This is a genomic window from Flavobacterium kingsejongi (assembly GCF_003076475.1).
GTDB lineage: Bacteria > Bacteroidota > Bacteroidia > Flavobacteriales > Flavobacteriaceae > Flavobacterium > Flavobacterium kingsejongi.
Genome location: NZ_CP020919.1, coordinates 115,344 through 230,686 on the forward strand (window position 1 = coordinate 115,344; position 115,343 = coordinate 230,686).

The 115,343-nt window shown below is 37.1% G+C and carries 110 protein-coding genes and 2 pseudogenes (1 of these 112 only partly in view); 47 read left to right on the forward strand and 65 right to left on the reverse strand.

The window, feature by feature from the left end; genetic code table 11:
• Positions 1 to 195: 195 nt before the first annotated feature.
• On the forward strand, positions 196 to 798 hold the full coding sequence (locus FK004_RS00520) for a helix-turn-helix domain-containing protein (RefSeq protein WP_227871646.1): 603 nt from the start codon (positions 196 to 198) through the stop codon (positions 796 to 798).
• Between the two features lie 248 nt (positions 799 to 1,046).
• Here the strand turns inward: FK004_RS00520 and FK004_RS00525 are convergent, their stop codons facing one another.
• Together FK004_RS00525 and FK004_RS00530 are read right to left on the reverse strand one after the other, a co-directional pair.
• Positions 1,047 to 1,631 carry a GNAT family N-acetyltransferase gene (locus FK004_RS00525; protein WP_227871647.1) on the reverse strand — a complete coding sequence of 195 codons (585 nt, stop codon included), beginning with the start codon at positions 1,629 to 1,631 and terminating at the stop codon, positions 1,047 to 1,049.
• 64 nt (positions 1,632 to 1,695) lie between these two features.
• On the reverse strand, positions 1,696 to 2,085 hold the full coding sequence (locus FK004_RS00530) for a rhodanese-like domain-containing protein (RefSeq protein ID WP_108735487.1): 390 nt from the start codon (positions 2,083 to 2,085) through the stop codon (positions 1,696 to 1,698).
• A gap of 206 nt (positions 2,086 to 2,291) precedes the next feature.
• On the opposite strand from FK004_RS00530, the gene FK004_RS00535 reads away from it, so the two are divergent.
• The gene (locus FK004_RS00535; RefSeq protein ID WP_108735488.1) at positions 2,292 to 2,738 is read left to right on the forward strand and encodes a KTSC domain-containing protein; all 447 of its coding nucleotides are present in this window, start codon (positions 2,292 to 2,294) and stop codon (positions 2,736 to 2,738) included.
• A 113-nt stretch (positions 2,739 to 2,851) separates the two neighbouring features.
• Here the strand turns inward: FK004_RS00535 and FK004_RS00540 are convergent, their stop codons facing one another.
• The 4 genes from FK004_RS00540 to FK004_RS00550 form a co-directional block, all read right to left on the reverse strand.
• Positions 2,852 to 3,709, reverse strand: coding sequence for an IS3 family transposase (locus tag FK004_RS00540; protein WP_262497642.1), 858 nt, complete (start codon positions 3,707 to 3,709; stop codon positions 2,852 to 2,854).
• Between the two features lie 14 nt (positions 3,710 to 3,723).
• Entirely contained in the window at positions 3,724 to 4,152 is a 429-nt protein-coding gene (locus FK004_RS19355; RefSeq protein ID WP_227871586.1) for a hypothetical protein, read from the reverse strand.
• A 60-nt stretch (positions 4,153 to 4,212) separates the two neighbouring features.
• Positions 4,213 to 6,600 (reverse strand): glycosyltransferase, encoded by a 2,388-nt coding sequence (locus tag FK004_RS00545; protein ID WP_108735489.1) that lies wholly within the window; start codon positions 6,598 to 6,600, stop codon positions 4,213 to 4,215.
• A 272-nt stretch (positions 6,601 to 6,872) separates the two neighbouring features.
• Positions 6,873 to 7,748, reverse strand: a complete 876-nt coding sequence (locus FK004_RS00550; protein ID WP_108738697.1) for a diacylglycerol/lipid kinase family protein — start codon at positions 7,746 to 7,748, stop codon at positions 6,873 to 6,875.
• Between the two features lie 62 nt (positions 7,749 to 7,810).
• On the opposite strand from FK004_RS00550, the gene FK004_RS00555 reads away from it, so the two are divergent.
• Both FK004_RS00555 and FK004_RS00560 read left to right on the forward strand, forming a co-directional pair.
• Complete coding sequence (locus FK004_RS00555) at positions 7,811 to 8,779, forward strand: App1 family protein (protein WP_108735490.1); 969 nt, start codon at positions 7,811 to 7,813, stop codon at positions 8,777 to 8,779.
• 13 nt (positions 8,780 to 8,792) lie between these two features.
• A complete protein-coding gene (locus FK004_RS00560) occupies positions 8,793 to 9,044 on the forward strand; it encodes a DUF3601 domain-containing protein (RefSeq protein ID WP_108735491.1) in 252 nt (83 codons plus the stop codon).
• 100 nt (positions 9,045 to 9,144) lie between these two features.
• Here the strand turns inward: FK004_RS00560 and FK004_RS00565 are convergent, their stop codons facing one another.
• The gene (locus FK004_RS00565) at positions 9,145 to 11,049 is read right to left on the reverse strand and encodes an ABC-F family ATP-binding cassette domain-containing protein (RefSeq protein WP_108735492.1); all 1,905 of its coding nucleotides are present in this window, start codon (positions 11,047 to 11,049) and stop codon (positions 9,145 to 9,147) included.
• Between the two features lie 79 nt (positions 11,050 to 11,128).
• On the opposite strand from FK004_RS00565, the gene FK004_RS00570 reads away from it, so the two are divergent.
• Positions 11,129 to 11,518, forward strand: coding sequence for a DUF983 domain-containing protein (locus FK004_RS00570; RefSeq protein WP_108735493.1), 390 nt, complete (start codon positions 11,129 to 11,131; stop codon positions 11,516 to 11,518).
• 3 nt (positions 11,519 to 11,521) lie between these two features.
• On the opposite strand, the gene FK004_RS00575 is transcribed toward FK004_RS00570, so the two are convergent.
• From FK004_RS00575 to FK004_RS00610, 8 genes are all read right to left on the reverse strand, one after another.
• Complete coding sequence (locus FK004_RS00575; protein ID WP_108735494.1) at positions 11,522 to 12,562, reverse strand: NAD(P)/FAD-dependent oxidoreductase; 1,041 nt, start codon at positions 12,560 to 12,562, stop codon at positions 11,522 to 11,524.
• 67 nt (positions 12,563 to 12,629) lie between these two features.
• Complete coding sequence (gene porN / locus FK004_RS00580; protein ID WP_108735495.1) at positions 12,630 to 13,520, reverse strand: type IX secretion system ring subunit PorN/GldN; 891 nt, start codon at positions 13,518 to 13,520, stop codon at positions 12,630 to 12,632.
• 53 nt (positions 13,521 to 13,573) lie between these two features.
• Positions 13,574 to 15,118, reverse strand: coding sequence for a type IX secretion system motor protein PorM/GldM (gene porM, locus FK004_RS00585; RefSeq protein WP_108735496.1), 1,545 nt, complete (start codon positions 15,116 to 15,118; stop codon positions 13,574 to 13,576).
• A 48-nt stretch (positions 15,119 to 15,166) separates the two neighbouring features.
• Complete coding sequence (gene porL / locus FK004_RS00590; RefSeq protein ID WP_108735497.1) at positions 15,167 to 15,805, reverse strand: type IX secretion system motor protein PorL/GldL; 639 nt, start codon at positions 15,803 to 15,805, stop codon at positions 15,167 to 15,169.
• Between the two features lie 55 nt (positions 15,806 to 15,860).
• The gene (gene porK, locus FK004_RS00595) at positions 15,861 to 17,258 is read right to left on the reverse strand and encodes a T9SS ring complex lipoprotein PorK/GldK (protein ID WP_108735498.1); all 1,398 of its coding nucleotides are present in this window, start codon (positions 17,256 to 17,258) and stop codon (positions 15,861 to 15,863) included.
• 149 nt (positions 17,259 to 17,407) lie between these two features.
• Entirely contained in the window at positions 17,408 to 18,559 is a 1,152-nt protein-coding gene (locus FK004_RS00600; protein ID WP_108735499.1) for a formimidoylglutamase, read from the reverse strand.
• A 3-nt stretch (positions 18,560 to 18,562) separates the two neighbouring features.
• Positions 18,563 to 21,103 (reverse strand): type I DNA topoisomerase, encoded by a 2,541-nt coding sequence (gene topA, locus FK004_RS00605; RefSeq protein WP_108738698.1) that lies wholly within the window; start codon positions 21,101 to 21,103, stop codon positions 18,563 to 18,565.
• A 331-nt stretch (positions 21,104 to 21,434) separates the two neighbouring features.
• The gene (locus FK004_RS00610; protein ID WP_108735500.1) at positions 21,435 to 22,226 is read right to left on the reverse strand and encodes a hypothetical protein; all 792 of its coding nucleotides are present in this window, start codon (positions 22,224 to 22,226) and stop codon (positions 21,435 to 21,437) included.
• Positions 22,227 to 22,356: 130 nt separating this feature from the next.
• Between FK004_RS00610 and miaB the strand changes: the two genes are divergently transcribed.
• The 7 genes from miaB to groL all read left to right on the forward strand — a co-directional run bounded on the left by miaB (position 22,357) and on the right by groL (position 29,170).
• Entirely contained in the window at positions 22,357 to 23,802 is a 1,446-nt protein-coding gene (gene miaB / locus FK004_RS00615) for a tRNA (N6-isopentenyl adenosine(37)-C2)-methylthiotransferase MiaB (protein WP_108735501.1), read from the forward strand.
• Positions 23,803 to 23,849: 47 nt separating this feature from the next.
• Positions 23,850 to 25,124, forward strand: a complete 1,275-nt coding sequence (locus FK004_RS00620; RefSeq protein WP_108735502.1) for a sigma-54 interaction domain-containing protein — start codon at positions 23,850 to 23,852, stop codon at positions 25,122 to 25,124.
• A gap of 24 nt (positions 25,125 to 25,148) precedes the next feature.
• The gene (locus tag FK004_RS00625; RefSeq protein ID WP_108738699.1) at positions 25,149 to 25,652 is read left to right on the forward strand and encodes an LptE family protein; all 504 of its coding nucleotides are present in this window, start codon (positions 25,149 to 25,151) and stop codon (positions 25,650 to 25,652) included.
• 23 nt (positions 25,653 to 25,675) lie between these two features.
• Positions 25,676 to 26,611 carry a tetratricopeptide repeat protein gene (locus FK004_RS00630; RefSeq protein ID WP_420358881.1) on the forward strand — a complete coding sequence of 312 codons (936 nt, stop codon included), beginning with the start codon at positions 25,676 to 25,678 and terminating at the stop codon, positions 26,609 to 26,611.
• A 3-nt stretch (positions 26,612 to 26,614) separates the two neighbouring features.
• Positions 26,615 to 26,986 (forward strand): preprotein translocase subunit SecG, encoded by a 372-nt coding sequence (gene secG / locus FK004_RS00635; protein WP_108735503.1) that lies wholly within the window; start codon positions 26,615 to 26,617, stop codon positions 26,984 to 26,986.
• 154 nt (positions 26,987 to 27,140) lie between these two features.
• The gene (locus FK004_RS00640; protein WP_108735504.1) at positions 27,141 to 27,416 is read left to right on the forward strand and encodes a co-chaperone GroES; all 276 of its coding nucleotides are present in this window, start codon (positions 27,141 to 27,143) and stop codon (positions 27,414 to 27,416) included.
• Positions 27,417 to 27,538: 122 nt separating this feature from the next.
• On the forward strand, positions 27,539 to 29,170 hold the full coding sequence (gene groL, locus FK004_RS00645) for a chaperonin GroEL (protein ID WP_108735505.1): 1,632 nt from the start codon (positions 27,539 to 27,541) through the stop codon (positions 29,168 to 29,170).
• Between the two features lie 384 nt (positions 29,171 to 29,554).
• On the opposite strand, the gene FK004_RS00650 is transcribed toward groL, so the two are convergent.
• From FK004_RS00650 to FK004_RS00685, 8 genes are all read right to left on the reverse strand, one after another.
• Positions 29,555 to 30,247, reverse strand: coding sequence for a DedA family protein (locus tag FK004_RS00650; RefSeq protein ID WP_108735506.1), 693 nt, complete (start codon positions 30,245 to 30,247; stop codon positions 29,555 to 29,557).
• 22 nt (positions 30,248 to 30,269) lie between these two features.
• Positions 30,270 to 31,499 (reverse strand): dicarboxylate/amino acid:cation symporter, encoded by a 1,230-nt coding sequence (locus FK004_RS00655; protein ID WP_108735507.1) that lies wholly within the window; start codon positions 31,497 to 31,499, stop codon positions 30,270 to 30,272.
• A gap of 272 nt (positions 31,500 to 31,771) precedes the next feature.
• Complete coding sequence (locus FK004_RS00660; RefSeq protein WP_108735508.1) at positions 31,772 to 32,497, reverse strand: hypothetical protein; 726 nt, start codon at positions 32,495 to 32,497, stop codon at positions 31,772 to 31,774.
• Between the two features lie 51 nt (positions 32,498 to 32,548).
• Entirely contained in the window at positions 32,549 to 33,115 is a 567-nt protein-coding gene (locus FK004_RS00665) for a hypothetical protein (RefSeq protein ID WP_157955992.1), read from the reverse strand.
• A gap of 28 nt (positions 33,116 to 33,143) precedes the next feature.
• Positions 33,144 to 34,742, reverse strand: a complete 1,599-nt coding sequence (locus FK004_RS00670; RefSeq protein ID WP_108738701.1) for a SulP family inorganic anion transporter — start codon at positions 34,740 to 34,742, stop codon at positions 33,144 to 33,146.
• Positions 34,743 to 34,779: 37 nt separating this feature from the next.
• A complete protein-coding gene (locus tag FK004_RS00675) occupies positions 34,780 to 36,645 on the reverse strand; it encodes a proton-conducting transporter transmembrane domain-containing protein (protein WP_108735510.1) in 1,866 nt (621 codons plus the stop codon).
• A gap of 4 nt (positions 36,646 to 36,649) precedes the next feature.
• Positions 36,650 to 39,148, reverse strand: coding sequence for a YbcC family protein (locus FK004_RS00680; protein WP_108735511.1), 2,499 nt, complete (start codon positions 39,146 to 39,148; stop codon positions 36,650 to 36,652).
• Between the two features lie 292 nt (positions 39,149 to 39,440).
• The gene (locus tag FK004_RS00685) at positions 39,441 to 39,839 is read right to left on the reverse strand and encodes a hypothetical protein (RefSeq protein ID WP_108735512.1); all 399 of its coding nucleotides are present in this window, start codon (positions 39,837 to 39,839) and stop codon (positions 39,441 to 39,443) included.
• 426 nt (positions 39,840 to 40,265) lie between these two features.
• Between FK004_RS00685 and FK004_RS00690 the strand changes: the two genes are divergently transcribed.
• The 6 genes from FK004_RS00690 (at position 40,266) to FK004_RS00715 (ending at position 46,572) form a co-directional block, all read left to right on the forward strand.
• On the forward strand, positions 40,266 to 41,111 hold the full coding sequence (locus tag FK004_RS00690; RefSeq protein WP_108735513.1) for an RteC domain-containing protein: 846 nt from the start codon (positions 40,266 to 40,268) through the stop codon (positions 41,109 to 41,111).
• A gap of 254 nt (positions 41,112 to 41,365) precedes the next feature.
• The gene (locus FK004_RS00695) at positions 41,366 to 41,719 is read left to right on the forward strand and encodes a helix-turn-helix domain-containing protein (protein ID WP_108735514.1); all 354 of its coding nucleotides are present in this window, start codon (positions 41,366 to 41,368) and stop codon (positions 41,717 to 41,719) included.
• A gap of 26 nt (positions 41,720 to 41,745) precedes the next feature.
• The gene (locus FK004_RS00700; RefSeq protein ID WP_108735515.1) at positions 41,746 to 42,039 is read left to right on the forward strand and encodes a helix-turn-helix domain-containing protein; all 294 of its coding nucleotides are present in this window, start codon (positions 41,746 to 41,748) and stop codon (positions 42,037 to 42,039) included.
• A gap of 100 nt (positions 42,040 to 42,139) precedes the next feature.
• The gene (locus FK004_RS00705; protein WP_108735516.1) at positions 42,140 to 43,597 is read left to right on the forward strand and encodes a DUF3945 domain-containing protein; all 1,458 of its coding nucleotides are present in this window, start codon (positions 42,140 to 42,142) and stop codon (positions 43,595 to 43,597) included.
• A 6-nt stretch (positions 43,598 to 43,603) separates the two neighbouring features.
• Positions 43,604 to 45,691, forward strand: a complete 2,088-nt coding sequence (locus FK004_RS00710; RefSeq protein ID WP_108735517.1) for a type IA DNA topoisomerase — start codon at positions 43,604 to 43,606, stop codon at positions 45,689 to 45,691.
• A complete protein-coding gene (locus tag FK004_RS00715) occupies positions 45,691 to 46,572 on the forward strand; it encodes an ORF6N domain-containing protein (RefSeq protein WP_108735518.1) in 882 nt (293 codons plus the stop codon). The genes FK004_RS00710 and FK004_RS00715 overlap by 1 nt, the downstream gene beginning before the upstream one ends.
• 124 nt (positions 46,573 to 46,696) lie before the next feature.
• Here FK004_RS00715 and FK004_RS00720 read toward each other — a convergent pair whose 3' ends face one another.
• Both FK004_RS00720 and FK004_RS00725 read right to left on the reverse strand, forming a co-directional pair.
• Complete coding sequence (locus tag FK004_RS00720) at positions 46,697 to 47,323, reverse strand: FMN-dependent NADH-azoreductase (protein ID WP_108735519.1); 627 nt, start codon at positions 47,321 to 47,323, stop codon at positions 46,697 to 46,699.
• Between the two features lie 64 nt (positions 47,324 to 47,387).
• On the reverse strand, positions 47,388 to 47,972 hold the full coding sequence (locus tag FK004_RS00725; protein WP_108738702.1) for a Crp/Fnr family transcriptional regulator: 585 nt from the start codon (positions 47,970 to 47,972) through the stop codon (positions 47,388 to 47,390).
• A 171-nt stretch (positions 47,973 to 48,143) separates the two neighbouring features.
• On the opposite strand from FK004_RS00725, the gene FK004_RS00730 reads away from it, so the two are divergent.
• Positions 48,144 to 48,578: a DUF1896 domain-containing protein gene (locus FK004_RS00730; RefSeq protein ID WP_108735520.1), complete on the forward strand. Its 435-nt coding sequence runs from the start codon at positions 48,144 to 48,146 to the stop codon at positions 48,576 to 48,578.
• Positions 48,565 to 53,949, forward strand: a complete 5,385-nt coding sequence (locus FK004_RS00735; RefSeq protein ID WP_108735521.1) for an N-6 DNA methylase — start codon at positions 48,565 to 48,567, stop codon at positions 53,947 to 53,949. Before FK004_RS00730 ends, FK004_RS00735 begins: the two co-directional genes overlap by 14 nt.
• Positions 53,950 to 53,971: 22 nt before the next feature.
• Here FK004_RS00735 and FK004_RS00740 read toward each other — a convergent pair whose 3' ends face one another.
• The 12 genes and pseudogenes from FK004_RS00740 to FK004_RS00795 form a co-directional block, all read right to left on the reverse strand.
• Complete coding sequence (locus tag FK004_RS00740) at positions 53,972 to 54,799, reverse strand: RteC domain-containing protein (protein WP_108735522.1); 828 nt, start codon at positions 54,797 to 54,799, stop codon at positions 53,972 to 53,974.
• A gap of 519 nt (positions 54,800 to 55,318) precedes the next feature.
• Positions 55,319 to 55,528, reverse strand: a complete 210-nt coding sequence (locus FK004_RS00745; protein WP_108735523.1) for a hypothetical protein — start codon at positions 55,526 to 55,528, stop codon at positions 55,319 to 55,321.
• A pseudogene (gene thrS, locus FK004_RS00750) lies at positions 55,529 to 56,524 on the reverse strand (threonine--tRNA ligase); the annotation flags it as partial. It abuts the gene before it with no gap.
• A 420-nt stretch (positions 56,525 to 56,944) separates the two neighbouring features.
• Positions 56,945 to 57,487 (reverse strand): hypothetical protein, encoded by a 543-nt coding sequence (locus FK004_RS00755; RefSeq protein WP_108735525.1) that lies wholly within the window; start codon positions 57,485 to 57,487, stop codon positions 56,945 to 56,947.
• Positions 57,488 to 57,559: 72 nt separating this feature from the next.
• Positions 57,560 to 58,660 (reverse strand): serine hydrolase domain-containing protein, encoded by a 1,101-nt coding sequence (locus FK004_RS00760; protein ID WP_108735526.1) that lies wholly within the window; start codon positions 58,658 to 58,660, stop codon positions 57,560 to 57,562.
• Positions 58,661 to 58,672: 12 nt separating this feature from the next.
• The gene (locus tag FK004_RS00765) at positions 58,673 to 58,966 is read right to left on the reverse strand and encodes a DUF3781 domain-containing protein (protein ID WP_108735527.1); all 294 of its coding nucleotides are present in this window, start codon (positions 58,964 to 58,966) and stop codon (positions 58,673 to 58,675) included.
• A gap of 134 nt (positions 58,967 to 59,100) precedes the next feature.
• On the reverse strand, positions 59,101 to 59,949 hold the full coding sequence (locus FK004_RS00770; protein ID WP_420358882.1) for a penicillin-binding transpeptidase domain-containing protein: 849 nt from the start codon (positions 59,947 to 59,949) through the stop codon (positions 59,101 to 59,103).
• Positions 59,950 to 59,954: 5 nt separating this feature from the next.
• Entirely contained in the window at positions 59,955 to 60,569 is a 615-nt protein-coding gene (locus FK004_RS00775) for a serine hydrolase (RefSeq protein ID WP_108735529.1), read from the reverse strand.
• 24 nt (positions 60,570 to 60,593) lie between these two features.
• Positions 60,594 to 61,685: a serine hydrolase domain-containing protein gene (locus FK004_RS00780; RefSeq protein WP_157955993.1), complete on the reverse strand. Its 1,092-nt coding sequence runs from the start codon at positions 61,683 to 61,685 to the stop codon at positions 60,594 to 60,596.
• Positions 61,678 to 62,178 (reverse strand): nuclear transport factor 2 family protein, encoded by a 501-nt coding sequence (locus FK004_RS00785; RefSeq protein ID WP_108735531.1) that lies wholly within the window; start codon positions 62,176 to 62,178, stop codon positions 61,678 to 61,680. Before FK004_RS00785 ends, FK004_RS00780 begins: the two co-directional genes overlap by 8 nt.
• Positions 62,179 to 62,253: 75 nt before the next feature.
• Positions 62,254 to 63,060 carry a helix-turn-helix domain-containing protein gene (locus FK004_RS00790; protein WP_108735532.1) on the reverse strand — a complete coding sequence of 269 codons (807 nt, stop codon included), beginning with the start codon at positions 63,058 to 63,060 and terminating at the stop codon, positions 62,254 to 62,256.
• A 294-nt stretch (positions 63,061 to 63,354) separates the two neighbouring features.
• Positions 63,355 to 64,005, reverse strand: coding sequence for a DUF1349 domain-containing protein (locus FK004_RS00795; RefSeq protein ID WP_227871648.1), 651 nt, complete (start codon positions 64,003 to 64,005; stop codon positions 63,355 to 63,357).
• Positions 64,006 to 64,169: 164 nt separating this feature from the next.
• Between FK004_RS00795 and FK004_RS00800 the strand changes: the two genes are divergently transcribed.
• From FK004_RS00800 to istB (FK004_RS00820), 5 genes are all read left to right on the forward strand, one after another.
• Positions 64,170 to 64,604, forward strand: coding sequence for a hypothetical protein (locus FK004_RS00800; protein WP_108735533.1), 435 nt, complete (start codon positions 64,170 to 64,172; stop codon positions 64,602 to 64,604).
• A gap of 140 nt (positions 64,605 to 64,744) precedes the next feature.
• Entirely contained in the window at positions 64,745 to 66,292 is a 1,548-nt protein-coding gene (gene istA, locus FK004_RS00805; protein ID WP_108735486.1) for an IS21 family transposase, read from the forward strand.
• Between the two features lie 16 nt (positions 66,293 to 66,308).
• Entirely contained in the window at positions 66,309 to 67,046 is a 738-nt protein-coding gene (istB, locus tag FK004_RS00810; RefSeq protein WP_056251131.1) for an IS21-like element helper ATPase IstB, read from the forward strand.
• A gap of 553 nt (positions 67,047 to 67,599) precedes the next feature.
• Positions 67,600 to 69,147: an IS21 family transposase gene (istA, locus tag FK004_RS00815; RefSeq protein ID WP_108735486.1), complete on the forward strand. Its 1,548-nt coding sequence runs from the start codon at positions 67,600 to 67,602 to the stop codon at positions 69,145 to 69,147.
• Positions 69,148 to 69,163: 16 nt separating this feature from the next.
• On the forward strand, positions 69,164 to 69,901 hold the full coding sequence (gene istB / locus FK004_RS00820; RefSeq protein WP_056251131.1) for an IS21-like element helper ATPase IstB: 738 nt from the start codon (positions 69,164 to 69,166) through the stop codon (positions 69,899 to 69,901).
• A gap of 139 nt (positions 69,902 to 70,040) precedes the next feature.
• Here the strand turns inward: istB (FK004_RS00820) and FK004_RS00825 are convergent, their stop codons facing one another.
• The 5 genes from FK004_RS00825 to FK004_RS00845 are packed head-to-tail and all read right to left on the reverse strand — an operon-like array spanning position 70,041 to position 77,412.
• A complete protein-coding gene (locus tag FK004_RS00825) occupies positions 70,041 to 70,364 on the reverse strand; it encodes an AAA family ATPase (RefSeq protein WP_108735534.1) in 324 nt (107 codons plus the stop codon).
• Positions 70,346 to 72,487 carry an AAA family ATPase gene (locus FK004_RS00830; RefSeq protein ID WP_317046981.1) on the reverse strand — a complete coding sequence of 714 codons (2,142 nt, stop codon included), beginning with the start codon at positions 72,485 to 72,487 and terminating at the stop codon, positions 70,346 to 70,348. Before FK004_RS00830 ends, FK004_RS00825 begins: the two co-directional genes overlap by 19 nt.
• Positions 72,488 to 72,501: 14 nt before the next feature.
• Positions 72,502 to 74,118: an Eco57I restriction-modification methylase domain-containing protein gene (locus tag FK004_RS00835; RefSeq protein WP_108735536.1), complete on the reverse strand. Its 1,617-nt coding sequence runs from the start codon at positions 74,116 to 74,118 to the stop codon at positions 72,502 to 72,504.
• Positions 74,105 to 77,089 (reverse strand): Eco57I restriction-modification methylase domain-containing protein, encoded by a 2,985-nt coding sequence (locus FK004_RS00840; RefSeq protein WP_108735537.1) that lies wholly within the window; start codon positions 77,087 to 77,089, stop codon positions 74,105 to 74,107. Before FK004_RS00840 ends, FK004_RS00835 begins: the two co-directional genes overlap by 14 nt.
• On the reverse strand, positions 77,086 to 77,412 hold the full coding sequence (locus tag FK004_RS00845) for a helix-turn-helix domain-containing protein (protein WP_227871649.1): 327 nt from the start codon (positions 77,410 to 77,412) through the stop codon (positions 77,086 to 77,088). The genes FK004_RS00840 and FK004_RS00845 overlap by 4 nt, the downstream gene beginning before the upstream one ends.
• Positions 77,413 to 77,621: 209 nt before the next feature.
• On the opposite strand from FK004_RS00845, the gene FK004_RS00850 reads away from it, so the two are divergent.
• The 16 genes from FK004_RS00850 to FK004_RS00925 all read left to right on the forward strand — a co-directional run bounded on the left by FK004_RS00850 (position 77,622) and on the right by FK004_RS00925 (position 88,928).
• A complete protein-coding gene (locus FK004_RS00850; RefSeq protein ID WP_108735538.1) occupies positions 77,622 to 77,927 on the forward strand; it encodes a DUF4134 domain-containing protein in 306 nt (101 codons plus the stop codon).
• An 11-nt stretch (positions 77,928 to 77,938) separates the two neighbouring features.
• Positions 77,939 to 78,271: a DUF4133 domain-containing protein gene (locus FK004_RS00855; RefSeq protein ID WP_108735539.1), complete on the forward strand. Its 333-nt coding sequence runs from the start codon at positions 77,939 to 77,941 to the stop codon at positions 78,269 to 78,271.
• The gene (locus FK004_RS00860; RefSeq protein ID WP_108735540.1) at positions 78,268 to 80,772 is read left to right on the forward strand and encodes a TraG family conjugative transposon ATPase; all 2,505 of its coding nucleotides are present in this window, start codon (positions 78,268 to 78,270) and stop codon (positions 80,770 to 80,772) included. The genes FK004_RS00855 and FK004_RS00860 overlap by 4 nt, the downstream gene beginning before the upstream one ends.
• 27 nt (positions 80,773 to 80,799) lie before the next feature.
• Positions 80,800 to 81,432 (forward strand): DUF4141 domain-containing protein, encoded by a 633-nt coding sequence (locus FK004_RS00865; protein ID WP_108735541.1) that lies wholly within the window; start codon positions 80,800 to 80,802, stop codon positions 81,430 to 81,432.
• 1 nt (position 81,433) lies between these two features.
• Entirely contained in the window at positions 81,434 to 82,429 is a 996-nt protein-coding gene (gene traJ / locus FK004_RS00870) for a conjugative transposon protein TraJ (RefSeq protein ID WP_108738705.1), read from the forward strand.
• A 22-nt stretch (positions 82,430 to 82,451) separates the two neighbouring features.
• Complete coding sequence (gene traK / locus FK004_RS00875) at positions 82,452 to 83,075, forward strand: conjugative transposon protein TraK (RefSeq protein ID WP_108735542.1); 624 nt, start codon at positions 82,452 to 82,454, stop codon at positions 83,073 to 83,075.
• An 11-nt stretch (positions 83,076 to 83,086) separates the two neighbouring features.
• Entirely contained in the window at positions 83,087 to 83,515 is a 429-nt protein-coding gene (locus tag FK004_RS00880) for a hypothetical protein (protein WP_108735543.1), read from the forward strand.
• A 20-nt stretch (positions 83,516 to 83,535) separates the two neighbouring features.
• On the forward strand, positions 83,536 to 83,823 hold the full coding sequence (locus tag FK004_RS00885; protein WP_108735544.1) for a nitrogen regulatory IIA protein: 288 nt from the start codon (positions 83,536 to 83,538) through the stop codon (positions 83,821 to 83,823).
• The gene (gene traM, locus FK004_RS00890; RefSeq protein WP_108735545.1) at positions 83,810 to 85,126 is read left to right on the forward strand and encodes a conjugative transposon protein TraM; all 1,317 of its coding nucleotides are present in this window, start codon (positions 83,810 to 83,812) and stop codon (positions 85,124 to 85,126) included. Before FK004_RS00885 ends, traM begins: the two co-directional genes overlap by 14 nt.
• A 24-nt stretch (positions 85,127 to 85,150) precedes the next feature.
• On the forward strand, positions 85,151 to 86,044 hold the full coding sequence (gene traN / locus FK004_RS00895; RefSeq protein ID WP_108735546.1) for a conjugative transposon protein TraN: 894 nt from the start codon (positions 85,151 to 85,153) through the stop codon (positions 86,042 to 86,044).
• A 20-nt stretch (positions 86,045 to 86,064) separates the two neighbouring features.
• Positions 86,065 to 86,625, forward strand: coding sequence for a conjugal transfer protein TraO (locus tag FK004_RS00900; RefSeq protein ID WP_108735547.1), 561 nt, complete (start codon positions 86,065 to 86,067; stop codon positions 86,623 to 86,625).
• A 13-nt stretch (positions 86,626 to 86,638) separates the two neighbouring features.
• Positions 86,639 to 87,088 (forward strand): DUF3872 domain-containing protein, encoded by a 450-nt coding sequence (locus tag FK004_RS00905; RefSeq protein WP_108735548.1) that lies wholly within the window; start codon positions 86,639 to 86,641, stop codon positions 87,086 to 87,088.
• A gap of 122 nt (positions 87,089 to 87,210) precedes the next feature.
• On the forward strand, positions 87,211 to 87,498 hold the full coding sequence (locus FK004_RS00910) for a molybdenum ABC transporter permease (RefSeq protein WP_108735549.1): 288 nt from the start codon (positions 87,211 to 87,213) through the stop codon (positions 87,496 to 87,498).
• Between the two features lie 170 nt (positions 87,499 to 87,668).
• Entirely contained in the window at positions 87,669 to 87,977 is a 309-nt protein-coding gene (locus FK004_RS00915; RefSeq protein ID WP_108735550.1) for a helix-turn-helix domain-containing protein, read from the forward strand.
• On the forward strand, positions 87,961 to 88,257 hold the full coding sequence (locus FK004_RS00920; protein WP_108735551.1) for a helix-turn-helix domain-containing protein: 297 nt from the start codon (positions 87,961 to 87,963) through the stop codon (positions 88,255 to 88,257). Before FK004_RS00915 ends, FK004_RS00920 begins: the two co-directional genes overlap by 17 nt.
• 284 nt (positions 88,258 to 88,541) lie before the next feature.
• A complete protein-coding gene (locus tag FK004_RS00925; RefSeq protein WP_108735552.1) occupies positions 88,542 to 88,928 on the forward strand; it encodes a response regulator transcription factor in 387 nt (128 codons plus the stop codon).
• On the opposite strand, the gene FK004_RS00930 is transcribed toward FK004_RS00925, so the two are convergent.
• The 20 genes and pseudogenes from FK004_RS00930 to FK004_RS19360 all read right to left on the reverse strand — a co-directional run bounded on the left by FK004_RS00930 (position 88,925) and on the right by FK004_RS19360 (position 106,103).
• Entirely contained in the window at positions 88,925 to 89,917 is a 993-nt protein-coding gene (locus FK004_RS00930) for a hypothetical protein (RefSeq protein ID WP_108735553.1), read from the reverse strand. The genes FK004_RS00925 and FK004_RS00930 overlap by 4 nt on opposite strands.
• Positions 89,918 to 90,210: 293 nt before the next feature.
• Positions 90,211 to 91,875, reverse strand: coding sequence for a DUF6035 family protein (locus FK004_RS00935; RefSeq protein ID WP_108735554.1), 1,665 nt, complete (start codon positions 91,873 to 91,875; stop codon positions 90,211 to 90,213).
• 384 nt (positions 91,876 to 92,259) lie between these two features.
• The gene (locus tag FK004_RS00940) at positions 92,260 to 93,066 is read right to left on the reverse strand and encodes a PRTRC system ThiF family protein (RefSeq protein ID WP_108735555.1); all 807 of its coding nucleotides are present in this window, start codon (positions 93,064 to 93,066) and stop codon (positions 92,260 to 92,262) included.
• Positions 93,066 to 93,788, reverse strand: coding sequence for a PRTRC system protein B (locus FK004_RS00945; RefSeq protein WP_108735556.1), 723 nt, complete (start codon positions 93,786 to 93,788; stop codon positions 93,066 to 93,068). Before FK004_RS00945 ends, FK004_RS00940 begins: the two co-directional genes overlap by 1 nt.
• Positions 93,785 to 94,960: a hypothetical protein gene (locus FK004_RS00950; protein ID WP_108735557.1), complete on the reverse strand. Its 1,176-nt coding sequence runs from the start codon at positions 94,958 to 94,960 to the stop codon at positions 93,785 to 93,787. Before FK004_RS00950 ends, FK004_RS00945 begins: the two co-directional genes overlap by 4 nt.
• An 18-nt stretch (positions 94,961 to 94,978) precedes the next feature.
• Positions 94,979 to 95,197 (reverse strand): PRTRC system protein C, encoded by a 219-nt coding sequence (locus FK004_RS00955; protein ID WP_108735558.1) that lies wholly within the window; start codon positions 95,195 to 95,197, stop codon positions 94,979 to 94,981.
• A 17-nt stretch (positions 95,198 to 95,214) separates the two neighbouring features.
• Positions 95,215 to 95,826: a PRTRC system protein E gene (locus tag FK004_RS00960; protein ID WP_108735559.1), complete on the reverse strand. Its 612-nt coding sequence runs from the start codon at positions 95,824 to 95,826 to the stop codon at positions 95,215 to 95,217.
• Positions 95,823 to 96,032, reverse strand: coding sequence for a hypothetical protein (locus FK004_RS00965; protein ID WP_108735560.1), 210 nt, complete (start codon positions 96,030 to 96,032; stop codon positions 95,823 to 95,825). The genes FK004_RS00960 and FK004_RS00965 overlap by 4 nt, the downstream gene beginning before the upstream one ends.
• 11 nt (positions 96,033 to 96,043) lie before the next feature.
• Positions 96,044 to 96,382, reverse strand: a complete 339-nt coding sequence (locus FK004_RS00970) for a molybdenum ABC transporter ATP-binding protein (protein WP_108735561.1) — start codon at positions 96,380 to 96,382, stop codon at positions 96,044 to 96,046.
• An 11-nt stretch (positions 96,383 to 96,393) separates the two neighbouring features.
• Positions 96,394 to 96,876: a DUF1281 family ferredoxin-like fold protein gene (locus tag FK004_RS00975; protein WP_108735562.1), complete on the reverse strand. Its 483-nt coding sequence runs from the start codon at positions 96,874 to 96,876 to the stop codon at positions 96,394 to 96,396.
• Between the two features lie 52 nt (positions 96,877 to 96,928).
• A complete protein-coding gene (locus tag FK004_RS00980; RefSeq protein ID WP_108735563.1) occupies positions 96,929 to 98,002 on the reverse strand; it encodes a DUF932 domain-containing protein in 1,074 nt (357 codons plus the stop codon).
• A gap of 44 nt (positions 98,003 to 98,046) precedes the next feature.
• On the reverse strand, positions 98,047 to 98,439 hold the full coding sequence (locus FK004_RS00985) for a single-stranded DNA-binding protein (protein ID WP_108735564.1): 393 nt from the start codon (positions 98,437 to 98,439) through the stop codon (positions 98,047 to 98,049).
• A gap of 657 nt (positions 98,440 to 99,096) precedes the next feature.
• The gene (locus FK004_RS00990; protein ID WP_108735565.1) at positions 99,097 to 100,347 is read right to left on the reverse strand and encodes a site-specific integrase; all 1,251 of its coding nucleotides are present in this window, start codon (positions 100,345 to 100,347) and stop codon (positions 99,097 to 99,099) included.
• A 303-nt stretch (positions 100,348 to 100,650) separates the two neighbouring features.
• On the reverse strand, positions 100,651 to 100,992 hold the full coding sequence (locus tag FK004_RS00995; RefSeq protein WP_108735566.1) for a heavy-metal-associated domain-containing protein: 342 nt from the start codon (positions 100,990 to 100,992) through the stop codon (positions 100,651 to 100,653).
• 21 nt (positions 100,993 to 101,013) lie between these two features.
• Positions 101,014 to 103,276, reverse strand: a pseudogene (locus FK004_RS01000) (TonB-dependent receptor).
• Positions 103,277 to 103,349: 73 nt separating this feature from the next.
• Positions 103,350 to 103,754 carry an HYC_CC_PP family protein gene (locus FK004_RS01005; RefSeq protein WP_157955994.1) on the reverse strand — a complete coding sequence of 135 codons (405 nt, stop codon included), beginning with the start codon at positions 103,752 to 103,754 and terminating at the stop codon, positions 103,350 to 103,352.
• A 48-nt stretch (positions 103,755 to 103,802) separates the two neighbouring features.
• On the reverse strand, positions 103,803 to 104,252 hold the full coding sequence (locus FK004_RS01010; RefSeq protein WP_108735568.1) for an exosortase F system-associated membrane protein: 450 nt from the start codon (positions 104,250 to 104,252) through the stop codon (positions 103,803 to 103,805).
• On the reverse strand, positions 104,242 to 104,751 hold the full coding sequence (gene xrtF / locus FK004_RS01015; RefSeq protein WP_108735569.1) for an exosortase family protein XrtF: 510 nt from the start codon (positions 104,749 to 104,751) through the stop codon (positions 104,242 to 104,244). Before xrtF ends, FK004_RS01010 begins: the two co-directional genes overlap by 11 nt.
• A 51-nt stretch (positions 104,752 to 104,802) precedes the next feature.
• Complete coding sequence (locus FK004_RS01020; protein WP_262497642.1) at positions 104,803 to 105,660, reverse strand: IS3 family transposase; 858 nt, start codon at positions 105,658 to 105,660, stop codon at positions 104,803 to 104,805.
• A 14-nt stretch (positions 105,661 to 105,674) separates the two neighbouring features.
• Positions 105,675 to 106,103 carry a hypothetical protein gene (locus FK004_RS19360; protein WP_227871586.1) on the reverse strand — a complete coding sequence of 143 codons (429 nt, stop codon included), beginning with the start codon at positions 106,101 to 106,103 and terminating at the stop codon, positions 105,675 to 105,677.
• Between the two features lie 155 nt (positions 106,104 to 106,258).
• On the opposite strand from FK004_RS19360, the gene FK004_RS01025 reads away from it, so the two are divergent.
• The 3 genes from FK004_RS01025 to FK004_RS01035 all read left to right on the forward strand — a co-directional run bounded on the left by FK004_RS01025 (position 106,259) and on the right by FK004_RS01035 (position 109,415).
• A complete protein-coding gene (locus tag FK004_RS01025) occupies positions 106,259 to 106,714 on the forward strand; it encodes a GAF domain-containing protein (protein ID WP_108738706.1) in 456 nt (151 codons plus the stop codon).
• Positions 106,715 to 106,841: 127 nt separating this feature from the next.
• On the forward strand, positions 106,842 to 107,111 hold the full coding sequence (gene rpsO, locus FK004_RS01030; RefSeq protein ID WP_108735570.1) for a 30S ribosomal protein S15: 270 nt from the start codon (positions 106,842 to 106,844) through the stop codon (positions 107,109 to 107,111).
• Between the two features lie 150 nt (positions 107,112 to 107,261).
• Positions 107,262 to 109,415 carry a polyribonucleotide nucleotidyltransferase gene (locus FK004_RS01035; RefSeq protein ID WP_108735571.1) on the forward strand — a complete coding sequence of 718 codons (2,154 nt, stop codon included), beginning with the start codon at positions 107,262 to 107,264 and terminating at the stop codon, positions 109,413 to 109,415.
• An 88-nt stretch (positions 109,416 to 109,503) separates the two neighbouring features.
• Here FK004_RS01035 and FK004_RS01040 read toward each other — a convergent pair whose 3' ends face one another.
• Positions 109,504 to 110,109, reverse strand: coding sequence for a CDP-alcohol phosphatidyltransferase family protein (locus FK004_RS01040; RefSeq protein ID WP_108735572.1), 606 nt, complete (start codon positions 110,107 to 110,109; stop codon positions 109,504 to 109,506).
• Positions 110,110 to 110,174: 65 nt separating this feature from the next.
• Positions 110,175 to 110,870 carry an LA_2272 family surface repeat-containing protein gene (locus FK004_RS01045; protein WP_108735573.1) on the reverse strand — a complete coding sequence of 232 codons (696 nt, stop codon included), beginning with the start codon at positions 110,868 to 110,870 and terminating at the stop codon, positions 110,175 to 110,177.
• Positions 110,871 to 111,065: 195 nt separating this feature from the next.
• Here FK004_RS01045 and FK004_RS01050 point away from each other — a divergent pair, with 195 nt between their 5' ends.
• The 3 genes from FK004_RS01050 (at position 111,066) to rpe (ending at position 113,816) form a co-directional block, all read left to right on the forward strand.
• Positions 111,066 to 112,010 (forward strand): hypothetical protein, encoded by a 945-nt coding sequence (locus FK004_RS01050; protein WP_227871650.1) that lies wholly within the window; start codon positions 111,066 to 111,068, stop codon positions 112,008 to 112,010.
• An 85-nt stretch (positions 112,011 to 112,095) separates the two neighbouring features.
• Complete coding sequence (locus FK004_RS01055) at positions 112,096 to 112,959, forward strand: sigma-70 family RNA polymerase sigma factor (RefSeq protein ID WP_108735574.1); 864 nt, start codon at positions 112,096 to 112,098, stop codon at positions 112,957 to 112,959.
• 194 nt (positions 112,960 to 113,153) lie between these two features.
• The gene (gene rpe, locus FK004_RS01060) at positions 113,154 to 113,816 is read left to right on the forward strand and encodes a ribulose-phosphate 3-epimerase (protein ID WP_108735575.1); all 663 of its coding nucleotides are present in this window, start codon (positions 113,154 to 113,156) and stop codon (positions 113,814 to 113,816) included.
• An 89-nt stretch (positions 113,817 to 113,905) separates the two neighbouring features.
• Here the strand turns inward: rpe and FK004_RS01065 are convergent, their stop codons facing one another.
• Positions 113,906 to 115,343, reverse strand: the 3' portion of a protein-coding gene (locus FK004_RS01065; RefSeq protein WP_108735576.1) for a TonB-dependent receptor. The gene runs 959 nt beyond the window's last position; only the last 1,438 of its 2,397 coding nucleotides appear in the window; the start codon falls outside the window, past its right edge — the gene reads right to left on this strand; the stop codon is at positions 113,906 to 113,908.

Below are 115,343 nucleotides of genomic sequence, written 5' to 3' on the forward strand. Positions count from 1 at the left end.
AATTTTTAACGAATGTATGGTTCTAACAACATGAAAAAATCAATAGTTTTTAATACTTAATTCACCACAAAACTTGGTGGTCAATTTGCTCCGGAATTAGGTGGTCAGTTTGCTCCGGAACGGGTGGTCAATTTACTCCGGAATTAGGTGGTCAAATTGACCGGTTTTTCCACCTTATTAACCCTTGTTTCTTTATTGTTATTATCCTGGCTTATTACCGCTCTGGTCGGATTATTTCTTAACTATGACATTTCTGCTATTATGACTGCAGTGGCCTTATTTGGAACTTTTATAATTCATTGGACAGCTTATATAGGCATTTACAAATACAAACTGGCCACAAACAAAGACGCTATTTACAATTTCCTAAATAAAGATTTAGCTGTTTCCTATACCAATACTAATTTGCAAATTGTAGAAAATAATACACCCGGAGAGTATCGGGAATCTATCACGGTAGACAATCTTTATTTTCAAAAATTAGAACTTCTTTGCAAAGAGCAGCACATTTATACGGACAGTACATTAAACAGGGAAAAAGTGGCTGAGAAACTGAGCATAAGCCCGGGATATGTTTCACAAATTATAAACACGATAACAGGAGACAACTTCGCCCATTACATCAATCAATATCGGGTTGAAGCTGTAAAGGAAATGATCTCAAATTCTGAATATGAAAACTATAATTTATTGGCGATGGGATTAGAATCTGGGTTTACTTCAAAAACGACTTTTTATAAAGCCTTTAAAAAAGTTACTGGTCAGACACCCAATGAATATAAAAACACCAGTAAATAAGGACCGATTTATACATATTTAAGCTTTTGAAACCCCTTGTAATTTTTCTTATGTGAATTTTGGATTTAAATAATTCAAATCACTTATTATCAAAAAAAACTTTTTACTATCTATCATTCTGTTTGCTATTATTCTGTCAATGCACAAAATAAAACTCATGCAAATCTGTATCAGAAAATAATAAAATTAAATGTATCACCTTTACAGATGCACCTGAAGGACTTATGACGAGCATTTTTATGTTAACCTTACAGCTGTTTTTCTAAATAGATAAATTCCAATGGCTCATCTGAAATATTAATATGGATTTCGCTTTCTGGAAAAGCTTCTCTTTCCCCTGTTTCAACATAACCATGACGCTTATACCAGGCAATAAGCTCTGCACGAACCGAAACAACTGTCATAATAATAGATGATAATCCCAAAGTTGCAGCATGAATTTCAGCCTCTGCCAACATCTTTTTTCCAATCCCGCTATTTTGCAATTCAGGTGAAACCGTTAATAAGCCCAAATACAGTTGGTGCTCTTTCGCTACAAACAGAACTGAACCAATAATCTGGTCGTTATCTGTAAATTTCAGAAATGTATTTTTAGGTTCTAGGATGATCTCGGTCAGTTCTTTTTCAGTTGTTCTTTTTCCGGCCAGTAAATGGCTTTCTGTAGTCCAGCCTTTTTTAGAAGTTTCCCCTCTATAGGCAGAATTGATTAAAGTAGTCAATGCAGGAATATCGTGTAATGTTGCTTTTGTGATCATGAATAAATCAAGTAATTTCAGTTTGTTTTCAAGATTTAAAAATAGGAATAAAATCTTAATGATTTGAAAATCCTTCATGACGGTTATGAAGCAAAAAACCATCAAATCGCTTTGATGGTTTTTTGCTTCTATCTGGTTTTATTTATTGCTCTAATGGTTTTCCCGCTTCTTTCCAGGCATCTGCCCCACCATCCAGCTCTACAATCGTTTTAAAGCCCGATGCTTTCATAATTTCCACGGCTTCGGCACTTCGTGATCCTGCTTTGCAATACACATATACCGGCTGACTTTTATCCAGTGTAGTGATCCGTTTTTTGAAATCCTGATCGTACAAATGAATATTTTGTGCATTTTTCAAATGTCCCTGGCTAAACTCCTTAGGCGTCCTTACATCGACCAGTTGTACTTTGTTGTTGTTTGTTTGCTGATAAAATTCCTGTGCCGGTACTAGGACAGCTGTTTCTTTTGTCTGTGACTGGCAGGCTGTAAGGCTCATCAATATAACCAGTAGGCAATATACTTTCGTTTTCATTATAAATTAGTTTTTACAAAAATACAAATTTTGACCGAACCCACTTAAAAACAGGCCTTAGGATGCAAATAACTGTCCCTCAATTAAAAAGTTTTAAAAATTATATTATTTTTTAAAAACTTTGAAAAAAAAAAGTGATATTTGCACCGCTAATAAAATCAAGCAAATCCCTTTAAAATCAAGGGGTTAAATTTTAAACTTGCGTTATGAAAAGAATTGTTGAGCATAGAAAGCTATTAGGGGTTGATAAAACCGTTACTTTAAAAGAATTAAAAACGATTTACAGAAATGTAATGAAGGATAGTCATCCTGACAAATTTGTAAATGATGACGAAGGAAAATTACAGGCTGAAGAAAAAAGTAAAACTGTTATTGAAGCGTATCATTTCCTTGTAAGTATCAATGCTGAAACACAGGAAAAATACCGTGAGGAATATATTGAAACGACTACAAAATCCAATATTCAGGATTTTTACTTCGAAAAACAAATCCTAAAAGTAACACACTTTGACGGTAATAGCTACGAATATATCGGTGTGCCGAAAAATACGTATATCAAAATGGTGAATGCAGAATCGCCAAGCCGTTTTGCAAGAAGACACATCTACGGTAGTTTCATCTACAGAAAATCAGGTGAAGCTGTCGAAAACTAAGACTTCATTTTTACATATAAAAAAACCATCAGCACAAACTGATGGTTTTTTCTTTTCATAGTGTCTAGTCCTAGAATAGCAATACAGGATTAATAATAATAAAAGTACATTTTTTAGACAGAAGTAGCTTCATGGTTACTTCTGTTTTTTGTTTTATAGGTTTTCATTTCTATTTCTTTTTGCTGATGCATTTGCATCGGAGTAAGCATATGATTAGAGCAATGCGGTCTTACTAGATTATAAATCTGTATAGATTCCTTAACTACTAACTTAATAATATTAAGTTGCTGATCATTATACCTATCTACTAAAAACTCCTGTTTTAATATTCCATTTACCCTTTCAGCGACCGCATTTTGATATGGATCATAAGACTCAGTCATGCTACAGCGCAGGTTTTTAGTCTTGCGTATCACTTTTTGATATTCATCAGAACAATATTGTATACCTCTATCTGAGTGATGGATTAACGACAAACAACTATTTTTCCTGCTCTTAAGAGCCATTTGTAAAGCTTTAAGACTATTTTCGGCATTTAAATTAGTAGCTACATTAAATCCCATGATCCGTTTTGAATATGCATCTGTTACTAAGCTTAAATAGCAGGGCTTACTTCTTTTTCCGATGTATGTAATATCGGATACCCAAACCTGTTCAGGACGTATTATTTTTAAGTTTTCAATTAAATTCTTGTGTTTTTTAAAACGATGATATGAGTTAGTCGTAATATGATAGCTCCGTTTTGGAGATATTAGCAGATGGTTTACTTTGAGGATATTAAAAAACATATCTCTTCCAATCTTCAATGCTCTAAGCTCCTGGTTTAATAAATAATACAACTTTCTCGTACCGATACGAGGCATTTTCATCCTAATCTTTCTTACCATAAGAATGACTTGTTCAGACTTTGATTGCTTTAAGATTTTTCTTTTAATGCTACGATAATAGACCTGCCTGTCTATCCCGAACAAACTACAGGTAAAACCTAAGGTTTGTTTTTGTTCTTCTTTAAATAGGACAATTGTTCGGGTGATGAGTTTTTTCGGATATCGATATTATATTCTTTCTCTGCAATATCAATAAGCATATCAAAAATAATAGCTTTCTTATCCGTAAAATTAACTTGTTGCTCCAGATGAGCTTTCTGTTTTTCAAGAAGCGTAACTTTAGCTTCGAGTTCCATGATTTGCTGTTCAGGTGTTTTAGCCATTTGAGATGGGGTTTGGGTTTCCCAATCAAAGTTACCAAATTTTCTAAGCCAACTAACAACTGTTGAACGTGCTTGCACACCATATTTTTTACAAGCTCCATGTGTAGATAACTCTCCTCGTTCAATCTCATGGACGATTTGCAATTTGAGAGACATACTGTAATCTCGCTGGGTTCGCTTTACATAATTTTTCTCTTTAGACATAATTGAGTTTTTTTTTGTATCGCTATTTCAGGACGGGACATAGCAATTGATTCACAACTTTTATTTTGGGGCAAAAAGTTTCTGTTTTCGTTTTTTGGTTTTGCTCATTTCCAGTTCCGACTGGGGATGCTCCACCTCATCCTGATTGCTCAGGTGTTTATTAATACTCAGACGGGCTATTAAATAACTGATTGTAGATTCAGCTCCCTGATTCAGGTTTACGCTTTTTTCTTCCAATCCATCATAACAACCACCCGTACAAGGGTTGTAAATAATCTGGCTCAAATGGTTATTACCCAGGAACCAGTTGAAAGCTATTTCCATTTTCTCCAGGTAACTCGGTTCTTTGAAAATATCATGGAATTTACGCAGCGCCATGATTGTATAGGCTACATCAATAGGCTGTTCTCCAAAATCTTCTTTTTCTTCTCCTTTAATATGCCAGCTACGGTTAGAGATTACTTTAATTCCAGTCTCACTGAACGTATTTTTCAATAGGAAATCAAAGGATTCTTTGGCCACTTCTTTGTATACACTGTCTGTAGTGATCGCATACGCACATAATACAGCTTCAGGAAGCACACTATTCGCATAAGTAAGGTAGCTTTCAAACCACATCCAGTCGGAAACAGATACATGACGGTACATTTGTACCAATCGATCTGCCAGCAATCGGGTGTAATTTATTACTTCTACGATTTCTTCATCGCGGTTATAATAATACAGTCCTTTTATCGCGAATGCCATCGCTCTTGGCGAATGCATATCATTCAGCCTGCCCAGGGATTTGTGGAACAGTATTTTGGCCTTGATGGACATGTCTTCCGGAATGATGTCGGTAAGAGACGCTAAATAGCCTAAAGCCCATATCGCCCTCCCATTGGAATCGGACAAATTATCATCCCCGTTCTGATCGGTAAATTGTTTATTAATATCGACATAGTTGAGGAAACTTCCATCAGGCTGCTGACAGAACTCGATAAAATTCAAATATGTGCTCAGGTATTCCAAATCACGATTATCCAACGTCAATTTGAAATGCTGCCCTACAGCAATCATAGCTCTCGCGTTATCATCTAAGGTATAACCCGATTCTAAATCGGGATGGTTTATTTTTGAGAATTGCAACATTCCGAAATCTGTCGTCATTTTTTTCAAATGCGCCAGGTTGATCTCTGGATTTCTATAATGAAGCTGTATGTTTCCCGGTTGTTTCTTATTCGCTAAACGCTGGAATAATTTAGCATGTGCTACCGCTGCGTTTTCCCATGCTGTTGGTGCTATTTTATGCAATCCATTAACAATGATATTTTTTCTAAGTTCTGGGTTAGACAACAGGCGATTTACCGCTGTAGCCAATTGTTCCGGTTGGTCAAAATCAATCAGGATGCCTGTATTGCCATCCAGCATTTCTTTAGCGTGAGGGATTGGCGTAGAAATAATAGGGCAACCACAGCTCATCGCATAAGAGAAAGTACCACTTACGGCCTGATTAGGGTCTTTAGAGGTGAAAAGATAGATATCCGTAAGCTGCAGGTATTCAAGCAGTGCTTCTAACTTCACATACTCATTAATAAACGTTACATTTTTCTCCAGCCCTAATGACGCTACTATGCCTTCCAGTTTATTACGGTACAGCTCTCCTTCCTCTTTCATCAAGGTAGGATGTGTTTTTCCAATAATTAAAAACAAAACTTCAGGCTGTTCTTTTATGATTGCAGGTAAAGCATTTAAAGTAGTTTCAATACTTTTACCAGGTCCTAATAATCCAAAAGTAGACAGTATTTTTCTATCCTGAAAACCATATTTGGCTTTTAGCTCTTCCCTGTCAGTATGGGCAACGAGGTGGGTTCCATGAGGGATTATTGTAATATCTGCTTCTACTACACCATAATCGCGGATTAAAAGCTGTGAGGCATTTTGTGTCATTACGACAACTGAAGAAACATGGTCTAAAATATCCAAAACATTCTGCTTGAATGCTTCATTCGGATTCGGCAATACGGTATGAAAAACAATCGTAACCGGTTTCTTTAACTTCGCTAAGAAGGCCACAAATTCTTTTTCTTTTTTCACATAAAAACCAAATTCGTGCTGAATTACCACCAATTTAATTTTATCGTTTTCATTGATTTCTGTAGCTGCTTCATCAAAAGAATCTTTTTCTGAAGTATCCAGAATATAGTCTACATTTTTATTGGTGTAGGTATGTTTTTCGTTTTCATTCTCCAGAGCACATATTTTCAGTTCAAATGAATGATGAAATTTAGCGTTCATAACATCAATCAAATCTTCGGTATAGGTTGCAATCCCGCATTCTCTTGGAGGATAACTGGAGATAAATAAAATCTGAGGCAGTTCATTTTTATTAATCGGATAATTAATCTCATTAACAGAACGTACTCTTCTTGACAACAATGTAGTTAGTGGCTTTGGTGGGGTCTTCATAGTATCTTCTTTTGATTTGGGTTAGAAACTGTAATCGCTTTTATAATCTTTACAGTCATCGTTTTAAACGATATCCGATAAAAACTAAAACAAAAAAAAGTTTGTTTGGAAACGAGGTGTAAAATTGCTCTATTAAAATCTAAAACCTGTTACACTACTTTTTTTATTTGTTACACTTTTTACATATTCCCTAATCAACCGAAGATAAATTTCAACCCCAAAAAAAACAGGATATCTCTTTTTCTCCTTAAACAATCAGCATTCAAAGGCACTTACGGAATTGCCACTTTCAGTTGATGTTTTAAAATTTTTATATTCAGCAGATCCAGTTCACCACAATATTCGCCGTCAATCTGAAAACTAACAGGGAAATTTGTTTGTATTTGTGCCGCTTCAGTTGAGATAATTTCTACATCATCTGATTCTACAGGCATATTTCCGGAAAGTATTTTCCCAAAAACAATAAGATCCAGGTTTCGCAGTATTACAATTTCAAACTTACCATCGTTCATTTTACCGTTTGGGTTTATAGTCACCCCGGTGCCATATTTCTGGGAGTTTGCAATTACGATCATTCTGGCTTCAGTCGTGAGCGTACGGCCTTGTGTGGTGATCGTTGCCTCAAAGGGATCCTTCAGGTCTTTTAGGGTTGTAATCGCATGCAGCATATAACCCCACTTACCGCGTACACTCCCGTTTTCGTAATTTTTGATCAACTCCGCATTGATCCCGATATCACTCAGGTGGAGACTTCTTTTATTATTGATACTGATCATATCCATATCCATGCAATTACCCAGGAAAGCGATCTCAAGATTTTCTTCAAGTGTATCGGGAAGGGCCAGATCCACAGAAAGCCCGTTTGCCGATCCTGCTGGTAATATACCCAGTATCACATCGTATTCTTCCACAGCTTCGGCAACCATTTTAATAGTACCATCCCCACCAGCAACGATAATCCGTTCCGGCAGCACTTCACTACAAAGGGCACGTATTGCATCTTCATCATTCTTACCTGTAGTTTCGAATACTTTCAATGCTATGTTATGAGTACTGGCAAAAGCCGTGGCAGCAGTTATAATCTCCGATTTATCAACATCCCCGGATATGGGATTTACCACCAAAATATAATTCTTTTGCGCGCTCATATTTCTTTTTTTGACATAAATGTAGTACTTTGTTACAACCAACTCCAAATGCATTAACATTTATGAAACCAATTTTAAAGCTGTACCGGGGCTATGCCAATACGTCTGAATTAATCGTTATGGGGCATGTATTCCGACCTACCCGTAAGGAAGATTATGATTTTCAGAAAAAACGCTTTAAAAATGCGAAATCCATCATTCGGATGTTTCGTATTAAAACACAGGCAAATGCCGATATCTACCTGCACCTGCATGGCGAAAAAATACATACTAAATCATTGGAGGATGGTCATTTTAAATTTTGTATTCCACTCCCGAAAGACATTGGCCACGGATGGAAAGATTACCACGTCAGCATCATGCACAATGGAGAAGAACTCATGGAGAAAGGTAGTTTTATCCGCCCATTCGAAGGAAAGTTAGGTTTCATTTCGGATATTGATGATACTTTTTTGGTATCGCATACGCGAAATCCTTTTAAAAAGCTCTATATCCTTTTATTCCGGAATGTAAATGACCGGAAGATATTCGATGATGTCGTAGCGCATTACCAGGCTTTAAGCACCGCTGGACGCAACAAAAAAAATGAGCAAAATGCTTTTTTTTATGTCTCCAGCAGCGAATGGAACCTGTACCGCTTTATCGTAAAATTCACAGAACTGCACGAACTTCCCCGTGCGGTAATGCTCCTGAAAGATATCAAAACAAGCTTAACTGATTTTTTCCTGACAGGCCGAGGTGATCACAACCATAAATTTGATAAGATCAAGCATATCCTGGAGTTTTATCCACACCTCCACTATACCCTTTTAGGGGATGATTCGCAGCACGATCCCTTCCTCTATGAAGCAATTTGCAAAATATTTCCCGTTACCGTCACCGCAGTTTACATCCGTCAAACCGGAAAACATAAAAAAGAAAAGACAATAGCAGCCCTAAAAAATATCGAAAGCCTGAATGTCGCTACCTGTTATTTCAGGGATAGCAGCGAAGCGATAGCTCACTCTAAAAAAATCGGACTGATTAACTAACTAATACGCTATTATGAATAGTATTCACCAACTTGAAAAAGGAAAGACCTATCGCGTCAAACAAGAATTCCGGGATTATGATAACATCCTCCACAACCCCGGAAAAGAATGGGTTTTTATCGAGACTACTTTCCTTCCCTATCATTCCGGACTAAGCCTCTTTGTGATGGAAAATGGCGAAAGGAAACAGTACCGCTTCCAACAGGTACCGGAAGAGCAGGAAGCCCTACTGGCAAATTTCATGGACTATGTTGAAACCCTGTAATACATTTCCGAAAAGAATAGCACTAAAAAAAGCATCCCGGAGAGGATGCTTTTTATGTAAAACCGATAAGGGATTACTACTGTGCTGTTATCGTACAGAATTAATTTTCAAGATCGATCTGGGTCTGTTCCCAGTCTTCCAATAATTTTTCCAGGTCCGCTTTCTTTTTATTGTACGCTTTAAAGAAATTAGCATCTTCAATATGTTTGTCATAGTTCGAAGCTAATGCCTTATCATCTTTCTGGATATCATTTTCCAACTGTTTGATCTGGCTTTCTATTTTACTGATCTTATTGTGAAGCGCTTTATTTTTCTTTTGGTCTTCATAGGAAACCGATTTGTTTTCCTTAGGTGCAGCCGCTTTCGCAACATCTTTCTTCTCCACTTCACGCATATTTTCCATATTACGTTGCTCTAAGAAGTAATTGATATCGCCCAAATATTCTTTTATCTTTTGGTCTTTGAACTCATACACAATATTTGACATGCCCTGTAAGAAGTCCCTGTCATGTGATACCAGTAATAAAGTACCTTCATATTTCTGAAGTGCGGCTTTGAGTACATTCTTAGACTTGATGTCCAGGTGATTGGTCGGCTCATCCATCACCAACACATTAATCGGTTGCAATAATAGCTTACAAAGTGCTAAACGGTTACGCTCACCTCCTGAGAGTACTTTTACCTTTTTCTCCACATCATCTCCACGAAACAGGAAAGATCCTAACATATCCCGAACCTTAGAACGGTTGGTATCTGTTGCAGCTTCTTCCATAGTCTGTAGCAATGTGATCTCTCCATCCAGGTACTCCGCCTGATTTTGGGCAAAATACCCCAATTGTACATTATGACCTAATTTGATATTTCCTTCATATTCAAATTCGTTGACAATCGCTTTAATAAAAGTGGATTTTCCTTGTCCATTCTGGCCTACAAATGCAATTTTGCTTCCGCGCTCGACTAACATCGAAATATCTTTCAGGATGGTTTTATCTCCGTATTTCTTGGTCACTTCTTCGGCTTCTACTACAACTCTTCCAGGTACAACAGATACCGGAAAAGAAATATTCATAACCGAGTTATCATCTTCATCAACTTCAATACGCTCTACTTTGTCCAGCTTCTTGATCAACGATTGCGCCATGGAAGCTTTGGAAGCTTTAGCACGGAATTTCTCAATTAGCTTTTCAGTCTCTTCAATCTTTTTGGCCTGGTTTTTTTGTGTTGCCAACTGCTTTTCACGGATTTCATGACGCAGTTCCAGGTATTGGGAATACGGCTTATTAAAATCATACGCCTTACCCAAAGAGATTTCAATGGTACGGTTGGTTACATTATCCAGGAACATTTTATCGTGGGATACAATCACTACAACTCCGGGATAATTTCGAAGGAATTGCTCAAGCCATATAATCGATTCTATATCGAGGTGATTGGTCGGCTCATCCAAAAGCAGGATATCATTGGCCTGCAACAGCAGTTTCGCCAACTCAATACGCATTCTCCATCCTCCGGAAAATGTTTCTGTCTGTTTGTCGAAATCTTCCCGTTTGAATCCAAGACCCAAAAGTATTTTTTCGGTGTCACCTACATAATTATAACCACCCAGCAAATCAAAACGGTGTGTAAAATCACTCAGGTCTTCTATAATTTTGCTATATTCTTCACTTTCATAATCGGTTCGTGTCACCAATTGGTGGTTCACCTCTTCCAGTTTTTTCTCTACAGTCTTAATTTCAGCAAAGGCTTCATACGCTTCTTCAAGCACAGTCCGGCCACGCTCAAAATCAATATCCTGTCGCAGGAAACCAATTTGCACTTCTTTTTCAGTTGCAATTGTTCCGGAATCCGGAGCAAAATCACGTGCAAGCATCTTCAACATTGTGGACTTTCCAGCCCCATTTTTCCCAACCAAGCCTACCCGGTCACCAGCTCCTAAACGGAAAGTTACTTCTTCAAAAAGATATGTTCCTCCAAAAGAAACTGATAAATTGTGTATATTAAGCATTCTGTTTTATTTTGTGTATTTATTGTAAGTGAATCCGATTAAGTATTGTTAAATTTGTACTCAATCAAATTTTTTGCAAATGTTAAAAAAAGGATCCAAACTATATAGTATTTTAACAGGAACTTGTCCTAAATGCCAAGAAGAAAGCATGTTTGTAGAAAAAAATCCTTACAAACTTTCAAAAATATCCGAAATGCACGAACGTTGCAGCCATTGTGGTACAAAATATAAAATTGAACCTTCTTTCTTTTTTGGTGCTATGTATGTGAGTTACGGTCTTGGTATTGCATTTGGTGTTGCCGCTTTCGTCATTAGTTTTGTATTCCTGCAAACGAGTCTTAAAACGGCATTTATTGCTATCGTAGCTACTCTTATTGTATTCATGCCCGTAATCATGAGAATTTCCAGAAATATCTGGATCAATATATTCATCCATTATGATAAAGACTGGAAGAAACACGTCTCATAAATATTACTTATAATACCGGCGGATATCTATTTCCCGCTCCAAAGGTACACCTTTTTCAATATGCTCCCATAAAATCCGTGCCATATACGGCCCCAGCATTACCCCTCTCGTACCCAGTCCGTTTAGGATATGCAGATTTGAATAGTCGGGATGGGTTCCCAGCATCGCTTTCCTGTCTTTTACAGTAGGACGTATGCCGGCAAGATGCGCTATTATTTCAAAATCACAGGTCAGTGTTTCCTGAATTTTCTCCAGCAACTCCACTTTGCCTTTTTCCGTAACGGTATTGGTTTTATCATACCATTCATAAGTCGCCCCAACTTTATAATGATCGTTCCCCAATGGCAATATAAAAATACTGGCATTTACAATAGCATCGAGTTTCAGTTCGGGTGCTTTAATAATTAGCAATTCCCCTTTAGTCCCATCAAGTGGCAGGTCATTAAAAAAAGGATTGCTATGCAAACCAAAACCTTCTGCAAAAACAATTTTTCTCGCTTTTATATCTTTATAGGTTACCCCCTCATCGGTAAGTTCAATGTCGCTATAATCAAATGTGTCCCGAACAAGCCAGCCTTGTTTTTCCAAATAATGCTGATAGCCCTCGAATAAAACCGAAGTATCGACATACCCTGTTTGCAATACCTTACCATAATCATATGGCGAATCGATTCCATGGTATTTGAAAGTCACAAATTTTGTAGATAGAAATGGTGCTAATGTAATTTTATCGGCGGCAACAAACCAGTTGTTTTGCTCTTCGATGGAAGCAAACTTTCGAAGCACTGGCATCTTGTAATCCAGTTTAAGCCCCAGCTTCTCTTCTAAACGGGCATAAAACTCCTTGAGCAGCGCTATCTGACCCTGCGCTTGTGCGAGTCCGCTAAAACGCTTTAAAATGACGGGATTATATATTCCACCAGCAATTCGGGTAGAGGTTTGTGAGTCATTATCAAAAACAAGCACTTTCATGCCTTGCTGCAAAGCAGTCTCTGCAAACGAAATTCCGGCAAGGCCGGAACCTACAATTATATAATCTATCATGGCACAAAAATAAAAAAACTCTTACCATAAATGATAAGAGTTTTTAATGAATTGGAGAAATTCTGCATTAATAATTCCACATATCCTGTTCGAAGTCGCGAATTGCTTCTTTTATTCTTTCAGATTCCAGTAATTGCAACTGGGCATTTTCTTTCATGTAATCTTTAATCGATCGATCTCCGTAAACGTTATCCGTTTTGTAGATCGTTGCATTAAATCTTCTTGCGTTTAATAAGTGGTCAAAACTGATCGGCATTGCTGAGTTTCCGTCGTTGAAAGCAGTTGCTTTATGCAACACATCTCGTGCTTCCAGGAAATAAACCCAGAAAAGCTCAACGTATTCTTTCTCATCATTATTCAGGGTATAGACATCCGGAACCACAGGGCAAATACCTAATAAACGGTATTTTAATTCTCCCTGGCGTTTGTCAAAATACCAATAGCCTAAAATTTTATAATCCGAAACATCCTGGGAAGTAATATCCTGTCTGTTGATGTATTCTTCAGAAATTTTCTGACCCGCATTGTATTGCTCTCTACCCGCATCTGTTGTATCAATACGTGTTAATGATGCAGCGATGTCTTTCATTGTCTTTTTAGTCGTGAAATAACTATCAGTATAGATTTCAGTAATCTGACCCGCTTTAATAGCTTTTGTCAGCACATCATATAATGATCGTCTGTCCGGACCAATATCAGATGTATCAATAGGGTACAATAAAGGAAAGTTAACTCTTTCATCAAGATCTATAATTTCCCATACTTTTTTACCCATCATGATATCCCTGTCATGAACATATCCGTAAGGTAGTGGTTTATCATTATCTGCCTCTAACTGAGCGGCAGTTTTTACCCCTATTTCAGCCGGTGTTTTTGCATTCAGCAAATTTGATTGCGCAAAAGAAGTTACGCTTCCTGTTAACAGAATGACAACTAATGAAAATTTTCTCCAATTCATATTTTTAGTTCTTTTTGTTTAAGAGTAATGGTATAACGCCAGGCTTAAACTTATTATTGTATTTCGAAAAAGACCGGTGCAGTTCTTGGCAACATGTAAGAACCAGCGCCTTCTAATTTCGTTTTAATTTCAGAAACCACAATTAAATCACCTCTACCAGCTTTAGAAATAGAAGCTTTCGCTCTTGCGTCCAATTTATTACCAGAAACAACAATTGTAGGTTGTCCAGGAGCTTTGATATTGAATCCAACTACATTCAGACCTACTTCAAAGTCAAAATCTTCCAATTTTGCACCAATTGTAGCGATCTCTAAGTTAGACTTAGCACCTTTTACATTTCCAACTTCACCTCTGATTGTTCCAACAGGGCCAGGAATACCTTTGATTCTGAATGATTTTTTATCAGAAACTGAGGTTCCATCTGCTAATTTACCAGTAACATTAATTACTACTTCACTACCAGCACCTGGCTTCATTGTGTAAGCGCCTGGTTTTCCAGCAGGTGATAAACCAGCTCCGGAAGCAGAAACTTTATCTGCAGAGATTCCTGCAAATGATATTGTCATTGGGTTTGTTACACCACGATATACCACGTTCATTTTATCAGCAGAGATTGTAGCAGAGTTTGGTTTTGGCACTACTACATAGTTACCTTCAACCGGGATATCAATTGCTTTTCCATCTTCCATGAAAGTGAAGCTACCATTGATTTTGTGCTCTCCTACATTTCCAGCACCGAATTTGAATTTCACCTGCCCGTTTTCAACTGGCTGGTTTGCACCATTCACAACTACTTTTGTAGGAACAGTATTTGCGTCATAACGACCCAAAACTACCATACCTGTTACAGCTTCTCCAGAAAAGAATGCTGATTTATCTGTAATTACGATTGCTTTATAGTTATTCATAGATGTAGCAGCAACTGCAGCTTTCCCTAAGAAGTTATTATAAAGAGATGCTTCGATTACTTCAACATCATTCTGCATTGCAGACAATTTAGTTAAAGAAGCAATGGATGGAAATCCTTTGTAATTGTAATCAAGGTATTTTTTTGTAACACCTTCTCTATCTTTAATATCAGCTGTACTGAATTTACTGTTAAGTTCAGAAACAATTCCTTTGTATTTAGGGTCATTTCCAACAACAGCGATCATATCATTTCTGTATTTGTCAATAGTACTAACGATTTCAGTACCTTTTTTAGAATACCCGTCGCTAGAAAACCAACCTTCGTCGATTTTGTCTCCCTTATCCATAGTTTCGTAAGGAAGTTTACCATTTTCTCTTTCAATGCCTGCAGTAATCTCAGTTTTCAGTTTACCTAAGTAAGCATAAAAACTATTTGATATTGCTTTTACCTGGTCAGCACGTTTTTTTGCTTCAGCAAAAGTAGGGGTTTCACTGGCTTTGGCCGATAAAGCATCGTATAAGCTAGTGTTACTCGCTAAGGCATCATTATTAGAAGATTCGAATTTTTCATTCATTAATCCAAAAGCCGATAATACTTCTTTGGACATATTTAAAGCTAACATTGCGATGAACACCAAGTACATAAGGCTGATCATCTTCATCCTAGGGCTTAATTTTGCTCCTGCCATTTTTTCTAATTAGTTTTAATAAATTAATTTAATATTAGTTTTGACTAATTAGCCTTTGTTGCTCATTGCAGAAAGCATTCCGCCATAAACGTTATTTAATGAAGCAATGTTCGAAGTCATAGACTGCATTTCTTGTTTCAATTTAACTGCGTTGTCAGCGATTTCTTTGTTAGCTTCAGCATTTCTGTTAGCGCTTTCCAATTGTACTTTGTAAAGTCCGTTCAAAGATTCCATTTGAGCAGCTGCTAAAGATAATTCTTCGCTGTATTTTTTAGTAGAAGCAATTGAATCAACTGTAGGAGCAATTCCTTTTGCAGCAGATTCGAAATTTTTAATACTATTCCCTAAGCTTGACATTAATGCTCCGTCAATCTTAGCTTCTTTTAATAAGTTGTCTAATTTCTGAGACAATAACCCTTGTGTTTCAGTAGCTTCAACAAGTTTTTTAGCGTCTTTCTTTTTTGCATCACCACCAGCCAATTCAGGATACACCAATGACCAGTCCAATTCTTCATCAACAGGTTCGAAAGCAGAGATGAAGAAAATTAAAGCCTCAGTTCCAAGACCCACGATCAACATTTCACTTGCAAAAGGCCAGTGCATTAATTTGAATAATGCTCCGATGATTACTACCGATGCTCCCAGTCCGTAAAGAACATTTGTTGCTTTTTTGCTTAAAATTGCCATAATAAATAGTTTTGTTTGTTAAGTTAATATAAAATAAAATTGGTTAATTTTTAGTTTAGTTTCCGGTATTCTGAGTTCCCATATAATCCTGAACCGTTCTGAAGCCAATATAGCTTCTTGCTGTATCTGCATATTCGAAATCTCTGGTTCCCACTTTCAAATAATACGATACATCTTTCCAAGATCCACCTCTAACAACTTTACGTTTGTTGGATGCATCCGGTACATTCGGGTTCATTGTTGATACGTACTCATACGCTGCTGCATCATAAGACGAATCCGTCCATTCTGCTACGTTACCTGACATGTTATACAGGTTGTATCCGTTTGGATCGTAAGACTTAGCCTCAACAGTGTAAAGCGCTCCATCTGCTGCATAATCTCCCCTGTTTGGCTTGAAGTTAGCAAGAAAACATCCTCTATCGTTTTTAGCATAAGGGCCTCCCCATGGGTACGATGCTGACTGAAGACCGCCTCTCGCAGCATATTCCCATTCTGCTTCGGTTGGCAATCGGAAAGAGTTGATCTGGTCTCTTCCTTTTTTACTTTTCAGGTAAGCATTCTTTTTTAATGTTCTCCAGGCACAGAAAGCTTTCGCCTGTTTCCATGAAACTCCAACTACAGGATAATCCCCGTAAGCCTGGTGCCAGAAATAATCATTATGCATTGGCTCATTATAAGAATAAGCGAAATCTTTAATCCATGTAGTTGTGTCAGGATAAATCTCTACTTGTTCTGTTTTGATGTACTTACTTCTTTTTGATCGGTTTGTTCCGGTATTTTTATCTTTCGCTGCAGACTGGATATCCATCCAGGTATAGCGGAATTTCAATTTGGAAACATCAACCGTTCTCAGTCCATTGTACGATTCCGCAGCGGGTAAATACATAGAATCCATTACTTCAACATAATATTCATCCGGATATTTCTGTGGATCTTTGATCAATCCAATTTTGCGGTTTAGTTTTCTACCGGCATACGGATCTTCATCTGTTCCAACGCTATAGTAATTTTCATACATATATTTATCGTAAGCAGACATTTTTTCAGGATCAGCATCAGCAAAAGCATAATCGCCTATCGTAGCGCCACCTTTTTTACCGCCTCCGCCACCTGGCTTCTGACCTAATTCATCCGCCAAGATTGCCAGACGCATTCTGATAATCGAGTCTTTCGTCCATTCTACGAACTCTCTGTACTCACTATTCGTGATCTCAGTTTCATCCATATAGAAGGAGCGAACGGTAACCGTCTTGGCCGGAGCATCATCAATATTAGCTAAATCATCGTCTGATTTACCCATAATAAATGAACCTCCTGGAACTAAAGTCATACCATATGGCTTTTCTGGATGCCATTTTTTTCCTTTGACCCCTACAAGCTCTCCCTTGTCGTTAGAGCCACAACTGATCAAAAGCGAGAGAAATGCTGCAAATGCAATGAACTTCTTCATATAAATTTGGGTTATTATGTATTTATATTTTAAGGACGTAAACCTATTTATTTATTTTTACAAAAACAATTTTTTTTATTAAAAAAACCTTAATTTTTTTTCAACAAAAGTTAATCTTATTTTAAAGTTTTTTTAAGAAAACGTTTTCACTAAATTATGTTTTTCCGTTGCGTTTTCCACCAACGCTCAGGGATTTCCTGATCACAGGCCCCTAAATAGTCCTCGTACGTACACGGTAATAACGTATTTCTTTTTAATTTATTATTAACATTTGAAACAAATGGTATTTCGATCCACCAGCGATCTGAGACATCACTTTTGTAAAATACCAATTCTTCATCATCAATAGGGACAATGTATTTAATATAGTTCTCGCGGCTTCCGAAAGGATATTCGTTAGACCGGTAATGAAAACCTTCAATAAAATACCATACAATCTCCGCAATCAGCATTGCTTCATTCGCGGTATTATTATGATTAAAAATGCCAAAAATAGAAACTTTGTCGCTTATTCCTGCATATCTGGACAGCGAACATATCTCTTTACCATTAAATCCATTAGGAGCAAAAGTAGCAAAATTACCGGAATCACAAGATTTTACCGATGTTAAATCTAAGCTGACCATATCGGCGTCCCGGAAAACCGGTTCGGCAATCGAGGAATTACTGGATATTTCACCCAATCGATAGGCATCAAAAAATAATTTTTCGATTAAATCGATCTCTTCCTGTGCGTTAAAATAAGTTTGATAACCAACATTACTGTAATTAAACAGGTTATTAGGCTCTTCGATAATCATTTTTGTGAGATAGGAATTGGCCGTCAATTCCTGCACTTCTTTCCCAAAATCAAAACGGCTGTCAATCGCCACCAGGTTCACCATCTGCTCCAGGTTATCATAAGCCCTGTACAGCGCGTAAGTCAGGTCTTGTGAACCACCGATCACAATAGGGATGATTTTGCGCTTAATGAGTGTTGCTGTGATTTTTTCCAAAGCATAATACGTATCACTGATCGTATCACCCTGGACAATATTTCCTAAATCTGCAATTTCAATATGCCAGTTTCCTGGAAAAAGGCTATAAAACTCTTTACGGAAATGAGACACATCGACTTTTCCAGCCTCCGGCCCATTTCCCCTATTTTCCAAAACCCCTAAAAGCACAATTTTCACCCGGGACAAATCCGGAAAATCTTTGTGGGCATGTAGCGCTATTTTACTACCCAGCTGTTGCGGAGATAAAGCTTCAACAAACTGAAGCAATTCTCCGTCTAAAGGCTGTAGAAAATCAAATTCCATGTATTATTTCTTTTTTGCAGTTGTTTTTGTTGCAGTTGTTGTCTTGGCTGCTGCTTTTTTTACCGGAGCTTTCTTCGCAGCCGGTTTTTTAGCTGCCTTTGCAGGTGTTTTTTGTGCAATCATTTCTTTCACCTGCTCCAACGTCAACGCCGCAGCATCAACATCCTTACCCAGCTCAATCTTAATCTTGCCTTTCGTCACCACAGAACGCCCCCAACGGGCCTTTTCTACTTTTATACCTTCCTCTTCCCAGTTGTGCAATACTTTATCAATGTCTTTTTTAATTTTATCCTCAATCAATTCAACAATATCCGATTGGGAAAGGTTATCAAAATTGTATTTTTTGCTAACATTGATAAAAACACCGTTCCACTTCAGGAAAGGTCCAAAACGACCTACCCCTTTCTGAACAGGCTCATTTTTATAAGTGGCAATTGGCGCATCTGCTGCTGCTTTTTCCTGTATCAGTTCCTGTGCCCGTACAAAAGTCACATCCAACGGATCTTCGCCTTTAGGCAGTGATATAAACGTTTTGCCGTGGCGTATGTAAGGGCCAAAACGGCCATTATTCACTTCTACATCTTCGCCTTCATATTCTCCCAAAGCGCGTGGCAGCAAAAACAAATTAAGCGTCTCCTCCAGTGTAATTGTCCCAATATTCTGATCAGACATCAGGCTGGCAAACTGCTTTTCTTCATCATCTGCCTCTCCAATCTGTGCCATCGGTCCAAATTTACCCAGACGTACACTAACCTGCTTGCCTGTTTTAGGGTCTTTACCCAATATGCGTTCTCCGGATTCTCTCTCTGCATTAGCTTCTACCTCTACCACTGTTGGGTGGAATTTGTTGTAGAAGTCATGCATCATTTTTGTCCAGTCTTCATTACCTGAAGCGATTTCATCAAAATCCTGCTCCACTTTGGCCGTAAAATTATAATCCAGGATCGTATTGAAATGATTCACTAAGAAGTCATTTACAATGGTCCCGATATCGGTTGGAACCAGTTTACCTTTGTCCGAACCTACATTTTCTTTTAATAGTTTTTCATCCGTTTTTCCGGCTTTCAACAGCAATTGAGTATAATTTCGCTCCTGCCCTTCAAAATTCCCTTTTTCTACGTAGTTTCTATTAATAATAGTAGAAATGGTTGGTGCATACGTAGAAGGACGGCCAATACCCAGTTCTTCCAGTTTTTTCACCAGTGATGCTTCGGTATAGCGCGCCGACGGCCTTGAAAATCGTTCTGTTGCCGTAATATAATTATTCAACAGGCGTTCATTTACCTTCATTGCCGGTAACATCCCTTCCTGTTCTTCATCTTCATCATCATGTCCTTCGAGGTACACTTTTAGGAAACCTTCAAACAGCAATACTTCGCCAGTAGCAGAAAAGATATCTTTATGGTTTGAAGCTTCAATCTTAACTGTTGTTCTTTCCAACGCTGCATCACTCATTTGGGACGCCAGGGTTCTTTTCCATATCAAATCATACAAACGTGCCTGATCCCTGTCGATATTCACAGAATGCCGCGACATGTCGGTAGGACGAATGGCCTCGTGCGCTTCCTGTGCACCTTTGCTCTTATTGGTAAAGGTTCGGATTTTACTGAACTCTTTACCATATGATTTTATAATTTCATCTTTTGCAGCCTCCAAAGCATCATTCGAAAGATTCACACTATCCGTTCTCATATACGTTATAAGCCCGGCTTCATACAGTCGCTGTGCCAGCATCATCGTTACACCTACTGGAAAATAAAGTTTACGAGCAGCTTCCTGTTGTAAGGTAGATGTCGTAAAAGGTGCTGCAGGTGTTTTCTTGGTAGGTTTAGTTTCTAAATCCGAAACTTTATAGGTAGAATTGATATTCTTATTCAGGAAGTCTTCCGCTTCCTTTTTGGTGGCAAAATTTTTAGGTAATTTTGCTTTAAAGGTTTTTCCATCTTCATTGGAAAATTCAGCAACAACGCTGTAAGAACCTTCAGCTTTGAAATTTTGAATTTCACGTTCCCGCTCTACAATGAGGCGAACAGAAACCGACTGAACGCGGCCTGCGGACAAGCCTCCTTTAACCTTTTTCCAGAGTACCGGTGATAACTCATATCCCACCAGTCGATCCAGAACCCTTCGTGCCTGTTGGGCATTGACCAGGTTATAATTTATTTTTCTCGGATTTTCAATTGCTTTAAGAATAGCTGATTTCGTGATTTCGTGAAAAACAATTCTTTTTGTTTTGCTTTCATCCAACTTAAGTTCTTCTGCCAAATGCCAGGAAATAGCTTCCCCTTCCCGGTCCTCATCACTCGCTAACCATACCGTTTCTGCATTTTTCGATAAATCCCTAAGCTTTTTGACTAAGGCTTTTTTATCCGGGGAAACCTCGTATTTGGGTTTAAAATTATTCGCTACATCTACCCCTATTTCCTTGGAAGGCAGATCGGCTATATGCCCAAAACTTGATTCTACCTGAAAATCTTTCCCTAAAAATTTTTCTATTGTTTTTGCCTTTGCAGGCGACTCGACTATCACTAAATTCTTTGCCATCAGCTTATTTTTTGTAATTGCAAAAGTATATGAATTTTTTAAATTTTGAGTTTTTGATTGAATTTTAAAAAAATCCATTTCAAATTCAAGCAAAAAAACGCCCTTTTAAAACCATTCATTATCACATTGCAGCGAATACTTCGTATTTCACATTTCACCCTTTACCGGCACTTTATCTTATTATAATAAACCCGAACTAATGCAAGTATGCTCTAGTTCGGGTTTTATTATGCTACATTATATAGTATCAAAATCTTTACTTTCCAAAAAGATCATTTTATTCCTGACAAATAACAATCACGGTAATTGGATTCACAAAGATGCCTGCGGATTATTTCAAATATACGTAATCGTCATCCCCTGTCGTCCCTATAGTATCAATTTCATCATGCTCATCAAAACCAATGACCTGCTTATAAATAAAGTACATCGGGATGCGTGCAAAAGAGGCCGTAAAAAGGAACCCAATACCACACAATAGGACACCTACCTGTGAAATAGCCCCTGCAACTATAGCCATCCCAATCGTGAACAGCCATTTGTTATTTCCTATTTTAAAAGATGTATTAATAATATTGGATACCGACATCTCAGGATTAAAAGCATAAATCACAACAAAATACGACAGCGGGACAATCAGGTAAAAAACAGGCAGAAAACATACTATGTAGCCCAACATAAAAATACCTATAAAAGCTGCTGAAAGTCGAAGTGTTTTAAAAAAATAGGCGCCGGAGATTAGTTTAAAATACCCTTCAAATCCTACATCTTTACCCAAATCAGCCATCCTGCAGGTATTTAGGAATCCGGCCTGCATACTAACATTCAGCATCATTATAAATCCAAACAAGAGGAAAAATAAGAGAAAAGCACCTAAAAAAATCAACCCACTTGCCCCTCCATAGAATGTTTCCGGGGAATAAATGCCGGCATAGACACCGGAAACCACCATAGGAATAATAAGCACTCCCACAAGTGCCCCAATAATAAGCAAATTAACCAAAACCATTAAAAACCCCTGAAGCCAGACTTTTTTAAATAATTCAAATGATTTATTTAAAATATCCCCGAAATCAAGATCCTGATTAGATTGAATTTTTTTCGTGATGTAATTATAGTTCATACGTAGTGGTTTGAGTAGATTTGGATACAATGATAATAAAATATATTCACATTTTACTGCTGACAATATGTCACTACTCATAATAATTGTATCTTTGCTTTTTTGAATAAAACCGAGCTCGTACGGCACTATGGAAAAGATTATTGAAGAAGACAAACAAGGTCAAAGTCTTGTTTTAGAACAAGTCAAAGGAAATACCCGAAAATTATTCATCGAAAGTTATGGTTGCGCCATGAACTTTGCTGACAGCGAAGTCGTAGCTTCAATCATGGCTAATGAAGGCTATAATACTACACAGATTTTAGAAGAGGCCGATTTGGTCCTGGTAAACACCTGTTCGATCCGGGATAAAGCGGAACTTACCGTCCGTAAAAGGCTGGAGAAATATAATGCGGTCAAACGCATCAATCCCAAAATGAAAGTGGGCGTTTTAGGCTGTATGGCTGAAAGGCTGAAAAGCCAGTTCCTGGAAGAGGAAAAAATCGTGGATCTTGTAGTAGGCCCTGATGCCTATAAAGACTTACCGAATCTCCTCAAAGAAGTGGAAGAAGGCCGTGACGCGATCAATGTTATTTTATCTAAAGACGAAACCTATGGCGATATTTCACCCGTTCGATTACAATCCAACGGTGTTTCTGCTTATGTTTCGATTACGAGGGGCTGTGATAACATGTGTACTTTTTGTGTAGTCCCTTTTACCCGTGGACGCGAGCGCAGCCGGGAACCACAAAGTATCATGGAAGAAATCACCGACTTATGGAGCAAAGGCTTTAAAGAGGTTACCCTTTTAGGGCAGAATGTCGACAGCTACCTATGGTATGGTGGCGGCCTCAAAAAAGATTTCGACAAAGCTTCAGACATGCAAAAAGCTACTGCCGTGAAATTCGATCAGTTGTTGGAAATGGCCGCAGTGGCTTTTCCAAAAATGAGAATTCGTTTTTCGACTTCGAACCCTCAGGACATGCACGAAAGTGTATTGTACAGCATTGCCAAACATCCAAATATCTGCAAGCACATTCACCTTCCGGTACAATCAGGTAGTGACCGTATTCTGACCGAGATGAATCGCCTTCACAGTCGTGAGGAATATTTTGCACTTATTGATAAAATTCGCGCCATCATCCCAAACTGCAGCATTTCCCAGGATATGATTGCAGGTTTCCCTACCGAAACAGAAAGTGATCACCAGGATACTTTAAGCCTTATGTCTTATGTACAGTATAATTTTGGCTACATGTATGCCTATTCCGAACGTCCGGGCACATTAGCCGGCAGAAAAACGGAAGATGACGTCCCTGAAGCAACAAAAATGAGGCGCCTACAGGAGATTGTAGACCTGCAACAGCAACACAGCTGGAGCCGTAGTTCTGATTTTATCGGGCAAACGGTAGAAGTATTGGTAGAAAGAACTTCCAAAAAGTCACAGGAGCAATTTTCCGGCAGGAACTCACAAAGCATCACCGTAGTATTTCCAAGGGAAGACTATAAAATTGGTGATTTTGTACTGGCAAAAATCAATAGCTGTACTTCAGGTACACTTATTGGTGAAGCCATCGGATATTCCGAAATGAATTAAATTTCAAAAGTATACTATAGCTTTTTTTGAAAATTAAAATAATATAAATGGAAAGTATTCAAGCCACGAAACAACGTTTTGAAATTATTGGAAATGACCCTAAACTAAACCGCGCCGTTGAAAAAGCGATACAGGTGGCTCCTACCGATATTTCGGTTTTAGTGACCGGTGAAAGTGGTGTAGGAAAGGAAAGCATTCCAAAAATTGTGCATTCACTTTCCCATCGCAAACATGGCAAATACATCGCAGTCAATTGCGGTGCTATTCCGGAAGGTACAATTGACAGTGAGCTCTTTGGCCATGAAAAAGGCGCCTTTACCGGAGCTACAAATACACGCGAAGGTTACTTTGAAGTAGCTGATGGCGGTACGATATTTTTAGATGAAGTCGGTGAATTACCTCTTACCACACAAGTGCGGTTACTTCGGGTTTTGGAAAATGGCGAATTTATAAAAGTCGGTTCTTCACAGGTACAAAAAACAAACGTGAGGATCGTTGCAGCCACCAATGTCAATATGTTTGATGCCATTGAAAAAGGAAAATTCAGGGAAGATCTCTATTATCGACTCAGCACAGTAGAAATCAGCCTGCCACCTTTACGGGAACGCAAAGATGATATCCACTTATTGTTTCGCAAATTTGCTTCTGATTTTGCCCACAAATATAAAATGCCAGTAATCCGCCTCGAGGACAATGCAGTCGATTACCTTACCAAATACCGCTGGAGTGGTAACATCCGGCAACTCCGAAATGCGGCAGAACAAATTTCGGTGCTCGAAACCAATCGGGTCATCACCCTGGCCGTGCTTCAGTCCTACCTTCCGTCCGAAGGGACTAACTTGCCGGCAGTCGTCAAAACCAAAAAAAGCGAAAATGACTTCAGCAATGAACGGGAGATATTGTACAAAGTGCTTTTCGATATGAAAAACGATTTGAATGACCTCAAAAAGCTAACATTGGAGCTCATGCAAAACGGCAACAATAATAAGGTACAGGAAACGAATAAAAACCTGATCAATAAAATCTACGGCAGTAACTCCGGCAACGATAACCAGATTGATTTTGAAGATTCACCACGCATGGCAGTAATCCAAAATCAAAACCAACATCCTTCGCATCCGGAAAATTATAACGAGACCGATGATGAGTATCTTTTTGCCGAAACTGTAGAGGAGGAAGAAACGCTGCGTTTGGAAGAAAAAGAGATTGAACTCATTAAAAAAGCGCTCGAAAGAAACAAAGGCAAACGCAAAGCTGCTGCAGACGAACTGGGGATCTCAGAAAGAACCTTATACCGAAAAATTAAACAATTTGACTTATAACCTATCTTTGGCTTTTTGAATATGATGAAAAACATACACTACCTTTTAGCGGCAGTAGTCCTGTTCACACTGAACGGATGTTCTGTCTACAACTTTACCGGAACCGGAAAAATTGACGCCAAATCATTCCAGGTGAACTATTTCCAAAACAATGCCGAATTAGTAGAGCCGGGAATTGAGCGAACTTTTACCTTAAAATTGCAGGACATCATACAAAACCAGACGAATCTGAACCTTACTAATTCAGGCGGCGATCTTTTATATGAAGGTGAAATTGTAGAATACCGCATCTCTCCTATGACCGCAAGTGCGGATCAGACTGCTTCCGAAAACCGGCTGACCATCCGTGTGAATGTCCGTTTCACTAATCGCAATAAACCCGATGATGATTTTGAAAAACCATTTTCATTTTACTTCGATTATCCCGGAAGCCAACAATTGACAGGCTCGACCTTATCCAATGCACTGGATGAAATTTTTGCCCGTATCACCCAGGATATTTTCAACGAATCACTTGCAAAGTGGTAATTGCGCTATCTGAATAAAATATAATGATTTTGAATTTAAACGATTTTACATCCATCCTTCAAAACCCAGGCACCGTCACTACTGACACTACGCCCTCATTGGAGGCAATCGTAAATGAATTTCCCTATTTTCAAAGTGCAAGAGCACTACACCTGAAAGGCCTTTATAATCAGGACAGTTTCAAGTACAATCAGGCATTGAAGATCACTGCAGCCCATTCCACCGACCGGACAGTTTTATTCGATTTTATTACATCCGAATATTTTGCTGCTGCTGACACAGAACTATCAACTCCTGAAGAAGAAGCTCCGGCAGTGCCTGCTATAAAAGAAGAACCTCTGGAGTTAAAAATTAGCCCGATCGAAGCCTCTATCCTGGAATCCATTAAAGAAGCGGCCTTACATGCCGTTCCAGCAGAAAAAATACCAGAGCAGCAGATTATTGCTGAACCGGTACTGGAAAGCGATATAGACCAGCCAACAGTCGATCTGATGGCAATCCCACCTGAACCGACACCTGAATTCAACTTAGGTATTGGTAAACCCCTGGATTTTTCCAATGATGAAAAACATTCGTTCCAGGAATGGCTGCAACTTTCCCACTTAAAACCGATTGAACGGCATACAACCCCCGAAAATCCGGCTCCAACAGTAGAACCGGTTATTAAAATTGATCCGGAAAGACAGAAAAAAAAGGAGCTGATTGATAAGTTCATCGAAACCAATCCGAAGATCGTTTCGGTCAAAAATGCTACCCCTGCAGTTTCATTAAATGAGCGGATTAATTCCGAAAGTTCTTATCTTATGACCGAAACTTTGGCAAAAGTTTACCTGGAACAGAAAAAATATCAGAAAGCAATACAAGCTTATGAGATTTTAATTTTGAAATATCCAGAAAAAAATGCTTTCTTTGCAGACCGAATTTTAGATATAAAAATTTTACAACAAAATAACAATTAGACAATGGCTTCATTTACAATTTTTTTAGTCCTGATGACAATAGTTTGTTTTCTATTGATCGTAGTAATTATGGTTCAAAATCCTAAAGGAGGAGGTTTATCTTCAAGCTTTGGAAGTTCCCAAATGATGGGTGGCGTTCAAAAAACTACAGATTTCCTGGACAAAAGTACATGGGCACTTGGAACGTTATTAATTGTCCTGATTTTAGTATCCAGCTTAAGCTTTACTAATGGCGGTGCTAACGGTTCTAAAATCATCGACGAAACATCAATCCCAACCGCTCCAGCAAGTACTATTCCTGCTGCACCGGCTTCAACAGCACCAGCCGCTACTCCAACAACGACACCGGCTCCTGCTGAAACTCCTGCAAACTAAGAATAAAACATATCGTTCTGCAAATGCCAACACTGACGTGTTGGCATTTTTTTTTACCCATATTGTCAGCATTTCGTATTGGCATAATTTCTGACTGTTATTAGAAAATTTTTATTTTATATTTATAAACAACAACCTAAATTTATAATTGATTATGGCTTTAAACATCAAACCTCTTTCAGATCGTGTTCTTATTGAACCAGTAGCGGCAGAAACTCAAACTGCATCCGGGATTTTCATTCCTGATACCGCTAAAGAAAAACCACAAAAAGGCAATGTGGTTGCAGTAGGAAACGGGACTAAAGATCATGACATGACCGTAAAAGTTGGCGATACTGTTTTATATGGCAAATATGCTGGTACGGAATTGAAACACGAAGGTAAAGATTACCTGATCATGAGAGAAGACGATATCCTGGCTATCATTTAAGCAATACAAGCCCGATTCAAAAAATAAGATCTAATTAAATCGTAAATCCATCTGTTGCATGTTCCTTTCCGTATTTTTCAAAATACATTACAGGCATGACAGGTAAATAATTAAAAAGCAAAATGGCAAAAGAAATAAAATTTGATATTGAAGCACGTGATGGTTTAAAACGTGGTGTAGATGCATTGGCAAATGCAGTAAAAGTAACATTAGGACCAAAAGGACGTAATGTAATTATTGGAAAATCTTTTGGTGGACCAACAGTTACTAAAGATGGTGTATCTGTTGCAAAAGAAATTGAATTAAAAGACACCCTTGAAAATATGGGCGCACAAATGGTTAAAGAAGTAGCTTCTAAAACCAATGATTTAGCAGGTGACGGAACCACTACAGCAACTGTACTGGCTCAGGCAATTGTTAAAGAAGGCTTGAAAAACGTTGCCGCTGGCGCTAACCCAATGGATCTTAAAAGAGGAATCGACAAAGCTGTAGAAGCTATCGTTGCTGATCTTGCAAAACAATCTACTGAAGTAGGCAGCAACACTGACAAAATCAAACAAGTTGCTTCTATTTCTGCTAACAATGATGAAGTTATTGGTGAATTAATCGCTACTGCTTTTGGAAAAGTTGGAAAAGAAGGTGTTATCACTGTTGAAGAGGCTAAAGGTACAGATACATACGTTGATGTAGTGGAAGGTATGCAATTCGACAGAGGATATTTATCTCCTTATTTTGTAACCAATTCTGAGAAAATGGAAGCAGAACTGGAAAGCCCTTACATTTTATTATACGACAAAAAAGTATCTTCCCTAAAAGAATTACTGCCAATATTAGAGCCAGTAGCACAATCTGGAAAACCTTTATTGATTATTGCAGAAGATGTAGATGGTGAAGCTTTATCTACACTGGTAGTAAACAAATTGAGAGGTGCCTTAAAAATTGCTGCTGTTAAAGCTCCTGGTTTTGGAGACCGCAGAAAAGCATTATTGGAAGACATCGCTATCCTTACCGGTGGTACTGTCATCTCTGAAGAAAGAGGATACACGCTTGAAAATACAACTTTAGAAATGTTGGGAACTGCTAAAAAAGTTACCATCGATAAAGACAATACGACCTTAGTGAGTGGTGCAGGTGATGCGGAAATGATTAAAAACCGCGTTAACCAGATCAAATCACAAATGGAATCTACTACATCTGATTACGACCGCGAAAAACTGCAGGAACGTTTGGCTAAATTAGCTGGCGGTGTTGCCGTTCTTTATGTTGGTGCTGCTTCAGAAGTAGAGATGAAAGAGAAAAAAGACCGTGTAGACGATGCATTACATGCAACCCGTGCCGCTGTAGAAGAAGGAATCGTTGCTGGTGGTGGTGTAGCACTTTTAAGAGCTAAAAACGCCTTAAAAGACATCAAAGCAGACAATGCAGATGAAGCTACCGGAATTCAGATTGTTGCCCGTGCAGTAGAATCGCCTTTACGCACTATTGTAGAGAATGCAGGACTGGAAGGATCGGTAGTTGTAGCTAAAGTAGCTGAAGGCACAGGAGATTTTGGTTACAATGCTAAAACAGATGAATATGTTGATATGCTTAAAGCAGGTATTATCGATCCTAAAAAAGTAACCCGTGTAGCCCTTGAAAATGCTGCCTCAGTTGCTGGGATGATCCTTACTACTGAATGTGCATTAATTGATATTAAAGAAGAAAATGCCGGAGGCGGAATGCCAATGGGCGGCGGTATGCCAGGGATGATGTAATCCACATACCACTTAATTCCTAAAAGGGGCGTTTTTTATAAACGTCCCTTTTTTTTTAGTCTACAATCATTTACTGAAATAGTATAAAGTAACTTTTAAATACAGTAATATTTAATTCGCATTGCGATAGATCTTATGGCCGTCGTTGATGTACATCATAAAACCGTTGCTTGATTCATATAAGCTTAAAATAATGCCGCTAAATACAATTAATAAGGATTTCAAGCCTACAATTTGAAATACGATCCCTGCATTAGGTCTATGATATAATATTTAAAAACTTAGGCATCTTAATTTCAGAAATCAAAACAATCGACACAGAATAAAAAACAAAAGGGGCGCTGAAATATTCAGCGCCCCTTTTTATTTGATTATCCAATAAGACTATAAAGATGTATCTTCTTTTGGTGGTGATTTTTTCAATAACTTAAACAAAACCGGCACTGTGGTAAATAGCACAATGATGATTATAATAATTTCAATGTGGGATTTCAAATCAATTCCCAACTCTTTTTCAAACAATTTCTGAAGGTAATGCCCTGACATAATCAGCGTGAACGACCATACAAATGAACTTACGATATTATAAAAGGTAAACTTCTTTTGATCCATAGCCACAATCCCTGCAATAATAGGAGCAAACGTCCTGAAAACAGGCAAAAAACGGGCAAATATAATGGCTTTACCGCCATATTTTTCGAAGAAATCTTTAGACTGGAAAAGGTATTTTTTCTTGAACCAAAAAGTATCCTGCTTGTTATACAAATAGACACCGCTCTTCGCACCAAACCAATATCCTGCAAAGTTCCCCAGGATTCCGGCCACAGCGACTAAAATCACCAGGATCAATACATTTACAAAATCACCATCGATAATAATGAATTGCTCTACTAATTCATTACTGTAAATTCCGGCAAGGAAAAGCAAGCTGTCTCCAGGCAAAAAGAATCCGGCAAAAAGGCCAGTCTCAGCAAAAATTATAAACAATACGACCCACAAACCGATCTGTACCCCCCCGAGTTCCAGATTAATATAAAAAACCGGATCAATCAGGCTTTTCCACTCAAAATTATTCATCAAAAAAAGTATATAATATTTATTATTCTAATTTGTTTTCCCATTTACTCACGGCACTGGTCGCCAAAGCATTCCCCAACACATTCGTCATACTACGCGCCATATCGCAAAAATGGTCAATTGGCAATATCAGGGCAATCCCTTCAGGAGGGATGCCAAACATCGCACAGGTAGCCACAACGACAATCAAAGAGGCACGCGGCACACCCGCAACGCCTTTACTGGTTAGCATCAGGACGATTAACATCAGTAATTGTTTCTCAAGCGGCATATCGATACCGTAGACCTGGGCGATAAAAAGACTCGCAAAAGTCATGTACATCATACTACCATCCAGATTGAAAGAATAGCCTAATGGCAGTGTGAACGAAACGATTTTACTGTCACACCCAAAACGTTCCAGTTCTTCGGTAAGTTTTGGGAATACGGCTTCACTACTGGTCGTCGAAAATGCAATTAATAAAGGACTCTGGATCCTTTTCAGCAATACCCACAAACGATTTCCCAAGATCATATAACCGACCAGTAAAAGAACGGCCCAAAGCACTAAAATGCCTATCGAAAAATCAATCAGGTATTTTGCATACAATGTAAATATTTCAAAACCGTGGTCGGCAACGGAAGCAGCAATTGCACCAAATACACCCAAAGGTGCTACCCACATAATATAACCAACCATTTTCAGTACCACATGAGATACTGTATCCAGTGTTTTGATAATGGGTTTCGAAATGGCTTCCAAAGAGGACAACGCAATACCAAACATAATCGAAAATATTACAATCTGTAATATTTCATTGGTCGCCATGGCTTCAAAGATACTTTTAGGCACCACATGGTTCACAAAATCAGCAAGCGAAAATTCCTGCGTCTTTTGTAATAAATCATTTGCAGCGGATGTATCTCCAAGTGTGATCTTGGTATCTCTGCCGGGGCCGAGGATATTGACAAGAACCATCCCGATAAGAAGCGACATCATAGAAGCGGAAATGAACCACGCCATCGCCTTACCTCCTACACGACCAACCATTTTCAGGTCGCCCATTTTTGCTATTCCTACCACCAGTGTTGAAAACACCAATGGGGCAATTATCATTTGTATTAATCGAATAAAAATAGTACCTAAAAGCTTGATATTTTTTGAAAAAGTAGGGATACTTTCCGGTAGGTAATAGTGCACCAAGCCTCCAAATATCACTCCTAATACCAACCCAATTATTATCGCAATAAAAAGTTTATTGTTGCTCTTCATTTAGTTGTTTTTAAGGGTGGTGAAAGTAGCTATAATTTCGGTGAATTGGAAGCTAATTTTTAGAAATATACGTTTTTATTGTTTTTTAACTTCATTTTCACAGTATTACGGTATTCCTATTTTTAACCCCTAACGCTACTCCGTCGAATTACATCATACTGATTTCTAAAAACGCCCTTACTTTTAGAAATTCTTCTTTACAAAAAAAAATCCGGAGCCTAAACTCCGGATTCTACATTTAATTAAAAAATAGCCTAACCAAAAACAAAAAATTAATTAAAAGAGACCTGATATTGTGCAATAATAGCACCTTTGTGATCGGTTAAATCACCTGTTGTATTATATATAGGACGGTTTTGGTAAGAGACCGTAAATTTTGAAGTTTGTCCGGCCAATAGCCAGTTTACTCCCACATCATAAAAATTCATATCCTGATTCAGGCGCTCATAGTGGGCGTGCTGAATTGCGACATAGGGCATCAATGTTGTTTTCCCGATTAAGTTGTCTCTGAATTTATACCCCAATTGCGCATACAGCACATTTCCGGTTCCGAAAGCCGGATAACCGTTTCCGCTACCATTCAGGATGGTGGGATCTTTGGTTCCGTTTGCAGGATTCATCGGAGCGTTGTTACGGATGTAATTTGTTCCAAAATCGTAGTGCGTGAAATTTCCGTAGAAACTGATAGCCTGCCCTTTTGATCCTATCGGGGCATCATAGTATACATCGGCGGCCAAATGCAGCATATTCGTCTGTATAGTATCATTTGCAACATTTTTATGCCACATGGCATCTTGTTGGTAAATGATTCCGGCACCAATGTTCAGTACATTTTTCTTCCCAAGGTAGGCTCCTGTTGCATACGGGATAAGATTGGATTCCTGATCTTTAAACTGGTACTGAAAATAACCGTTGTATTGTACATTTGGTGGTTTCGGAGAAAAAGTAGAGCGTTCGCCAATAGCCGCGATATAATTGGATCCTTTTTGAATCGCCATAGGTTGAGCAAATGCAACCCGGTAATCAAATTTTCCTATTTTACCTTTGGCCTATACTGATAACTTACGGACAAACTGATCTGAAACATCATTGGTAGACTCTAGGAATAATGGCCCATCAATCCCCATAAGCGATCCTACAGCAGAAGCGGAAAAACGGGATAACCCGGTCCATCCGGATAATCCGGCACCTACAGACAACATTTTTGTATCAATAGCATATTCCCCTACCGCATCATGAATAAAGAATCCCTGTTTACGATCGGAAATGTTATTGAAATTATTCTCCCCAATCTGACTGTAAATAAAAACACGATCGGTCAGCTGCCCATACATTTGTACCCTGAATCTTCTGATTCCAATATCAGCGCCGCTATTTTTAGGCGTGTCGTAAATGGTCGTGCCCGGATTGTATTGCTGATCCCTTAACCACACCTGTGTCATCATGGTAAATTTGAGGTAGTTGGAACCATCTTCATTAAGATAGACCTTACGATCTTTCCAAAACTGCTGCTTTGGGGCAACAGGTTCTGTAGCCTGCTGTTGCGCTACTACATTTTGAGACACAAGGAGAGCGCATAACGCCATTGAGGCTATTAGAGATTTGAATACTTTCATTTTTTTATCGTCTTTTTCTATACTGTATTTAGTTTGACTGCAATTTACGGGCAGCAAATTCGTGTCCTGAGGTGGGTTTATGATTTTCCAGTCCAATGATTTTCACGGTTCCTCCATCAGTCCCCTCATATTCATGCTGAAAATGATGCAAGCTTTCCATCACGGAATGGTCTACTAATTTGGTGTTTTTTAAATCAATCACAATGTTGAATCCTGTAGGAATTTCTTCTAATTTTCTTTTGATCCCTAAAAAGTTCGTAAAGATCGCTGCTTTATTTATTTCTACCAAATATTGGTCTCCTTCAAATGACACTACGGTCGGTGCTTTGAAGAAAGAACTGATCGGAGTGCCGTTAATTACATGGATAATCATTTTTAATACGATCCCTGCCGCAATTCCTACCAATAAATCTTCGTACATGGTAAAGAAAATAGTGACTACAAAAATCGCCAATTGCTCTTTTCCGATTTTAAAGGTATGTACAAATTCTTTTGGATGCGCCAATTTGATTCCTACCGAAATAAGCATAGCTGCCAAAGCGGCATTTGGAATCAGCTCAATTAAATGCGATGCCAACAAAACAAAAACAAGAATGAACACCCCATGAAAAAAGTTAGCCCAACGTGTTTTAGCACCATTATTCACATTCGAAGAACTACGGGCAACTTCAGAAATCATTGGTAATCCTCCTAAAATAGCCGAAATAGTATTTCCGATCCCTACCGCCACCAGGTCTTTATTGGTATTAGACTTTCTTTTGTAGGGATCCAATAAATCAATTGCTTTTACAGTCAATAGCGACTCCAGCGTACCTACTAAGGCAAACATCACCACATATTTAACGAATATGCCTGTTTGTGCTACGCCATCGAAACTAACATTTACCTTGATGTTTTCCATCAGGTTACCAATATGTACCAAAGCATAAGCAGGTTCTGTAGTCTGGAAATGCATGATCAATTCAGCAGGAACCGAAATCAACAATACGACAAGAGCAGCCGGTACTTTTTTGATATACGGATTTTTAATATATGGCCACCCCAGCATTACCGCAAGACTCACTACCCCGATGGCTGCGGCTCTTGGATCAAGATCCGCAATAAATGTTGGAATATGTCCCAATAATGCGATGGGGCCTAAGCCTTTTGTCATGGTCGGGTCCACATCCAGCAATACCGGAATCTGTTTTGCGATAATAATCAAACCGATAGCAGCTAACATTCCGTGAATCGCAGAAAGTGGAAAAAAGTCGACCAGTTTTCCCAGTTTGAATACACCGAACAATATTTGTACTAATCCTGCCACTACCATCGCTCCCAAAGCCAGGTGCCATCCTAATTCACCACCACCAAAATCGGCCACTGCACCTGCAACAATAACAATTAATCCTGCAGCCGGCCCCTTAATTGTCAAGCGGGATCCCATTAACAAACTCACGATAATACCTCCGATAATTGCAGAAACAAGTCCCATTAATGGTGGAAAATCCGATGCTTTTGCGATGCCAAGGCTTAATGGCAATGCCAGTAAAAAAACGATGAACCCCGAGGTTGCATCGGCAGAAAAATTCTCCTTTAATCCAGCTATTCCGTCTTTTGGGAGCTGCAATTTGTTTTTTAAATCCATTTTATACTTTTTGTTTTTTTGTTTTAATTTCAATGTATTATGCTGACTTATACGGAATCTCATGATACGATTTCTGATGCGGTCCTAAAAAGAGCCTCGCATACATCCGTACCACAGAAAGCCCGGAAAAAATAAAGCTCGAAGCGGTAAAATAGGCCAGTACAAACTGATCGTGATGAATATGGCTAAAAATCAGGTCTTCCCCTATAAATGTTGTAGTGATCGGAAACCCCATTAAACCAAGGCAGGCCAGTAAAAACAATAATGCCAGTTTTGGATGCTCATAGGACATGCCATAGAAACGGTTCAGGCTGATGTTTTTTTCAAACTTGCGCAGTTTCTCCAGACAATAAATCCCCACAACGCCCGCAACCAAGACCCCACTAAGGTAAAATAGGCCTTCTAAAAGCGAAAAATGCTCGTTGAATGAAATTGCCAGCGCGACCCAGAAATGATTGGTAATAATGAGCAGCCATGCCAAAAGCGGGCTCTTGCGTTCCGAGAATGACTTCAGAACCAGAATAAAACCCAGTATGGAGAAAAAGCCTGGCAGGTATTGGCTTATGGTAGGATTTGCTTTTACCAAAAAAAGCAAAAACAAACCAATCAAATACGTCGGAATGAATAAGATATACAATCTTTTCACGGTAAGGAAGCTCAGTTTTTTACCGATACTTTTAGAAGGCCTGCGAACAAGATGATCCATAAACAATTCCAGATTCCATTCTTTCAGACTCAGCAGGTAGATGGAATATTCAATCTTTTTCGGAAAAGTATCTTCAATCGTATGTTGTTTTGGACTAAAATTATACAACTGCTCCCTGATTTTATAACTCACCACGGATGGCGATACCAAAAGCTGGTAGGTCCTGAGGAAAGCATTTCCGGCAAAATGAACCAATGCCAGATCTTCCAGCCCTAATGCGATTTCGATAAAAATAATACCAATCTGGGCTATTGAAGAATAGGCAATCTGGCTTTTTACCGAAGATTGGACTCTTGCAATCAGGGAGGCAATAGTACTCGTGGCAAGCCCCAAAGCCCCGATCAGTATCCGTACTGATGTCTGGTGCTCCCAAAATGGAAAGGTCCTCAACAACAGGAAGGCACCCAAATGAACCGATAGGGATCCATAAAAAATCGCACTGGACGGTGTTGGCCCTTCCATTGCTCTCGGCAACCAGGAGGAAAAGGGAAGTTGTGCCGATTTTGCTGCTGCTGCAACTAAAATCATTACTGAAATAAAAATACCAATTGCACTATGCCCGGACAAATGCTCATGAACCAGTTCATAATTGTTCAATTTCAGGAACGTAATGTTTTCATGCCACAAGTGATGGCTGGCCCACATCGCCAATATCATTCCGATATCCCCGATCCGGTAGACCGAAAATACCTTTAGGGCATTCTTCACCGGTAAATACCGATCCCTGTAAAAGGCGATCAACAGAAAAGAGGAAATTCCCAAAACCTCCCAACCCATGAATAGCGTTTCAAAGTTCCCGGAAAACACCGCAATGTTATAGCCGAAATAGAAAAACAATATGGTATTGAAAAAACGTTTATACCCAGATTCCCGATGCAAATAATACCGGCTGTAAATGGTCACCAAAAAGGTCAGGAAGGAACCGACAAAAAGATAAACAGCTGTAATTTTATCGAAATAAAAATCGATAAAGAACTCATAACCGGATGTCTTGATGATAGGAATTTCTTTCAGGTTGAGCACCGGATGCCCATTCCATAACCAGTACACCAAAAAAACCAGGAATGTCGCCATGTGGAGCCCTACCGTAAAAAAAGCAGTCCAGGAAATGATGGTTTCCTTTTTTGCCGGAATAAATAAACTGATAAGAAATCCGATTAACGGAATTAATATAAAAATCTGAAGTATAAAATCCATTCCTTTAATCTTGTTTTAGTAAGTGCACATCAATATTTCCCAAAGTTTTTTCCAATAAAGGTGTCACATCCGATAGCGTATGTATGGCTGTTATCGGTTTATAAGGAACAAATACGCTGTCTTTCATAACCATGATTTCCTGTGTTTCAGGATTGATTACCGCAAGGCGTACCCATTCATTTTCAAACCATTCAAAAGTTGCCGGATTCTTTTTTACAGCTTCCAGTACGACGTCAGGAAAATGTTCCACAATGCCCATCAGGCGAATCGGATCGTGTACTTCGATCATCTGGCTCGGAAGTCCAGGCCTTAAATCCCCATCAATTCCATTGGCAACGCCAAAAAGCCCCATAACATTATGTGCCAGTTTGGTACCAGCACCCAGCTTCTGGTTATCGACCCTGGAGAAAAAATATTCAAGATTAATACCGCCACAGACTCCTGCCACAGCTGCCAATATCCCAACCAGGTATTTACCATCGGGATCAACTTTATAATCATAGGAATTCAAAAAAGCCCTACGGTCCAGGTACAAGCCTTTGGTCAGGTTTCTCCGTCCTACGAAACACAGGGTTGTTGTCGCGTGATTGAGTTCAGGACGTGGTTCAAATAAGGACACTGATCTCGTTTTAACTTTATCATGTATTTTGGCTGCCGATAAAGTGGTATCTATCGATTCAAATCTTCGGGAACGCTCTTTCGCATTCAGGTCCAAAGCGGTGTCAAATGTGATTTTATTATTTTTATGTGCTTCCGCATTAGCTTCGGTGAGCAATTCTTCATCGTAAAAGGTAATATCATCCCGTGTGGTATCGTGCAAAGCCCCAAAAAATTGGGTGCTTTCCGGAATTTGGAGCCCATTAGCCGTCAATATCGAACGTACTTCAGGATGATTGGCCATAAAAGCCAGCACCCTGGCGTTAACCGATCCGGGCCTTCCAGAGCAGGCACCGCAATCATATCCCGCATAATGTGTATTATTAACACTGGTCGCTCCATGCCCTACAATATAAACGATAGGGGCAAAAGCAGTAACAAGGCCTATACTTCGAAGCAGGTTTTCTACCCTGACAGCCATCTCCTCCACTGTAAATCCTATCTGGAGCCCATTTTCAATTGCATTGGGATTGGTATTTTCGATGGTCAGTCTGGAATGTGGGTCCATGTGGCGAAAAGAAGAAGCTGTTTTCGAGCTCATTCGGGGCTTGAATATATTCATCGCCAGGCGCAGTCCCGACCAAAAGCCGACAGTTTGTGTCATCGCATACCCTGCAACCGGGGTATGGGTATGATTTGCGAAGTGCACGTTTTTCTCCTGCCTGGCACTACTGCCTATTTCTTTGATTAAAAATTTAGGCATCACCGGAGCCGGGCATACTTTCGTATATGATTTTCCGTGTTCCGGCTGGTAATAAAACTCTACGCCAAAGAAACCCGCAGTACCAAAAGTTTCACTTTTAGGATCTGTATTTTCTACATAACGCCGGATGGAACATTCCCGGTCGTCGATACAAAACATTGCCTGAAAACTCTTTTCGGTTTTGGTATTTTCTACTTTCCCTATGCCCTCCACACCGGCTAAAACCTGGTCATAAAATGTCCATTCATAGGCATCCTGCCAGATCATCATGATTTCATTCTGCTCTGTTCTTGGGATGGCTGCAAAAAGATTGGACGGACGGTTTTTTAAATTGGTTGCCAGCGGTGCCCAGTTTTCACCAAAGCGCTGATCCAAAGCATCGATTTCCAGCAAGAGCTCAAAAATGATCAGCTCTTTTAGGGTAATATTCCGACGTTCCAGCAATGTCCCGGGATTGTCCTCTACTGCAGAAACCATTCCCGACCAACCCTGGTGCACAAACTGCTGGTCATAAATATATTGTTTATAAAGCGCCTCGTCGCCCACTACAATTTTCAATAGCTCAGCGATGTCATTTTCCCCTTTTAGCAATAGTTTTTTGGCTCTTTTGCTTTTAAAGAAACTGCTGTAAGTATTGCGTTCCATTTCCCGCATGGAAGAAAGGAATCCCTTATTTTCAATAGGAAAACTCCATATTGAAATGCCCTGATCTAAATAGCTGCAAAGGATACGGAATAGTATCGGATGGACATCCAGATCGAGGTCGATATGGTAGTGTTTTCTCCAGCTATCCCGAAGCATCCCAATACGGGGCAAGATGGAAGAATTATAGTTTCCATGCAATGCCTTTTGGGTCCATTCCGACAAAGCACTTTCGCCTTTTCGCTCTATAATCGTGCGCTCCAACAGTTCTTTTTTGATCTTTCCGGAAGCATAAAAATCGCGGTATTCCGCCAGGGAAAGGAATACTTTATAACCAAATATCTTGGATGCTTTTCGGATCGCATCATAAAACTTCATGTTTTGGAAAGCATGTAACGTATTATGATGTACAAAATCTTTTAAAGGAGCCTGCGCAGGCAGGAAATGTTTTATTTCGTGAAGAACTTCATGCTCATCAAAAGAAACAGGATTTGTTTTCATTGGGGGTTCTTCTCTATTGAAGCCTGAGATTCAAATTATTCCTGAGTCTTATCCAACGCAACACCTCGCACTTTCCGGGTAATAAAAAGTACCTGTTGCCCATAAAAGGACAACAGCAGTGGCTATCATATTCCATACACAGCTACAACATCAGGCTTCTTTGGCGTATAAAAAACGAACACTGAAAATGCATTGGGAAATAAGACCCAAAAAATAACTAACTAACGAAAATCAGAAGGATTAATAATCTTATCATCACAGGCTAAATGCTGTGAAATACAGGGATTATTAGTTACAGAAGATGGAATTTCCATTTACAAAAAAGATCGTAAAGCGGAAGTGTAAGTTGTGAATGTAATGCCTCTAACTGATGAGAGGTAAATTTTGAAAGTTTAAAAAACAAATTCACTCCGGTACTGTCGGAAAAATTAACCGCATCAAATTCCAGATCGCCTAAATCTTTATCGGTTTTATTCATTTCATCTACTAAGGAAAGTTTCCCCGGTGATGTGATTTTTGTCGATAAGAATTTTGGTGAATTTTGTTTTTGGATATATTGGATGCTATACGTATTGGCAGAAGCAGAACCAATAATTGCATTTCTAAAAATTCCGGCATAAATAAAAACAAATATCAACGAAAAAGCAAAAATGCCTTTATTATTGCTAACGATTTGTCTAATTAGTTTCATTTTTTTGAATGGAGTCTTAGTCGTGCAAATCTATACGTTTTTTTGACATATTATTTTTTTATCGACTTTTTTTTTAGTAAAAAGATTCATGTATCAAAAAGTAGCTTAAATAGAGGGGCTTACACTGTTGGAAATCGTTGTCGGTAACGATTTAGTAATGGTGCTCATTGCATTCATTTTTACTCAATTTCCTTGTAAATCAGTAGCAAATATAATAAATCTGTGTGATTTAAAACTCCTTTTCACGATCTAACTATTATAGTTTTTAGGAATTTTGATGTTTGGTTTACCTTCATCATTAGAAAAAATTTCTCCCCAGTGGGGTGCAACTGTGGAATTATTATCATTAAATCTTTGAAATTTTGTAAATTAATTAGGCGTAAACCAAATTTTTAAATTTGGCAAGCATCACAAAATTTATTAGCTATGAAATATTCTTTAGACAACATCCTTTTAGAGATACACAATAAAGAAGATAAGATTTTATCACAAAGCAAAAGGTTGATTGATGAGGCTTACGAAATGACCCTGTATCTTCAAGACCTCTTATTTTCAGTTAAGAAATACCTTACTGAGGAAGGATTTAAAAACGATGAGGAAGAAATCCATTTCTTTCGCTCTATTAAACCACAAATACTTGGTAAGCTGATTTATTACAATAAGATATATCGCATTGAAACCACTTGCCCTGTTAGTAACGGTAAGATGTATTACAGTTATTTCTCTCGCCAATTGGCAAATCTGAAACGGGAATATACCGAACATATCTGTAAATCAGATTTTTACAGGTATTACCGCTCAGGACGGACAGATCGTGATGATACATACTTCAAACGTGGAAACATTAACTACCACGATGGTCTTAATAGCATAGTATTTGAAATAGACCCGGAATTCTCGACTTTCTTCGACTATAAAACTGCGAGGATTATCTGCAATGAATTGCTCTACACTTATCTGATAACAAAAATTAATCCCGATGAAAGTCCCGATGTGATATTGCAAAAGCCGGAAAGTTCCAAAGATATATTTTGGACAGACAGCAAAAATGCCTTAATCGAATTGATATATGCTCTTTATGCTTCGGGTGTTATTTCTCACGGAAAAATTGGCATCCGTAAAATCAGCCTTATGTTTCAGATACTTTTCCGTATTCCGCTCGGAGACCTGCATCACTCTTTCCACAGAATGAAAACCCGAACTGGTTCCAGAACCTTATTTTTAGACCAGCTCAAATTATCAATTGAAGAATATATGGACAAAGACCTTTAAGTTTAATTGAGTTATTCGTTTCAAAGTAGTACATCATCGTGTACTGCTTTTTTTTTGCCCATATCAACCAATTGGCAAACATTAGCAATAAACCACCATTGCCAAATATTCAAACTGCCTTAAGACCCTTATCAGATATGGGTTTTGCCTTTATGTAAAAATTTAAAAAAAAACACTAAACCAATTGGCAAGGCTTGGCAGACAAACTTTGCCACTCTTTTCAACTTTGCATAGTAAACTTTAAAAGTTATGCAATGAAAATAATAACCATCGAAGAAGAAGCGTGGAACCAGCTAAACAATCGTATCACTGCTATCGCTGACTATCTGAAAAGATTAGAAGTGACCAATTATGATGACCTTTGGCTCAACAACCACGACGTATGCCAATACCTACACATAAGCGAGAAAACCTTATGGCGGATGCGTACTAAAGGAGAGATTCCTTATTCAAAAATCTATGGACAATATTTCTACACTATTGGTGCCATTAAGGATATGCTCAATGCCAATGCAGTACAGAGCAGTGACGAATATGTACGCGAACTTATGGCAAGAGGTAAAAGCTATATCGAAAAAGGCAGAAAACTAAAGACAGATAAAAAATAGGTACGAACACTTAAAATTATATTCCGATGAATATTGACAGAATGGAATTTGTGGCGTGGATGGAACGCCTAATGGACAGGCTTGATATGCTTGGTGACAATATCGAAAACTTTCAAAAGAAGCGAAATAATATTGATGGCGAGGAATTACTCGACAACCAGGATTTACTCCAAATGCTCAAGATCAGCAACCGTTCATTGCAACGTTACCGCTCTAACGGAAAACTACCTTATTATACCATCAGCGGAAAATTGTATTACAAACTGTCGGATGTTCATCAATTTATAAGAGAGAGTTTTAATCCTCCGACACCTAAATAAAATGCCAGTAAGTGCCAAATATAGCCTTTGAATGCCACTTAGTGAAATGCCGTAAACGCTTCTGTTATTTTCGGCATTGAAATCTTAAAATTTTCAGATTATGAGCGAAGAAACTACAAATAAGCAAGAAGAGCCCGAACAATTATCGGACATATTGTTGGTGCTGGATAAAGAAAAAATGAAAATCCAAGCTGTAAAAAGCATTGATAAAAACGGAAAAATGGAAACCGTCGACCCAATAAAAAAGAACCAAAGCGAATTTATGAGGGTGGACAAACAGGGTGATTTGATTTCTAATTTCTTCTCAAATTTTTACAGACAACTGAAAGACCCTACCAAATTTACATTCTTCAAAATACCAGCCAATAAAGCCTTAAAGAAAGCAAAAGAACTTCAAAAACAGGTAGATCATCCTACTCCAGAAGGCGAAAAACAAATGAAAAAAGATGAGGTAAAAGTTGAGCCTGAATTTAAACAAGAAAATAAAAATAATATGGAAACAACACAAAAAGCACCGGAAAATAACGAATACCGTTACAAACCGGAACAGATTGATTGGGAAACAATGAACAATCTCGGATTAGGCAAAGAGCGTCTTGAAAAAATGAACCTATTGGAACCTTTATTGAAAGGTTTTAAAACCAATGAGCTTGTACCCGTAAGCCTAAATCTCGGCACTGCCGTTACCCGAATGGATGCCCGTCTTTCTTTGCAACATAATGATGAAGGTAAGGTAGTAGTCGCCATTCACGGTATTCGCAAAGAGCCGAACCTAAATTTTGAATTCTTCGGGCATAAGTTTACTGATGAAGACAAGAAAAACTTACTCGATTCAGGAAATATGGGACGTGTGGTTGATTTGAAAAACCCTAAAACAGACGAACCCATTCCGTCAATTATCAGTGTGGATAGGTTAACCAATGAATTGATTGCACTGAAAACAGAATACATAAAAATACCCGATGAAATAAAGGGCGTAAAACTGAATGATGAGCAAAAGCAAACTTTAATGGAAGGCAAACCCCTGTATTTAGAGGGAATGATTTCCAAAAAAGGAACTGAGTTTGAAGCTACGGTACAGTTCAATGCAGATAAACGCTATGTTGAATTTCTGTTCGATAGAGGTAATACCAATCAGCAAACGCAAAGTAACGGACAAAATAATCAGCAAAATAATTCGCAGGAAGTTCCGAGAATTTTTAGAGGTAAGGAATTGGATAATGAACAATACGATAAGTTTAAAGCTGGTCAAACGGTTTATATCAGTGGCTTGACAGACAAGCAAGGCAAGCCGTACCAAGGTTATATCACGTTGAATAAGGAAACCAACAAAACAGTCTTCTCTTTCCAAAATCCCGATAAGCTTAAAGAACAAGCGAAACCAACCGAAGCGCACAAAACGCAAACTGCGGTTAATTCGGATGGTAAGACCAATGAAGCTACCAAGAATATCAAAGAGCCTTTAAAACCGAAGCAACAAACACCAAAAGATAAAAAACAGCAAGAGCAACAGGAAAAACCACAAGCACCTGCTAAATCTAAAAGCAGAAAAATGTAGTAAATTATGAAAGCAATAATCGCAGAAAAACCAAGCGTAGCAAGAGAAATAGCCAGTTTGTTGGGTGCTTCCGAAAAAAAGGATGGCTACCTAACAGGCAACGGCTATTGTGTTACGTGGGCATTCGGACACCTAATTGGATTAGGAATGCCCGAAGATTATGGAATATCAGGTTTTCAGAAAGCTTCGCTTCCGATACTTCCCAACCCTTTTTTATTGACTGTACGCAAAGTAAAAAAGGACAAAAATTATGTAGCTGATACGGGTGCAGTAAAGCAACTGAAAATAATAGAGCAGGTGTTTAATCGGTGTGATAGTATTATCGTGGCTACAGATGCAGGTCGTGAGGGAGAACTCATCTTTCGTTACATTTATGAATACCTTAAATGCAATAAGCCTTTTGAAAGATTATGGATAAGTTCACTTACTGAAAAAGCAATTAAACAAGGCTTTGATAATTTGAAAAACGGAAAAGAATTTGACGGATTGTATCAATCTGCACAAGGCAGAAGCCGTGCCGATTGGCTTGTTGGGATTAATGCTACACAAGCATTGAGCATTATGGCTGGAAATGGTATTTATTCGCTCGGAAGAGTGCAAACGCCTACTTTGGCTTTGATTTGCAAGCGTTATTTTGACAACAAAAACTTCTCGATAAAAAAATATTATCAGATACAATTGTTGCACAACAAGGAAATGATTGCGTTTAAAATTCTTTCCACAACCAAATGGGATGACAAAAAGCTGGCAGACGACACCTTACGAACCATCGAAAGAAACGGAAATAGTGCAACGGTTACAGCCATAGAAATTAAAAATGTAACCGAACAACCGCCTTTGCTTTTTGACTTGACAGGCTTGCAAAAAGAAGCTAACAAAAAGCTGAACCTTTCTGCTGAAGAAACGCTGAACATTGCCCAAAGCCTTTACGAAAAGAAATTCATCACTTATCCTCGTACGGGAAGCAAATATATTCCAGAAGATATGTGGGCTGAAATTCCAAATCTTGTAAGAGCTTTGCAAGACAGGGAAAACTGCAAACAAGCATTAACTAAAATAAAATGGGGACGTTTTAATAAACGCATCGTGAATGATTTGCGAGTTACCGACCACCACGCTTTATTGATTACAGAAAAAATTCCATCGGCATTAAATGCAAAAGAAAATGCAGTGTATGATATGATTGCTTTTCGACTGCTGGAAGCGATTTCTCAAGTTTGCACCAAAGAGATAACCGACGTTGCTTTAGATACTGTACATTATGATTTTACTGCAAAAGGCTGTAAGATTATTGAACCTGGTTGGCGCTATATCAAAGGAAATTTTGCAGACGATGACACCGAATCTTTACAAGATTTGCCTGAATTAAAAAAGGGCGATGAACTTAAAATAAAAGAAGCCTCCGTTTTGGAAAAACAAACTAAACCGCCTGTAATATATACCGAAGCCGGGCTTTTAATGGCTATGGAAACTGCAGGGAAAGGGATAGAAAATGAGGAAGAACGTAAAGCTCTGCAAAATATTGGTATTGGCACACCTGCAACACGGGCATCAATAATTGAAACGCTATTTACCCGAAATTATATCCAAAGGGAAAAGAAATCTCTCGTCCCAACCGAAAAAGGATTGCAGGTTTATGAATTGGTAAAAGACCAAAAAATTGCTGATGTGGCAATGACAGCCGAATGGGAATTGGCATTGCAGAAAATTGAAAACGACGAAGCTGATGTTGAAGCATTTCAAAGTGAAATGGAAACGTATGCAAAATCTATTACGGATGAATTGTTGCAAACTATCATTGCCAACGAAAACCTGCCTCAACTTGTTTGCCCGAAATGTAAAAACCAACAATTGATTATCAGAGATAAGATTGTAAAATGTCCGGATGAAAATTGTAATTGGGTACAGTTCCGCAATGTTTGTGGCGTACAAATCAGTATTTCTGATATTGAAAGCCTTGTGAATAAAGGAAAAACAACACTGATTAAGGGAATGAAAAGCAAAGCTGGAAAGAAATTCGATGCTTATATCGTACTGAACGTTAAAGCCGAAAGTTCCTTTGAATTTGAGAAAAACAAGAATTATAAAAAGTAATGGAAAATAAAGCTATCATTAGTCGGCAGGAAATTGAAAATCAGATTTATACCATAAGAAGTCAACAGATTATGCTAGATAGTGACTTGGCAAGTATTTATCAGGTGGAAACAAAAAACCTCAACAAAGCCGTAAAAAGAAATGCTGAAAGATTTCCTGTTTCTTTTTGCTTTCAACTGACCGAAGAGGAAGTTGAAAACTTGAGGTTCCAATTTGGAACCTCAAGTTTAAATTACGGTGGAAGACGTTATTTGACCTATGTCTTTACTGAGCAAGGCATTGCAATGCTTTCTGCTGTACTTCGTTCGGAAATTGCCATAAAAGTCAGTATTGAAATAATGAACGCTTTTGTAGAAATGCGCAGGATGCTTATCAGCAATGCTTCGCTATTTCATCGTTTGGATAAGATTGAAATCAAACAATTACAATCCGATCAAAAATTTGAAGAAATTTTTAAAGCTTTGGAAAGCGACAAACTGCAAAGTGAAAAAGGTGTTTTTTATGATGGACAAGTTTTCGATGCCTACGCTTTTGTTTCAGATATTATCCGAAATGCCAAAAGATCTATTATTCTGCTTGATAATTATGTGGATGATAGCGTTTTGACCTTACTTGGAAAACGCAGTGATAATGTAACCGCAATCATCTACACCAAGAATATCAGCAACCAGTTAAGGCTAGATTTGCAAAGGTATAACGGTCAATATCCCAGTATCGAAATAGAGATTTTTGCTGATGCCCACGACCGTTTTTTGATTATTGATAATACGGAGCTTTATCATATCGGAGCATCACTAAAAGATTTGGGTAAAAAATGGTTTGCCTTTTCGAGAATGGATATTGAGGTTGGGAAGATGTTGCAGGTTTTGAAGAAACAATAAATCCTCTGAAAATTTAAGAGGGTTTATTTAGTTTTTTTTTTGGATTGTGGGTTACACTTTGTTATCAGTTCGTTCCTATTTTTTTGCCCGTTCAATCAATACCTCCTTCAAAATATTTGTTCCGTTATTCTATCGAATTTATAGCTTCAAAAACGTCTCTTTTAGAATTCTCAAAAATTTCACCTCCAAATTCTTCATTGTCTAACGAAAAAATAATGATGTCGTTTACGCCTATATTACCAAAAATAAATTTCAAATAGGTTGTTTGAAAATTCATATATTCATTTTTTTCATTTTCACCGTATCCTGTGTCTCCCCTGCTCGAAAGGATAAACATTTTTTTGTTTTCTAACAAACCAACATAATTACCATCTGGAACTCCAGATCTGAATTTCCAGGTTTCATTTATCCGCATAATTTGGTCTATGTAAGCTTTCAAACCACTCGGAATTGACCAATTATACATCGGTGTAGCAAGAACATAAATGTCATTTTCCTTCAATTCTTTTATCAATTCATCACTCAGCTTCAATGCTTTTTGGTTTCCTTCGGTTCTATCCGCAGTTTTTATAAATGCACCCGCAATCCAAAGTTCATCGATTGGCGGTATTATTTCCGTACCAACTTCTCGATAACTAAAGATATCTTTTGGATGTTTTGACTTTCTGTTTTCTACAAAAAGTTGTGATAGTTTTCTACTGTAAGACCGTTCGTTTCTAACGCTTGCGTTAATAATCAATACTTTTTTCATTTGCTTCTTTAAAATTTGATGAGGCAAAATTCTTGATTATTTGAGAAAGAAAAATTGATCTAGTTCAAGATGTTTTATTCTTTTTACGAATTCTACTTACAAATTCAGCAGAAACGCCTAAATAGGATGCAATTAAATATTGAGGTATTTTGGGAGCAATATCCGGATACGTTTTTAAGAAATCGAAATATCTGTATTCAGCATCATAAACATTGCTGTAAATAATTCTTTTTTGCAAAGCTCCGAGATAACTTTCTAATATTATTCGAAAATATCTCTCCAAAGATGGAATTTCAAACAATAATTTCTGAAAAGAATGATAATTTATCTGTAAAACAGTAGTTTTTTCTACGGTTTGAATATTATAAATAGAAGGTTCCTGTTTGGAAAAACTGTTTAAATCAGAAGCCCACCAATCGTCAATAGCAAAGTATAGAATTTCTTCATTTCCATTTTCAGAATTAATGTAAAATGCTTTTAATACTCCTGAAACTACGTAGTTATCACACTTACAAACATCTCCATCTCTTAATAGAAAATCGCCTTTTTCCAGGGTTTTTTCTGTCCAAAAATTTTCAAAATTAGAAAGTTCTTCGTGGCTTAATTTAATGTATTTAGAGATGTTTTTTATTAACGTTGTTTGGTTCATAAGACTGTCTGTGAAAATTTTATATACCATACAAAAATACAAATTAATCCGTTCCGATTTCTTCTTTGAGCCAAATCCCACCTCTAAAAGCCAAACCCTGCCACTTCTTTAAAAACTCTAGTTTCCTGCTATAATTTTAGATTTCAAGCAAAATGCTAAACAAAATTAATTATGGATACACAAAAAGACCTCTCGTATTTCAGATTACGACTGCATGAATTATTAAACACCAGCTTTCCAGAAAAAGCAAATGACCAAAAATTTATAAATCAGCGTTCCTCTTGGGCAAGCAATGCGTATGAAGGTGCTTTTCAATCTGGAAATGACATTGAAAAATGTAACGAGATAGCCAATTATATCCTTTTTGAAGGTTTATATTTTTCCAAATTCGATACCATTTTTCAGGTGGTTTGCAATGAGTTTGATACCATAATGGCTGATGAAGAATTGCGACCATTTGCCCTGAAAATGTTCCGTGTTTGCGAATCTGTTTTCTCCAATTATGAACTAACTGATGACTTCGCTTACGGTTACGAGTTTGACCAACTCTACACAGAAATAACCGGAACCATCGCAATCTGGATTGAGGAGAATGGGCTTCAGTAAAAAGCAACATCTCCAACAAAATATTGATTCCTTACGAATTGCTTTTAAACTGGAAATGGAGAAACGGCAAGCAACCGTAGGCGAAAGACTACTAATGATGCAATACAGCGGATTTGGTGGTCTTAAATTCGTGTTGAATCCTATAGGAAATGAAATAGATATTAATAATTGGCGAAAAACCGAACACGACCTCTTTGCACTCACACAGGAACTCCATCAACTATTAAAAGAAAATTCGGAAGACGAAAAGCACTACCGCAGGTATGTGGACAGTATGAAAAGTTCGGTGCTGACTGCATTCTATACACCGCCACAGGTTATAGATGCCATGTCATCCGCATTGCGTGATAGCGGTCTCAACATTCGAAAATTCCTTGAACCCTCCGCAGGTATTGGTTCTTTCATACAATCATTTTCCCAAAACCAGCAACCCAATGTAACTGCTTATGAAAAAGATTTGCTGACAGGCAAAATTTTGAAACAGCTTTATCCTCAAAGCAATATTCGTATAACTGGATTTGAAGAAATTCCCGAAAAGGAACAAAATACCTATGACGTAATTGCAAGTAATATCCCTTTTGGCGACACTTCCATATTCGACCTTTCCTATTCCCGAAGTAAAGAGGAAGCAAAAATACAGGCATCCCGAAGCATCCACAATTATTTTTTTCTAAAAGGAACGGATATGCTCCGTGACGGTGGCTTGTTGGCCTTTATTACCTCACAAGGTATTTTCAATAGTCCGAAAAATGAGCCGATACGCAGGGCATTGATGAAAGATAACTATCTGGTATCAGCCATTCGTTTGCCAAATAATTTGTTTACAGAATTTGCAGGTACAGAAGTTGGAAGCGACCTGATAATCCTGCAAAAAAATACGGCAAAACAAAGTTTGACCGAATTGGAAGAAATGTTTTGCCAAAGCAAGACAACAGAATTTAATACCCCGAGTAATGCTTTTTATCAGGATAGCACAAGAATTGTGCATACCGACAGAAAATTAGACACCGATCCTTATGGAAAACCTGCATTAATTTATACGCATAAAGATGGTGTTGATGGGATTGCAAGAGACCTTAAACAAATGCTATCAGAAGATTTTGGAAAGCATCTGAATTTGAGTTTGTACAACGGCGAGCCGAACATACAAATTTCAATTACACCAACCGTTATAACTCCCATTGTAGAACCTATAACGATTAAACCAACACCTGTAACCATTCGGGAAAATCCAAAGGAATTAAAACAATTAAGCATTTTCGACTTATTTGAAAATGTGGACGAGCAGATAGCGGTTATTGCTCCACCAAAAAAAGGCACTCAAACTCAAAGGCAAACTTCCACGAAGAGAAGAGCCAATATTGTTCGTCAAGCTGACCTGTTCAGTTCGACGATACAGCCACCTTATACATCTCCAATTTCCAAGGTAAATACCAATGGAAACACCTCAACTTTCGGTAAAGCACAGGAAATTATTGGCGACCTGTTTTCGGGCATAAACGGAAATGGTCAAGCTGAAAAGCAAACCGTTGTCAACACCATTCCAGAACCTGCATTTTACGGCAAAGAATTACAATTCTTCCATCGAAATGATTGTCTTGTTGTAGATAATGGTTGGGTGGGACATTTGCAAGACGTTGATAAAAACAATGCTACTGCTATGGTCCATCCTTTGCAATTACCTTCCTTACAAAAAGCAAGAGCTGAAGCCTACATTTCAGTAAGAGATAGCTATCACGATTTGTATCAAAAGGAAGCCGAAAAGCAAAATGAACACAAAGCCGAAAGAGAAACGCTGAATACTTTGTACAATGTTTTTGTAAAAAGTTATGGCAACCTGAATAGTGCCGAAAACATCAAACTGATTAAGACAGACAGTGCAGGCAAGGAAATTCCCTATTTGGAACGTGTGGTTGGCGGTGTGGTGCATAAAGCGGATATTTTCAGTCGTCCAGTCAGTTTTTCAACTACCACTTTAGCAACAGACAATCCCGATGAAGCTTTAGCATCATCACTGAACAAATACGGTAAAGTGGATTTGGACTATATATCCGAAATCAGCAATCTGCCCACTGATGCTTTGAAAGAAGCCCTACACGGTCGTATTTTCTATAATCCTTTACAAAAGGAATATGATATAGCCGAACGATGGATTGCTGGAAACGTAATTGAGAAATCCGCTGAGGTCAAAACCTACCTCGAAAGTAATCCCGATGATGCACAAGCCAAAGCAAGTCTTACGGTTTTGGAAGAAGCCAAACCAAGACGTATTGAGTTTGAAGAACTGGACTTCAATCTCGGCGAACGCTGGATACCCACAGGGATTTATGCCCGTTTTGCTTCGCATATGTTCGATACGGACGTAAAGATCCATTATTCTGAAACTTCGGATGATTTTTCGGTAAAATGTAACCAAAAGAATGTGCTTATATGGGATAAATATGCAGTTAAATCAGAGAGTAGAACCTTTGATGGGATTGCTTTGCTCAAACACGCACTCGTAAATACCACGCCAGATATTACCAAAAAAATTACGGTTGGCGACCAAGAAGTTAAAGTCAGAGATATGGAAGCCATACAAATGGCGAATACAAAAATTGATGAAATTCGTACTGCGTTTTCCGATTGGCTTCACGCTCAAAACGATGAATTTAAAAATAGACTGACTAACCAATACAATAACACATTCAACTGTTTTGTACGACCGAATTATGACGGAAGCCATCAGGAATTTCCGGGTTTGGATAGAAAATCTTTAGGTATTGAAGACTTGTATTCGAGCCAAAAAGATACCGTTTGGATGATAAAGCTGAACAATGGTGCTATCTGCGACCACGAAGTTGGTGCTGGAAAAACATTGGTAATGTGTACCGCTTCGCAAGAAATGAAGCGTTTGGGATTGGCACACAAACCGATGATTATCGGGCTAAAAAGTAATGTTCACGAAATTGCCGAAGCTTATCGAACCGCCTATCCACACGCAAAAATCCTTTATCCTGGCAAAGAAGATTTTACACCGAAAAAACGACTTCGCATTTTCGGGGATATTAAAAACAACGATTGGGATTGCGTAATCCTTACACACGACCAGTTCGGTATGATACCGCAATCGCCCGAAATGCAAAAAGAAATCCTCCAAATTGAATTGGACAGTGTAGAGCGAAATCTCGATGCCTTGAAATCTGAAGGTAATGAAGTTACCCGAGGGATGCTTGCAGGTGCCATCAAAAGGAAAGAAAATCTTGAAGTAAAACTGAAAACCCTGCAACACGATATTGATAACCGAAAGGATGATATTGTGGACTTTAAAATGATGGGCATCGATCATCTGTTTGTAGATGAAAGCCATCAGTTCAAAAATCTAATGTTTAACACACGTCATACTCGTGTTGCAGGATTGGGAAATGTGGATGGAAGCCAAAAAGCAATGAACCTGCTTTTTGCCATCCGAACTATTCAAGACAAGATACAAGCGGATATGGGTGCGACTTTCCTTTCTGGCACAACCATTAGTAATTCTTTGACGGAATTGTACCTTTTGTTCAAATACCTGCGACCAAGAGCGTTGGAAAAACAAGGAATTAATTGTTTCGATGCTTGGTCGGCTATTTATGCAAGGAAAACTACGGACTATGAATTTTCGGTTGCCAATAATATCGTGGCAAAAGAACGTTTCCGCTACTTTATTAAAGTGCCGGAACTGGCACAATTTTATTCAGAAATTACAGATTACAGAACAGCAAAAGATATTGGGATTGACCGCCCTGAAAAGAACGAAATTTTATACAATATCCCACCAACGCCCGACCAAACAAAATTTATCCAAAACCTGATGGATTTTGCAAAATCGGGCAATGCGACTTTGTTAGGAAGAGCACCTTTATCGCAAAGGGAAGAAAAAGCAAAAATGCTTATCGCTACAGATTATGCCAGAAAGATGTCGTTGGATATGCGAATGGTTAATTCAATTTATGAAGACCATCCCGATAACAAGGCTTCGCATTGTGCGACAAACATTGCAAAATATTACCATAAATTCAACTCACAGAAAGGAACGCAATTTGTTTTTTCTGATTTGGGAACCTACAAACCTGGCGAATGGAATGTGTATTCAGAAATAAAACGCAAATTGGTGGAAGACCACGGTATTCCGGCATACGAAATCCGTTTTATACAGGAAGCCAAAAACGATAACCAGCGTAAAGGACTTATCAAGGATATGAATGAGGGTAAAATCCGTGTGATTTTCGGTTCTACAAGTATGCTTGGGACTGGTGTGAATGCACAGAAAAAAGCCGTTGCTGTTCATCATTTAGATACGCCGTGGCGACCAAGCGACCTTACCCAAAGGGATGGGAGAGCAATACGCAAAGGCAATGAAATTGCAAAACATTTTGGTGATAATAAAGTTGATGTAATTATTTATGCTACAGAAAAATCACTAGACAGTTATAAGTTCAATCTCTTGTACAACAAGCAACTTTTTATAGACCAACTTAAAACCAATAATCTTGGTAAACGCACCATTGATGAAGGAAGTATGGATGAAAAATCGGGAATGAATTTTTCTGAATATGTGGCTATCCTTTCGGGCAATACCGACCTGTTGGATAAAGCGAAAATTGAAAAACAAGTTGCAGGACTGGAAAGTGAAAAACAGGCTTTTAACCGTTCGAAAGTCAGTTCTAAATATAAGTTGCAAGATGTTACCGCTATGTTAGAAAGCGCACAATCTCGTTTGGAACGAATGAGCCTCGATTGGAATAACCTGCAACAACGCATACAGAAAAATTCGGATAATAATATTGCAAACCCTGTTTTATTGGATGGTTTATCGCTCAATGCGGATATGAAACAGATTGGTGCAAAACTCAACCAAATTGCAGACAAAGCCCGTACTGGTGGACAGTATGAAGAAATAGGTGCTTTATATGGATTTACGCTCTTGGTTAAAACCGAAATGTCTGAAAAAGAGGGTGTGGATATAAGAATAAATCGTTTTTTAGTGCAGGGAGAAGGGAATATCAAGTATACCTACAATAACGGAATAATTGCCAGCGATGCGAAATTGGCAAATATGAATTTTCTAAATGCACTTGAAAAACTCCCCGGATATATCGAGCAGGAACAAAAGAAAATTATAGAACTGAAAAAAGATTTACCGATACTTCAGGAAATAGTTAAAGGTACGTGGACAAAGGAAAGTAGATTGAGCAAACTGAAAACAGAATTGGCTTCTATTGATAGAAAAATACAGCTATCTATTACACCAGAATATAAAGAAGAATCTAAGGAACAAATTGATAAAAAGAAAGAAACTCCAGAGGTTTCCGAGAGTATTGATCGGAGAAAAGGTATTCATCTGCCATGAGGTCTTTTGTAAATAATTCTGCTTACATTTCTTCCTGTTCATCCATTTTTTTAATCAATGCGTCCCGTAAACTTTCAAGGAATTTTGTACGGTTTATTTTTCGGGATTTAAGTTCCATAAATGTGTGATAAAAGTCACCCAAATCAACATTAAAAGCATGTTCAAACGTTTTGGTTATTACTTTGATGCTTGCATTACCAAATACACCTTGTGAATATAGTGCGTAAATTAATTCGGTTAATGCTGTTTTATTTCCTGTCCAAATTAAAGGTGAACAGTTGTTTTTTTCATTATTCTTATTATTCTCATTATTGTTTAATTGGTCTTCGACATAGATTTGTATCAGGTCATTAGCAATAATTTTTGCTATTTTATAATCGTGGGAAGTGGAGAATCTATGGTCCGTTTCAAAATAAATGGTATCCAAACTTAATTTTATATCGTGTTTTCCACGAACAAACAGCTTTTCGTCAATAAATGAATTTTTTGTTCGATAGTATTTATAAAATTCAAGATTGTTGTCAAAATATCTTTTTAGTTTTTTTAATTCTTGTTTAAGGTACTTCCTAATAGCCTTTTTATCATTGGGCTTCTTTGTTTCTATTTTATAAATGGCATTATAATAAATTAATTTTGAAACAATAGTGGGCTTCAGTTTTTTAAAAAAGTGGATCTCCTCCTCAATATTCTTAAATCCATTTTTTAACACATATACTTTTACTTCGGAAAGATATTGTATAATAATGGGTATAACGGTTTCAATCCTTTGTATTGGGCAATCGGTTTCAATCTCCAATTTCTTAATCTCCACTTCCAAATTATATAGAATTTCATTGTAAAATTTGTCCATTCAGTTAATTTTAAATTCTAATCAATTAAACTAGATGTTTGCTTTAATATCAACATCAGCTTTCTTACTAACTCATAATTATTTAACGTTAAAATTTTGCTGGATTACCTTTGCATATCATACAAATTTAATTTCCTTTACCAAGCTTATAAAAATACTTCAGAAATGGTAAAGCCTAGATTTCCCAAAAGCTTTTTCGCAATTGTAATAGTTTTCTCATTAGAAATTTTACAAAGAGCTTTTCCTGTAGTTTGTTTGATCGAGTTATCAAACGTGTCGGATGAATATGTGAAATTTTAGCTAAATCTTATATTTCAAAATAAGTGTCTGTTTTACCATAAGCAATATCTTCTATATTCATGTCAAGTTCATTTAAAAAATATTTTAGTTACCTCGTCTGTTCTTTTATTCATATCTGGTTATATTGCCATTTAATTATTTTTATTCTAGAAGTGAGACAATCCAATCATTATAAAAAAATTTAAGTTTTAGAAAGTTAATTTTTTTATTTTAAAATAATTATAAAAGTTCTTCGCAGTAAAAACCTATTGCTGTTATCTTTTCGATAATTAAATGAGTACTATTTTTCTTAGTATCAATTCTTAGAATATTATCGCAGTCTTCTAAATCAAAATTCCAGTTAGTTTTATGGAAAATGCTGTTCAACATAGGTTCAACAATATCTATCTTATGAATAGTGTCTATATTTGTTTTAAACACTAAAATCATTTAGATTATTTTAATTTGTTTTCTAAAGTTCTCTATAAATTCTGAAACCAAAATGACTCCTTTGTCACCTTCTCCATGTACTCGAATCGAAACTTTTTTTTCTTGGCTTTCTTTTTCGCCCGCGATAAGCATAAAGGGAATTTTCTGGGTTTCGGCATCTCTTATTTTTCGACCAATTTTTTCCTCCCGTTCATCGACTTCAATTTGTAAGTCGAATTCCTCGTTAATTTGAGTAGCAATTTTTTTACAGTACGATATGTATTTTGATGCAATAGGCAACAAAATTATTTTGGTTGGTGCGAGCCAAACGGGGAAATTTCCACCAGTATGTTCAATTAAAAGAGCAATAAAGCGTTCCGTAGAGCCAAACAATGCACTATCAATCATTACGGGTCTGTGCTGCACATTGTCTATTCCCGTATAAGTCAAATCAAAATTTTCGGGCATCATATAATCCACCTGTATTGTGCCAATTTGCCATTTTCTTCCTACAGCATCTCGTATCATAAAATCTAATTTTGGACCATAAAATGCTGCTTCGCCTGCCTTGGTGGTGGTTTTCATTCCTCGCTCTTGGGTAGCTTCAATAATAGCATTCTCCCCTAGACTCCACATTTCGTCTATGCCTAAATATTTTTCTTTATCAGTACTGTCTCGTAAAGAAATTTGGGTTTGAAAATCAGTAAATCCCAATTTTCCATAAACTAAATTCACCAAATCAGTAACCTTCAAAAACTCTTCTTTGAGTTGATCTGGTCTACAGTAAATATGTGCATCATCTTGGGTAAAACCACGAACCCGAGTCAATCCGTGCAATTCACCACTTTTTTCATAGCGATATACCGTACCAAACTCTGCATATTTTATAGGCATTTCCTTGTAGCTTCTTTGTTTGGTAGTATATATTTTGCAATGATGTGGGCAATTCATTGGTTTCAGAAAAAACTCCTCGTTCTCAGCTGGTGTTTTTATAGGCTGAAATGCTTGACTGTTATATTAAAAATGCTTAATCCTCTATTTTTCAACATTCAAATTATAGAATAAGTCACGACAACTTATTACTTAAAGTATCATTTTTATTATATAAATATTGATTTTTAAGACTTTAAAACTATTGCTTAGTTTTTTTGTTATTGTTAAGGAAAATATAATTAAGCGGAAAATTTTCTAAAACTACTCTAACATTTAAAAGCATAAATAAAACCAACAACAGTATAATCAAATAATGGCTACAAATTCTTTTAGCTATTTTTAGGTCTAATAAATGTAAAATTTACTTGATTTTTAATAGTATATATTACTTCTACTATAATTGTAAAAGCACGCAGATTTTGCAAATTTGTGCAGATTAACTCTAACAAATCTGCCTAAATCTGTGTGGCTTATTTTTGTTTAGTACGAATATAAATACTCTTATTATTTTATAATGACTCCATTTATTTTCAAACCGTTCCAATCGCCTTCAAAACCTTGTCCTTTAATATAACTTACAGGATTAGGTTGTCCTTTTAAATTTGGATGATAAATCATATCATAGGAAAAAGTCATTTTCTTCTCTGTTTTTTCAGTGATGGTTACTTTGTTATCATTCTCGCTCTTATCATTTAGCGTAAAAAAAGTATCGTTTATCTTTCCGTTGAAACGCGCTTTCAAATATTTCGATTTTGGATCAGATGGATACGATTCCCAAAGTTGATTGTCTTTATCAATCCTCAAATAGGTAGTTGATACCGCATCACCGCCAATTAAAGAATAAAATTTGTAATAGGTTTCTCCATTTATTTTAACGGTATCCTGAATTTCAGTATAATTTTGGGCATTATTTTTCCAATAATTTCCAATTTGCATTGGTAAAAAGGATTCGGATACTTCAGAATGTGTATTTTTATTACTTTGTTTCATACAAGAAGTAAAAAGTAATGCTAAAATTGCTAATTGAAAAAGTGTTTTTTTGCTCATTTTGTTGGATTTTTTTGTTACTGATTTGTGTGACCTTTTATTTTATGTTTTTTTTTTTAATCTGTTTAAACGCTATTTTTTAAAACTAGGTAAAATATATTTTGCTAAAATCTCAAAAGCCTGCTTACTCTTAAAAGACCCATAATTTCCCTGAGTGAAAACAACTGTTAAGTTTAAACTTTCGATAATAATAATGAACTGTCCTCCATTTCCAGAAGCGAAAAGTATATCATCCTTAAAATCGTTTGTTTCTATTTGCTCTCGATACCAATAAAACCCATAATATGTTGGTTGGGGAAATGCAATTGTACTTCTACTCGATTTCATAAATGAAAAATCAGTAATTACAATATCACATAGGGTAGACTGCGCTATCCATTTTTTTGAAATTATACTTTTTTTATTCCAGATTCCACGATTCTTTACCAGTTGACCAATTTTGAGCATGTCACTAGGTAAAATATAAAATGATCCTGCTGTCATTGCATTTCCTTTGGAATCTAAAGTCCATCTGTACTTTGAAATACCGAGAGGTTTAAATAAATAGTTATCAGCAAAATCAGTAACAGACATCATTGTTGCTTTTCTTATAATGCCACTTAAAATCATCGGATCTATGGAGGTGTAAGACCATATTTCTCCAGGCTTATTATTCATAGGAATATTTAATGCATATTTTACCCAATCTTCACTCGCACTCATTTCCTCTTCGCAGTCTTTGGTATCGTTAAATTCTTCGCAATCAAAACCGGATTTCATTTCCAATAGATTCCTAATGGTTAACATTTTTTTAAAATTATCTTTTTTCAAAAAAGGATATTCTGGAAAGAACTCATATACTTTTTGGTCTATATTTTTGATAAAACCTTTATCAACTGCAATCCCAACCAATAAACTGGTGATCGATTTAAAGGAAGAGCGAGAGTCGTGTAAAGAATCGCGATTGTAGCCGCCAAAATAATGTTCATAAACCAATTTGTCATTAGAACTGATTAAAACACTATGAATATTTTGATAATGATTCGCCAAAATCGAATCGGTCATTTGATTCAATAATTCTTTACCATCATCAATTTTGATTGATTTGCTGATTTGCAATTGCTTCTCTTGTTTTTGTCCAAACGAAAATGTAATTGTAAATAAAAAAATGATTGCTAAAAATGCTTTTTTCATATTTAACTTAAGTTATTTAGTTGGTTTGTTGGTTGTTTTTTCTTTCAACTTATTCAGTTGATCGGCTGTGATAATTCTGTTCGTGTAAGAATTTATCGTAAGCCTTATATTTTTTTCCTTATTTGTGATGTAAATATTCTTTCCTTCTTTTTGAAATTGTTCTTCATTAGTTTCTAGAATAATTGCATCAATCATTTCAATAATTTTCTCTTTTGAAAGTTGTAATGAAAGTTTCTTATTAATCCTTGCGAAAACAAGTTCGGTGTAACAAATTTTATCTAAAATTTCTATTTTATAATTGTTCATGCTTTCATTTCTTTTGTTATTATTATTATTAGAATAAGGTAATCTCCTTTTAAGACAAATGGGACGAGAGAAACATTACAAAAGAAAGTTCCATTAGTTTTCTTTGTTGAATCAGAATTAAAAATTTCTACTTTTTAATGGATTATTTTCAAGTCTGTCAATATATTATTTGTTATTTCCCTTCTGCACCTTCCAAAATCATCTCTTTTCAATTTTCTATCTTGAAGTAGTCTTGTAGCAAATAAAAAAACACCATTTTTATTCTCCAAATAGCCAACCCACCAACCTGTATTTATTTCATTTTCCCGTGTCCAACCTGTTTTCCCTCTGATTACCACATCATCTTTCTGATCGATGATCATCACTTTTTTTACGACGTCCATATTATGTTTGGAAAAAGGTAATTTTCCTTCGTAAAGTTTTCTCAAAAACTGCACCTGATTGATTGGCGAAATTCCAAAATACCCAAAATTCCAAAAGTCCGCATCTTTTTGATTTAGATTACCGTTTCCGTACTCACACAGCGTTAAATATTTTCTATAATTTTCTTTACCTATTTTTTTTGCCAGCTCAACAAAAACCCAACCAGCTGAAACTTCAAAAGCTTTTTTCACGGACATATCTTGATAGATTTCACGTCTGTAACCATATTTTATTGTATCCGTAATTCCCACCCACTTTACGATTTCATTTTCATCTTTTATAGTTTTTGTCTCTAGTGCAATAAGTAAATTTATTATTTTAAAAGTGGAAGCAGGTAAAGTTTCAGCGCCTGAACTTACGGTATCAGAAACCAGCCAATGTTTTTTCTTTTCGTCATAAATTGCGATGCTACCATCAACTTGGCAATCATCAAAATATTTTTTAAATTCTGGATGTATGGTAACCTTACCAAAGGAACTCTTTATTGTTTTCATTTTTGTAGAACAAGAAAAACACAGTGTAATTATTAAAAGACCTAAAAGTAATTTTATGCTTTTCACTTCGTTTAAACTTTTCTGTGGTGTTTGCCTTTGGTGGTACCACTATCTGTTTTTTTCATATAATAATCCCAAGTCAATTTGGTTATTTCCGCCATAATTTTTTCAAAATCTTCTCTTGGTTCAGTTGTGTTTTTTATATAAATAGAAATGATGAAATGTTTTCCATTAGGAAGTTTTACAATTCCCACATCATTCATCGCAACTCTCAAATTATTTTTATCTGTTGCTGAAAACCCTGTTCGGTGTGCGAGTTCTGTTCCTGCAGGAAGACCTGCTTTCATCCAATTTGTCCCTCGTGTTGTCTCCTCCATCTTTTGATATAAATAGGCAGTTGTTTTCTTCTTAAGTACCTTTCCTTTATAAAATTTCTCAAGTAATTCGGTCGTAGCTAATGGCGTTGTTGCATTTTTATAAAGATCTTCCCAAGTTTTCATTTCCTGCTCGTTTACTTTTATTGTAAAATCATTTATTCCTTGTTTATTTATAAATTTTTGAACGGTTTCCGTTCCTCCAATTAAATTTAGAAGAATATCACATCCATTATTATCACTATCTGAAACTGTATATTTTAAAAATTGGTCTAAGAGGAAATAAAATAGTATGACAATCCTTTGACTCATTTTTTTAAATTATTTTTTAAACTATTATAATTTTTTAAGGCGTTCATTAAACTCAGCACCTTTATCACAACTAACGAAAAAGACATATCCACTCCTATCTTTTTCATTAATAAGATAATAGGATTGAAAATTCCCATTATTTCCTCTATGATTATAATCAAACCCGTTTACTCCTGGCCTGATCCCAATTCCCAAGCCCCAACCAATATCTCCGTCGTAATCTTTATTTTGATCAAGGCGAACCTGAAATTTGAACATTTCATTCACACTCTTTTTAGACAAACCTTTACCATTCATCAAGGCAATTAAAAATTTTGCATAACTACCCGCATCTGTATGTAAGCCACCAGCCGCTCCAAATGTCTTAGAATTTAAATCAGGGAGTGAGCCTGGCCAACGAATTACTGCCTTTTTATTCATATAGCCTGTGACTTTATGATCTACAATAAAATTATTTATACTAAACCAAGAGTGCTGTAAATTCAACGGCAAAGCAACTTCTTTTTGAAAGAGATTGTCTAGTGTCGTAAGATCGGTTTTTGTAAGTTTAGCAATCACTTTTGATAAAAAATAATAACCTTCACCAGAATAAGAATATGCCGAACCTGGATTAAACTTTAAGTACAAATCACCTTCTTTAAAATTTCTTTTAGGGTCTGCGAAATCTGATGTGCGCCAGTTTGGAAGCCCCGAAGTATGATCCAAAACCATTCGTGCTGTAATATTTTTATAACGATTATCATTTTCGATATCTTTATAAATCATGTATTTATACAAGGGCTTATCTAAATCCAGAATTCCACGATCTACAAGTTTCATTACAAAATATGCAAATACTGTTTTCGATAAGGATGCAGCTTCAAAGATTGAATTTTCATCAACTGATTTATTGGTAATAAAATCTTTAACACCGGCGTTTTTCTGATAAACAATTTTTCCATCATTTATGATTGCAATTGAAATCGCGGGTATTTCCTTTGAATCAATCTCGTTTAAAATAAATCTATCAAGAGAAGATACTGACACATCATGTCCATTGAGAGTTACATATTGCGCATCTACGTTTGCCGTAAACATTGATAATAGAAGCACTGACAGAAATAAAACCTTAATCATTATGTACTTCATTATGTCCATAACTTATGACCCTCGCAAGTTTCCAAAGTCCGTCTTTGTGTTCCCAGATCTGTACAAATTTATATGTACCACTAAATTTTTCTTCTTTCTGGCCTTTATTGGTATGATAAAAATTATGTATTCCTATCTCAATAGCACCATATCCTTTTATTGGATGTACTTCCAGAGAACTTTTAACCAATTCTCTTCTGATGTGATTCCCTCTTGCGCACATTTCTTCAATAGATTTCATTTCGTAGTCCGCGCCAATATTTAGACCACCAAGATCATGGTAAAACTCAATATCGTCTTTAATAAATTTTCGATAGGTTGCGGTATCACAATTATTAAAAGCAGTGAAAAGTTTTTGATCAGCTGTTAAGATTTCATTGTAAAGTTCTACAGATTCAGATGCAGGTGTTTTCTGTGCCATATTTGCTAAAGGATGGAGCATTATTAGTATAAAACTGGCGATAATTAATTTGTGATTCATATAGTTTTTGTTTTGGATTTAAAAAATTAAAATTAAAATTAAAGCACTATTATTAAATTGTAAAAAAGCGAACCACTAACTATTTTTTAAGGTTAAAAAGTAATCTGTAATATTGAATTTTTTTGGAGAAATTTTAGCGAATGATTTAAAAGCATGTATAAAATGAGCCTGATCGTAGAACTCATTATCAAGAGCATGATCTGTTATTGATAAAATTTCTTTTTTAGGATAAGCAATATCATCAATTATATTGCGGAGTTTAATTATAAGCGAGAATTGTTTAGGAGATAATCCAATATGCTTCTTAAATACTTTTTGGAGATGCCTAGTTGAGCAACTTAATTCCGTTGCTAATTGAGAAACTGCAAGTATTCCGTTATTACTCATTATTAAGCTCGTGGCTTTATAAATCAAATCCGGAACTGATCCCGTTTTAAATAATGGTGCAAATACAAAAACTATAGTTTTATATATAACTCGATGGCTCTGACCTGGTAACTTTCCTATTAGTTCTGAGTTAAATTTGAAGCTATCAATTAAGATAATTGCATCTCTAAAGTTACTCATATCATCTAAGATAAAATAAGAAGGCACCCAAGGATAAATCTGAATCATAGTTGCTTTTGAATTTGGCAATATATCAACTTCAATCGCTTGAGTCATCTGGCCACAGAAATAGACTCCAGTGCTTAAATGTTTGTCCCAACCAACATGTTTTATTTTAAGACCATTTCCTTCGATAACAGCAATATTAAAACAACCATTTGGGAGTACCGATTTACCTGCAATTATATTGGTATTGAACAAATTATCCAAAACCCAGATTTTTTTTATAAATAAGGAAAATTTATTCTCTGTGTAATATTCTTGATAGCTAAACATTTTTGATTCTTTTAATTAAGGAAATTTATTTCTTTAATATACTAGCGGACATTAAGATATTATGAATATTAATAGTAAATATTTTTACTTTTTGATAATAAATTATTTATAGTACTCATTTAAAATTTTACATAGTTAGCCTAATTAATAATATTTTTAATTCTTATTGGAAGAGGAAAATTTTATCGCTTTTACCACTATAAAAAGTCATGATATAATTTCTATAATTTTAATCATAGAAAACAAGGATTTTTATAAAAAACCCCAGACAACATAAGGAAATAATTTTGTCAATTATTGATTCTTCTGTAGCCATTCTAAACGTCTTTTGTCTGGAAGATGGATTATTTTAAATTCTTCAAAAATAGCTTTAAAACCATTTCCATCGGGACTTGCGGCCATCATTCCTACTTGCACTGTTTTGAATTCTGGAAAATAAACGGTGTTGGTCATGGTGAAGTTTTTTCCATCTAGGGAATAAAAAATTTCTACAGCATCCAATCTTCGTACGGCTTTCATCCAAACATTTTTGGGCTTTTCTTTTAAAGCCATCACGCTCCAAGAACTTTTATCGATGGTATGAACGGTACTAATATTATAAACACCATCCACGTATTCTACACCCGTTTTGATGTAATTATTTTCATCAATTCGCAGCATCAAACATACTTGATCGAATCGTGTTTTGTAAACTCCACTCATTTTTACCACCGTTTCAAACTCGCCACTTCTTTCTGTATACAAAAAAGGACCATCGTGAACAGTAAATTCATAATGACTTTTGGTCCAATAATCCGATTGCGGCGTAACTTCCATTGTCAATTTATTGTCTTTAATTTCCCATTCAGCGGGTTCATTTAGCCAGTGCATCGAACTTAATTTTTGGGCGTTTCCTTCCATAATAATTGTAAAGGTACATACTAAGATTAAAAATATTTTTTTCACGATTCTCTATTTTATTGTATTGTTAAAAATACAAAGAAGCAAATTTGAAAGTCGTATTACAATAGTTATATATAACCATTTTTAATAGAATGATGCTTTAATTAATTATTTACTTTTGCCAAACAATGCTGGATTAATAAATTATTCCGAGTAAAAATTAATTTATGGAAATAAACCCCATTACAAATTTAGAAGATCAATTTTCTTTTGAACCCCTGGATAGTCAAGAAAAACGAAGTGAAGTATTAGAAGAAGTGATTACTATGATGCAAGCTTATGTAAAAATAGAGCAGTCGGTAGCCGTATTATCTGATTTGGCCGAGAATAAAAGTTATATTTTCACGGGTAATTTTGGGAGTTTTTTTGAAATGAATTCTTCAGAATTAATTACCATTGATTCGATTTGGGAAGAAGATATTTATCAGCTTATCCATCCCGAAGATCTTTTTCAGAGGAATCTTTTAGAATTGGAGTTTTTTAATTTCCTGAAAACAATAACTCCCGATCAAAGATTGAATTATACCACAAAATGCAAAATTAGAACTTTAAATACTAAAAATGGAAAAACCGGTCAATTTGACCACCTAATTCCGGAGTAAATTGACCACCCGTTCCGGAGCAAACTGACCACCTAATTCCGGAGCAAATTGACCACCAAGTTTTGTGGTGAATTAAGTATTAAAAACTATTGATTTTTTCATGTTGTTAGAACCATACATTCGTTAAAAATTTACGGATTATGGCAAACAAAATAACAGACATGAGTAAAATTAGAAAAGTAATTAAATTCTATTGTAATGGAAAGAGTAAGTTATTTATAAGTAGCTACTTATCCCTTTCAAGAAATACGGTAAAGAAATATATTTCTTTATTTGAAGTTCTCGAATTAAGCTTTGAATTAATCGACCAAAAAACCGATGCAGAGCTGGAACTTTTATTCTCCCAGACTAGTGTAGAGGCCATTAGCCCGAGATTACAGACACTTTATGATTTTTTTCCTAAAATGGAACGTGAACTAAAAAAAGTTGGCGTTACCGTACAGCATATGTGGGAACAATATATTGCTGTAAATCCTGATGGTTATCGAACTTCACAATTTCATTATCATTACAATATATGGGGCAAACGAGTTAATCCGGTCATGCATATGAACCATAAGGCTGGTGATAAAATGTATGTTGATTATGCCGGAAAGACACTCTCAATTATTGATATAGATACTGGAGAAGTCAAAGAAGTACAATTTTTTGTAGCAATATTGGGCGCTAGCCAATACACGTATGCTGAAGCTTCCATGAGCCAGCAAAAGGAAAACTTTGTTGACTCGGTAGAAAATGCCATGCGCTTTTTTGAAGGCACTCCTGCCGCCATTGTTCCAGATAATTTAAAATCTGCCGTAATAAAAAGCAGTCGTTTTGAACCGACAATCAATGAAACCCTGGCTGATTTAGCAGAACATTACGAAACCACAATTTTACCTGCCAGAGCTTACAGGCCCAGAGACAAGTCACTAGTTGAAGGAGCTGTTAAGATATTATATCGAAGGATTTATGTAACCATAAAAGAAACTAAGTTCTTTTCTCTGGAAGAATTAAACCAGCAGATCTGGGATTTACTTGACTCTCACAATAACAGAAAACTGACAGGACGCCCTTATTCCCGCTTTGAATTATTTTTAGAAGACGAGAAAGAAAAACTGCGTCCACTCCCACAAGATCGTTTTGAAATTAAATACCAGTCTTTTGCAACAGTAATGCAAAACGGTCATGTTCAATTAAGCCAGGACAAAAACTATTACAGCGTTCCGTATCAATATGTAAAGAAGAAAGCCAAGCTGTTATATACCAAATCAACAGTAGAGATTTATTATAAATACAATCGAATAGCTGTACATCCAAGAAACTACAAACCTTATGTCTATACAACAACTCCTGAGCATTTAGCCAGTACACATCAATTTGTAGCCCAATGGAGTGCTGCCCGCTTCATTGAATGGGCTAATAATATTGATGAGTCAGTAGGAGAATATATAATGCAGATAATCGAAAGCAGAAATCATCCAGAACAGGCTTATAAAAGCTGTTTAGGAATACTGAATTTTGAAAAAAAGGTAGGCAGACAGCGATTAATAAATGCCTGCAGGCGGGCACTTGATTTTAAAATTTACAATTTTAAGACCATACAAAACATTTTAGAAAACAACTTGGATCATATTGATTTTGATCAAGAACCTGAGCAGGAACTTCCCGATCACAGTAACATAAGAGGAAAACACTATTATAACTAAATTAAATCTTGAAAAAATGAATGAATCCACAGTAACCAAAATGAAACAAATGAAGCTTTATGGCATGTTTAATGCTTTTAAAACAGCCATTGAAAGCGGGAAAACAGATCATTATACCCTTGACCAGTTTGTATCGATGATTATTGATGCAGAATGGGATGAAAGGTACAATCGTCGTATTGAACGAAGTATCACTAATGCCAAATTCCATTACAAATCAAATATTGAAAGTATCAATTTTGATGTATCACGTAACCTGGACCGAAACATGGTACTGCGTCTGGCAGAATGCGAATTTATAGAGAAAAACGAAAACATTTTAATCACTGGAAGCACCGGTGTCGGTAAAAGTTATTTAGGTACTGCATTAGGTTATCAAGCCTGTATACAGGGTTTTAAGGTAAGTTATTTTAATACCTCAAAATTGTTCGCTAGACTAAAAATGGCTAAAGCAGATGGTACTTATCTACGGGAACTTACCAAAATACAAAGACAGGATGTTATAATACTTGATGATTTTGGACTCCAGGCACTTGACAGCCATAACCGAATTACTCTTTTAGAGATCATAGAGGACAGGCATAATAACGGCTCTATAATCGTGACATCACAAATACCAGTTCAAGGCTGGTATGATATAATTGGAGAAAAAACGATAGCCGATGCAATATTAGACAGACTTATACACCAATCTCATAGGCTTGAATTACATGGAGAATCCATGAGAAAGAAAAGAGGAATAAACAAAGAGTGATATTTTATTATATTTGAATACTAATTAACAGATGAAAAAATATAGTTTTTAATCAAAACGGAGGTGCTCACTTTGCACCGGAATTAGGTGGTCATTTTGAACTGGAATCAGGTGCTCACTTTAAAACGGAATGGGGTGATCAATATAACCGGAATTTGCACTTTACAATGCTACTAAGCTTTGGGTATTTGTCAAAAAGATAGTTTGCAACTAAAAGCAATTCATCGTGAGATATAATGCCATCCCTTAACCTGACATATTCCTTATATTGTATACCATCTTCCAAATCATCATAATAATTATTAGGAATAGGGTTTGTGTCGTCAATAGAAACTCTGCTAACCTCTTCATCATTAGCCAATGAGATAATAGCTGGAAAAACCGGTCAATTTGACCACCTAATTCCGGAGTAAATTGACCACCCGTTCCGGAGCAAACTGACCACCTAATTCCGGAGCAAATTGACCACCAAGTTTTGTGGTGAATTAAGTATTAAAAACTATTGATTTTTTCATGTTGTTAGAACCATACATTCGTTAAAAATTTACGGATTATGGCAAACAAAATAACAGACATGAGTAAAATTAGAAAAGTAATTAAATTCTATTGTAATGGAAAGAGTAAGTTATTTATAAGTAGCTACTTATCCCTTTCAAGAAATACGGTAAAGAAATATATTTCTTTATTTGAAGTTCTCGAATTAAGCTTTGAATTAATCGACCAAAAAACCGATGCAGAGCTGGAACTTTTATTCTCCCAGACTAGTGTAGAGGCCATTAGCCCGAGATTACAGACACTTTATGATTTTTTTCCTAAAATGGAACGTGAACTAAAAAAAGTTGGCGTTACCGTACAGCATATGTGGGAACAATATATTGCTGTAAATCCTGATGGTTATCGAACTTCACAATTTCATTATCATTACAATATATGGGGCAAACGAGTTAATCCGGTCATGCATATGAACCATAAGGCTGGTGATAAAATGTATGTTGATTATGCCGGAAAGACACTCTCAATTATTGATATAGATACTGGAGAAGTCAAAGAAGTACAATTTTTTGTAGCAATATTGGGCGCTAGCCAATACACGTATGCTGAAGCTTCCATGAGCCAGCAAAAGGAAAACTTTGTTGACTCGGTAGAAAATGCCATGCGCTTTTTTGAAGGCACTCCTGCCGCCATTGTTCCAGATAATTTAAAATCTGCCGTAATAAAAAGCAGTCGTTTTGAACCGACAATCAATGAAACCCTGGCTGATTTAGCAGAACATTACGAAACCACAATTTTACCTGCCAGAGCTTACAGGCCCAGAGACAAGTCACTAGTTGAAGGAGCTGTTAAGATATTATATCGAAGGATTTATGTAACCATAAAAGAAACTAAGTTCTTTTCTCTGGAAGAATTAAACCAGCAGATCTGGGATTTACTTGACTCTCACAATAACAGAAAACTGACAGGACGCCCTTATTCCCGCTTTGAATTATTTTTAGAAGACGAGAAAGAAAAACTGCGTCCACTCCCACAAGATCGTTTTGAAATTAAATACCAGTCTTTTGCAACAGTAATGCAAAACGGTCATGTTCAATTAAGCCAGGACAAAAACTATTACAGCGTTCCGTATCAATATGTAAAGAAGAAAGCCAAGCTGTTATATACCAAATCAACAGTAGAGATTTATTATAAATACAATCGAATAGCTGTACATCCAAGAAACTACAAACCTTATGTCTATACAACAACTCCTGAGCATTTAGCCAGTACACATCAATTTGTAGCCCAATGGAGTGCTGCCCGCTTCATTGAATGGGCTAATAATATTGATGAGTCAGTAGGAGAATATATAATGCAGATAATCGAAAGCAGAAATCATCCAGAACAGGCTTATAAAAGCTGTTTAGGAATACTGAATTTTGAAAAAAAGGTAGGCAGACAGCGATTAATAAATGCCTGCAGGCGGGCACTTGATTTTAAAATTTACAATTTTAAGACCATACAAAACATTTTAGAAAACAACTTGGATCATATTGATTTTGATCAAGAACCTGAGCAGGAACTTCCCGATCACAGTAACATAAGAGGAAAACACTATTATAACTAAATTAAATCTTGAAAAAATGAATGAATCCACAGTAACCAAAATGAAACAAATGAAGCTTTATGGCATGTTTAATGCTTTTAAAACAGCCATTGAAAGCGGGAAAACAGATCATTATACCCTTGACCAGTTTGTATCGATGATTATTGATGCAGAATGGGATGAAAGGTACAATCGTCGTATTGAACGAAGTATCACTAATGCCAAATTCCATTACAAATCAAATATTGAAAGTATCAATTTTGATGTATCACGTAACCTGGACCGAAACATGGTACTGCGTCTGGCAGAATGCGAATTTATAGAGAAAAACGAAAACATTTTAATCACTGGAAGCACCGGTGTCGGTAAAAGTTATTTAGGTACTGCATTAGGTTATCAAGCCTGTATACAGGGTTTTAAGGTAAGTTATTTTAATACCTCAAAATTGTTCGCTAGACTAAAAATGGCTAAAGCAGATGGTACTTATCTACGGGAACTTACCAAAATACAAAGACAGGATGTTATAATACTTGATGATTTTGGACTCCAGGCACTTGACAGCCATAACCGAATTACTCTTTTAGAGATCATAGAGGACAGGCATAATAACGGCTCTATAATCGTGACATCACAAATACCAGTTCAAGGCTGGTATGATATAATTGGAGAAAAAACGATAGCCGATGCAATATTAGACAGACTTATACACCAATCTCATAGGCTTGAATTACATGGAGAATCCATGAGAAAGAAAAGAGGAATAAACAAAGAGTGATATTTTATTATATTTGAATACTAATTAACAGATGAAAAAATATAGTTTTTAATCAAAACGGAGGTGCTCACTTTGCACCGGAATTAGGTGGTCATTTTGAACTGGAATCAGGTGCTCACTTTAAAACGGAATGGGGTGATCAATATAACCGGAATTTGCAAATAGCTTCTTTAAGTTCTTTTTGAAAATGCTTTATATTATCCCAAAGAAAATCGTGGATTGTAGATACATTTAAATTTTTATGATTTACTCTTTCTTCAATTTCCTTAACAGCCGCATTCGTATAGGTCATACAAGCAACTTTGGCAGTTGGATTTTCTAAAATTGCCTGACGAATTACACTTACTAAAGAATAGGTTTTGCCACTTCCAGCTCCGCCACTAAGAAGAAAATTTCTGCCTTCATCAATTGATTGAAATATTTCTTGTACTTCAAGTTCTAAATCTAATCTTCCTTCAGCCATAACAAACCATTTTTAATATATGCAGGAATATACCAATTGGTAAATTCTTCATCGCTATTATATAAAATATCCAAAGCGAAATGAGTTTTCTTTTTGATGCATTTATCAGCTAACACAAAAGCATTATTTGTAGCAATATCAAATAACTTCCTATTTTGTAATCCGTGAAATTCATCTTTTTTACCGTTTACAAAAGTTCGGTTGATGTGAATAAAAGCATCTTCGAAACTTCTTGCGTGATAAGCACTTTCTTCCTGTTGATAGCAAATACAAACCTTAGAGCTACCAAGATTGATTGTTCTGCTTGCTGCCGATAATGTTTTCAGTGCATCCCAAGTAACAGCTTTTAAAAAATGGTTAATCGCTGAATTGCTGGTTTTTGTTCCTTCATCGACAGGGCAAGCTCCCCAAATATCTTGTCCATTATCATCTTGCTTTACGACTTTAAGAGCATCAATATCTGTTAATATTAAAGATTTTATCCCAAGAAATTCAATGAATTTTTCGAAAATTTGGGAATATGCCCCAACCTCAATAATAGATATGTTTTGTGATAATAACGGAAGAAAATTATCTTCTTTATTTTCTGCTTTTAAGCGTGCTAGTTCTTCTAAATCAACCTTACGCATAAAGGTAGGTATCAATATTCTTTCAGTGTCTCCTTCAATTAACACTGCTTTATCGGCAAAGAAAATTTCAGCCCTGCTTATGGTTAAATATTGTTTTAGAAATTGGTACTGACTTGGGTCTGCGTCATACTGCTTTCTCAAATCATTTAGATTTTTTGCAGTTACGTTATTCTTTGTTGTTGCTTTCAAATATTTAATATCATCGAAATCGCTATCTGCGACGATGTGTGATGAATGCGTTGTAATTATGTACTGTAATGGTCTGTTTATACCATCATCTCTTTTGACACCTTCCCGAAGCAGCTTTTTTATATTCTTTATAAATACGTACTGCATTTGGGGATGGGTATGAGCTTCCGGTTCTTCTATAATAAGTAAGTTAATATCCGATGGTTTCTTGTCTTTATCTTTTTTGAAATCCTGCACCAAAATTTCAATTTCAAAGATCATACTTATTAAGTTCATATAGCCTAAACCGTTGTAGTGCTCCGGTAACTTATGGTCATCGTGAGTGTACACTACTGTAGTGTTGCCTTCAAGCAATTCTCGGTGTTGTAATGTTGAAATAATTGCTATATCAGTATCATTCAACTTAACGCCACCAAAATTCTGGACTTTTTTTATTACATCCTTAAATAAGTCTTTGTAGATGTCGCTCAATGTACTATCTGTTTCAGCAAGTTGGTCTTTGAAATCCTCAGTAGCCTGGGTTTTATCACTACTATCTTCTTTCTTTTTATAAAGGCTAGAAGTTTGTTTTGAGAGTGTGTTTTCCTTTTCCTTATTTGTCACATCTCTTCTTGCACTTATGTACTTGAAGCTAATGATATCTTTTAAATTAATGTTTTCGCTAACAAGGTCAATTGGTTTAGTTTCGGTAATCTTGTTTATAGCTGTATCATATTCAAAAGAAAATTTACGAATTTTAAAATATGCTTCTAAGTTTTGCTTTAGAAAATCTTTTAGTTCCCTTGGCTTGTATTCTTTCTTCTTAACATTTTTTGCATTTTCACTGCTTGCGAAGACTGCAAAGTCAGCTTTTATTCTTAAAAAATCATCATAGCTTACAGTATATTCAAAACCTAAAACAATATTGTTATTGTCAGGGTCTAAATCCATCAACACCCTGCTGATGTTAGACAAATCATCAGTATCGTTGTATTCAATATAAATTTTCAGTTTAATGCCTTTTGATGGAAATTCATCTGGAACATTAGCTGATTTTATTAAATTTTCTAATTCATTTTTAAAATCAATATTCAAGTCATCATAAGAAAATTTGCTTTTTTCATTTATAAATTTATCAAGAACTGAAAGAATAGAAGTCTTACCTGTATTATTTTTTCCAATAACAAGAGAAAGTTCTTTTTCAAGATCCATTGAGAAAGTTTTCAGTAATCGGAAATTTTCAACTTCTATTTTTTTTATCTTCTTAATAGCTTGTAATAGTATTTGATTAGTTTTTATTCTTCTGGAATAGGTAATATATTTAATCTAATGTTTGTCATTTATAAATTTTTTCCTCGATTTAACCTGCGTTTAGACAACTTCCTCCAAATGCTATGAGCTAACTTTATTTCCTTATCTGTCAAGCCGTAATGTTGTTTTAAGATTACTTCGTTTGTGATTTTTAGCACTTCTTCAATGTCGGTTTTGTCTCGAATTAATTCATCAATTTTTGATAATAATTCTGCATTAGCTTTGTGATATGGAAGCAATATTTTTTCTGCTTCGTTTGGCATTAATTCCAATACACCGCCACCGTGACTTCTTCCTGAAACTTCTGCAAATGCCAATGAAAGCGAATTGTAATAACTTGCTGTTAATGCTTGAATATCCGTGTTAGGTTTTACAAAAACACGGTGCATTGTGTCAGTCGTATATGCTTCTGCCTGATTTATGATTAATCTTGGATAAAGATTATTCCGTCTGATAAACAAAGCATCGGAAATTTTTAAAGATGGTACTACAAACCAATCATTTCTTATTCCTGTTTTGTAACCTTTATGAATGTTTAAACTTTCACCGTGGGCAATATATTTTGCAGCCCCATTGTTTTGATTTAAGTTTACTCTATCAGGAAATGCCAATAAATGGGCTTTTGCTTTTGAGAATTTATTCTTTTCCCAATCTTCTTTAGTAAAAATTACACTATTTACCTGCACACTTCTGCCGACCATTGGTTTAGCGTAATCTTCAAGTTTATATTCTTCAACTGTTGTAAGTGGAACTGTGAAAAAATCGTTTGCTCCAGTTGTTATACCAACTTCAACTTTTGCATATTTTCCAAGCGTTGGTATATTTCTTTTCTTTGCAATATTTTCTAGAAAATCAATTTCTTCTTGTTCTAGAAAGTAGAAAGTCCATTTGTTCGATTTGAAATCAATTTTCTTTTGTGGGCTTTTTAGTCTTGCGGTGTCAAGTTTTTTTAGCTCGCTGGCATCTTTTAATTCGATGTGTTCAATGTTATGTTCCTTAGTTCCATTTTTTTCGCAAAGTAATAAAACTACTTCTTGCTGAATATCCGGAAATACTAATTTTTCAAATGATATGATGTTGATTTTATTGTAAAACTGTGCAATGAATTTTCGCAATTGCAAAGCAAAGGAAACCTGCAAAATTTCTGCTGGCAAAACAAAACCGATTTTTCCGCCTTTATCTTTTAATAGTAAAGAAGAGCCAACTACAAAAGAAACCCAAGCGTTTGTGAGTTTTGAATATTTTAAACCTGCTTTTATAAAAATATCTCCCGCTTCTGCTTGCTGATTTCTGTCGAAAAACTGAAAGCGAATGTAAGGCGGATTGCCTACAACTAAATCAAACCGCTTTTCTGTATTATTACAATAAGTATGAAAATCGTCATTGATTACTTGCTTGTTTTCAAGTTCAATTTTATCCGCTTTTTTAGCTTCTATTTCATCAAATTCAATGGCTGTAATTGAATTGTATTTTGATTTTAAGTTTTTCAGTTGTTCCAAAAACACACCATCGCCACAACTTGGTTCAAGTATATCAAAGTCATTGCTACCATTAATTCCCCAACGCAAAACAAATTCTGCAATAGGCTCAGGCGTATAAAATCCGCCTCTTAATTTCTCGGCTGTTGCGTTCTCAATTAGCTTCATACAATTCTTTGATTAAAGGGATTAATAAATCGTCATCGCCTAAATCGTATAATTTGGCTAACAGCTTTTCTAAGTTTGCTTTTTCTCTTTCAAATTGTCCTTGCAATGGTGTCAAGTTTCTTTTGTTTCCTGCATTCAAGTCTATTTGGTCTTGTATGCTGATAAGTTCTTTTTGTGTTTCAACAATTTTGTCGTGAAGTGCTTTTTCTTTTGCGTTGGCAAAATCAATTTTACGAATAGGTAAGTTGTTGAGGACTTTTGTTCCTCTTGCAAAATAACTTCCTCTAAAAATTTCACCTGTTAAGATTACAAACCATTCAACATATTTTGAGTTCAGTATTGCCTGAATGTAGTAAGTAGAATAATCGAATTTGTCGGGCATAGTGATAGCACAATAACCAGCCGTTCCACCCGATGTGAAAAGCGTTCCATAATTGTCAATCGCATATTTGTCGCCACTTGATAAAACTCCAAGTATTATCTTTTCTTTTTTGTCTGAAATATTTAACCCTTGTTGTCTACCAAACCTATGCCATTCGTCTTTTGTAGCAGGTTCAGGTTTTATATCTCTTTTCGGATTGCTGAGAATTGCTTTGTGCTTTTGTAAATAATTAAAAGTAAGCGGATATTTCTTCTGAATATCAGTAAGCGAAATTATTTCAACACCTTTTTTTGTGTTTTGATAAGGATAAATAACTCTTGCATTAGGCTTGAAAGTTCTGTAAGTGTTCAGATTGTCTTCCCCTGATGATGTTTGAAAATAAGGCCTCGTAATTGCCTGTTCAATCTTGTAATCAATTCCTTTTTTGGAAAAATGATAATGTTTCGCATCTTTTTTCGTTGGAATAAAGATGTAAATGTCATTTGCGCTTGTTTGAATACCATTAAAGATATTCTCGCTACCAACTAAATCAATAAGCGTAGAACTTTTAGCAACAATTTTGTTGTAAGCATTGGTTAACTCTGGCGGAACTAAAACCCAAACTTCATTGTCTAATTCTTTCGTTTTTTTAGATGCATATTTTACGGCTTCGGGTTCACGAACTTTCCAACTTTTCAGGCTTTTGATTTCTGCGTATTGAAAAGTTTTTTGAGGTGTTTTGTTTAAAATCAGTAAACAAGTATAAGTTGTTTTGTCTGCAAAAATCTGATTTGCACCAAATGAAACAATCGAATGTAAATGACCCTTTGTTGCAAGTTCTTCTCTTAATTTCTTACCTGCACCAACTTTGGTAAACTTACTTGGAACAATGTAGCCTAAAACTCCATCGTCATTTAACAAGTTTATACCTTGTTCAAGGAACAAAAAGTATTTATCAAACTGCTTGTAAGCCGAAGCGTAATTTGCTTTATAAAGCGGTAACTCAAGCGGTGTGATATTTTTCATATCCTCCGATTTCATATAAGGAGGATTACCAATAATTACATCAAAACGAAGTTTTGAAAAATCAAAAGGATTGATTTCAGTTTGGTTCTTCTTTTCAACTTGTGTTGGGTTCAACAAACTATTGCCAAAGAAAATATTGTTGGATAAATCAGGTAAAACTGGTTTGCTTGTATTTGTTGAAGATGTGTTTTCGTCTTCTAAAAGTTTTAGTAATAGTCCGAATTTTGCGGCTTCAACTGCATTATAATCTTTATCAACTCCATAAACACAATTCAGCAAAAGTTCCCTTTTAATTTTGAAAGGAAGTTTGTAAGTGTTAATGTTGGTTTGAATAAGTTTTGTTTTGTCAGCTTTTAAATAGTAGTCAATTAAAATATCATTTAATAACTGAAAAAGTTCCAATAGAAACGCACCAGAACCACAAGCGATGTCTGCAAATTTCAGTTTCAAAATTTGCTTGTCGGTTTTGTCCTTACATTTTTGCAAAACCGTATTTCGCAAAATATCATAGATAATAAATGTTGGCGTTGTTACAATATCTCTATCAATATTTTCAGGCTTCTTTACCAATTCAACTGTTGCGTTTTGAACAGTCAATTTTTCGGACAGAAAAATTTCATAAATACTGCCTAAAATATCAGATGAAAACACACTGAAAGAATAAGGGCTTTCAGGATAATAGAGTTGTTTTATGATTATCCAAAATGCGGAACTGATATTTTCTACAATTTTATCTTTCAGTAACTGGTCAAATAACCCTGAATTATAACGTTTGTCTGCCTGTTCAAATTTCTTGATGAGTGCATTAAAATCACTTGAATTTGCGAACTTTAACAGCGTTTGATAATCTTCCAAATTTCGGTCTTCGCAAACACGCAAAAACAAAATCCTATTCAAGTAACTTTGAACAATATCGTTTAAATCTTGCTCTTTTATTTTCGGATTGTGATTGTATATTTCACTACCTAACAACTTTCTCCACTCATTGAATTGTTGCAGAAAAAGGGTATCAATGGAATATTGATTTAACTTGTTTTCAATAGTTTGCCACTCGTTATCAAACGCACCTGAATAAACTGCATCCTTACCCAACAGTTTTTTAATTTCCTCAAACTTGCTTTCGTATTCCGTGTAATGATATTTTTTGATTAATGCCTTATTGTAATTGTCGGCCTCATCAACTTTTACCGAAGTATCGTAAATAATTAGATATTCGAAGTTTGATAAGACGGAGATTTTTAATTTAGCTGTAAAGCCATATCGTCTTACTTGCTTTGCCGTGTCGTTGTTTGCTTCAATTGCTACACAAGGTTTTTTAGCTTCCAAAAAGAATTTTCTTTCCGAAAACAAACGAAATGAATAATCAGGTTTTTTTGAGTGTTCGGAAGCGTTTGCTTTCAATGCTTCTTCTAAAATCACTTCTCTTTCGTTGGTAGTTTTTCCTGCGTTATTTTTTATATCCCAACCAATCAATTCAAAAAATGGATCTAAGAAATCACTTCGAAGCAGTGTTTCGTTATACTTGTTAGTTAAGTAATGTTTTCGGTCAGAAGAATATTTTTCTATGAGTTGTTTTATTGTCATTTCTTCTTATTCTGTTTTATATATTTTGCTCTTTCCTCTGCCACTTTCAGTGCTTTCATACCTAAATCTTCATCTTTAATTTCATATAGAATTTTGTCGCTCAAGAATGAAACCAAAAGTTCGTCTGAGTTACAGCGATATATATCAGCAAGTTTCAGTACTATTTCCTTTGTGATTTTACGTTCCCCACGTTCCATCTTACTTAAAATAGCAACGTCAATATCGAGTAAAGCGGCAACTTTCCGCAGAGGCAACTCCTTTTTTTCTCGGATGTGCCTTAATTTTTCCCCTATAGTTTCTGTTGACATAACTTCTGTTGACATAATGTGTCAAATTTATACAAAAATTTATAGTAATCCAAATTCCGGAAAAACTTTGTCAGGAAATAATTCAAATCAAACTTATCAAGCCATCTACCGCCAAGTAATTCCTCTCACTGCCAAATTGTTATAACACCTCAATTTCTGAAACACCTTTGTCCCGAAAGCCCGCAAGGTGCGGGTTAAGGATAACAATTTAATGTGTTTCAATTATGAAAAAAAAGAGAAAAAAAGTATTGCTGGCAGCCGTGGCAATGCTGTCAGGAATTGGTGCGTTCGCACAGGGAAATGGTACAGCCGGTATCAACGAAGCTACCCAAATGGTAACGTCTTATTTCGACCCCGCTACACAGCTCATTTACGCTATCGGTGCAGTAGTAGGTCTCATCGGCGGTGTTAAAGTGTACAACAAATTCAGTAATGGAGATCCCGACACAAGTAAAACGGCGGCTTCGTGGTTTGGTGCGTGTATTTTCTTAATCGTAGCGGCAACCGTCCTTCGCTCATTCTTCCTTTAATCCCTTGCCTTATGAGTAATTACAACATCAATAAAGGTATCGGAAGAACGGTGGAATTTAAAGGGTTGAAAGCACAATACCTGTTCATTTTTGCAGGTGGATTGCTCGGCACACTAATCCTAGTGATGATACTATATATGATTGGAGTTAATTCTTACGTCTGCTTGTTTGTTGGTGCAGGCGGTGCTTCGCTGATTATATGGCAAACCTTCTCACTGAACAGAAAATATGGCGAACACGGTTTGATGAAAATTGGAGCCAATAAACGCCATCCCCGCTACATCATTTGTCGCAAGGCTGTACACCGCTATTTAAAATTCACAGCTAAACCCAATGTACGATGAGAAATACAGCAAAATCTACAACATTAGAAAGCAAGTTTCCATTATTGGCGGTCGAGAATAATTGTATTCTGTCAAAGGATGCAGACATTACCGCCTGCTTTGAAGTTCATTTGCCCGAACTATTTACGGTAGCTTCAGCTGAATACGAAGCTATTCATTCCGCTTGGCACAAGGCTATTAAAACATTGCCAGATTTTACGATAGTTCATAAACAGGATTGGTACATCAAGGAAAATTACGCACCCAATTTGGCAAAAGATGACCAAAGTTTTCTAGCAAAATCCTACCAACGCCATTTCAATGAACGTCCATTTCTGAACCACTATTGCTATCTGTTTCTAACCAAAACGAGCAAAGAGCGTATGCGAATGCAGAGCAATTTCAGTTCGCTTTGTAAAGGGACACTAGTACCGAAAGAAATCAGGGATAAGGAAGTGATACACCGCTTTATGGAAGCCGTTGCGCAGTTTGAACGTATCGTAAATGATAGCGGATTTATCAAACTGAAACGGTTAAGCGAGGACGAAATCATTGGTACAGATGAAAAACAGGGATTATTGGAGCAGTACCTAACGCTATCAAGGGAAGCTGGAACACCGATGCAAGACATTGCATTGGGAGGCGAAGAAATTCGTATAGGTAACAAAAGATTATGCCTGCACACTTTATCCGATACCGACGATTTGCCCGGAACGGTGTCTGCCAATACCCGTTTTGAAAAACTATCTACCGACCGAAGTGATTGCCGTTTGTCGTTCGCTGCACCTGTAGGATTGCTGTTGAGCTGTAACCACATTTACAACCAATATTTATTTTTAGATAACAGTGAAGCCAACCTGCAAAAATTTGAGAAGTCTGCAAGAAATATGCACTCATTGGCTCGTTACAGTCGGGCAAACCAAATCAACAAAGAGTGGATTGAAAAGTACTTGAATGAGGCGCATAGTTTTGGGCTGTCTTCCATTAGGGCGCATTTCAATATTATGGCTTGGTCAGATGACCCAGGCGAACTTAAACAAATAAAAAACGATTGCGGTAGTGCTTTGGCACTGATGGAATGCAAACCAAGGCACAATACTACAGATGTAGCCACCTTGTATTGGGCAGGAATGCCGGGCAATGCAGGCGATTTTCCGAGTGAGGAAAGTTTTTACACGTTCATTGAACCTGCTTTGTGTTTTTTCACAGAAGAAACCAATTACCACAATTCGCCTTCGCCATTCGGTATCAAGATGGCTGACCGATTAACTGGAAAGCCTATCCATTTGGACATATCGGATTTACCTATGAAACAGGGTATCATCACGAACCGCAACAAGTTTATACTTGGTCCATCGGGTTCGGGTAAATCGTTCTTCACAAACCATATGGTAAGGCAGTATTACGAACAAGGTGCTCACGTTTTGTTGGTGGATACTGGTAATTCCTATCAGGGATTATGCGAACTCATCAAAGGAAAAACCAAAGGCGAAGATGGTGTTTATTTTACCTATACCGAAGATAATCCGATTGCTTTTAATCCTTTCTACACCAATGATGGCGTGTTTGATATTGAAAAGAGAGAAAGTGTCAAAACACTGATACTTACCCTTTGGAAACGTGATGATGAACCGCCGACCCGCTCGGAAGAAGTGGCATTATCAAATGCCGTAAGCGGATATATCGAACGCATCAAACACGATAATCTAAATCCATCTTTCAATGGTTTTTATGAATATGTAAGGGGCGATTATCGCAAGGTACTGGAAGCAAAACAGGTTAGGGAAAAAGACTTTGACATTGCCAATTTCCTCAATGTTTTAGAGCCTTACTACAAAGGTGGCGAGTATGATTATCTGTTGAATTCTGACAAACAATTAGACCTGCTTTCCAAACGCTTTATCGTGTTTGAAATTGATGCCATCAAAGACCATAAAATCCTCTTTCCAATAGTGACCATCATCATTATGGAAGTCTTCATTAATAAAATGAGAAGGCTGAAAGGCATCCGAAAACTCATCCTAATTGAAGAAGCGTGGAAAGCCATCGCCAAAGAAGGAATGGCAGAATACATCAAGTACCTCTTTAAAACGGTTAGGAAATTTTTTGGTGAAGCCATCGTGGTAACACAAGAAGTGGACGACATCATTCAATCGCCCATCGTAAAGGAAAGTATCATCAATAACAGTGACTGTAAAATCCTGCTCGACCAGCGAAAGTATATGAACAAGTTCGATGATATACAGGCAATGCTCGGTTTAACTGATAAGGAAAAAGCGCAGGTACTTTCCATCAATATGAACAATGACCCATCACGGCTTTACAAAGAAGTTTGGATTGGTTTGGGCGGAACCCATTCTGCGGTATATGCCACAGAAGTTAGTTTGGAGGAATATCTCGCATACACCACCGAAGAAACCGAAAAACTGGAAGTGATGCAACTCGCATCCGAACTGGATGGTAATGTAGAACTCGCTATAAAACACATCGCTATGCAACGGCGTGATAGTGCAAATCAATAATTCATTAACAATTTAAAATTTAAGAAAATGAAAAAAATCCTTTTTATGTTGGGTACAGCACTGATGCTTGCCGTAGCACCATCTGCAAAAGCCCAATGGGTAGTTACAGACCCCACGAACTTAGCTTCAGGCATTCTCAATAGTGCCAACGAAATTATACAGACTTCTTCCACTGTAAGTAATGTGATTAAGAACTTCAAGGAAGTAGAGAAAGTGTACAAACAGGGCAAAGAATACTACGACAAACTACAGGCTATAAACAATCTGGTCAAAGATGCCCGCAAAGTGCAACAGACTGTTTTGTTGGTAGGCGATGTTTCGGAAATATATGTTCAGAATTTCGGCAAGATGATGAACGACCCAAATTTTTCGCCACAGGAATTGGTAGCTATTGGTAACGGCTATTCTTCATTGCTAAATGAAAGTACCGAACTGCTGAAAGAATTGAAGCAGATCATAACCTCATCCAGCCTTTCGCTAAACGACAAAGAGCGTATGGATGTTATCGACCGTGTGTACAAGGAAGTTAAAGACTATCATAGCCTCGTTCGCTATTACACCAACAAGAATATCTCTGTAAGCTATTTGAGAGCGAAAAAGAAAAACGATGCCAAAAGAGTACTTGAACTCTATGGAACTGCTAACCAAAAATACTGGTAAAATGGAATGGAATAATCTTCACGAAGTACTGCGCTCGCTGTACGATGATATGATGCCACTTGCTGGTGATATGGCTGGAGTAGCTAAAGGTGTAGCCGGATTAGGTGCTTTGTTCTATGTGGCATTAAAGGTTTGGCAGGCTTTGAGCCGAGCCGAACCTATTGATATGTTTCCGTTATTACGTCCGTTTGCCTTGGGACTTTGCATTATGTTTTTCCCAACAATCGTGTTGGGAACCATCAATGCGGTACTTAATCCGATAGTAACAGGAACCCATTCTATTCTCGAAGATCAGGTGCTTGACCTCAACAAATTGCAACAGCAGAAAGACCAATTGGAATATGAAGCAATGGTAAGAAATCCCGAAACCGCTTATATGGCATCGGATGAAGAATTCGATAAGAAATTGGAGGAATTGGGTTGGTCGCCTTCTGATGTTGGAACAATGGCTGGAATGTATATGGACAGGCAAGCCTACAAGATTGAGAAAGCAATAAAAGAATGGTTTCGCAATTTATTGGAAATACTTTTTCAGGCAGCAGCATTGGTTATTGATACGATAAGAACATTTTTTCTGATAGTCTTGTCAATACTCGGACCAATTGCCTTTGCTATTTCCGTGTGGGATGGTTTTCAATCTACGCTCACGCAATGGTTTACAAGGTATGTAAGCGTTTACCTCTGGCTTCCTGTATCCGATTTATTCAGTTCGATGCTGGCAAGAATACAATCGCTGATATTGGAACGGGACATCGAAATGCTCGCCGACCCAACCTATATACCCGATACAAGTAATACCGTGTATATCATTTTTATGATTATTGGTATCGTAGGATATTTTACAATTCCAACGGTAACAGGCTGGATTATTCAGGCTGGCGGTGCAGGAAACTTTACCCGTAATGTTAACCAAACGGCAATGAAATCGGGAAATCTTGCTGGAGCTGGAGCTGGATCTGTTGCAGGTAATATTGGTGGCAGGCTAATCAATAAGTAAAAACAAATTAATCTTTTAAGAAATGGAATTTAAAACACTCAGAAATATCGAAAATAGCTTTAAACAGATAAGGCTGTTCGCCATTGTGTTTGCTGTTCTCTGCATTAGCGTTGTCGGGTATGCCGTATGGAAATCTTACAGCTTTGCAACAGAACAGCGCCAAAAAATTTATGTGTTGGACAATGGAAAATCATTGATGTTGGCTCTTTCGCAAGATGCATCCATCAACCGCCCGGTTGAGGCAAGAGAACACGTAAGGCGTTTTCACGAACTCTTTTTTACACTTGCACCCGACAAAAATGCTATTGAAAGCAATATGAAACGAGCGTTCAATCTTGCCGATAAAAGTGCCTTTGATTACTACAAAGACCTTTCAGAAAAAGGTTATTACAATCGTATCATATCGGGAAATGTACAGCAACGTATCGAGGTGGACAGTGTGGTCTGCAATTTCGACAATTATCCTTATGCAGTGCGTACTTACGCTAAGCAATTCATCATCCGTTCCAGCAATGTGACAAAGCGAAGCTTGGTAACGTCCTGTTTCCTTGTAAACTCTGTCCGTTCAGACAATAACCCACAAGGTTTCAATATTGAAAAATTTGCAGTTGTTGAGAATAAGGACATTGAAGTTATTCAACGCTAAAACCAAATATTATGAAACAGTTACTCGATTTAGACACGTTCTCAAAAACTCTTTCGGATAAAGGCTATAACAGTTATTTCCATACCCAATCGGCTTATCCCGGCAAACTAAAAGGCAGTATCAGCGAATATCTGGAAGCTTGTAGTAGCGGAAAAGAACATTTGCCAAAAGGGGATTTAATTCTTACTGGCTACCTCCAGTGGGCAGGAGATGAGCGACCGAGTGTTCAATGCAATTCGTGGGTAAAACACGAAAACGGAACATTTGACCTTAGCAAAATGGAGGTAAAAAAGAACGACCGGTTTGGAAATATATTAAAGCATTCGGAACTCCTCAACCTTTCTGTTGAAACAGCACCCAAAGCTAATGAAGCAATTTCAATGGTAAGTGAAACTGAAAAACAGAAAAATCCTATTGGACAAAGACGCTTTAGGCTATAACACCCAATAACAGTTAAAGTATGAAAAAATTAAGAGCAAATATGGACAGGTATTTTAACAAGTTGGACGAACGATGGCGGGAATTGCCGGTTCGCAAACAGCATAAATACACCTTATACTTTTTTATAGGATATCTACTGCTTACCGCAGGGGTCATTTTAAAAGTATGGTATGATGCAGGCAAAGCCAATAACAATTTGGTCATCGAGCATATCGAAAACCCTGTCCTAAAAAAGAAAGAAAGTCCTGAAAAGTTGCAGGATACATTGAAAACAATTTTTAAAAATAAATTTTATGAAAGAAAATGAAAAAAGGGTCAGCATTCTTGTTGAGGAAGGCGACGAAAACAAAGCATCTAACCTTACGGAGGATAAAAAGAGCACTATTGAACGATTTAAAAAACCAATCATTTTTGGTTTAATGGGGATTGTTTTTATGGGTTGTTTATACCTCATATTTAAACCATCGGCAGACAAAAAAGAAATGGAAAACATCGGATTAAATGATGCCGTTCCTCAATCTTCTGAAGAAGGAATGCAAGGTGATAAGCAAAAAGCTTATGAGCAAGATATGTTGGAACAGAAAGATCAGGAAAAACGAAATGCCCTGACTACGCTATCGGACTATTGGAATATCGATAGCACACGGCAAACCAAAGTGGAGTTGCCCGAAGAAGACCAAAACAACGGTATGATGGCTGGAAAATCAGGCACTTCGACATTGAACAGCTACCAAAATGCACAAAACCCATTAGGTTCATTTTATCAGGATAATAACAGCGAAACACAAGAACTACGCAAGCAATTGGACGAATTAAAAGAACAACTAGCGGAAAAAGATATTCCTAAATCTGCAACTGTAGATGACCAATTAGCATTGATGGAAAAATCGTATCAGATGGCTTCAAAGTATCTGCCTTCGGGAGGAAATAATGGAAAACCGATAAGCACAGATAGTGCTGACCGAGGTTCTTCTTCGAATTCGCAGAAAGAATATTTTGTAGCATTTACACCAACAAGAAAAAAGGCTGTATCGGCTTTGTACAGAGAACCTACTGATAGTGCTTTTTTAGCGGACTGGAGCGAAAGCAAAAACCGAGGTTTCTATACTGCCGGATCTGTAGAACAAGTGGCTCAACCAAAAAATAGCGTAAAAGCCAGCATACAGGAAACACAGACCATTATTGGCGAAAGTGGTGTACGATTGCGTTTATTAGAGCCTGCACAAACGCCAAACCGTACCATTCCGCAGGGAACAATTTTAACGGCAATCGGGAAATTTCAGGCAGGACGTTTACAATTAAAAGTTACTTCCATTGAGTTGGAGGGCAATATTATTCCTGTGGATATAACCATCTATGACCTCGATGGTCAGCAAGGTTTGTATGTGCCATATTCGCCAGAGCGTAATGCCGTAACAGACATTGTTGCCAATATGGGAAATGCCACAGGTTCAAGTTTCAATATGAACTCCTCAACAGGACAACAGATTGGTTCCGACCTCAGTAAAAGTGCAGTACAAGGCATTTCGGGTTATTTCGCAAAAAAAATACGAACACCAAAAATTACGCTAAAAGCAGGACATCAGGTTTTCCTTGTATCTAAAAAATAATGTTGAACTCAAATAATTAAAAAGATGAAAAATCATATAAAAACTTTTTGGGCTTTTGCCCTTATCATCGGCTTTGCCGTAAACACTTTTGCACAAGACAGCATAAAAGCACCGCTTGCTTTGGGCAAGATAGAACCATACCAAATGCAGGTAACTTATGACAAGACTACCCATTTGATTTTCCCGACCGCTATACGATATGTGGATTTGGGTAGCGAATACCTAATTGCAGGAAAGGCGGACGATGCGGAAAACGTACTTCGTGTAAAAGCATCAGTAAAAGATTTCGAAACGGAAACCAATTTTTCGGTCATTACCAATGATGGTCGCTTTTACAGCTTCAATGTGCATTACAGTCCATATCCGGAAGCGTTGAGCTACGACCTGTTGACAATGCAAAAAGCAGTGGATAAAAAGAATGGAAACGATGTGCTTTTTGAAGAATTGGGTAATAATTCGCCATCATTGGCAGGCTTGCTTTTGGAAACGATTTACAAGAACAATAATCGAATTGTAAAGCATATCGGTGCTAAAAGTTTTGGTATTCAATTTATCCTGAAAGGAATTTACATTCACAACGGCAAATACTATTTCCATACAGAATTGAGAAACCGTACCAATGTGCCGTTTCAGATTGATTTTATCAATTTCAAAGTAGTAGATAAAAAGGTAGCAAAACGTACCGTGGTGCAGGAAAGACCAATGATACCGCTACGTACTTATAAGCCGTTGGATGAGATTGGTGGAAAGGCAATTGAACAAAATGTGTTCCTATTAGATCAGTTTACCATTGCCGATGACAAGGTTTTACTGATTGAAATCTTTGAGAAAAACGGTGGCAGACATCAAACACTTCAAGTAGAAAATTCGGATCTAATTAAGGCTCGCTTGATTAACGATATGCACCTGAAATTTTAATAACTATTTAAAACAACAATATGAAAAAGTATATCTATACGGTGATGCTCGTTTTGATGGGCATTACCGCCAGTCAGGCACAACGAATGTTGCCTAAGCAAAAAGGCTTGGAAGTAAGTGCAGGTGTATTATCTGACGATAAAATCGGAAACGATTATTACATCAATTTAGCAATGACCGTAAATGGAAAAAACGGCAATTACCAGCTTTGGGCGTTAGAATATACGCACCAATACCATTCCTATAAAGACCTCCGCATACCGCAAGAAACTTACACAGCCGAAGGTGGTTACAGCATCTTTCTCTTGGGGGATGCTAGAAAAAACATAACGTTGAATGCCGGAATTACTGGTGTAATCGGTTATGAAACCATCAACCGTGGAGAAGCAATGTTGGATGACGGAGCAAAAATAGTGAGTGATGACAATTTCATTTACGGAGCTGGCGGACGACTGACTTTTGAAACGTATCTATCCGACCGATTTGTGTTAGTCCTGCAAGGGCGAACAAAGGTTTTATGGGGGACGGATATGAAACAATTCCGACCATCAGCAGGTGCGGGAATAAGGTTTAACTTTTAAAAAACGTATAAAAATGACAACATTTTTCAAATCATTTAAAATAGGATTTCTGCCACTGTATGTATTGTTGGCAATCCTCATAAGTTCGGTTGCTTTGGTATCTTGTAGCAAAGATGACGAACTCGAAATACAGAATAATTTTCCTTTTGAAGTACAGGTTATGCCTGTTCCAAAAGATGTGTCGAATGGGCAAACCGTCGAAATAAGAATGACGATAAAACGAAGCGGAAATTACAATAATACCAAGTATTTTATCCGTTACTTTCAATTTGACGGGCAGGGAATTTTAAGATATTATAATGAACCTGCATATTTGCCGAACGATTTATATCCTTTACCAACAGAGCAGTTCCGATTGTATTACACTTCTACATCCACTGTGTCGCAATCCTTTGATGTATGGATCTCTGATAGTTTTGGAAATGAAAAGAAACTCACTTTCCAATTCAACAGTAGCGATTAATAAATAAAATTCTGTCCAATAAGGCAGGATTTTTTATGCTTTCAAGGTTGAATTTTGATTTTTTCCGATGTTTCAAAACAAAATTTTCGTAAATTTAAAGTAGAAATGTAATAGCTATTATTATGGTTGCATCATTAGTTATAGGAATACTATTTTTGGTTTTAGGCTTGGTGCTTCGCTACTGGATTAATCGTAGAAAATTTTACAGGCGAAGTCCTATAGGAGCAGAAAGCTTTTCCTCTTATGAAAAATCAGTTGGCATTAAGTTTATTGAACGTGTTGGCAAATGGATAGCTTATGCACTGATTATCTTCGGGCTATTGTCATTATGGGTTTATTCCCGTGAGAAAAACGATAAGGAAAAAAAGAAAGTGGAGATAAAAACTGAACCAACCGACCAACGCAGATAATCATTTTATAAATATAGTTTTGAAGAAAATCGGATAGCCCAAAAGCTTATCCGATTTTTTTTACAGGTTAGTAAAAGCCAAATACTGCCTTTCAACGCCATTCAAATCCAGCTTTTCCAATCCCTTTAAAAGTCTCTGTAAATTCAACTTCCACCGAAAATTGAACAAAAATGGAAGTAATCGCAATACAGAAATCCGCATTGGATGGAATGAAAAATGAGCTGAAGGAACTTTTGGAAATAACAAAAAGTGCCACCGAAAAATATGCCTCTATTTTTAATAAAGAGAAGTGGTTGGATAACCAGGAAGTGTGTTTGATGATGAAGATTACCAAACGGACTTTACAGACTTATAAGGATAAAGGCATATTATCGAATTCCAGATTGAACCGCAAAAATTATTATAAACTCTCGGATGTAAAGACTTTGCTCGAAGCCGGACAGCCGTATAACACAGACACCGATGGATTTAATAACTAATGAAGCCGAAGAGATTATAGACCATCACGAAATGATACTCTTATTAAGAAATTACATCGAGGAAATATTGAAATATTACCGACCTGTAATGAACGGCGAAATATATCTTTCTGGTCAGAATGTTTGTGAACTATTGCACATCAGCAAACGTACATTACAGCAATATAGGAATGATAAAATATTACCCTTTATCCAAATAGGGGGAAAAATTATTTTTAAAGAATCAGATATACTCACTGCACTAGAGCAAAATTATGTAACCAATAAAGCTGGTTATTAATCATTTTTTTGACCTATTTGGCTTTAAAGGTATGATGAGTATCAAAAGCAGTTTACTATCTTTGTATCGAAATATAGAAAATCTTAAAGTGTTTTTACTTTAAGTCCCACATTGAAAACTGGTAATTTTTAGACAACGGGACAATAAGAAAGAACACCTATGCCATAGGCGTAGGTGCTCGCTTATTCGTTGTCGGGTATACCAGTACCTCAATGTGCGGTAAGTGTAGTGGCCTGCGCCTTATTTTTTTGCAGGACTACATCAACTTCAAAAAGTATGATGATATGGAAACTGGTACAGCACAAGAAAAAATTACCCTAGCTTTTATTAATGACAAAAGCCCGATTATTGATGCGATATACAATGACCTTACTGCTTTAGGCAATGAAATATTGTTCCGTTCGGAGAATATACAAGATGGATTACTTCAATTATCAGCACTGAAAACGCTTCCTAAAATTTGCGTAATTGACCTTGATTTTTATAACAAAAATGTGCTGGCACAACTTCATGAATTGAATGCGAAATATCCAACTATAAAACTAATTGCCCATAGCGATATTGATGCAGATAAAGTGGCAAAGTCTCTTTTAGAACTTGGGTTTTCAAGTTATTTACTGATTGGTAGCGATACCGAAGATTTTAAAAAAGTGATTGAGAAGTGCATTTAACTCTCATCGATAATCCTAATTATCATATTGTTTTCTAATACAAATTGTATCTGGCCATATTTTTGAAATGGCCTTTCTTCTGAATTGGATGTTTTGGGGAAATACTTAACACCAATGGTTACGCCCGGTAAACTAATACTCCATGACGACCTGATTTTAAAGTCTTTTTTACACAACTTTTGCTCTGTTGAATTTAGATGTTCTTTAAACTCAGTAATTCCATCAGTTCTTAATAAGGTTTCCCAATTCAACTGTCTTTCATAAACAACTTCTTTGTCAAGATTTTTAAACATACCAAGTTCATCAAAACTATTACAAGCCTTTATGAAATCCCTGATAATTTTTCGAGGTAATTTTTCAATTTCTCTTGTTTTTTTCTTTTTGTTCTCCAGATATAATTTAAAATCGCCTTCTACCAATTCGGACAATTTATTATATCCAGAATGAAAGGCTTCTAGTTGAGATTTATAAAGTCTATCTTTTAATATTTCAGCCGTACTATCTTCAATTTTAGTTTTGAAATTATCTAATAATAGAAACCCCTTTTCATCAGTTGCTTTGTTTATACCATCCACAATATTCACATAATAATACTGTTCTTTATCTTCAAATAGAACCTTGATTTTAGGGTTGAAATTTTCCGTTTTATGGGCTGACTTTTTAATTAGATATTTTGTTTCATCTAAGGGATTTTCAAGTGGTCTTCCCCAACCATCGGTGCAAAGTTCTGATTGGTATCTTGAAATTTGAATTCTGATTTCTTTACATCCTCTTTCAAGGTCTGTAGTATATTCGTAATCAGGGAAACAATTTTGCATTGCAGTATCCAATTCCCATTCTTCATAATCACTTGTGAAGTTTATTTGATAGCTATTTTCATATTCACAGATATAAATCGGGAACTGCAAGCTCTTTTCAATAATTTTTTGTTGTATTATTTCAATATCTGATTTTCGGTTTACAGATATAGTAATCGACGTTTCTATCATTGATGAGCTTTTTAAGGTTGGTTTTCTGAAGACGAAATAGCAACAAATTTAATGAATTAAAAATATCTTTTAAAAAGCGTTAAGTCAAAAACCAGACGTAAAAAAGCGACGTTCTTTTGCTTCTTTTCTTTGGTCGCAGATGTGAAAAGAAAAGAAGTTCGCCAAAAGTAAAATGGGATAACGAATATCCCAAGCAATATTAACTCAATATGTTTGGCGCTTGGCGAAGAAGCGGATTTCGAAGCATTAAATTCACCCCAGCACAAAAAATGTTTCTGTTGATCTCTGTATGTTCATATTCCATCTTTTGGATAAAGGTCGTTAAAAACTTCGTCAAAATCATATTTTTGTCTTGGCATCTTCGAGTAAAACTGTTCAACCTTTTTTTGAAAAGTTCCTTTTTTGTCAAGTTGAATTAGTTTGTCCCAAAATCCAAAACGCTTAAAGACTAATTCAACATACTCCCAATATTCACTGTAACTTTGAATAGCATTATTGGCGAATGAAACCCATACATTGCCTTTCGTATAATTGTACCAGACCATTTGTTCTTTTCGTACAGTTTCCACAATAAAAAGTAATTTTGAAAAACGAACAACATCTGAAACAAGGTTTCTATCTTTCAGATTATTACAAAAATTGAAAATGTGAAAATTTTCTTCTGTTATTTTCTGTTCATCTTTAAATTTAGACAATGTTAATTTATCATTTTCGGTTAGTCTGTAACCTGTTTTAAATAAATACAATGCAGGCATAGTTTTGTGAATATTCTCATTTTCGAATAAAGCTTGTAAAGGTGTTCTGCCATTTTCTGTAGAATATATATCAAGCTCAATGTTATTCGTTTTTAAAATGAAACTAAGAAAAACAACATCGTCTTGTGTTGCTTCGTCAATCCATTTAATTAAAGGCGATTTACTTTTTCCTCTTAAGTCCAATGTTTTGTTTAGAATACCGAGTTCAAAATCGTCCAATTCTTCAATTTCAATTGAAATAATGTCAAAATTTTGAGATTTCTTTTTTCGGAAATCTGCAATTTTAGTAATTATTTTTTTTGCCGTTTTTTCTGCATTTTCAAGTTTTACTTGTTCACGTCTTTTTCTTTCGGCTTCTTTTAATTCTTCGACCTTTTGTTTTTGAAGTGTTTCCGTTTTTATTTTGTTGTCGCCATAATTGTAGAAATACACTTGAAAAACTTCGCTGTCAAATTTTAGTTCATTCAATGTAACAGAGTTATTGAGCCATTTCGTTAGCAATTTGTTGTCGTCTGTGAGGAAAGGGAACTTGTAATCGCAATCAAGTTTAAGTGTTTCTGATTTTTCGTCAAGTTTGAAAAAGTTTTCATACTTGGCTAAATATTTTATATCTCGTTCTAAAGTCCCTTGATTGTGTATATCAAAGTTGTCAAGTATCCAAATTAGATACATTCCGTGTTTTTTATAAAAGTTTTGACGACTTAGAATGTAGCCAAGCGATAAATCAGAAAGTTGAATTTCAAATACAAGTTCTTTGTCTTGATATTTGCAATAAACATCTGGTCTTCTTTTCTCGTTGTCTTTGACGATAAACTTGTTGTCAATTTGAATAGTGTTTAAATCAACGCCTGATACGATTTTTAAAAGTACGCCAATTTTGTTTTTCAGTTCTTTGTGTCTGTCGCTTTCTTTGGCTTTTAGAATTGCGGTTAATTTTTCGTGGTCGTACGGAGAAAGTTTTCCATCTGCTAAAATACAAAAATCGTGTCCCGGTTTATGCTTAAAATGAAGTCTGTCATACTTACTACCTGAAACCATTAAATCTTGTTCACATTCGCAACAAGAAAGTTCAAGATTTTTTTCGTGATATTTTCTTCTAATTTGAAATGCGTCTTTGGTTATGTCAAACACTTTGTCTGCATCAAGAATTTCTCCCGATGTTTTGTTAAACGCAATTTTTATTGAGCGGTCGTGTCGTCCCATTTTTTATATCGTAATTGTGTTGTATTGTATCGTTTTAGCATGATTGCTAAGCTCTAAAATGACGAAATGAGTATTTTATATATCAGAACAAAGCAATTAGTTTAGTAAAATACAAATTTACTTAATTACCAAAAACCAGACGTAAAAAAGCGACGTTCTTTTGCTTCTTTTCTTTGGTCGCAGATGTAAAAAGAAAAGAAGTTCGCCAAAAGCAAAATGGGATAACGAATATCCCACGAAATAATGACGCAACCTTTTTGGTAAAATGTAAGGAAATGGAATTGTGGAGTGGTACATTTTGGCAAAGTGGTTGCACCTAATTAAATGCAAAAATACGTTTCCGACCGTAGCGAGGAATTGCATTTTTGCCGCCCGATTTTCGGGTCAGGCGACTTTTATCGGGTGGGTATTAAAATCTTTCAGATTGTGGAAAAACCCCCTGTATTCTGACATTCCATAACGGAACAAATTCCAGAGCAGGGAACATCCCATTTGTGCCAAAGATGAATTGATAAATAAATCCTGTTTTTCTAATGCTTCGGCAAGTGAACAACTTGGCGTGTCGTCCTGTTCTTCGGACTGTTTCAGTAGTTCTGCAAATTCATCGGTAACAAATGGCAGGCTTGCCACCGTTTCGTATTTCTCGGAATTGGGTTGTTGGATAGTTCCTATTGTAGATATTAGCACTTGCCCTGTGTGTTGACTATTGCCAAAATCTAACCAATAACGTGGGCGGTTGGAATAGGCTTTACCGTTGTTCAGCATTTTTAAAATGTCCGCAATCTCAAATCTTGCTCTTACGCTATCTACACAAGAAATATAAATACTTGCACCTACATTTTCGGGCAATTTATCCAAACAGTCTTTTTCAAATTTTATCGTTTCTGCTTTCCAATTTGTTCCCGAAAATCGGTTGGCTCTGTTAATTAGTGCAACGGATTTGTACAATCCAATTTCAGATTCTGCAAAACGCTGTCTGCCCAAATTTGCTTGGGTAATTAAATCATCATCCCAAAGGCGGATTTGTAATCCTGCGTGTCCCAACTCAATTAAACTGTGGTTCATTTCCATCAATGCAGTCAAAACCTTTGAACCTGTGCCACCTGCACCAATTAAATTTACTAAAATCGGATTGGTCGGATTGATTAAATCGCTATCCGTAAAATGTATTTTTTGTTTAGCTATATTCATCACAAAAGATTTTTAAGTGTTTTGTTATTCGGTTTCAATACCTCTTTCGGGAAGGCTTTATCTGTACCAATTAGGTTTTTCCAAACGGTTACACAATTTCCGTTTATCGGATTGTAATTTCCCAATAAATGACTGAAATAGCTATTGAAAAAATAGCTTTCCCAAGCTTGTATAAATTCCTCCACGGATGCCGAATTTTGAATATCAATATTTACCGTTCCCATACAAACGTTGCCGTTTTCATACACATTGAAAAATGGTGCGTAATGCAAAAGCGTTTTTTCTGTGGGTCTTCTGTCGCTTTTCAAAGCAAAAACTGAAAGACTATTTTTACTGGCAAACCAAAGCATTGGCGGTACTTGTGCTTTTCCGTTCGGAATACCCAAACCATTTACAAAATACAATTGCCTTTGCTGTGCCTTGGTGTACCAAAGTACCGTACCTTTTTCACTCGGATTGATGTGCAGAATGTTGGTTGGCAAAATTCCTTTAGGTTTTAAAAAAGCTTTGTTCTTTTCTTCGTCGGTCTGTAATGATTTTGCCAATACATTGGCTTCTTTTACCGTCAAAAGATGCGCATTTATTGGATTTCCATTTCTGTCCATATCGAAATGCTCCACGTAGCTATCGGTATTTGTTCCTTTGGTTTCATAAAAAACCAAAGCAGATTTTGGAAAATATAATGTTCCAAAATTCTCCGTGATGTCGTTTAGGTTATTCATTTTACTGTCGTTTTATATTCATTTAATAAACCGCATAAGTCGTTCAATATGGGAAACAAGCGGTTTTCAAAATCAAGGTTGTTTGCTGTTATTTCGCTTCCGTCAAAGTGCTTTGAAATCGTAGGTTCTGCCATTGCACCGTACTCATTAAATTCATTATTGATACTTTCCGAAAGGCTTTCATACAACCAACCTTTGGTATCTGCTACAAATGAAATATATTTTTCCATTCCAATGGTTTCATTATCGCAATCATCATTATAAGGGTCTTGTTCCGAAATGGGGGCGTTTCTAAAAATACTTGTTGTGGGATATTCCGTAAAAAGTACAAAAACTTTAGAAGCTAATTGCCAACATTCTTGGTCAAATTCATCAAGGCTTTTGAAGTTGTTTAAACGCTGTTCAAATAGTTGTAAATTGATACGATTGAATAGTTTCTGTTCTATCTTATCTCCAATTTGTTCGGCTTGTCTTAACTCGCCTTTGTATTTCTCAGTTTCATCCGTTTCATCGTCCTGTTCCACCCAATCGCACATCATTTCATACATCCAATACAAATAGCTATTTTCCCGTCGGTAATAAGGTAGGTCGGCAATGTGGTATAAATAACTGAATACGGAAACCAACAATTGAGCGGTCTTTTTATACTTCAGGTTATGGAGCATTTTAAAGAGCGGAATGATAGGAATATAATACAAAGTCGTTCTTGTGTCGTACCGTTCCTCACTTATAAAAAAGGTTTTCTTACTGTCCTGTACCAATCGTAAACTATCCCAATTCAAATGGGTGCGTTTTAACTTGGTTTCTATATCCCACATCGCCAAAGTTATATTGTAAGGATAGCCGTAAATCTGTGTCTGCATCGGTTCTACGCCATAATGCTCGGCAAGTTTAGAAAGGGATTGATAAATATCCCTCTCCATTTTTGCTGTTTCCTTACAAGCCTGGAAAGATTGTTCTGTTTTCAGTTTAGGCAGAAATGTGGACTTTAGAAAACCATTGGCAACATTGCTATCGGTACGGCTTTCCGTTTGTCTTTTTGTACTTGGTTTGCATCTTTTGGTCTTTGCATCCACTGTGCGAACTCGTTTAACTGTCGATGCAATTGCCGTTGTCGTTTCTGTTCTGGGATTTTGATAATCCCCGATATTATATGTGGTTGCATAATTCATCTTTTTTACAATTTTGGTTTAACCTTTTGTACCCATTACGCTCTCAAATTTGTACTCTACGGCATCGTCTTTTATTTGCGGTGCAGATATTTTTGCCGTTGTCAAAATCGGGTACATATTGGCGTAAAAATTCATCACGGCTTCCACACTCCAACGTGGTTCGGGGTCGGTCAGTTTGATGTCTTGTCCTTTATCTTTGAGTATAAAAATTCGTTCTAATTGCGTTGCTAATAACATAATTTTGAAATTTTAGATTAATAATTTTGTTCGTCCTCGTCTGTTTCATCAATAGGATAATCATCAAAAACCTTTTCCTCTTGCTGTGGTTCGGGTTTTTCTACTTCGGTTTCTCCAAAAAGGCTCGGTGTTGCAAACTTGTCAGATAGTGCATTTTTACGTTTGCGTATCTCGTCTGCTTTTTCGGGAAACTCTATTATATCGGGTACTTTCATCCACGCTTCACGGAATTTGCATTCCTTCTCCAATTCATCAGCTTTTGCCATTCCGTCTTTGAACTTCTTGTCTTTGGCTTCCTGCTCTTTCTTCTGTTTATCGGCTTTTTCTTTCTCCATAGCCGATTGCTTTTTGACTTCTTCCAATTGTTTTAAGAATTTTTCCATATCTACCATTAAACCCGAAACGGTTTGGATAGGTGCAGTTATTTGCTCAAAAAAACCATCATCAAACTCCTGCGGTGTAGCGTTAAATATCAATGGCGGAATTAGGTTTTTGGCGTTATCTCCGCATTGTTCGTTGTTGAGCATAACCGATACGATTAGGTTATTTTCTGCTCCTTTTGAAATGTTCAGTTGTAAAACTCCTGTAAAGTCCAACTGCTGTATCTGATTAAAAAAATTAGTGTTCATTGCTGTAAAATTTTAGTTGTTAATAATTGTTCTTTTATTACTTTTAGTTTCTCATACATATCCACCCAATAGACTTTTTGCCTTTTGTCAAACTCGGAAAAACCTTTATCCTTGTGTCTATATTCCTTGTATTCTACTGTTATTTGGATAGCTTGTTCAAGGTCTGTTACTTCGATTTGACAACCGTTTAAATCTGTTACTTTCATTACTTTAAATGTTAATTACTGATTTCTGCTATTTGGTCAATCCTGCCATACACAATACTTTTAAGGCTTGTTTTGTCGGGGGCATTATATTCTGACCAATTGCCGTATTGTTTTACTACATAGGTTTTCAAAACATCCTCAAACCCAAACCGATAACCCATTAAGGGAACGGCTCTTTTGAAGTAGGCATTTCGGTTTACTGAATCTGCAAGCCAATTCTTTTCCGCTCTGTTCATTTTTTCGCCTTTGTTCAGTTTCTTTCTCAATAGATAAACCTTTGCAAATTGTAGGGTTTCCAATTCGGGTACATCATAGCGGACAAACTTGATGGCAATTATTTTAGTTTCCATTATTCTTGCTTTTAGGGTTGATGATTGGCTATTTTCTGTTCTAACAAGGTTTCCAAAATCTCGCAATCGCTGTCGTATTCTTTGCCCTCAAAATGATAGGTATCGGCTTGTTCGTCAAACTGATACTTTTCAAAATCATCATCTTTCAAATTAGTATCTGTGAGTAGCTTGTCAGCAAATGTTGCTCTGCCATATATCAAGCAACCCAATTCCTTATAATCCTGTATGAAATTCACTTTATAGCATTCTGCTATTTTTTGTACAACTTCTATATTAGGAGACCATTTTGTTTCGTATTGAAAAATGCCTGTATCGCCTTCATTTTGGTAGATGGCAAAGAAATAACCTCCATCATTTTCAGAAACAAAATCGGGTAATTGCCCACATTGTTCTATTAATTCTTTTTCTGCCATTAACTTGAATAGTTGTTGTATCTGTTCGATTGTTTCAGGCTTACCCTCGAAAACTACCGTATTACTACACCAATTTGCCATAATGTTAGTTTTTATAAGGCTACCACCGATTAAAGCGGTAGCCTATAGTTATTTAATTAAGGTTTAAGACTTCCGCACCGTCTGTTGCAAAGGCTGTACATAATTCAAATGCTTTCTGTGATTTGAGTTGGGCAGTACCACCCAATACAATACTCTGCAACTTGGCTTCATCGTTTTTGTAATTTCGTACATTCTGATAGTAGCCTGTAACGGCATTGTACGCTCCGAATAATGTGCCTTTTGTGGTGTCCATTTGTTGCGTTTCGCTTATCATCGCATAAGAAAAAGCATCATCAACGGTGTTTTTAAACAAGGTTGAAATTTCATCTTCTGCACCTTTTTTAATTAAGTCAAGCGTTTCTTTATTCGGGCAAAGTGCCAATTGGATTAGCTTTTTCACTTCTTGGTCTGTTACTTTTACGCTTGCCCATTCATTAAAAATATCCTCTAATTGGTTGCTCAAAGTGTTCGCCAGTCCCATAATTTTATGAGCGTTCTCAATACGCTGTTTCGCTCCCGAAGTATGTTTGATACGAACTACATTGGTCATACTGCGTAGTGAAGCATTCAGCGTATTTTGGCAAACAATTCTGACAGGTGTAAATGCAGCTGTGATACTTCCGCTACCATCGTGTGAAGTAGTTAGGAAAATGTACTTTTCTGTAACATCATCGCCATTGCCCACACGGATATAGTCGGGTAATTTGGCTGTAATAAATATGCGCTCTCCGTTGCCTAACGCTCCTGCGGTTTCATACAGAATACCCTCGCCACCACCTACAATAACATCAAAGAAATTAAAGGCTTCACGGTTTTGTACGATGTGGTAATCCTTACCAACTACACCTAATACTGCGTTGTTATCCGTGCGTATGTTGGCGAAATAATTAGGAACTTCCAATTCGTTACTGCCTATCTCAATGCCGTTTGTCGTTTCGATAATCCCCGAACCTTTGGTAAATAATGGGGATTTTACAACTTCGTAATCTAACCCTGCGTGTTTGATAGCTTCCTCGCTCGTTGGGTATTGCTCTACGATTTGCCCCAAACCGTGCCACGCTTTTTGTTGTACGCTAAAGAATGAATAACGTCCTGTTCTTTCGTTGAAATTGATATTATGTGCCATGATAAAATGATTTTAAATTTTGAAAATTGTTTGAATACTCGCTGTTAAAATGGGAGGTCGTCATCTGTTTCCTGTGCTGTAACCTTATTTTTTTCGGCTTGTGCAGTTGCCGGTATTGTTTCCGCTTTCCTGCTACCTCCGTGCATTTTGATTTGTGAGGTATGGAAATTAAGACCTGCTCTTGCTTCTCCGTCATTGCCTGTCCACGCTCTTGCAGTTACCCTTCCCGATAATTCTACCAATGTGCCTTTAGTTAGGATTTTGACAACGTTGGGCGTTATCCAATAGGAGCAATCGAAATATGTCGTTTGCTCTATGCGTTCGCCCTGCTTGTTACGGTAGCTGTCATTTGTCGCTACTGAAAAGTTTACTACTTGTTTTTGCTGAGACGTTGTGCGTACCTCCGCATCTCTCGTCAATCTTCCTGTAATGTTCATAATTTCTATTTTTTACGTTATTGATTTTGTTCTTATTTTATTTTTTTTGATTTATTCGGTAATGAGAGGAGGTGCTGAAGTTTCGTTTCTCTTTTACCATTTCTAATGCTGTATTTTTTCATTTCTGACATTTTTTTTATTCGTTTAAAGAGCCGGAGTATGCTTTGTTTCGTTTCACGAGCATAAAAGGTTCGTGTTTAGCAACAGCAAGGTTTTGACAAAAAATACTACCCGGATGGGTGGAGATTTTTTGGCAAAACCGCAGGGCTTGACCTTTCTGTTGCGTTAAGAACACGGAAATATCTTTGCTCTTGAAATGGGACAAACAGCATACTGGCTCTTGGATAAAAACCTATGTGGAAGCCAGTGGAAAAGGCATTAAGAAATGGTCTATGTGATTACAAAACCAGAATTTATCTGACAGAATTTTAACGATTTTTAAGCGTTTGTGGCTATGAAAGCCACCAAAAGGATATTGGAAAATATTTCTTGGGATTTGCCCTGAATTTTCCGATATGTTTTTCAGTATATCCAACCAAAGCTCTTTTATGCGAAGGGGATAAGGAAGGGAAATAAATGTGCTTTGGGGATAAAAAGTGTGGGCATAAAAAAAGCAGGATGGTTAAGTCCTGCTTACTATTATTTTTATTGTAAATATCAAATGGTTTCAATAAAGGCTTCTTCCATTGCCTTAAATTTATGTGATATTAAATCCATGTCTTTGCTAATCTTCTGGCTGGTTATCTTGGCATAAATTTGTGTAGTTGAAATATTTTTATGCCCCATCATCTTGCTTAGGCTTTCAAGTGGTACGCCTTCCGTCAAAAACATAGTGCCAAAAGTATGCCTTGCCGTATGAAATGTTACTTTTTGCTCTGTTATAATCTCAACTTCCTGAATTAATTTATCAATATAACTATTGCAAATCTTATTGGTTGGGACAGGGAAAATAAAATCGTTTTGGGTAATACCTGCATATTTTTCGATTAATCGCTTAGGAATTTCCATTAATCTCACATTTGAAGCAACATCAGATTTTTGCCTACGGCTTATAATCCACTCATGGCCATCAAAGAAAGACTGGATATTACTCTTCTTTAGTTTTTTGATATCAATATAAGCTAATCCAGTGAAGCAACTAAAAATGAAAAGATTTTTTACAAGCTCATATTTTTCTTTTGTTGGGGTATGGAAAAGAAGGGTTTCTACCTGTTCTTTCAATAAATAGCTTCGATCATTTTCCTTCATAGAAATCTCATAGTCTTCAAATGGATTTCTTCTGATAAGTCCATTCTTGATTGCAAGTTCTGCCACACGATATAAAGGCATTGTATAAACCCAAACGGTATTATGTGTACAGCCTTTATCCACCCGCAAAAACAAGTCAAATTCCCTGATAAAGTCACAGGTCAATTCTCTAAAAGCCATATCATCTCTATAATACCGGCAAGTGATAAATTCCTTGAGGTGATTATAGACAATTTTATATTTGTAATACGTGCTTTGTGAGCGTTCTCCCTTGGAAACCATTTTCTCGAAATCTTCATTGTTTTTCTTAAAGATTTTTAGCAGAGAGTCTTCCATGACACCAACGCCTAAAAACGAAAGTTTTACTTTTTGTGCAGTTGCAAAGCCTTCATCTTTGAGCATCTCATCATAAATCTTATTGATGCGCACACGGATTTTATCCAATTTCTGGTTGGTGCTTAATGCCAAGCTACTCTTACCCAATACACGACCGTGTTTTAAATCCCAGCTATTGGGATCAATTTCTAGTTTGGTTCCGAATGTTTTAGGGGTTCCGTCGATGGTAATACGTCCCATAACTGGTACATTACCGTTCTTTTTTGGTTCATTTTTCTTCAAGTAAAGCAATAACTTGAAGGTGGATCTTTTAACTGTCTCCATAACTCAATTGTTTAATGTTTAAAATTAACTATCAATGAGTTACAAGGAACTATGAAAAAGAATGCAAAAGATTGAATTATAGTCTTTTATCTAAATCATTACAAGACTAAACTGGTAATGATTTAGTAACCTAACCTTGTCTTTTTAAGTCCAAAACCTGTCGTACACCGACCTCCAACTTTGTACTACCATTTTATAAACCTCTGTATAATAACTGTTTTAATCGTTTTGCTTACTTTTGCTTTTTACTAATCTTTTTTAAGCAAAAAAAACCTCAGGTGTTGTGACCTGAGGTTCTGCATTTTAACCTTTCCTTTCGTACATACAGCAATGATGTAACTTCTCATAATCTTCATCCTTGGCTTTTACCTGGTCCGTATCGTGTCCTGCTTTCGCTACAGCCTGATGAATTTTCACAACATCCGATTTTTCTTCGTTAAGGATCACATGAAGTGTCGTATCATCCGAATGCCATACGGCAGACTTAACGCCCGGCACACTGAACGCTGCTTTTTCAATTCTTTTTTTACAAAGTTCACAGTTGCCATTCACTGCAATATCATATTTGGCATTTTTCTTCTTTTCCTGAGCATTTACAGAAATCCCCATCAGGGCAACCAGCAATACAAAAATTATTTTTTTCATCTTTATCGTGTTTTTAATCAGTTATATTATTTTAAAACGCAGTCCGGCATAATACATTTGCCCAAAAATGGGGCCATAAATCATAGAACTGTCGAAATAGGCTCCAAACGGATCGTCACTGCCTACAATAGCATTCTTTTGTTTGTAATTTGTAAGGTTCTCCCCTCCCACATACACTTCAAAAACCGGAGAGAACGAACGGGTAATCTGCGCATTCATCAGTGAAAAAGAAGGCGAAAATTCTCCCAATTGGTATTGCGGTGGATTGGAGGCTGTAGTCGGTAATTTTTGCTTGCCCAGCCAATTATAGGTATAATCAAATTTCCATTGCCGCCCTTTATCAGTGACATGGGTTTCATATGCTATATTAGCAAAAACACGGTTTTTTGCCTGCAAAGGACGCTCGTTGCTTCCGCTTCTGTAGTCGGTACGGATGTCATAATATTTATAAGCCGTACGCAGGCTCAAATGGGTCGTAAGCGTATAATTAAATTCTAACTGCAGGCTATTCGCACTGCAGGCTATTCGCATAAGACTTTCCATCGAGATTATAGAACAATACCTGCTGTGGCCCCTGATACAGGTCTACCACCGCCTGGTTCTGGAAATCCGTTCGGTAAAAGTCGAAAACCACCTCAGCTTCTTTAGCAAAAAGATGGAACTTCTGTATAAAGCTCAGTCCGTAATTCCAGGCAATCTCAGGATCCAGCCCATAGATTTTTCCGCCTGAATTCAAAATTGAAAAGGTTCGTGAAGATGCAAAAAGCGATTGATTCTCAGCAAAAATATTCGCCAGGCGTTTTCCTCTTCCTGCAGAAACTCTCAGGGTTCCTTTTTCCCAGGGATTATAACGCGCATGGAGTCTTGGCGTAAAAAAAGTGCCCAACCGGTTGTGTACATCTACCCGCCCTCCGGCAACAATACTCAGGTTATCGGAATTATCATAGGTATATTCAAAAAAAGCACCTACCGAATTATCAATCCTGCTATAGTCACGGATGTTGACAAACTCATCATATTGATCATAGGTGAAGTTTAATCCGGTCGCAAATTTATTCATGGTATTCGAAATAATCGAATTGAAAATCAGGTTGGAATAGAAACTCTTCTGGTGGATATCATATTGGTTCAGCCCAAAATAAGAATCCTGTTTGTGGCTGTTGAATGAATTCTGGAAACCAATCGACTGGTACGGCATATCCGGGAATACATAGCCTAATTTTGCCGAAAGGTCCACTTTTTCAGTATTCACTTCCGATCCCCAGAAATTTGTAGTCAGCTTGTCTCTTTTCTTATCAAAGTCCAGTTGTCCCGCCTGCTTTTCATCTTTCATATAGCGAAGGTTGATAAAGCTCACCCAGCCTTTTTCAGCATCTACATACTGCCATCGGTTTAGCACATTGATTTGTTTCGCTAAAGGATTGTCCAGGAAACCGTCATCATTCATGTCGTTTTTCGCTACTCTTGTATTCCCATGCAGGAACAGGCTGGTCGACCATTTGTCACTTACCTTTTTATTAAAGTGCGTATTCAGTTCAAAACGGGAATCTGTCGAACCGTAAGCATTCAGGAAAAATGGAATGTCATTCATCGGTTTGATCAGTTCGGTATTGATTTGCCCAGAAATGCTTTCATAACCATTCACAACCGATCCCGCACCTTTGGTAATCTGGATACTCTCCACCCAGGTACCCGGGGTAAAAGAAAGCCCATAAGCCTGGGAAGCACCGCGAACGGAGGGAATATTCTCTTCGGCAATCAGGATATACGGACTGGTAAGGCCCAGCATTTTAATCTGCTTGCTTCCGGTTATAGCATCCGAGAAATTTACGTCTATAGAAGGATTCGTTTCAAAACTCTCCGAAAGGTTGCAGCAGGCGGCTTTCAGCAGTTCTTTATGGCCTAAAACCTGCACATTCGCAGTAGTTCCGCTCAGTCGCTCCAGGCTCTTGCGCCGTTTCGCCACAATGACTTCCTGTAGTGTGTTTTCGGAAAAAAGCAGGTGGTTGATTTTTTTATTTTGGGTAACCGTAATGGTATCGGACTTGAATCCCACAAAACTGATTACCAGTTGGGAATGTTCCTGTGTATAAGGAATGGAAAAAATTCCTTTTTCATCGGTTTGGGTTCCAATTGTGGTCCCCGACCATACTACTGAAGCCCCGGCTAAGGGAAGTGTAGCCTCTGTGGCAGTGGATTCATAGATAACGCCCTCCAGTTTTTCCTGAGCAGATAATGCCACGGAAAACAGGGCAAACAATATCCCTAAGATTTGTTTTTGCATACTGTAATTTTAATGTTTAAAAATAATCGAACGATAACAGCTGTTATCAAACTTCCAGTTCAAACAGTAAAAATCAGGCGTAAAGAATGTATTGGCAATAGAGTTGAAAGAGTGGTGGCGCATGGGCATCGCAATAATAAGCCACATCGGAAGGCGTTTGTACCTGTGGATAAGCCGCAAAAACCAACGGTTTCCATTCCGGAATAACATAAAAATTATCCGTAGTAACGCTTAAGGCTTTTGTGATTACATTGTCCGATTTGTGTTTTACTTTGACCACTTTGTCCTTACAGCAGGATGCTTTCTGGACCTGCTCCCCGCAACAGGAATATGCTTTTCCCGGATTTGCCTTTAGGGCATACCCCGTAGAAACAGAAGCAAGTTGATCACCACAAAAATGCACCGTGAATGCGAAGCCGATGTTGGATACCATCAGTAGCAAGGCCATTACGATACATGTAGACTTTTTAAAATTCATCTTTTCTGTGATTGCTGCAAAAATATTTAAAATTACCGATTAAAACGGTTAAAGACTGTTATTTTTCTTCCCGGCATACTGTTGAAAATAAAGTGCCGGAATAAAAAGCAGGACAAAGAGAGGCTGTATAAGGAACCGGCGGATGTAAAAAAAGGCAAGTGCATTCTCTTTTCCTGAAAAATGAAGCAATCCAAAAAGGCCCATCAATAGCAGTACCAACAGGATTCCATATAAAACCCCGAGTACTTTGAGCATTTCCCGATCGCGGAAGAGGACATAGATAATAAAAAGCGAGAGTATCATATTAAGGGCATAGCGAAAGACAAGCCCACAAAACAATCTCATACCATTGTAGTCCGGAAACTCCTGATGCTGGTAATCATACTTAAAATAAATAAGGAATGGATCATAAAAAAGACGGTCTTCAAATATCCTTACGCAGGCCAGGGCTATAATTCCCAGAGCGAGTAAAGCCAGTTTTAGTATTTTATTTCCCATCACCTGCAAAATCAGAGAATTTAGCAATCCACAAATACCATAGTAGAAATACAGCGCCATAGATGGCTAACGGAAATACCACGCCATGCAACATATTGGTATATTCCGGGTAACGGTACAACGCAATCCCCAAAAGGGCAATCCGGAGGATATTAAAACAATGGATCCCTAAAATACCAAATACTATAAAGACGACAGTTTTATACCAGCGTCCTGAAAAAGCAATGATAAAAGCCGCAAACAGGATCATAATACTGATCGCATTACAGCCTTCTACAATCTTAGCGATATAATACTTCTGGATAAAGAGCCTGACACTGGGAGCAAAGGGATCGGCAGTAATCATGGCGTCGACATCAAAGAAAGATAACAGTTCTTTGGTTTGTGTGGCTACGATGACGGTGAAGCCGTCCACTTCATTCCTGGCGGCATCATAGTGTTGTAAATAGTAATTATACACCAGTAGCAGCACGCCATACACAAGGAAAAATTTGACCATGTCTAGTCCTAGAATAGCAATACAGGATTAATAATAATAAAAGTACATTTTTTAGACAGAAGTAGCTTCATGGTTACTTCTGTTTTTTGTTTTATAGGTTTTCATTTCTATTTCTTTTTGCTGATGCATTTGCATCGGAGTAAGCATATGATTAGAGCAATGCGGTCTTACTAGATTATAAATCTGTATAGATTCCTTAACTACTAACTTAATAATATTAAGTTGCTGATCATTATACCTATCTACTAAAAACTCCTGTTTTAATATTCCATTTACCCTTTCAGCGACCGCATTTTGATATGGATCATAAGACTCAGTCATGCTACAGCGCAGGTTTTTAGTCTTGCGTATCACTTTTTGATATTCATCAGAACAATATTGTATACCTCTATCTGAGTGATGGATTAACGACAAACAACTATTTTTCCTGCTCTTAAGAGCCATTTGTAAAGCTTTAAGACTATTTTCGGCATTTAAATTAGTAGCTACATTAAATCCCATGATCCGTTTTGAATATGCATCTGTTACTAAGCTTAAATAGCAGGGCTTACTTCTTTTTCCGATGTATGTAATATCGGATACCCAAACCTGTTCAGGACGTATTATTTTTAAGTTTTCAATTAAATTCTTGTGTTTTTTAAAACGATGATATGAGTTAGTCGTAATATGATAGCTCCGTTTTGGAGATATTAGCAGATGGTTTACTTTGAGGATATTAAAAAACATATCTCTTCCAATCTTCAATGCTCTAAGCTCCTGGTTTAATAAATAATACAACTTTCTCGTACCGATACGAGGCATTTTCATCCTAATCTTTCTTACCATAAGAATGACTTGTTCAGACTTTGATTGCTTTAAGATTTTTCTTTTAATGCTACGATAATAGACCTGCCTGTCTATCCCGAACAAACTACAGGTAAAACCTAAGGTTTGTTTTTGTTCTTCTTTAAATAGGACAATTGTTCGGGTGATGAGTTTTTTCGGATATCGATATTATATTCTTTCTCTGCAATATCAATAAGCATATCAAAAATAATAGCTTTCTTATCCGTAAAATTAACTTGTTGCTCCAGATGAGCTTTCTGTTTTTCAAGAAGCGTAACTTTAGCTTCGAGTTCCATGATTTGCTGTTCAGGTGTTTTAGCCATTTGAGATGGGGTTTGGGTTTCCCAATCAAAGTTACCAAATTTTCTAAGCCAACTAACAACTGTTGAACGTGCTTGCACACCATATTTTTTACAAGCTCCATGTGTAGATAACTCTCCTCGTTCAATCTCATGGACGATTTGCAATTTGAGAGACATACTGTAATCTCGCTGGGTTCGCTTTACATAATTTTTCTCTTTAGACATAATTGAGTTTTTTTTTGTATCGCTATTTCAGGACGGGACACCAGGAAAATAAAAAAAAGCCGGTATTTTCGGAGGTATACTTTCACTATTTTATTTTTAACAAATTTATGCAATTAAATACAGTTCCATATAATACTTTTGTAAAAAGATACATCATGACTTTCGAAGAATTACGCCCTAAGGTTTTAGACATACTCCATCATAGTAACACCTTACGCGAAGAGAAATTATTACAGGTTTGCCATCTCTTAAAAGACAATATCGATTACTACGACTGGGTTGGATTTTATTTTAAGAATGGCGATAAGGAAGAACTAATCCTGGGCCCTTATGCCGGGGAACCAACAGACCATACTATAATTCCATTTGGGAAAGGCATCTGCGGGCAGGTGGCAATCTCCAACCAGAATTTTGTGGTGCCGGATGTTAGTGCACAGGACAATTATATTTCCTGCAATATTTCGGTTAAATCCGAAATTGTAGTGCCTTTATTTGTCAATGGGGAAAATATTGGCCAAATCGATATCGATTCTAACATTGCCGATACTTTTGACGAGTCCGATGAGCGCTTCTTAGAATTTGTAAATGCCGAAATAGCCAAACTTTTTTAGCCCTGCATCCTCCTAATGAATAGATTCACTTGTATTTTTATTTGCAGGTTCAAAAAATAAGATTACTTTTGCACCCGAATAGGATATCCTTATTCACTACATAATAATCATTTAAAATAATATTAGCATGTACTTAACTAAAGAAGTTAAAGAAGAAATTTTCGCTAAACACGGAAAATCGGCTACAAACACTGGTTCTGCAGAAGGACAAATTGCACTTTTCACTTTCAGAATTGCTCACTTAACTGAGCACTTGAAAAAGAACCGTCACGATTATAACACGGAGCGTTCCCTGGTACTTTTAGTAGGTAAGAGAAGAAGTCTTCTTGACTACCTTAAAAAGAAAGAGATCAACAGATATCGTGAGATTATCAAAGAATTGAATATTAGAAAATAATATCAATAAAAAGAGGTGCGTACGCGCCTCTTTTTATTTTAACAACTATTGACTGAAAAAGTTTGGTTTTTCATTGGGTTTCATACAACTACACACAACAACTACACAACACAACTTGAAACCCATTGTATAATCAAAGAATTAAATTTTATGATTCCTAACGTAACAAAAGAAATCATCGATTTGGGAGATGGACGAAGCATCTCAATCGAAACCGGAAAATTAGCCAAGCAGGCGGACGGATCTGTAGTAGTACAAATGGGCGACACTATGTTGTTGGCCACTGTAGTATCTGCACGTAAAGCGAGCCCTGGTATTGACTTTTTACCCCTTACCGTAGACTACCGTGAGAAATTTGCCGCTGCAGGACGTTTTCCTGGAGGCTTTTTCAAACGTGAAGCACGACCAAGTGATAATGAAATCCTAACTATGAGATTAGTAGACCGTGTATTGCGTCCACTTTTCCCGGATGACTATCACGCGGAAACACAAGTTATGATTCAATTAATGTCTCATGACAATTCTGTAATGCCGGATGCTTTGGCAGGACTTGCTGCTTCGGCTGCATTAGCCCTGTCTGACGTTCCTTTCGCTACTTTAATTTCTGAAGTACGCGTAGCACGCATCGACGGTAAATTCGTTATCAACCCAAGCAGAGAACAATTGGCACTTTCTGACATCGACATGATGATTGGAGCTTCAAAAGATTCTATCGCTATGGTAGAAGGGGAAATGAAAGAAATTTCAGAAAAGGAAATGGTGGAAGCCATTAAATTTGCCCATGAAGCGATTAAAGTTCAGATTGCTGCTCAGGAAAGACTGAAAGCTATTGCTGGAAAAAACATCGTACGATCTTATGATGAAGAACGCAGTGACGAAACTGTTTACGAAAAAGTACGTCAGGCTTCTTATGATAAAATCTACGCTGTAGCATCTGCCGGAACTGGTAAACAGGAAAGAACAGAGAAATTTGCTGAAATCAAAGAAGAAGTAAAAGCAGCATTCACGGAAGAAGAATTGGCTGAAAACGGTGATCTTGTAGGGAAATATTTCTACAAAACACAGAAAGAAGCGGTTCGGAATGTGATCCTGGATTTAGGATTACGTCTTGACGGAAGAAAAACTACCGAAATCAGACCTATCTGGTGTGAAGTAAACTACCTTCCTTCTGTTCACGGATCTGCATTATTCACCAGAGGTGAAACTCAGGCTTTGGCTACAGTAACACTTGGAACATCAAGAGAAGCGAATCAAATCGACTCTCCAACAGAACAAGGTGAAGAGAAATTCTACCTTCACTACAACTTCCCTCCTTTCTCTACCGGTGAAGCAAAACCACTAAGAGGAACTTCCAGAAGAGAAGTAGGTCATGGTAACTTAGCACAACGTGCTTTGAAAAACATGATCCCTGCTGAAAATCCGTACACAATCCGTATTGTCTCTGAAGTTCTGGAATCGAATGGTTCTTCTTCTATGGCAACCGTATGTGCTGGAACATTAGCATTAATGGATGCAGGAGTTCAAATGATCAAACCAGTATCCGGAATTGCAATGGGACTGATCTCTGATGAAAAAACAGGAAGATGGGCTGTATTATCCGATATCTTAGGAGATGAAGATCACTTAGGGGATATGGACTTTAAAGTAACCGGAACTGCAGATGGTATTACTGCCTGCCAGATGGATATTAAAATAGACGGATTGGCGTATGAGATCATGGAGAAAGCCCTTGAGCAGGCTCGTGACGGACGTCTTCATATTCTTGGAAAATTAATTGAAGTATTAGACAAACCAAATACTGACGTTAAGAAACATGCTCCAAAAATCATCAAAGTAACGATTCCAGGAAACTTCATCGGAGCCTTAATCGGTCCAGGTGGAAAAGTAATCCAGGAATTGCAAAAAGCTACAGGTACTACCATTGTAATCAATGAAGTGAATGAGCAGGGTGAAGTTGAAATCTTAGGTACTGATCCGGACGGAATCCAGGCAGTATTAAACAAAATCGACTCCCTTACATTCAAACCGGTACTTGGAGACCCTTATGAAGTAAAAGTCATCAAAATGCTTGATTTTGGTGCTGTAGTAGAATATTTAAAAGCGCCTGGAAATGAAGTATTACTTCACGTTTCTGAACTGGCTTGGGAAAGAACTGAAAATGTATCCGATGTGGTAAACATGGGTGATGTATTTGAAGTAAAATACCTTGGTATTGACCCAAAAACCAGAAAAGAGAAAGTTTCCAGAAAAGCGTTGCTTCCAAGACCTCCACGTGAGGAGAAAAAAGAAGCTCCAAAGCAATAATTATCTTACAAGGTTAATTCACAAAAGCCCCGTTTCATCGCTATGAAATGGGGCTTTTAATTTAGAGCAATGGCACAAAACACTCTGATTAGCCATTGAACAATTTATGTTTCCGGAACGGAATCCCTTTACGGATCAGATAGGCATGGTAACAGCTCGGGACATCTACTGTCCATTTTGGCAGCAAGAGGATAATAAGATACACATCGATATGGGAGATAATCCCAAAGACCACTGCCAATATAAAAGGCAGCCCGGCATAGCCAAAACCAATCATCGATACAAAAGCCGCCAGCAATGTAATGCCCCATAGCTTCGATAGTATCGCATGTGTTGCATTTTCTTTTCGAAACTTCAGGTAACTGAACACATAGGTCAACGCTTCCATACTAAACACAATCCACAACAGCAGTTTATGCTCCCCAATGAGATCAGGATTAAGCAACCAGGTACAATAACACGTACAAGCCCAGAAAACCACATCACTCTGGCTGTCCATCCGGCGCAGCTGCACGGTAGCAACTCCCACTTTCCGGGCAATAATCCCATCAAAAATATCTGAAAGTATCCCCAGGAACAGCAATACCACCAGCAGCAAACGAACGGCATCTCCATAGTTCCAGGCTAAAAAAATCATGATCGGCCCTAAGAGCAACCGGAATACAATAAGTCCCATCGGGATTTTTCTTTTCATTTTAAGTACGGTATTGGTGAAAGCTATTATAGTAAAAAAGTGCAAAATACATATTTCCTTTTATATTATGCCTTACTCTTTTTGACCGCTTCTTTAAATTGCCAGTTGATAAAGGGCAACTTCCGTTTTCCATTGGTATTCCACAATCCAAACTGCATCCCTCTCAGGTTTTTGGAATTATTAAATAGCCCGATTTGTACGCCCTTGTGATTCCGGGAAAGATTGGAAACGGCAATCTGTACTCCTGTACCATATTCACAGGCATTACCGAGCCCTGCAATACTGACCCCGCTAAAAGTAGTAGCCCCAAATGCTTCCAGGCTAAAAGACACTCCTTTCATTTCATTCATAAAAGTAAACACGCTAATATTCACACCCCGGCATTGGGCACCTCCCATAAAACCTCCGGCACTCAGGTTCACGCCATCGACACGAATATAAGTCCGGTCGGGCGAGTCAAAGAAAAGCTTCGCATTCGGGCCTTCATAAATACCGGCTACCAGCAGTTCAATAGGCAGGTTAAAAGCAACAACATTGACTATTGCGGCTATAGGAGTAATTTCCAGGTTCAGCCCATTGACCTCCTGGCAGGCAATCCTATGATTTTCAAAATGGCCAATACCAAGCGCCAGTCCATTAACACTACTCACCCTTCTGGAAATAGGAGAAAGGCTAAAGTACCGTGTACTATCCCGGGGGACTACAACTCCCCCGGTGTATAAAGTGGCATTTCCTACTTCCTGTTCCAGGCTATCCGACACTGTGATGGTTTCCTGTGAGAATCCTTAGATTCCCAAGACCAGCGCTACAACTACTAAAAATTGTGTTTTCATACTATTTTTCTTTAAGGTTACTCCAACAAACGTAAGCCGTTTTCCAAAATCAAAATGGTGTAAAACGAGTATTAAATTTTCTATATTTGTGAATATCGCAAATCAATGGACTATCAGTAACTTTTGTTAAAAACCATCCGCAAACAACTCAACAGCAAGACTTCCCTGATTGATGAAATTGCCGTAATACTAAGTATCAGCTATGATGCTGCACACCGCAGGATAGCCCAAAAAAGCAAATTCTCGATTGAGGAAACCATACAATTATGCCACCATTACGGGCTTTCGATGGATGCTGTTTTTGGCAATGCCAATAAAGTACTGGTGGAAAAAACTAAGGAAATCCACTCCTTTGACGATATGGTGCTGTATTTTGAACAATCGGCCAACTACCTGAAATACTATCAGGACTCCCCCCAGGCCACCTTATTTTATTCCGCCAAGGACATTCCTTTATTTTATACCATTGGAGGCACACTCTTATCAAAATTCAAACTGTATGTATGGCTGAATTTACTCATCGACAGGAAAAAACAGGAATCCTTTGAAAAGTTTCATTTACCCAGATCCCTACAGGAATACAGTACCCAGCTCAACTCCGTTTATGAAAATGTAGGGGTGAGTGAAATATGGAATGACACGACCATCAACAGTACTTTACAACAAATCTGTTATTTCTTTGAATCCGGATTGCTGACTGCGGCAAATGCCACATTGATTTATGAAGAAGTACAGCTGCTATTGGACCTGGTAGAAGAAAAATCCAGCCGCAATGATGCGCGCTACCATCTGTACTACAACGAGCTGTTGATCCTGAACAATAATGTATTGATTAGCCATGCTGAAAAAAGCACTCTTTTTATTCCGTATACGATGTTGGGGTATTTTATTACCGAAGATCAGCCTACAACCCGGAATGCTTCCGATTATTTTTTACACCAGATTAAAAACTCCAAATCCCTGAATTTATCCGGCACCAAAGACCGTAAACTGTTCTTTAACAAGGCCCGGAAGAAGGTGGACTACTATATTCAGAAGCTGGATACTGAGAGTAATAATCTCTTCTAAAAAAATAATTTAAAATTAGTGTAACTTTTTTTCCCTTCCCTACGTATAACTACCTGAATACTTAAAAAATTGAGGAGATTCTTAGATGAGACAACTTAAAATTACCAAGCAGGTAACGAACCGTGAAACTGCTTCCTTAGACAAATACCTACAAGAAATTGGAAAAGTTGACCTTATTACCGCTGACGAAGAGGTAGAATTAGCACAGAAAATCAAAGCCGGAGATCAAAAAGCCTTGGAGAAATTAACCAAAGCTAACCTTCGTTTTGTCGTTTCTGTAGCGAAACAATACCAGAATCAGGGTTTAACGTTACCCGATTTGATCAATGAAGGAAATTTAGGTTTGATCAAAGCTGCACAGCGTTTTGATGAAACCCGTGGTTTTAAATTCATTTCGTATGCGGTATGGTGGATTCGTCAATCGATTCTTCAGGCTTTGGCCGAACAATCCCGTATTGTACGTCTTCCATTGAACAAAATCGGCTCTATCAATAAGATCAACAAAATGTATGCGTTATTAGAGCAATCTAATGAGCGTCCACCTTCTGCTGAGGAAATTGCAAAAGAGCTTGACATGACCGTGAATGATGTTAAGGAGAGTATGAAAAACTCAGGCCGTCACCTTTCTATGGATGCGCCTTTGGTAGAAGGAGAAGATTCAAACCTCTATGACGTTTTACGTTCCGGGGAATCACCAAATCCTGACCGCGAGCTGATTCATGAATCACTACGTACCGAGATTGAGCGTGCATTGGAAACATTGACACCTCGTGAAGCGGATGTAGTACGCCTGTATTTTGGACTGGGAGACCAGCATCCAATGACACTTGAAGAAATTGGTGAAACTTTTGACCTTACCCGGGAGCGTGTGCGCCAGATTAAGGAAAAGGCGATCCGAAGACTGAAACACACGTCCAGAAGTAAAATCCTAAAAACCTATTTAGGATAAAAATATGTAAGACAACAACAGTTTCTAACTGTTCGTTTTTTGATTGATGATTGAAACTCCGGCTGATTACCGGAGTTTTGTTTTTTACAATCCTTACCGATTCCTGATGAGGGATGAAATATTCGGGGGATTTATAAAAAAATTAGTCCAGAAACTGTTGAAAATAGTACTTTTGCAAAAACAACACACAAACAATGAAAAATACTTTAATTGCTCCTTCTGTTCTTGCAGCCGATTTTGGTAACCTGCAACGCGATCTTGAAATGATCAACAACAGCGAGGCCGACTGGTTCCATATCGACATTATGGATGGCGTATTTGTACCCAATATATCCTACGGTATGCCCGTATTGGAAACCATACAAAAACACGCTAAAAAAACAATTGACGTACACCTGATGATCATTGATCCGGATCGTTACATCAAAACATTTGCTGCCCTGGGCGCCAATGTCCTTAGCGTGCATTATGAAGCCTGTACCCACCTGCACAGAACCCTGCAAGCCATCAGGGCTGAAGGCATGAAAAGTGGCGTGGCCCTTAACCCCCACACGCCTGTCAATGTACTCGAAGACATCATCAACGATGTAGACGTCGTTTGCCTGATGAGTGTTAACCCTGGTTTTGGCGGACAGTCTTTTATTGAAAATACGTATAAAAAAGTACGTCAACTCAAGGAAATCATCACTCGTAACAAGGCAAAAACCCTGATTGAAGTTGATGGTGGAGTGACCGATAAAAACGCAAAAGAATTAGCAGAAGCCGGAGCGGATGTCCTGGTTGCCGGCAGTTATGTTTTTAAAGCCGAAAACCAATTGGAAACCATCGCAGGTTTAAAAAGAATTACCAGCTGGTAATATACTCATCCCGGTTCCTCTGAACCGGGATTTTTTTATTCCATCCGCTTGATCCGGATGCTCAAAACAGTTCACTACACTGCTTTGTATTAAAGTCTTTGCTGCTCCTCAGTCTTCCCTTTATTCTGTTGCCCTTTTAAGGTCTGGTTCCCAAAATTATATTTGAACGCCAACCGGATACTGCGCGTATCGCTATAATCGTAGAAATAATTGTACTGATTGGCATAATTCGTCGTCACCTTTTGCTTCTCTCCCCTATAGAGATCCGACAGGATCATCGAGAACTCTCCTTTTCCTTTCAACACCACTTTGCGCAGGCTCGCACCAAGGCTTGACGTACTGCTTATGGTAAAGGTGCCCTGTACTGCCGGGGAAGCATAGTAGAAGTTTACCTCAGCCGTAAGGCCTGCCGCTTTATTCAGTGTGAACCGGTTGTTGACACTCCCGTTATAAGTCCATCGCGCATTGGTATACAATCCGCCATCAATACCCTGGAACTGGTCTTTCTGATAGCTAACGCTTCCCTGGATTCCCGAATCCCACCAGGCAAACAATTCCAGATTCGTATTAAAATCCAATCCGTAGGCGCTATTTTTATCAATGTTAGTATAATGATAGACGACAGTATTGGTCGCATAATCCTGGTATGAAATTTCCATGGATGGATTTTTTTCATTCCGGTAATAGAGGTCAAAATTGTACTTACTCTTAAGCGTGTACAGCATACTGATGTTGTGGATTATCGCCGGTTGTAATTTCGGATCCCCGGTAAAGTAGGAATAAGAATTATAATAGGACCGGAAGGGGTTCAGCCAGCTGTATTGTGGCCTGCTGATCCTTTTTCCGTAGGAAATCCCTAAATCATTGCCTTCGGATATCTTATACATACCATACAATGTTGGGAACAATTTAAAATAATGCTGGGTATTGGTTTCATTATTGGTTTCCGAATTACCTTCCAATTGGGTGTATTCACCGCGAAGGCCGGCTTTAAAACTCCACTTACCCCATTCGCGGCTGTAACTTCCATAACCGGCAAAAATAGATTCATCATATAAAAAACGGTTCGTCCGTTGCGGATTCAGGACTAATGCCCCATCGATATCATCCCGGTAGTCCAGGCTGCTATTCGCTTTGACAGTTCCAAATTTTACTCCAGCCTCGAAGATCCCTTCCTTTTCCCGACTGTAGTCTGCCTGCACCGAAAACAACCTTATTTTATTGGTATTGTCACTTAGGAAACGCGTCGTACGGTAAGGCGCGCTATCGGGTAATGAAAAATCGGAACGGATGTCCTGGTTTTCACTGCGGTTGTAACGGGTATAATCGGAGTTGATGTTTATTTTTTCCTTTGGTGCGAACACATGCTCGTAAGAGGCATTAAAAGAATTGTTGCGCTGGGGATTATACCGGCTGTTGCGGGTAACAAACATGGAGTCTATTTGCTGGCTGCCATTGTAAATTACCGTAGGGACATTGTAATTCCCGTGATTATTCTGGCTTACGAATCCATTTCCGCCCAGGCTC

Coding starts and splice junctions, on each gene's coding strand:
- FK004_RS00995 (WP_108735566.1), bottom strand. CDS start 100,992: ATGAAAAAAATAATTTTTGTATTGCTGGTTGCCCTGATGGGGATTTCT.
- FK004_RS00940 (WP_108735555.1), bottom strand. CDS start 93,066: ATGAATATAGCTAAACAAAAAATACATTTTACGGATAGCGATTTAATC.
- FK004_RS00680 (WP_108735511.1), bottom strand. CDS start 39,148: ATGAAAACAAATCCTGTTTCTTTTGATGAGCATGAAGTTCTTCACGAA.
- FK004_RS00575 (WP_108735494.1), bottom strand. CDS start 12,562: ATGATAGATTATATAATTGTAGGTTCCGGCCTTGCCGGAATTTCGTTT.
- FK004_RS00675 (WP_108735510.1), bottom strand. CDS start 36,645: ATGGATTTTATACTTCAGATTTTTATATTAATTCCGTTAATCGGATTT.
- FK004_RS00735 (WP_108735521.1), top strand. CDS start 48,565: ATGGGCTTCAGTAAAAAGCAACATCTCCAACAAAATATTGATTCCTTA.
- FK004_RS00725 (WP_108738702.1), bottom strand. CDS start 47,972: ATGAACCAAACAACGTTAATAAAAAACATCTCTAAATACATTAAATTA.
- FK004_RS00530 (WP_108735487.1), bottom strand. CDS start 2,085: ATGAAAACGAAAGTATATTGCCTACTGGTTATATTGATGAGCCTTACA.
- traM (WP_108735545.1), top strand. CDS start 83,810: ATGAAAGAAAATGAAAAAAGGGTCAGCATTCTTGTTGAGGAAGGCGAC.
- FK004_RS00555 (WP_108735490.1), top strand. CDS start 7,811: ATGAAACCAATTTTAAAGCTGTACCGGGGCTATGCCAATACGTCTGAA.
- FK004_RS00690 (WP_108735513.1), top strand. CDS start 40,266: ATGAAATATTCTTTAGACAACATCCTTTTAGAGATACACAATAAAGAA.
- xrtF (WP_108735569.1), bottom strand. CDS start 104,751: ATGGTCAAATTTTTCCTTGTGTATGGCGTGCTGCTACTGGTGTATAAT.
- FK004_RS00740 (WP_108735522.1), bottom strand. CDS start 54,799: ATGGACAAATTTTACAATGAAATTCTATATAATTTGGAAGTGGAGATT.
- FK004_RS00970 (WP_108735561.1), bottom strand. CDS start 96,382: ATGGAAACTAAAATAATTGCCATCAAGTTTGTCCGCTATGATGTACCC.
- FK004_RS00655 (WP_108735507.1), bottom strand. CDS start 31,499: ATGAAGAGCAACAATAAACTTTTTATTGCGATAATAATTGGGTTGGTA.
- FK004_RS00945 (WP_108735556.1), bottom strand. CDS start 93,788: ATGAATAACCTAAACGACATCACGGAGAATTTTGGAACATTATATTTT.
- FK004_RS00880 (WP_108735543.1), top strand. CDS start 83,087: ATGAAACAGTTACTCGATTTAGACACGTTCTCAAAAACTCTTTCGGAT.
- FK004_RS00745 (WP_108735523.1), bottom strand. CDS start 55,528: ATGATTTTAGTGTTTAAAACAAATATAGACACTATTCATAAGATAGAT.
- FK004_RS00785 (WP_108735531.1), bottom strand. CDS start 62,178: ATGAATCACAAATTAATTATCGCCAGTTTTATACTAATAATGCTCCAT.
- miaB (WP_108735501.1), top strand. CDS start 22,357: ATGGAAAAGATTATTGAAGAAGACAAACAAGGTCAAAGTCTTGTTTTA.
- FK004_RS00625 (WP_108738699.1), top strand. CDS start 25,149: ATGAAAAACATACACTACCTTTTAGCGGCAGTAGTCCTGTTCACACTG.
- FK004_RS00550 (WP_108738697.1), bottom strand. CDS start 7,748: ATGAGCGCGCAAAAGAATTATATTTTGGTGGTAAATCCCATATCCGGG.
- FK004_RS00525 (WP_227871647.1), bottom strand. CDS start 1,631: ATGAAGGATTTTCAAATCATTAAGATTTTATTCCTATTTTTAAATCTT.
- groL (WP_108735505.1), top strand. CDS start 27,539: ATGGCAAAAGAAATAAAATTTGATATTGAAGCACGTGATGGTTTAAAA.
- FK004_RS00700 (WP_108735515.1), top strand. CDS start 41,746: ATGAATATTGACAGAATGGAATTTGTGGCGTGGATGGAACGCCTAATG.
- FK004_RS00565 (WP_108735492.1), bottom strand. CDS start 11,049: ATGCTTAATATACACAATTTATCAGTTTCTTTTGGAGGAACATATCTT.
- FK004_RS00935 (WP_108735554.1), bottom strand. CDS start 91,875: ATGGGACGACACGACCGCTCAATAAAAATTGCGTTTAACAAAACATCG.
- FK004_RS01040 (WP_108735572.1), bottom strand. CDS start 110,109: ATGAAAAGAAAAATCCCGATGGGACTTATTGTATTCCGGTTGCTCTTA.
- traN (WP_108735546.1), top strand. CDS start 85,151: ATGAAAAATCATATAAAAACTTTTTGGGCTTTTGCCCTTATCATCGGC.
- porM (WP_108735496.1), bottom strand. CDS start 15,118: ATGGCAGGAGCAAAATTAAGCCCTAGGATGAAGATGATCAGCCTTATG.
- FK004_RS00570 (WP_108735493.1), top strand. CDS start 11,129: ATGTTAAAAAAAGGATCCAAACTATATAGTATTTTAACAGGAACTTGT.
- FK004_RS00915 (WP_108735550.1), top strand. CDS start 87,669: ATGGAAGTAATCGCAATACAGAAATCCGCATTGGATGGAATGAAAAAT.
- FK004_RS00765 (WP_108735527.1), bottom strand. CDS start 58,966: ATGAACAATTATAAAATAGAAATTTTAGATAAAATTTGTTACACCGAA.
- FK004_RS00930 (WP_108735553.1), bottom strand. CDS start 89,917: ATGATAGAAACGTCGATTACTATATCTGTAAACCGAAAATCAGATATT.
- FK004_RS00610 (WP_108735500.1), bottom strand. CDS start 22,226: ATGAACTATAATTACATCACGAAAAAAATTCAATCTAATCAGGATCTT.
- traJ (WP_108738705.1), top strand. CDS start 81,434: ATGGAATGGAATAATCTTCACGAAGTACTGCGCTCGCTGTACGATGAT.
- istA (WP_108735486.1), top strand. CDS start 67,600: ATGGCAAACAAAATAACAGACATGAGTAAAATTAGAAAAGTAATTAAA.
- FK004_RS00950 (WP_108735557.1), bottom strand. CDS start 94,960: ATGAATTATGCAACCACATATAATATCGGGGATTATCAAAATCCCAGA.
- FK004_RS00780 (WP_157955993.1), bottom strand. CDS start 61,685: ATGATTAAGGTTTTATTTCTGTCAGTGCTTCTATTATCAATGTTTACG.
- FK004_RS00845 (WP_227871649.1), bottom strand. CDS start 77,412: ATGTCAACAGAAGTTATGTCAACAGAAACTATAGGGGAAAAATTAAGG.
- FK004_RS01025 (WP_108738706.1), top strand. CDS start 106,259: ATGACTTTCGAAGAATTACGCCCTAAGGTTTTAGACATACTCCATCAT.
- FK004_RS00760 (WP_108735526.1), bottom strand. CDS start 58,660: ATGAAAAAAGCATTTTTAGCAATCATTTTTTTATTTACAATTACATTT.
- FK004_RS00560 (WP_108735491.1), top strand. CDS start 8,793: ATGAATAGTATTCACCAACTTGAAAAAGGAAAGACCTATCGCGTCAAA.
- FK004_RS00715 (WP_108735518.1), top strand. CDS start 45,691: ATGGAAAATAAAGCTATCATTAGTCGGCAGGAAATTGAAAATCAGATT.
- FK004_RS00925 (WP_108735552.1), top strand. CDS start 88,542: ATGGAAACTGGTACAGCACAAGAAAAAATTACCCTAGCTTTTATTAAT.
- FK004_RS00670 (WP_108738701.1), bottom strand. CDS start 34,742: ATGGATTTAAAAAACAAATTGCAGCTCCCAAAAGACGGAATAGCTGGA.
- FK004_RS00980 (WP_108735563.1), bottom strand. CDS start 98,002: ATGGCACATAATATCAATTTCAACGAAAGAACAGGACGTTATTCATTC.
- FK004_RS00850 (WP_108735538.1), top strand. CDS start 77,622: ATGAAAAAAAAGAGAAAAAAAGTATTGCTGGCAGCCGTGGCAATGCTG.
- porL (WP_108735497.1), bottom strand. CDS start 15,805: ATGGCAATTTTAAGCAAAAAAGCAACAAATGTTCTTTACGGACTGGGA.
- FK004_RS00640 (WP_108735504.1), top strand. CDS start 27,141: ATGGCTTTAAACATCAAACCTCTTTCAGATCGTGTTCTTATTGAACCA.
- FK004_RS00800 (WP_108735533.1), top strand. CDS start 64,170: ATGGAAATAAACCCCATTACAAATTTAGAAGATCAATTTTCTTTTGAA.
- FK004_RS00695 (WP_108735514.1), top strand. CDS start 41,366: ATGAAAATAATAACCATCGAAGAAGAAGCGTGGAACCAGCTAAACAAT.
- rpsO (WP_108735570.1), top strand. CDS start 106,842: ATGTACTTAACTAAAGAAGTTAAAGAAGAAATTTTCGCTAAACACGGA.
- FK004_RS00985 (WP_108735564.1), bottom strand. CDS start 98,439: ATGAACATTACAGGAAGATTGACGAGAGATGCGGAGGTACGCACAACG.
- FK004_RS00705 (WP_108735516.1), top strand. CDS start 42,140: ATGAGCGAAGAAACTACAAATAAGCAAGAAGAGCCCGAACAATTATCG.
- FK004_RS19355 (WP_227871586.1), bottom strand. CDS start 4,152: ATGTCTAAAGAGAAAAATTATGTAAAGCGAACCCAGCGAGATTACAGT.
- FK004_RS00965 (WP_108735560.1), bottom strand. CDS start 96,032: ATGAAAGTAACAGATTTAAACGGTTGTCAAATCGAAGTAACAGACCTT.
- FK004_RS00710 (WP_108735517.1), top strand. CDS start 43,604: ATGAAAGCAATAATCGCAGAAAAACCAAGCGTAGCAAGAGAAATAGCC.
- FK004_RS00990 (WP_108735565.1), bottom strand. CDS start 100,347: ATGGAGACAGTTAAAAGATCCACCTTCAAGTTATTGCTTTACTTGAAG.
- FK004_RS00835 (WP_108735536.1), bottom strand. CDS start 74,118: ATGAAGCTAATTGAGAACGCAACAGCCGAGAAATTAAGAGGCGGATTT.
- FK004_RS00825 (WP_108735534.1), bottom strand. CDS start 70,364: ATGGCTGAAGGAAGATTAGATTTAGAACTTGAAGTACAAGAAATATTT.
- FK004_RS00545 (WP_108735489.1), bottom strand. CDS start 6,600: ATGAAGACCCCACCAAAGCCACTAACTACATTGTTGTCAAGAAGAGTA.
- porN (WP_108735495.1), bottom strand. CDS start 13,520: ATGAATTGGAGAAAATTTTCATTAGTTGTCATTCTGTTAACAGGAAGC.
- FK004_RS00755 (WP_108735525.1), bottom strand. CDS start 57,487: ATGAGCAAAAAAACACTTTTTCAATTAGCAATTTTAGCATTACTTTTT.
- FK004_RS00650 (WP_108735506.1), bottom strand. CDS start 30,247: ATGAATAATTTTGAGTGGAAAAGCCTGATTGATCCGGTTTTTTATATT.
- FK004_RS01005 (WP_157955994.1), bottom strand. CDS start 103,754: ATGAATTTTAAAAAGTCTACATGTATCGTAATGGCCTTGCTACTGATG.
- FK004_RS00775 (WP_108735529.1), bottom strand. CDS start 60,569: ATGAGTCAAAGGATTGTCATACTATTTTATTTCCTCTTAGACCAATTT.
- FK004_RS00685 (WP_108735512.1), bottom strand. CDS start 39,839: ATGAAACTAATTAGACAAATCGTTAGCAATAATAAAGGCATTTTTGCT.
- FK004_RS00840 (WP_108735537.1), bottom strand. CDS start 77,089: ATGACAATAAAACAACTCATAGAAAAATATTCTTCTGACCGAAAACAT.
- FK004_RS19360 (WP_227871586.1), bottom strand. CDS start 106,103: ATGTCTAAAGAGAAAAATTATGTAAAGCGAACCCAGCGAGATTACAGT.
- FK004_RS00535 (WP_108735488.1), top strand. CDS start 2,292: ATGAAAAGAATTGTTGAGCATAGAAAGCTATTAGGGGTTGATAAAACC.
- FK004_RS00860 (WP_108735540.1), top strand. CDS start 78,268: ATGAGAAATACAGCAAAATCTACAACATTAGAAAGCAAGTTTCCATTA.
- FK004_RS00855 (WP_108735539.1), top strand. CDS start 77,939: ATGAGTAATTACAACATCAATAAAGGTATCGGAAGAACGGTGGAATTT.
- istB (WP_056251131.1), top strand. CDS start 66,309: ATGAATGAATCCACAGTAACCAAAATGAAACAAATGAAGCTTTATGGC.
- FK004_RS00905 (WP_108735548.1), top strand. CDS start 86,639: ATGACAACATTTTTCAAATCATTTAAAATAGGATTTCTGCCACTGTAT.
- istA (WP_108735486.1), top strand. CDS start 64,745: ATGGCAAACAAAATAACAGACATGAGTAAAATTAGAAAAGTAATTAAA.
- FK004_RS00900 (WP_108735547.1), top strand. CDS start 86,065: ATGAAAAAGTATATCTATACGGTGATGCTCGTTTTGATGGGCATTACC.
- secG (WP_108735503.1), top strand. CDS start 26,615: ATGGCTTCATTTACAATTTTTTTAGTCCTGATGACAATAGTTTGTTTT.
- FK004_RS00960 (WP_108735559.1), bottom strand. CDS start 95,826: ATGAACACTAATTTTTTTAATCAGATACAGCAGTTGGACTTTACAGGA.
- porK (WP_108735498.1), bottom strand. CDS start 17,258: ATGAAGAAGTTCATTGCATTTGCAGCATTTCTCTCGCTTTTGATCAGT.
- FK004_RS01055 (WP_108735574.1), top strand. CDS start 112,096: ATGAGACAACTTAAAATTACCAAGCAGGTAACGAACCGTGAAACTGCT.
- FK004_RS00665 (WP_157955992.1), bottom strand. CDS start 33,115: ATGAAAGTATTCAAATCTCTAATAGCCTCAATGGCGTTATGCGCTCTC.
- traK (WP_108735542.1), top strand. CDS start 82,452: ATGGAATTTAAAACACTCAGAAATATCGAAAATAGCTTTAAACAGATA.
- FK004_RS00955 (WP_108735558.1), bottom strand. CDS start 95,197: ATGTTATTAGCAACGCAATTAGAACGAATTTTTATACTCAAAGATAAA.
- FK004_RS01035 (WP_108735571.1), top strand. CDS start 107,262: ATGATTCCTAACGTAACAAAAGAAATCATCGATTTGGGAGATGGACGA.
- topA (WP_108738698.1), bottom strand. CDS start 21,103: ATGGCAAAGAATTTAGTGATAGTCGAGTCGCCTGCAAAGGCAAAAACA.
- FK004_RS00730 (WP_108735520.1), top strand. CDS start 48,144: ATGGATACACAAAAAGACCTCTCGTATTTCAGATTACGACTGCATGAA.
- FK004_RS00790 (WP_108735532.1), bottom strand. CDS start 63,060: ATGTTTAGCTATCAAGAATATTACACAGAGAATAAATTTTCCTTATTT.
- FK004_RS00975 (WP_108735562.1), bottom strand. CDS start 96,876: ATGGCAAATTGGTGTAGTAATACGGTAGTTTTCGAGGGTAAGCCTGAA.
- FK004_RS00720 (WP_108735519.1), bottom strand. CDS start 47,323: ATGAAAAAAGTATTGATTATTAACGCAAGCGTTAGAAACGAACGGTCT.
- FK004_RS00920 (WP_108735551.1), top strand. CDS start 87,961: ATGGATTTAATAACTAATGAAGCCGAAGAGATTATAGACCATCACGAA.
- FK004_RS01010 (WP_108735568.1), bottom strand. CDS start 104,252: ATGGGAAATAAAATACTAAAACTGGCTTTACTCGCTCTGGGAATTATA.
- FK004_RS00600 (WP_108735499.1), bottom strand. CDS start 18,559: ATGGAATTTGATTTTCTACAGCCTTTAGACGGAGAATTGCTTCAGTTT.
- rpe (WP_108735575.1), top strand. CDS start 113,154: ATGAAAAATACTTTAATTGCTCCTTCTGTTCTTGCAGCCGATTTTGGT.
- FK004_RS00660 (WP_108735508.1), bottom strand. CDS start 32,497: ATGGCGATTCAAAAAGGATCCAATTATATCGCGGCTATTGGCGAACGC.
- FK004_RS00910 (WP_108735549.1), top strand. CDS start 87,211: ATGGTTGCATCATTAGTTATAGGAATACTATTTTTGGTTTTAGGCTTG.
- FK004_RS00865 (WP_108735541.1), top strand. CDS start 80,800: ATGAAAAAAATCCTTTTTATGTTGGGTACAGCACTGATGCTTGCCGTA.
- FK004_RS00620 (WP_108735502.1), top strand. CDS start 23,850: ATGGAAAGTATTCAAGCCACGAAACAACGTTTTGAAATTATTGGAAAT.
- FK004_RS00885 (WP_108735544.1), top strand. CDS start 83,536: ATGAAAAAATTAAGAGCAAATATGGACAGGTATTTTAACAAGTTGGAC.
- FK004_RS00630 (WP_420358881.1), top strand. CDS start 25,676: ATGATTTTGAATTTAAACGATTTTACATCCATCCTTCAAAACCCAGGC.
- istB (WP_056251131.1), top strand. CDS start 69,164: ATGAATGAATCCACAGTAACCAAAATGAAACAAATGAAGCTTTATGGC.